Genomic DNA, 115,343 nt, shown 5'->3' with positions numbered 1-115,343 from the left:
TTGAAGCAAACCAAATTAAAATTGAAGCTGCTAAAATATATGTACCTGCTTTTTTTAAGTACATTAAAGCTTGGTTTGAGACTGTATGCCAAATTAGTTTAAATGAGGGCATTCTATATTTTGGCATTTCCATTACAAATGGTTCATCTTCACTTTTAAAGACAATAACTTTTAATGCTTTAGCAGCAATTAAACCTAAAATAGCACCACTTATATATATTATAAATAAGATGTTTCCAGCATTTCCTTCATTAAAAAATGCACCTACAAAAAGAACATAAATTGGAAGTCTAGCTCCACAAGACATAAAGCCTATAATAAATAATGTTAAAAGTCTATCTCTTTCATTTTTTAAAGTTCTTGCTGCCATATAAGCTGGAACAGAACAACCAAACCCTGTAACTAAAGGAATAAAAGATTTTCCATGAAGTCCAAATTTATGGAAAAAACCATCAAGTAAAAAAGCAACTCTACTCATATATCCAGTAGTTTCAAGTAAAGCAATACCAAAAAATAGTATTACAATATTAGGTAAAAAAAGAATTACTGCTCCAACCCCTGCAATTGCACCATCGGCAATTACTGAACTTAATTGATTATCTCCTAAAACTTCTTTTGTACTATCAATTAAAGAGGCAAAAAATGCATCAATCATATCCATAGGAATATTTCCTACTTCAAAAGTAAGTTGAAATAAACCCCACATCAAAAATAAAAATATTGGTAAACCTAAAAACTTATGAATTAATAAAGAATCAATTTTTTCAGTAGTTGACTTAGCTATACTTTTTTCTTGTTTAACTGTTTCTGTAACTGCACCTTTAGCAAAAGCAAATCTCTCATCACTAAAAATATCATCCATATTTTTTGTATCATAATGAATATATAAATGCTCAAAAGCATGAGTAAGAACAGGTTGAAGTTTAACCCAAATTGGTTCATCATGAAAATACTTATAAGTTTGCTTATCTTCTTTTAGTAGTTTGATAGCAAGTTGCCTATATGTTTGAGGAGTTTTAAAAGCATTTTCTTCCATTACTTTTACTAAGTTTGAAATTTCTTCTTCCATGGGTTCTGAAAAAGTAAGTTTTGTTGGAAGCTTTGCAGATTCATGTTTTTCTACAATCTTGTCAAGAATTATTTTTATACCAAGATTTTTAGCTGCACTTGTCTTTACGCATGGTTTCCCTAATATCTTCCCTAATTGAACTTCATCAATTACAATATTTTCTTTTGTTGCTTCATCTATCATATTTAAAACAATAATCATTTTTTTATCAAGGGCAAGTAATTCTGAAGTTAAATATAGATTTCTTTCTAAGTTAGTTGAATCTAATACATTTAAGATTATATCATAAGGTGAGTTCTCTAAATACTCTTTTGTAACTTTTTCTTCTAGGGTATAATCATTTAAAGAGTATGCTCCTGGTAAATCAGTAATTTCAATTTTATAATCTTTGTATTTAAATATTACTTCTTCTTTTGCTACAGTAACTCCTGAAAAATTACCAACTTTAAGTCTTGCATTTGAAATAGAGTTAATAAGCATTGATTTACCAACATTTGGTTGTCCTACTAATGCAACTTTTATTATTTTTTCTTCTTTAAAATTCTTGGTTAACATTTTTCAACCTCGATTTTTGAAGCTTCTGTAAGTCTTAATGCTACTTTTGTATTATTTATTTTTATTTCAATAGTACTTTTTGTAAAAGTTACTTTTTCTACATATACTTTAGAACCTTTTACTATACCAAAAGAATAAAATCTATTTTTTAAGGCAGGTTCACAATTTACAGATTTTACTAGAGCCGATTCATCAATTTCCAATTGATCTAGGGTCATTTTATATTCCTTGTTATTAATAATGATTATTATAATATAATAATACTTGCTTATAGTTTATATGTAATAAGCTTTGATTATTATTGATTATAATTATTAATATTGTAATCTTAATACTATGTTAATAAAATATGACTAAATTAAAATGACACGAAATTGTCACTTGTCTAAAATGATAATCATTATTAAGTTTATTATTGTTATAATATTATAATTATTGATAATGAGTATAGATTTATATTAAGAAATAATTAAGACATAAAATATAAAACTTACACTATAAAGGATAAAATTGATAAGTACAGAAGATATTATAAAAATTGCAGATTATTTTAGCATAATAGCTCATTCTCCTGGAAGATTAAGAGTAAGAGTTAATCCTAAAATAAAAAATGAAGGTGGAAATATTACTTTAGCTGATATTGAAAATTTACCTAACAAAATTAATGGAATAAAAGAAATAAAAATTAAAAAGATTATTGCTTCGGTTACAATTACTTATGACCCAGCTATTTTTGAACCAAGGCTTTGGGAAGATTTAATAGCTCATAGAAATTTAGATGAAGTAACAAAACTAATTAACACCCTAGCAAAGGAGGTAGTGTAAATGCAACAAAATAACGTAGACCAGAACTTGTTGGATGCTCAAAGAGTTGATCCTAATGACCCACAACCTATTTTATCTCAAGCTTTAAGAATAGCAGCTTTTGATGAATTTGAAGCTTATAATACTTATAGTAATGTTATTGCTAAATTTGGAAATGTATTACCTTTTTCAAATATTATAAATTCTGAAATAAATCATTATAATGAGCTTATGACTTTAATACAAAAATATGGTATTGAAGCTCCTTTTGTTGAACAAACTCAAATAGAGTTACCAAATACTTTACATGAGTGTTGTGAAATAGCAGTCGCTGCTGAAATTGATAATGTAGCTTTATATGATAACTTACTTATGTATGTAAATGAACCTGATGTAAGAGATCTTTTTTATAGAATTCAAGCAGCTTCATTTAACAATCATTTACCAGCTTTTAGAGCTTGTGTTGCTTCATTTTATAATCAAGCAAACCCACAAATGAATAATCAAATGTCTCAAGTTCAACAAAATGGGGCTAATATGATGGATAATATGGCGCAATATCAAGAACTACTTGATGATGCAATGAATGGAAACATAGACCAAAATAAAATTATGTCTATGTTATCAAGTATGAATATGTCAATGATGAGTGGTCTTGCTGTAGGTGCTTTAGGTGGTATGGCACTTAGTAGTATGATGAATAAAGAAGATAATACACAAGAGTAAAGGAGTATATCATGGCACTTCCATTTTTATTAGGTGTAGCAGTTGGTGCAGGTGCAATTGTTGCATATAACAATAGTAAAAAAATAAAAGAAAAAACAGATGAACTATTTGATAAATCAAAAGATATAGTTTGTGATGTAAAAGATAATGTAAAACAAAATGTTGAAGCGACAGTTGATTGCATAAAAGACAAAAAAGAAAAAAATAAAACTCAAAATGAGTCTAAAGAAGAATGTAAAGATAAAAAAGAAGAGGAAAAAAATGAAAAGTAATTTTGAAGAACCAAAGATAATGACACACCATTTAGTAAGTGGTGCAGCTGTATCTTTATTAGCAGCGGGAACAATTAATGCTATGAGAATTAAAAAAGGTGAAACAAATATTAAAAAAGCTACGTATGATGTTGTAAAAAGAACAACTCAAGGTACAATAGCAACAGCTTCTGTTGTAGCTGCAAGTTCATATAAAAATGAAAAAAATGGTATGTTTAAAGCTTTAGCTTCTTTAGCAGTTGGTGCAGCTGGAGTTTATGCTGTAGAAATGATTGACAAAAAGTTTAATAGTGATGAACAAGTAGAAGCAGTTTCTTGTGCTAAAGAAAATAATGAGGTAGTAGAGTATGAATAATATGAATCAACAAGGACAAAATCAAGGGCAAAATGTTGCAGGTGTTCAAGATCAAGTTCAAGTAAATCAACCACAAAATATGGGAAATAATCAAATGGTACAAAGTGCTTTTTTATCAAATCCTTATATCAATCAAAATATGAATAATACTCAACAAGTAAATCCATATATAAATCAAGGAGTGAATACTTCTGTACAAACTCCTATGAATGCTCAAAATATAATGCCTCAAAATAATGCTAATGATTCATTTTTTAATGGTGATTTTGTAAAGGGTGCACTAATTGGTGCTGGTGTGACTTTTCTTTTAACAAATAAAACTACACAAAAAGCTATTTTTAATGGGTTTTCAAAAGGTAGTGAATTGGTTCAAGCAGGAATTGAAGAGTTAAAAGAAAGAATGGAAGACGCAAAAGCTCAAATGGAAGCTAAAAACTACTAAGGTTAATTATGAGTATTAATAGTTTTAAAAAAGTTCATAGTACATCTTTTAGAGCAAGATATAAATTTGAACTTTTAAGTGATGAGTATATTGATGAAAATATACTTAAAAACTATCTTGAAAAAGTAGAACACGTAACTTCTGTTCGAATAAATAAAAAAGCAAAAAGTATTATTTTTACTTTTGATGAAGACGTTTGTGATGCAATTGAAGATAGATTAGCTAATGTAGATGCAGATAAATTATTAAGTTCTTTAGATGAAGAAGCTTCTGTTTGTGTATCTTGTATTAGTGAAGAAGAACCTAGTTTAAAACCTTTGATGTATGCTTCAGGTGCATTAGTTAGTGAAAGATTAATTAAAAATAATCTAATAAATGCAACTATTTCAAGTGCTGCTGCAACACCACTTTTAATTGAGGGAACACAAGAACTTTTTAAAGAAGGTCTTACTTCAAGAGTTTTAGAAAGTGCAGCAGTTGGTATCTCTTTAATTAGAAAAGATTATCTTGCAGCGAATTCTACGAATACAATGTTAGCTCTTGGTGAATATATTGAAGAAACAACAGTTCATAGAAGTGATGATTTATTAAAAGAACTTGCTAAGCCAAATGTTAAAGAAGCATGGATTGAAAAAGAAGTTGATGGTAAACTAGTTGAAAAGTTAGTTGATACAGATACTATTGAAGTTGGGGATATTGTTATTGTTTCAGCTGGAAGTACTGTACCTGTTGATGGGCATATTGTAAATGGTAGTGCAAGTGTAAATCAAGTTTCTATGACAGGGGAAGCTGAACCTGTAAAAAAACAAAGAGGTGATAGAGTTATATCTGGAACGGTTTTAGAAGAGGGTAGACTTAAAATTTGGGCTGAACAAGTTGGAGCTAATACAGCGACACAAAGAATAAAGCATTATATTGAGAACTCATTAAATGAAAAATCTTCTGTTCAATTAAAAGCAACTAAATTAGCTGATAAACTAGTTCCTGTTACATTAGGACTTGCGGGAGTTTCTTATGTAATGAGTAAAGATTTTGAAAGAGTAGCTTCTGTTTTACAAGCTGATTATTCTTGTGCTTTAAAACTAGCAACACCTGTTGCTTTTAAATCTACAATTTCAAAAGCTGGTCATGAAGGTATTATGATAAAAGGTGCTAAATCTATCGAAGCTTTAAATAGTGCAGATACTTTTATTTTTGATAAAACTGGAACTTTAACTCAAGGGGATTTAGAAGTTGTAGATGTACAGTCTTTCAATGATAAATGGACAGAAGAAGAAGTTTTAAATCTATCTGCAAGTACAGAAGAACACTATTTTCACCCAGTAGCAGAAGCTGTTGTTAAAGCTGCTAAAAAAAGAGGTTTTGTTCACATGCACCATGAAGAAGTTGAGTTTATTGTAGCTCATGGTGTAAAAACAGAAGTAAATGGTAAAACTGTTGTTATTGGAAGTAGACACTTCTTAGAAGATGATGAAGGAATAGATTTTTCTGAACATCAAGATAAAATTGATGAAAAACTTGATGAAGGTAAAACATTACTTTATATTGGTTATAACAATGAGCTTTTAGGAACAATATCTCTAGTTGATCAAATAAGACATAATACAAAAGAGTCTTTAGAAAAATTAAGAGAATTTGGTGTAAAAAAACTTGTAATGTTAACAGGTGATGTTGATAAAAAAGCTCAAAGTGTTGCTAAAGAGTTAGGTATTGATGAGGTTTATTCAGAATTACTACCAACAGATAAAGCAACAATTGTTAAAAAAATGATGGATGAAGGTAATAAAGTAGCTTTTGTAGGTGATGGTATTAATGATGCACCTGCATTAATTTCAGCTCATGTGGGTATTTCAATGAGTAAAGGTGCTGATATTGCTAAAGCAACTGCTGATGTTAGTTTGTTAAAAGATGATATTGCTGCTGTTGTTGAAGCAAAAGAGTTAGCTTATAAAACAATGAAATTAATTAATACAAACTTTAATGCAACAGTTGGAATAAATTCAGCAATATTAGCAGGAGCTACTTTTGGTGCATTTTCACCTATAGTAACTGCATTTTTACATAATGGAACAACAATTGGATTACTTTTAAACTCAATAAGAGGTGTAAAGTTAAGTAAATAAATTTTAATCCTGATAATAATTATCAGTTAACTTTAAAGTTAAAATAGTTATTATTATGATAATTATTATCAAAAGGATTAAGATGCCATTTATTTTACCACTTGCTACTGTTTTAACAGCAGCCCTAACTTATGAGACTTTAAAAGGAACAAAAAAAACTATTGATAGAAGAGCCAGAAGGAAAAAAAGGAATGAGAAAGCTTGATTTAGAGGTTAAAAAAGAGGTTGCAAAAATAGGAATGACCGCAACATTAGGTGCGACAGTTGTAACTTCAATGTTTATGAAAAATAAACTAGCAAAAAAAACTCATGTCATTGCTGGTGCAGCTTTTTGTGGCTTTGCTCTTTGGCATCATCTGCTTTATCAACCAGAAAATAAACAAAAGAAAAAACTTGTAAAAAAAGAATCAAAAGAAGAAATTGTATTAAACGATAATCTTTAGTGTTTGTATTTTTGGGAAACTTTAGCTATACTATTAGCTATTATAAAATTTAAGGGCAAATTTATATGGTAGAGAATGAAGAGATAATAGACGAACTTAAAAGAATTGTTAAACAAAAAGGCTTAAAATATACAGAGCAAAGAGAAATTGTTCTTAATATATTAATAGGTGCTGAGGAACATCTTTCAGCAGAAGAAGTTTATAATCAAATAAAAAAACAGTATCCAGATACAAATATCGGTATAGCTACTGTTTATAGAGCATTGAGTTTTTTAGAAGAAGTAGATTTAATTACATCTATTAACTTTGGAACAGATGGTAAAAAATATGAAAGTAATGCAAAATCTCATCATGATCATCTTATTTGTACTTCGTGTGGAAAAATCATTGAGTTTTTAGATGATGAAATTGAAAAGAGACAAGAAAGAATTGCTAAAAAGAATAAATTTAAAATCACAAGTCACTCTATGCAATTATATGGGATTTGTGAAAAATGTGCTCAAAACTAAAAGTTTAAACTTTTAGTTTTGTCTTTTTATAAAATATCACCTTTGATATCTTCAGCCCAGGCTTTAATTCTGTCATCAGTTAAATCATCTTGATTATCTTCATCGATAACTAAACCAGCAAATTTTCCATCAATTTCAGCTTTTGATTCATCATATTCATAACCATCAGTTGATGTAAAACCTACAACGTTTGCACCTTTTGAGTTAACTTGCTCATAAATAGTACCTAAAGCGTCTACAAATGTATCTCCATATCCTTCTTGGTCACCTAATGAAAATAAAGCAACATTTTTTCCAGAGAAGTCAAGTTCACAAAATTCATCCCAAACTTCATCTAAATCATCATTTAAATCTCCATCACCCCATGTTGAAGCTCCAAGAATAACTTTATCATATTGTTCAACCTTATCAAGGTTTGCACTTAAATCAAAAACTTCAATTCCACCTAATTCTTCTGCAAGTTTAGTTGCTATTTCTGTTGTATTTCCTGTACTTGTTGTATAAAATATAGCTGTTGCCATTTGTAAATCTCCTGTTCTTATCTTATAATTGATCTAAAAGAGTACGGTATTGCTTTGATTTGATACTCTTTGTTTTTTAATTCATCTACATAAATAGGTATTTGTTTTTTAAACTCATCATCTTTTGGATAAGCTAAATATATTTGATTGAAATCTCCTTTTTTTATTGACTCAATAGCACTTTCTAATTCATCTTTGATATTAGGATTTTTAACTTCAATATTTTTCCATGATGTATAAATTTTTAGTTTACATATATCTTTTGCTTCAATACATATTGAGTCACCTAAATCTATTACATTTTTGTCTTTATGAAGTTTTTTTACCTTATTTAAAACGAATTCATGAAATAGTAAATGTTTATCAATAAGTAGCTGCATATTATTATTTATAAAACAATGAGAAATCAGTTTTGCAGCAGGAACTAAACTTTTACTTGTTACGAATGTTGAGTTAATAGTTTTGTTTAAATAGTTATTTATGATTTTAGTTGAGTTAGAACAAAATTTAAAATTTTTAGAAACCTTATATGTTTTAACATAAGAAATAGGTAACATTGATTTTATTTTAAACTCAAAAGCATTTTTAAGAGAGTAAATACTTAATCTTCTTTGTTCATATTTTGTAAAATTACAGTAAGGCTTTAAAACATAATTACTTAGGTTTAAAAATAGTTGTCTTAATCTAAATTGTGAATTAAAACTATCAAACCCTTTTGGTAAAAACTCTTTGTTATTATCAAAACCAACAAAATCATCACAGTAGTTAAAGTAATTAAAACTCATCTTAAGCCTTCTTTTGAGTACAATTTGCGTAACATTGACTACAATCTTTAATACCCATAATCTTTACATATTCATCATATACACAAGAAACTGATCTTTTAGCACAGATAAATGGAATATTTTTTCTTTTTGCTTCATTTTTATATTTAAGCATAGTATTATGATTTAAAAAAGAAGTAAGCATAACAATACAATCAGTATCTTGCGGTACTTTTTTCTTAGGAGCAGATGATTTTTTTCTAGCATCCCAGTGATTAATATTTTTTGCACCAAGGTTTTCTAACATATTTACAATAGGAGTAATCTTGTCTCCTCCAATAACTAATATACTCATTTTGCTTCCTTTAGCAAGTACAACCAGTTGGTTCTACTAAATCTTTTTTATTTTTTATTTCGTAACATGTAATCATTATAAATCCTTTCATATTGATAATCATTATTAGTATATTACATGAAGAAAACTTAATTTTATATTAATATTGAGAATAGTTATCATTATTTTTTGAATTTTTTGAGATAAAAAAAGGAAGAAAGTTAAACTCTCTTCCTTAAAATTTATTTTATTGTATTAATTAAAATGAGTAAGCTAAGTTTACAGCTACTTTTGATTTATCTTTCTTAGATTCTAAAGATAAGTCTGTATACATAATATCAGCAGCTAAGTTTTCAGTAAATGAATAAGCAGCCCCAAATGTAAACTCTTTATCTTCTTTATTTGTGCTATCATTATCAGCTACAGCGTATAATGCAGATAATTCTACATCAGAGATAGTATATCCAGCAGTAGCATAAACTGTGCTAGCATCTGTAGCATATACATACTCACCTAACTCTTCTGTAGGGTCAATATTATCACCAAATGCAGCAATTGAACCTAATCCATTGTCTTCACCTGTTTGAATATAACCAGCTGCTAAGCTGAATCCAGCTAAGTTAGCACTTGCTTCGAAATGTAAAACTTCTCCATCTTCTGTGTTTGCTGCGTCTTCTGAACTTTGTGCATAATGAGCAGTTAATCCAAACATATCAGTTTCGTAAGTTGCTTTTAAACCATAGAAGTTTGCTACATCTTGTGCAGAATAGAAATAAGGATTTAATACAACATTTTCAATTCCATTGAATTTTGCGTCAATAACGTAAGCACCATCTTTTGCTCCTTCAATATCAGCAAAATTTTTGCTTTCATCAGCACCAACTGCAGCTTGTCTTGTTGTGTATCCAGCAACTAATGTTGTATTTGGAATTAATTTTGATGAAGAAATAACAACAGCTTCGTTGTAATCACCTAACCACTCTAAATCAATTTCTTGTCTACCAGCTTTGATAGTAAGAAAATCATTTGAGAATTCAATGTTTGCAGTATGCATAACAGCATTGTTTTCAAAATCACCTTCGTAATTACCTGATTCTTTTTCAGAGAATTCATGATTTGCTCTAAATCCAGTGTTTAATTTAAAACCATTTAATGAATCAGTTTCATAGTTTAAATCAAAAGTTCCAGCAGTAAAGCCAGAATCTTTTTCTCCTGTTCCATTATCCCATGATTGGTGATGTGCTGTAATTTCACCAGAAAAACTTCCATTTTTAAAAGCTTCATCAACACTATTTGCAGCATACGCAGCAGATGTTAATACTAATGCACTTGCAATAATACTTAATTTTGATTATCGTTATCAATTAATTAGATATTTTATGTAAATTTACATACCAATCATCAGAAATATCTTCTTTCTCTAATTCTGTTAATGTAAGTTCTAAGCCTTCACTTGTATATACAGCTTCTTTAATTTTTTCTTCTGGAATTTCTAAAGCTTCTGTGCAGTATTCAATAACTACTTCATCATAGATAAACTCCTCGATTCTATATCCATCTTCAAAGTTAGTTATTAAAAAATATGTTTCCATTTAAATCCTTATTGATAAAATAAGTGAGAATTATTATCATTTATTCCTTAAAAAAAAGTAAAACTGTAAAAAATAGAAAAATTCTATTTCTTACTTTGTGGAGCATATTTAAAAAAAATGTAAAGAACAGCCACCATAACAACAACTGTAATTACAGACATAAGACTAAGTTCAACTTCAGAACCAGCACCTCTTTGATAGTTTTTAGGCATAAAAAGGAACATTGTGGATAATAACATAAATGAAGATGTAACAACTGCTAATAAATGAGCAAATACCCTATGAAGTTTTGTTATATAAAAATCTTTCACCATTTTCCAAGTAATAAATGCGGCTGATAAAACTATAAGTAAAACTATGATTTTTTCGTATTGTGGATCCAATATTTTTCCTTTAATAAAATTAATATATTTTATGGATAAAAAACTTAAATAAGGCTTTTTTTATACTATTAAAATTAAATATAAATTTATTTAGCAATAAAGTTAAATAGTACTATAATACATGATTAAAATAATGAAGGAAAATGCTATTTTAAAAACAATTATTCTATTAATAAGTATCTTTAGTGTTAATTTATGTGCATCAAATATTCAAGTTATTCCCTCTACTATAAAAGTTGATAAAAAGAAAGTAAAACTTGGGGGAAAACTTTTTAATGATAAAAGACTATCTTTAGATAATAGTATTTCTTGTGCTTCATGTCATATTTTGAATGAAGGTGGAGATGATAATACTATTTTTGCAATAGGTATAAATGGTAAAGTAGGAAATATAAATACACCTACAGTTTTAAATTCTACTTTTAATTTTAGACAATTTTGGGATGGAAGAGCAAAAAACTTGAAAGAGCAAGCTTTAGGACCTATTGAGAATCCTATTGAGATGGGAAGTGACTTTAATATTTTGATAAAAAAATTAGCAAATACTGAATATAAAGAGCTTTTTGGAAAAATATATAAAGATGGAATTACTAAAAAAAATATAGCTGATTCAATTGCAGAATATGAAAAAACACTTATAACACCTAATTCACCTTTTGATAGATATCTTAAGGGTGAAAACAATGCAATTACAGAAAAGCAAAAAGAAGGCTATGAACTTTTTAAAAATAAGGGTTGTGTTGCCTGTCATAATGGAGTAAATTTAGGAGGCAATTTATATAGTAAATTTGGTGTTTTATATGATGCTCAAAGTTCAAACCTAGGAAGATATCACATAACTAAAAAAGAAAAAGATAAGTATTATTTTAAAGTGCCTACTTTAAGAAATATTGAACATACTGCACCTTATTTTCATGATGGACGTACATTTAGTTTACATGATACAGTAAAAATAATGGCACTTTATCAAATAGGTAGACCAATAACAGATGATGAAGTTGATAAAATAGTTAGTTTTTTATATTCATTATCTGCACCTTTATTTAAAGAGGTTGAGTAAATAATGTTTTTTAAAACTAAGAATGGATTTATAACTTTAATTTTAATAGCTTCATTTTTATTAAGTGGACTTGTTTTTTATTTATTTAAAATAGAAAATAGTACAAAAAATTATGATAATTATAAAAATAGTTTTACAACTTTAAGATTAATTGACAAAGACTTTGAAAACTTCCTTAATAAAAATAGTAAACTAATAAATTTTGATTTTATTGTAAAAAAAACTAATAGTTTTGAAGAACATTTATTAAAACTACAAAATAGTAGTCTCACAAATGAGTTTGGAAATGATTTTAAAATATTACTAAACGATATTGAGATTCTTTATTTAAAAAAACTGGAATTAATAGAAGATTTCAAATCAAGATATTCAAATAGACTTAACTCTTTACACTATCTTTTCGATTTAAATAAAAGTATTACAAATGATGAAGGTAAAAATAATGAATTAAAAAATACTATTAATCAAATAACTTTTTTATTAGTTCAAGATTATGTAAATGTAAATGAAAATAAAAAAGCCATAGAAAAACTTTTATCTAAAATTCAAGAAAAAGATATTGATTTAGATATAGATTTTTTTCAAAAACATACAAAAAATATATTAGTTCTAAAAAAAGAACTAATGATGATTTTAGAAGAATCAAAAAAAATACATTTAAGTGAGAATATAGTTGAAACTTCAAATTATTTAGAAAAAGTTTATGACAAGGAACTATTTTATCAATTAGTTATTGCATTAGTCTTTTTTATTTTATCTGTTTTTTTAGTAATTATTATGATAAAACTTTATTTAAATACCTTAAAAATCCAAAATGAACTACAAGCTTTCAAGTACGCTGTACAACATAGTGATAATTCGGTAGTTTTAACTGATCCAAACAGAAAAATATTATATGTAAATGAAATTTTTGAAAGTAACTCTGGATATAAAAAAAGGGAAATAATTGGTAGTAAACCAAAAGTTTTACAATCTGGTTTAACACCTCGAAGTAGATATAGAAAATTAAATGAAAAACTAAAAAATGGTCAAAAATGGGAAGGTGAATTTATTAATAAAAGAAAAGATGGTACGATTTATTATGAAAAAGCCTCAATTGTTCCTATTTTCTTAAATGGCGAAGTTGTAAATTATCTTGCTATAAAACTTGACATTACAAAATATATAAAACAACAAGAAGAGTTAAAAGAATCAGCTATTGTATTTGAAAATACTCAAGAAGGTATTTTAATTATTGATAGAAGTGGAGATATTATTTCTGCTAACAAAGCTTATGAGGAAATCTCTGGATATACAAATAAGGAATTAATAGGTAGAAAACCTAATGTTTTAAAGACAAATAAACAAGATAAAATGTTTTATAAAAAAGTATTAACATATTTAAATAGATATGGGCATTTTAAAGGAAAAGTAAATGATATCGCAAAAGATGGTACTTTAATTCCTACTTGGTTAAATATTACAGCAGTGAGAAACAAAGAAGGAAAAATATTAAAATATATTTCAATTCATACAAATCTTCAAGAAATTATTGATACACAAGAGAAAGCCGACTTTTTAGCTTATCATGATAGTTTGACATCTCTGCCTAATAGAGTGATGTTAGAAGAACACTTAAGTCATGTAATAGATATTTCAAAACGAAATGATTATGTAGTATCACTACTTTTCTTAGACCTTGATAGATTTAAAATTATAAATGATACTTTAGGGCATAATATAGGAGATAAACTTTTAATAGAAGTTTCAAAAAGAATAAAATCAGTTTTAAGACAATCTGATATGCTTGCTAGAATGGGTGGAGATGAATTTGTAATAGTATTAGAGTCAGCCAAAAATAAAAATAGTGCAGGTTTTGTATGTGAAAAGATTTTAGAAATTGTAAAACAGCCTATTAAAATAGATAATTTTAGATTAAATACAAGTGCAAGTATTGGTGTAGCTATGTATCCAAATGATGGAGATACAATGCAAACATTGATTAAAAATGCAGATACAGCAATGTATTATGCAAAAAAACAAGGTAAAGATACTTTTGAATATTATGATGAAAAACTCTCTGTTGATGTACATGATCAACTAGTTATAGAGCAGTCTTTAAAACAAGCAGTAGAAAAAAATGAATTATATTTAACTTATCAACCTCAATATGATTTAAATACTAGAAAAACAAAATCTTTTGAAGCACTTGTACGGTGGGAAAATGATAAATTAGGTTTTGTATCACCTTCTACTTTTATTCCTATAGCTGAGGATACAGGACTTATTGTTTCTATAGGAGAGTTTATTTTTAAGAAAGCTTGTGAAGATTTTATGAAGTTTAAATTAATAGATAGAACTTTAGAATATATAGCAATCAATATTTCAAGTGTACAATTTAGATCAGCAGATTTTTTACTTAATATTAAAAAGATAATAGATGAAGTTGGAATAAAACCAAATCAAATTGAATTGGAATTAACAGAAAGATATATTATGGATTTTGGTGAAGATAGTATAAAAATGTTGAATGAATTAAAATCTTTAGGTTTTAAAATGTCAATTGATGATTTTGGTACAGGTTATTCATCTATGAGTTATTTATCTAAACTTCCTGTAGAAACTATTAAAATTGATAAAGCATTTATTGATTATATACCAAAAGATAATAATAACTTACAAATTACAAAAGCAATAATCGCTTTAGCTAAAAGTTTAGGTTATAAAACAGTAGCAGAAGGTATAGAGTATCCTGAGCAAGAAGATGTTTTAAATAGGCTTCATTGTGATATTGGTCAAGGCTTTTTTTATGCAAAACCACTTGAATTTAAAGCCATAAAAGAAATGTTAGAAATACAAAATATGTAATTTGGTTACAATGTTATAAAAAATGTTATAAAAAATATAATAATTTAATATAAAAAGAATATTTAAATGATAAAATTATTATTAATAAGTTATATTATTAGTGATAAGGAGAGTTTAAATGGATAATTTATATACGATGTTAGGAGCTATATCTTTTATAGGTTTAGTATCTTTAATGACTGTTTATTATCTTGATAGAAAAAAATCATCATAAATAGAAGTTTTATACTTCTATTTATATAATAATTAATCTTTAAGTGTTTCAATATCAACTAGTTCAATACCTATACAATCTTTTTTATTTAGCTTTCTAGCATTGGCGTCTTCTTCTGCTAATGATACTAAATCTGCAAAATCATCTTTTCTAGCTTCAAATTGATAAAACTCTTTTTGGGTTTCTATTTTTATATTTGAATCACTATTTTTTGTATTTAGAGCTATATTTCTGATACCTTTTGCAAATTCTGCTTTTATAGCTTTAGCAACTTTTTCATTTGTAAGCAATTGCTCTAATGTGATTTCTAAGTTAAAATCTGACTTGCACAAAATCTTGTAAGTAACCAAAATTTTACCTTCCATAAAATAAACCTTTATTTTTGTTTTTTATATTTTAACAAAACTTTTTTGATTGTTTAGATTTTATTGCATTTTGTTATATTTTAGATAAAATCTAAATTATATAAATTTGAGGATATTTTATCAATGGGAACTAATCAACAAAAAAATATTGCAATGTTTATTGATTGTGATAACGTTAGTGCAAAATATATAGATAGTATTTTTAAAGATCTATCTCAATATGGAAAAATTACTATTAGAAAAGCTTATGGTGATTGGTCAAGTAGACATCTCAATGCTTGGGAAAATGTTTTATTAGACTATAGTATTCAACCTTATCAGCAATTTGCTTACACAAATAATAAAAATGCTTCTGATATTGCAATAGTAATTGATGTTATGGACTCAATATATACTAAAGATATTGATATAGTTGCTTTGATTACAAGTGATAGTGATTTTACTCCACTTGTTGCAAGAATATTATCAGATGCAAAAACCGTACTTGGATATGGAGAAGAAAAAACACCAGATGCCTTAGTAAAAGCTTGTTCTCAATTTATTTATGTAGAAAAATTTATTCAATTACAAGAAAAAGCACAAGTAATTGATGATACTAATGAATATAAATATGATTTTAAAATAAGTTATAAAGGTGATGATTATGATGCAAAAAAAGATAAGAATCTAAAGAAGTCTCTTCTTGATGCCGTTGAGCAAGTATCAGGTGATAATGGATGGGCTGATTTAAAAGATGTAGGTTTATATATCAGTCAAAATAGTTCTTTTTCACCAATTAATCATGGATTTAATAAATTAGGAGCATTAATAAAATATCTTGATATTTTTGAAGTTAGGTATATAAATGATAATTTAACTATGTTAGTAAAACCTAATAAAAAGGTTTTTGGTAAGTATTGAGAATAAAAGTAGATTTATTAAGTTCTGTTGATTATTTTGGTGGAGATGTCCGGGAATGATATATATATTCTTAAAGTTTTACAAAGTTTTACAAGTACTTCTGGAAATACCTAAAAATAGTCTTTTATTTTGAGTTTTAATTGAAAAAGTATTATAATGTTTTACAAGGTATTACAATATAAGGGTAGGTAAAAGGTAGGAAAATGTCAGGAGAAATAAAATCGAAAAAGTATACAGGTGTTTATCATAGAATATTAAAGAATAAAGATAAATGCTATTATATCACATATAAGGACTTAGAAGGAAAAAAAATATGGTTAAAAGTTGGAAGACATTCTGAGGGGATTAGAGAACCATATTGCTATCAAAAAAGAAATGAAATAGTCTCTCAAATTAAAACAGGTGACGAACAGACTGTAATCATTAATAGAAGAATTAAACGTAATGAAGTAAAACTTGATGAAGTTGCATTAGAATATCATAACTCTCGTAGATTAAGGAGTAAAGAAAAAAGTGTTAAAGATAGTATTTCTAGATATGAAAGGTATATAAAACCTATTTTTGGTAACAAATCATTAAATGATATAAAGAAGTCAGAAGTTGAAAAAATGATGAGGGATTTAAAAGGAAAACTATCTAATAGTACGATTAATAATATTAAAGAAAAACTATCTACAATTATTAATTTTGCAATTAATTCTGACGAAATAAAGTATGATAAAGCTAACCCTGTATCGAAAATTCATAATTTAAAGACGGACGATAAAAGAGAAAGATATTTGAGTAAAGATGAAATTCAGTTTTTAATTTCGGAATTGAATCCAAATAGTTTAATTTATATATTTACTAAATTAGCATTAACTACTGGAGGGAGATTAGAAACAATTTTAAATATAAAAAAGATTGATTTAAACTTTTCTGATAAGACAATTAATCTTTATGATTTTAAGAATGAGACAAATTATAAAGCTTTTATTCAAAAGAATTTTGAAGAAGAATTATTTAATTTTGTAAAAGATAAAAAAAATAATGAATATATTTTCCCAAAAGATATAGATATAACAAAAAAAATACAAAGAGATTTAAAGCCTATTTTAGATACAAATTTTAATCAAGGATTAGATATAAATGATAGAAAAAATAGGGTGGTAATTCATACGTTTAGACACACTTTTGCTTCTCAATTAGCAATTAATGGAACACCTATTTTTACTATTCAAAAATTAATGAATCATAAAGATATTTCTATGACAATGAGATATGCAAAACTTGCACCTGATAGTGGTAGAGAGAATGTAGATAGTTTATTTTAAAATATTAAGAGAATAATTCTCTTAATATTAACCATGATAAATGAGGACACCATATTTAGTTTCAGATACTAAAAAACCACTTGCACGTAAATCTCTGGCAATAAGTGAATAGTCTAAATATCTTTCTGTTATTTTTTTTAAATCAAAATCATATTCATCTAATATTAATAAAAATCCATAGGTATCTGATTCATATAACCTATCCAATAGTTCATAGTCGTCTGAACCTGCACTAATATCCCTAACTAATCTATTTTTACTATCATTAGAAAGATAATACTGTAAAGACTGAGGAGTGAAATTCATATATGGAAATTCATTATCTACTATTAAATCAAAAAAATACTCTTCAACTGTTCTAAATGAAGTTAGTTCATATGAATTTTGAATATTATCAAATTGTTCATGTAGTTCATGAATACTATAACTTTCACGTTCTGAAACAGATAATAATAGATTAATAGTATCTTTGACATTATCAGATTTATCAATCAACTCATAAAAATCATCTAAAAAGTTTAATGAACAGTTGTATCCCTCTAAATCCATAAAAAAGTTATATTCATCCTCAATATCAGTGATTTTATATTCACTATTATCATCATCTAAGAATGTAGTAATTTCATCACTATCTAATGGAAAATAAAAAACCTCTTCTTTATAATTTTCTAAATTTTGAATTGTTAATTCAGCTTGCATAATAAATTCCTTTTAATTTATATTTTAATAATGAACCATAGAGAAAATTCTATGATACTTTTTGAACTTCTTCTTTGAAGAAATCAACATTATTTACGATATTAGACGTTACTTTACTATTGTCTTTAACCATAAATATCTCAACACTTTTTTTACCCTCCTTTCCATTTCTATAAATAACATCCTTCTTAATGTATTTATATGAATGTTTTTGTGAAAACTCCTCTATATAAGGGTTATGGTTGTTGTAATACATAAAGTGACATTGACTGTTTTTCATTTTTGTTAATAGTTGTCTGTGATTAAAGTTGTTAATACCATAGTTGTAAGAACAACTTAAAATATTGTCAGAAGTTTTCTCTTCCTCATACTTTACGTATGGTGGGTCTAATAATACTAATGAGTTTGTATCATTATTAACTTTTTTAAGAACAGTTTCATATCTACATACAGAAAACTTGATATTTCCCATATTGAAGATTTTGTGAAAAATCTCAACTTTATTAATCAATAATGGAACTCTTTTAACTTTTTTAGAACAGAAACTGTGATGCATCTTATTTAACTTGGTTTTCATATTGAAGTTCAACATACCACCTTGGGTATTTGAATTTAGATACATAAAGTATGCAGCCCTTTTAGGGTTCATTTTCTTTGATTTTTCTAATTCTGTAAATCTTCTATGAATCTCTTCAAACCACTCTTTTGATTCATCTTTTGTATCAGGATAATACTTCCCATAAAGTCTAAAATATTCTATATCAATAGATGCCAACCATTTTTGAACTATTTTTGGGTTTCTTTGAACTTGTCTATAACAATTAACTAGTGAGTTATTAGTATCGGATAAAAATATGTCTTTTACTCCATATTTTAATAATACAGATAGTGAATTATAAACTGACCCAAATCCACCTAAAAATGGTTCAAAATACTTTGTAATATTTGGATTATTTGTAAGAATTTTTATTAATTCTTCTTGTTGCATGGTTTTATGATTAGATTTTCCACCACTATAAATAATAAACACAAATCTACTAGTATCACCATCATCTTTAAATGATTCTACATTTACTATATTATTATCTTTATTTTTGAGAAATTGTTCATACTCTTCATCAGTCATTTGTTGAATATCTAAAAACAAATCTTCATCTCTTGAATATTGTATTAATGATTGATTAACATACATTTGTAAAGAAATGGTTTTTCTATCTATATTTTTTCTTAATATTAAACAACTTCTTTCAACAGTTTTCAATTGAAGTTTTTTGAACCCCTTTTTTAAAACTCTTTTATTTGAGTTAGTCATAAATAATAAAATAAATAATACTGATAAGGTTTTTTGATTCTTTGTCATAATGAACTCCTTTTACGACACTTTGATAGTATTTGATAAATAATCAACAACATTTACAACTGGGAATAAAACTTTTCCGTTTTTCCCTGTTCCAACTTTTATATACTCAGGAATACCTACTCCTTTAACAATGTAGTTATTAATAGAGGAAACAGACATACCTAATTCACTTGCAAGTTCTTTTTTTGTAAGTGTAGATTTCTGATATCTTTCACTTAGCTCTTCATAGAGTTTTTCATAAAAAAAATTGTTCATATGAGCTCCTTTAATTTCATATTCTGAAATCATATAGAAAGCATAAGAAGCGATGTTATCGAGTGTGTAAGTGTAAAAATGTAATTTTAGTATAGTCAGAATATTAAATTATTTAGAAAAATAAAAAGTTAGTATAGTTGTAATTTTTAGACAGAATTATTTTATAAAAGTTAGTATAGTCAAGATATGTGATTTAATAAAATTAGTATAGTCAGATATAGAATTGATATAAAAAATAGACTTTTAGTATAGTCAGTCTATTTTTAATTGGTTTAAATCTTTGAGTATGAAGTTTCTAAATTTAGAAAAAAATACCATTATCTTGATTAAGTTCTTTGGTAGTTTTATTTAATTTATAATTATTATATTTTTTAACATCAAAGTTTATGTATGACTTATATTGTTCTATCTTCTCGGCATTAGTCAAATTAAAAAGAGCAACACTATTAAACATAGTAGTATAAACTATTTTTGCTCTTTCTTCGGAGCAACCAATCTTATAAAGCTCTTCATAAATAATATCTCGTTTTTCTAATTGAGTAACATTAGTAATTAAAACTTCTTTTTCCTCTTTTGATAGAGTTCTTGAAAGATTTGAAATGGTATTTATTACATAGTCATAATATTTTTGTGAGTTCTCTTTGTTAAAAAGCATATTAGAATAAATTAAAATATACTCTTTAAAGTGTTTTAATTTAAATGTATCAGCAGTGTCATCTATATAGTTATGATATTGAAAGTGCCCATAGTTATAGTTCATCATATCAATATTATATGCTTTAGCTTTTAACTTCTTCATATTATAAACAATAATTACAGCTTCATCTCTATTTATTGATGTGTTAAAACCTAATTTATCATTAGCAATTTTCTTCGCAGATAATTCTTTTGAAAATTTCTCTACGTTTTCAAACTCTTTATTTACTTCCATATATTCCTACTTCTTTAAAATCTAATACATTTAATTTTGAAATTTTTCCACTGTAAGAGTTTTCTTACAATGTTTATAGATAAGTAAAAATCTTATCAAAAAAAAACTAAAAGGATATTCAAAATGAACAGTCAATTATTATTAATGGGAGAGATTAACTTCTTAAAAAAATCAGAGTTCAATGGTGAAACAATTCATAAATTACAGTTTTTACAAGAAGATGAAACAAAAGGTATATCAATAATCGAAGTTAAACTTCAACCAACACAAGACATTACAAACTTAGCAAGGGGAACAAAAGTTCAAGTTCCAATAACTATTTCTGCGATGGATAGAAATGTGTTTTATAAACAACGTGGGAAAATAGTAATTAAATAATGAAAACTACTAATTATAAATATCAAGATAAGCATAAAATTAATGTTTATCTTGACAAACAAATTTTAAAAGAGATTAGAACCTATCATAAAAAAAGTGGTATCAAGTTAATCAAATTATATAACGACATTATTAAACGTGGATGGCGAGATTATAAAAGGAGTTTTGATGTATTTAAAGAATAGAGAATATACAACTTCTGAAAAGTTTTTGTATAAGCTTTGCTATGATGATAACGTTATAAAAATAGTTCGATTAATGGATGTATTTTTAATAGCATTTATATCTTCATATGTAATTGCAGAATATGAATTATATGTTGAATGGTTAAAGGTTTATTATGAATAAAGAGATAACCATTTACCATTTAAAAAAAGTCTCAATATTTTTTATAGTATCAGTTATTCTGTTTTTCATAATATCAGCGATTTTAGTCATTAATACAGATATAATTAATCAAAGTTATATTAATAAAACTACTTTAAAACAAGTTCCCAAACATTATATTATTACTGATAAAAATGGAGATATGTATTCAATTGACTTAAAAGAAAAAAGTTTATTAAATCGTGACTTTGTTGTTCATTCAAAAGTTCAATTTGAGAATATCATGCAAGAGCAGTATGAATTTTCAATCAAAGAGTATTTCAATAATCTATTTAACTATAAACTATCATACAGTTATTCCCAAGAGATTAAAAATACCAATTTTATATTATGCTATTTAGGTGCAATGGCTTTGTTTATATACTTGTTATATAACTATATAAAACATATTAAATATTATCTGATACCCATTCATTTTAATATATTTAATACCATTGGAATAGAGCCAAAACAAAAAAAGGTTTATGATAGATTTGTCAAACTAAGTGACAACCAAATTATTTATAAAAACTGTTCAAAAATTAATTATGATATATATGTTAAAGAGTTAGACAATATTAAACAGTATCTGAATTTAAAAGATGAAAGTTTAGAGGTTGAAAGATACAAAGATAAGTCTATATCAATAATTATTACACAACTTCCTAATCTGGTTCCATTCGATAAATCAAAACTTCAAAAAGGAAAAATACACCTAGGAATTGATAAACATAAACAAGATTTTTATATTGATATACAATCTATGACACATTATATTACAGTGGCTACTACTGGTGCAGGAAAATCAGTTTATACTCAAAATCTTTTACTCTCACTATTTTACAATCACGAAAAAGTAGATAAATTTTATTTAATCGACCCAAAAAGAGCTGAATTTGGAAGATATAAAAAATTAAAAAAAGTTCATTATGCAAGTAGTGATGAAGAGATATTAAATACCTTTAAAGAACTCCAAGAAATTATGTATCAAAGGTATGATGAAATGGAAAGTGACAGTTTAGATAGTGGAGATGTGTTATACCAAGGTAATTATATATTTATGGTTATGGGATGAGTTCGGAACACTTGGAACAATATCTAATAAGGATATTAAAAAAGAGGTTGAAAGAATACTAATTGATTTACGACAAAAATCAAGACGTGCCAAGATTAAAATGTTATTTATAGGACAAAAAGCTCTTAATACTTCTATTCCTTCTTCAATATTGACAAATTTATCTTCAAGAGGTGTTATGCAAACGGATGACAGTGACAATATAAATAAAATGGTTGGTAGTAGTGAAGAGTTAAAAGAAAAAGGAATTAATCCTAAAAAGTTTCCAAAAGGAAGATTATATTTTAAAAATGGTGATAATGGGCAGAACACCTTAGTTCAAGTGTCATTTTTTAATTTACAAGATACCGAGCATTTAGATGTATTAAAAGAGGTGGTTCAAGATTTAATTGTTGATGAATTAGATGAGACAGTTCAAACATTGAATTATGATGTGGAAATAAAAATCTTATGGGATAGAACTAAACAATTAGATAATCAAGTTTTAGCTTCTCAAATTAGAACTGAAATACAAAGAGTAAAAAGAAATATTAAAGCAAATGAGTTATCAAAGATAGAAGAAGAGATTAATCATATAAAAAACTTGTTAAAATAGGGTTATTGAGGTTCTTTTTGTGAAGAGATTTGTCTTGTAACAAAAGGTTCTCAATGTTCCTATTTTTTTATTAGTAAATACGTTGAAATAATTCCTTGTTTTATTAAAATGTATATATTTAAGAAAGTGGGGTATGAATAAAAATGAACAGTTTAGTCGATAGATACATTGAAGATAGTAAGAATAAATTCAATGAAAAAAATATTAAAAATAAGTTGTTTTCTCAAAAAATATTATTTAAACGAAAGAATGAAAATAAGGCTTTTACATTAAGTGAAATCGAGGATTATAAATCAAAGGTTTATAATGCACAAGTCCAAAGTGAGATTTTTTCAATATCAAAGATTATGGAAAATAAAGTAGTGTTTTTTCAAACGGCTACTATTAATCCATCTCTAAATATCACTTCAACTGATAGAACATTCCCTCTAATAGATAATAAAATTAAAGAACAGTATGAATGCTTTAAAAAATTTCATAGATATAGAAAGCAGTTCAAGTTCAATAACAAAAAACAAGACTTTAAATTTATAAGGGTGTATGAACTTACGAAAGCATGTAATCTACATTCTCATAATATAGATATTCTTTCAAATACTAGTAAGATAGAACATTATCTTAAATCTATTATTCATCGCAGGAAGTCAAATCAAATAGCAAGAGTTGAATTAGCTATTACAAAACCTATTTTTCAATACGTAAAAGAACTTTTTAGTAATGGTTTTACAATTAGAGTTAATAATAGATATATTCAGCTAAAACTTATTAAAAAACATGGCTTATATACTATTGAAAATATAAATGAAATGGGTAAAGGGAACTTTATATATTTTAAGATTTTAAATCAAGAACCAAAAACTCAAAAGAATATTACAAAATATGTATTTAAATATCTTTTGAAGAGTAAAACACCTAATAAAATTTCAAAAGAAATGGCTATATTTTCAAAATTAAAAATTAGACGGTGTCAATACTCATTAGATTTTTTTTCTTGTGGCATTAGAAAAGATATTCTATATAGAACTTCATCAAAACTTTATAATATAGTTTATAAATATAAAAATGAGGATATAAGATTAAGACCAAAAACTGAGCAAAAAAAATGTTTTATCTTTTATACGGCTAAACTATTTAAAAGAACAACACTTTTTAAAATAAGAAATTGTATCTATTACAGAAAAAATTTTAAATCAGATGCTAAATGGGTTGAAGTTTTAGACACAAAAAAATACTCAGTTGAAGTATTTAAAGATAGGTTTTCAGATACTCAAACATATTGTGAGAAGTCAAAAATAAATGAAAATATGACTGATAATGATTATGTCAAAATGGTAAATGATTTCATTAGAAGTATTTATTACTATACAGGATTAGAAAATTCAGATAATATTGATTTATATGATTATGAGTTCGTAAAGGAAAAACCATATTTAAAAGACTTATATTCAATTCAAGAATTAAAATGGGATAGAGAACAGGAATCAAGAAATAACAAAAATAAAATCTCAATCATAGAAAAAAAAATCTTTAAAAACATGACTTTTAATAAGAATAAAATTAAGATTTTTAATAACTTTTAATTGTTAATAATTTTTTTAATGTATTCCGGTTTATATGCTGGAACTTTTCTATGTAACATAGCATGACAATTTGGACAAACAGGTATTAAATCTTTTATTGGATTTACGACATACTCTCCTTTTATTTCAGATAAAGGAATTAAGTGATGCACATGAATAAATTCTCTTCCTAGTTTTCCATATTTCTTTTCAAAATCAAAACTACATATTTTACAGGTATAACCAAATTCATCTAAGCAAGCTTGTCTTGCTTTTGTATCACGCTCATAGATATTAACTAGAACTTGTTTTTTTGTTCCCTCCAAAATTTTTTCTACTTCATTACTAGAAATCTCGTCAGGATAAACAATATTATTAGCTTTAATTTGTTCAAGTTCTTCTAATAATTTTCTTTGCTTTTTCATTGTGATATTTTGTAGACTTTCATAATAGCTAATATGAAGTCTTACAGAAGTTAAAGCTTTATTAAACCTATCAATTCCAAAGTCTTTTAATATATTTTCTAAATAAAATTTTGTGCCATCATAACTAATTGTTCTTGTATATTCTTCCCCATCCATTAAATGCTTAAAAGCGTATATATAATCAGCCATTGAGTTTTTATTCATATCATATGTATTAACAAGATAATCTACTCCCTGACTAAAAGACAACTCTGAAAAATAAACTTGTTTTGATATATCATAAATTTTTTCAATAATTTTTAGTGTAATTCTTGGCATTAAAATCCTTTTATTGATTATACAAAAATAACTTTTAAACATTAGTCTGCTATGATAAACAAAAAAATTAGGAGATATAATGGGAAATAATCAATCAGGCTTTGATAATGAAGATAAAATAATAGATGCTCTTCATAATAAGACATTTAATCAAATTAATACTAATTTACAAGAACTTATAAAATATTGTTTTACTAATTACAATGGAACTATTTTATGTGAAAAACAAGCAGGACAGAATAAAAGTGATTTAAAAATAACAATTGGTAGTGAAAGTTATACATACTCTATTAAAAAAGGAACTGGTAATAGTGTTCATCAGGAGCCAGTAAGTAAATTTATTGATTTTTTGAAAGAAAACTATTCTATAACAGCTCAATTAGAAAATGACATAAAGTTTTTCATTTGGGGAGATGATACTTTTGATGGTACAGGTGAAGTAAAAAATAGATTAAGTGCTCCAAAATTTAAAAAACAACATCCAGATATTATAAAAAGAATAAATGATTTTTTTACACCATTAAAAAAAGATTTAATAAAAAGATTTGTTATTGATGGTGCTGACTGTTCGACTTTTTCCTCTGACTATATTTACTATGGAAATGAAATGGAAGGTGTTTGTTGTAAATCAGAAAAAGCATTAGATTGGTTAAGTGAGAATAATAGTAATGGTGCAATACCTATTGGTAGATTATCTTTTCAAGCTTGGAATAGAAATATAAATGGTGGAGATAAATCAGAACATAAAAGAGGTGTAATTCAATTAAAATGGGGAAGTATTAAAGAAGATATAAAAAAGGCAAGAGATGAATAAGGGAACTGCACAAGGTGATATAGAAGAAATAAATTTAGTAAAAGAGTTAAATAGAGATAAACAATCTGAACTTTGGAAAATTTTAGACTTTGGAGAAAATCATAATCTTTTTGCTGTAAGATGTTCATCTAAAAAATATTCTAAGGTTCATGAATCAAAAGAATCTCCTAAAACTGATATATTTATAATTAAAACAAATGATAAAATTGATTTAGAAGATTATTTTATAGATGAAAAGATATTAGAGAGACAAAATATTTCTTTTGACTATATAGAAAATAGTGGAATTTCAGTGAAAGAAAGAGAATCAAAAAGTTTTACTTATCATAAAATGAGTCAAGAACCTTTTTGTAAAGTTTTTGGGAATTATGAATTAGGTTGTGCAATACAATATTTTGTTAAAGAAAGTGATTTTCATAAAAATGAAGTTATTGAAGAGAAATGGAAAACTAATGAAAAGAAAGTTAAAGAAAAGTTAATTGAATTAAAAGATATACATAATTATGAAGAAGAATTAGAGTTAAATAATTATAAAGAAATTAAACAATCAGCCATCTCTTTAACTAAACATATTATTAATAATGACAAAAATATATCAGACTTTATATTTAGAGGTGTAGGAGCTTTTGAAAATCCTTTTTTTGTGAATTATTTGTATAAAGAGGGCAAATTAATTAAAGATTGTTATCCATCTAAATATTCTATAACTACTGGTTCAGGTAGAAGTAATGGAACATCTTTTACAGTAGTTATAAAACCTTAATAATTTCTTCCCCTATAAGTTTAACAATTTTAGGGGATACACTATTCCCTATTTGTTTATAAGATTGATTTTTAGAGTTTGGTAAGATAAAGTTCTTAGGAAAACCCATTATTTGCAATGCTTCATCTTCTGAAATCCTTCGCTTTAAATCTAAAATAATTGGTACATTATTACCACCTGTCCCCATTTTTGCTGTTAAACAAGGACTAATATTATCTGAACGACTACTACATCTTGACGGGCGAACCTCTGTAATAATTGTATGTTTATTTATATTCTTTATTTTGTTATTTTCTATATGAGATTTTAAATGTTTTCTTACCGTATCTGTTATATCAGAGTTTTTATTATTATAATCAATTATATTTTCTAATTTTAATGTTGATTTAATTCTTTTAGGAAAACTAAATTCTTTATAGTTTTTAACTTTATTTTTTTCAAATCCAACAATAAAAATTCTTTCTCTATTTTGAGGAATATTAAAATCTTTTGTATTTAAAACTTCATAATATACTTCATAATTAAGTGATTTTAGATTTGATTTTATAACATCAAATGTGTTGCCTTTATCATGATTAACTAAGCCTTTTACATTTTCTAATATAAAGGATTTAGGTTTTTTCTCTTTAAGAATTCTTAATACATCAAAAAATAAAGTTCCTCTTGTATCTTCAAAACCTTTTCTTAATCCTGCAATACTAAAAGGTTGACAAGGAAACCCACCACATAAAATATCATGGTTAGGAATTTCACTTTCCTTTATCTTTGTAATATCTCCAAATGGTTTTTCTTTAAAATTCTCATAATAAGTTAATTGAGCAAATTTATCAATTTCACTACTAAAAACGCAATCGCCGTTAATTTCTTCAAGGGCAAGCCTAAATCCACCTATTCCTGCAAACAAATCAATAAACTTGAACTTATTACTCAATATTTTATTCCTTTTAAAATATGTGCAATAGTATCAACAGTAAAAGCATTCCCTATCATTTTATATCTTTGAGTATCACTACAACTACTAGTATAATTGTCAGGGATTTTTTGTAATCTCTCGCATTCCAGTGGAGTTAATTTTCTAATTCTTCCATTATCAAATATTTTTGTAGTATCTGTTCTTGCTAAAATTGTTGGTGATTTACTTTCTAATGAATAAACTCTTCTTTGTCTTTCATTATCATTATGAACTTCTTTGGGTAAATCAAATAGTTTTTTGATACCTTCTTTTGTTTCTGTTTTATTATTATCAATACTTACTTCTTTTAAAAATTTTATAACAGGTTCTTTATTTAAAAAATATTTTTCAGGAACATTACTTTCCTTAATATCTTTAATTTTTTCTTTATGAAGTTTATTAGGTAAATTATCAACTTTAATATTTGTCCAATAATATCTAGGCCTAGATTGAGCAGAAAATAATGATGAATTGATTAAAGTATGTTCTACTCCAATTATTTCACTCATTAATGAACCCCATTTATTTTGAACATTTTCAAGTAAAAAATATTTTGGATTTATTTCTTTAAATATTCTGATATACTCGTAAAATAATCTTGACTTTTCACCTTTTAATCCTTCTCCTTTTTGAGCATTACTCAAATCTTGACAAGGACTTCCTCCTATTAATAAGTCAATTTTTGGAAGGTTTTTAGGGTCAATATTTCTTACATCTCCTAAATGAATTATATTTGGATTATTTTCCTTTGAAACTTTAATTGCATATTTGTCAATTTCTGATGCATAATAATTTGATATTGGTATATTTAGCTTTTCAAGTGCAAGGTGAGCACAAGAAATACCATCAAATAAACTTAAAATATTCAATAATTATTCCTTTTTTTAGTAGTATATACAATTTTAATAAAATTTATTAAAAATCTTACAGATTGTAATTATTTTTTATCGTAAATATTTAAAATTAAATCATTTTCTATAACTGATTTAATTTTAGGGATTTGATAAAACTCCCCATTATGATAATCAAAAATATTTTTTAGCTCATATTTATTCAAGTTATTAATATCTTCAATAATTATACTTAATATTAACTCTCCATTTTTAACTTCTTGATTAATTGATGAAACATTAAATTTATTATTAAATTCACTTCTAGAAGGAATATTAAAGCATTCAACATTAGAATTATTTAGACTCATCAAATAATAAGAATTCATAGTAAATCTAAATAGTGAATAGAGTAGATTATTTAAAGATATATTTTGAGGTTTATTCTTAATTATTTTTTCAATTTTATCTTGTACTTTCAATAAACAACTATTTTTTTCTTCAATATATTCCAAATTACTTTTAACTCTTTCATTAAAACAATCAGAAAAAACTTTTAAATAAGAGCTAGGAATAGTATTAAAAAATTTATCATATGAAATAGTAGAAAAATCATCAATATAGAATTCTTGCCCTTGATAAAAGAAATATAATTTATCAATAGATTTAGAATATGAAACCTTTGTTAATCTTGCTTCATAAGAATTTTCTGATAGTTCCTTAATCAAAATATCACATCCTTTTCTGAATGTGATATCTAAATCTTCTTTTGCAAAAGTTTCTATTATGTTTTTACCGTTGTATTTAGGTGTTTGTGTTAATAGAAATAAAAATTTTGAGATTTCTAAATTACCTAGTCTAATTGAAGTTAAATTTATGTCAAAAACTTTTTCATTTACTTTTACATCTCCAATAGTATTTAATTCATTTAAACTTAAAATTTCTACACTAATTGATGATAAGTCAATTAACTGATTTTCTTTTAAATAATTAGCAAGAATTAAAGATTTGTTTATAATATCAAATTCTTCATCTATAAAGACAGTTTTTTTACTAATTTCTTTTCTTGTTAATTTCTCACAATTACTAAAATTTTTTTTACAATAACTCAATAAATTCTTTGGACTGTCTGTATATGTATTTATATTGTTTAATAGTCCATATGAAAAACTTAAAATAGATAGATTATGATTAATTGTTTCGATATTTGCCCCTTAAAATAAAAAAATATTCTACCAAAAATGGCTCATAAATAAAATTAAATAAATGCATAAAATACTGATTATTAGTAAATTTAGCATGACTTATAAATATTTATTTAATATAGATAAGTTATTTACTAATTAATTGTAAGTCTAATAAATTTTTTGTTTTTACAGTTTCATAACCATATTTATTTTTAATTTCTTCAAGTGTTTTTTCTTTTGGATTTTTACCTCTCATTTCTCTATAATACCACATCTTCTTTTTTGATGCCCATTTAAAGTTTAGTTCTTTTAGTTTGTTTTTAATTGAATTTGTATCTCCACTTAGCCAAATCCAAGAACCAATAACTTTAATAATTAGATTTTCATAATGTAATATTTGAGATATGATTTTTTCTAACTCTAAATCAAACTTACTTTCATTTGAAAAGTAAATACCATTTTCTAAAATATGGTTATATATACTATTTAACATTTTAAAAAGTTCATCACTTCCTCTAACATCAGGGTGTAGTTTTTTAGCTAATTGTTTATATATCTTTTTAGCTTCATTTATTCCTTCAATACCTTTAAATTGTTCTTCAATTTGTGAGTGTGTCATCTTCATTCCTTTATAAATTGTTTTACCTTTTTTGAAGATTTTTGAGGGGATTGTCTTATCTTCTTTTTTTAATTTTAAAAAATAAAAACAACTCTCAAAAAACTTTTTAAGGTTTTACCTCTTCTGTTAGTTTCATCTGGTTTTTGTAGAAATGCAAGGATTTAATTTTGACTTATAATAAAATATAAAATAGCAATAGTTTTATTTTAGTATCTGTCAATAATTTAATAGAGTGAAATGACAAAAAACAGAAACTAATTTAAATGTAAATTTAAAAATTTAATTATTATTGTTTTATTTTAGATGGGATAACAAAAATTAAAAAAGATTATAAAAAATAAAAATAGGTAGGAATAGGGTAGGTAAAATATTTACAATGGTTATAAAATCCCAATTTGAAGGTTGGTGTGAGGTTGTTGGTGGAGATGTCCGGGATCGAACCGGAGTCTTAAAGCATCTACTCTTGACGTCTACATGCTTAGAAAGGTTGAAAAGTTTCACTTTTTAGCAGCTCAACCTGCAAGGCAACTAAAAAGCTAAGATCTAAGGATGTCCCAAAAAAATTCAATCAATCTTTTTTTGGTAATCTATCTGGGTGAATCCGCTAAATCCTGCATAGATAGAATCTACAGAGCGAACCTCCAAAAGCTCAACCCGAAGGGAGCTCGTTATAAGTTGTTAAACTTACGCAGCTTTAGCGTAAGCTGGAGCGTAATTTGTATTGTTTGCGTCTAAAAAAAATGAGCCGCGTAACGGCATGCTCAGGCCGACATGCAATCAAGCCTCAATGCTCTAATCGAAGCCATATCATCCCCATGAAAAATATTTGAAACTATATCGTAATTTTCTTAAAAAATAGTATAAAACAAATAAATTAAAATGAAATTAAAAATTCAATAGTTATTTACTAAAAAAAGTTTATAATATCACACATATTAATTTGGAGAAAAAAATGGATAAAAAAGGTATTTTAATCATCGGTGCAGGTGGAGTAAGTAGAGTAGCTACTGTTAAATGTGCTATGAATATCGATACATTTGAGAAAATCACATTAGCATCAAGAACAGTTTCAAAGTGTGATGCTATTGCTGCTGATATTAAGAAAAATCAAGGTGTTGATATTGATACTGCGTCTGTAGATGCTGATAATATTCCTAAGCTAGTAGAGCTTATAAAAAAAGTAAATCCAAAAGTAGTGTTAAATGTAGCACTTCCTTACCAAGATTTGACAATCATGGATGCTTGTACACAAACAGGCGTTGATTATGTTGATACAGCAAACTATGAGCACCCAGATGAAGCTAAGTTTGAATACAAAGAACAATGGGCAAGAAATGAGCAGTTTGAAAAAGCTGGAATTAAAGCTTTATTAGGTTCTGGTTTTGACCCAGGTGTTACAGGTGTATTTTGTGCTTATGCAGCTCAAAACTTATTTGATGAGATAAACTATATTGATATTATGGATTGTAATGCAGGTGATCATGGATACCCATTTGCTACAAACTTTAACCCAGAAATTAACTTAAGAGAAGTATCTGCAAATGGTAGATACTGGGAAAATGGTGAATGGATTGAGACTAAACCACTTGAAATCAGAGTTGATCATGATTATCCAGAAGTTGGGGTAAAACCATCATACCTTTTATATCATGAAGAGCTAGAGTCATTATCAAAAAATATCAAAGGCTTAAAAAGAATTAGGTTTTTTATGACATTTGGAGACTCATATATTCAACACATGAATTGCTTACAAAATGTAGGTATGTTAGGTATTGAAGAAGTTGAGCATAAGGGACAAAAAATAATTCCTATTGAATTTTTAGCAACATTACTTCCTGATCCAGCTTCTTTAGGTCCAAGAACGGTTGGTAAAACAAATATTGGTTGTATTATAGAAGGTATTAAAGACGGTAAAAAGAAAAAAGTTTATATTTATAATGTATGTGACCATCAAGAGTGTTATAAAGAAACAGGAGCACAAGCAGTATCTTATACGACAGGAGTACCTGCAATGATTGGTACTAAAATGCTTTATAAAGGTATTTGGGATGGAAAAGGTGTATTTAATATCGAAGAGTTTGATGCTAAGCCATTTATGGATGAGTTAATGACTCAAGGCTTACCTTGGAAGATAATAGACTTACCAACTGAATAAAATAATAAAAAATAGTGCTTTCTTTAAGTATTCTATTATTTGAATTAGGGGTATAATAGTTCATACTAAAAAAAGGATATGAAATGCAAAAATATATTTGTACAGTATGTGATTATGTATATGACCCAGCAATTGGTGATCCTGATAGTGGGATCGAACCAGGAACTGCTTTTGAGGATATTCCAGAAGATTGGGAATGTCCTGACTGTGGTGTAGATAAAGAGGATTTTGAACCACTTGAAGAATAATATTGTTAAAAATGAACAGCTTCCAAGTCCAGCATTTGTTTGTGAGGAAGCACTACTTATAAAAAATTTAGAGACTTTAAAAAGAGTACAAGATGAAGCTGGTGTAAATATACTTTTAGCTTTAAAAGGTTTTGCTCTTTTTAGTACTTTTGATATTTGTAAAAAATATTTAAAAGGTTGTTGTGCATCAGGACTTCATGAAGCAATTTTAGCAAAAGAAGAGTTTGGAGGGGAAGTGCATACTTATTCTCCTGCTTTTAAAGAAGAAGAGTTTGATGAAATTGTATCTTTATCAAATCATGTAGTTTTTAATTCTTTTTCACAACTAAAAAGATTAAAACATAAAGCACTTGGTAAGACTTCTATTGGTCTTAGAGTAAATCCTGAATATTCTTCTGTTGAGGTTGATTTATATAATCCTTGTGCCCCTTTTTCTAGACTTGGTATTACAAAAGCAAACTTTGAAAAAGATGAACTTGAAGGAGTTGAGGGTTTACATTTTCATGCCTTATGTGAACAAAATGTAGATGTACTTGAGGGTGCTTTAGAAAATTTTGAGAAAAACTTCGGTGAATTTCTTCCTTCTATGAAGTGGGTAAACTTTGGAGGTGGACATCATATAACAAGAGTAAATTATGATGTAAATAGATTGATTGATGTTTTAAAAAGTTTTAAAAAAAGATATCCACATCTTGAAGTATATTTAGAACCTGGTGAAGCAGTTGGTTGGCAAACTGGATACCTAAGCGCAACTGTACTTGATATTATTGATAATGGTATGAAAGTTGCCATTTTAGACACTTCAGCTGAGGCTCACATGCCTGATACTTTAGCTATGCCTTATCGAGCAGATGTAAGAAATAGTGCTTTAGCAAATGAAAAACAATTTACTTATAGACTTGCTGGTAATACTTGTTTAGCTGGGGATATAATTGGGGATTATTCTTTTGATAAAGAGTTAAAAATTGGAGATAAAATCATTTTAGAAGATATGATTCATTATACTATGGTAAAAACTACAACATTTAATGGAATTAAGTTACCAGCAATTGTGTTAAAAAAAGACAATGGGTGTTACCAAGTTGTAAACAATTTTGGATATAATGAATATAAAAGAAGATTATCATAAAATAATAAAGGTATACAATGGGGCAAGAAAGAAATATTATAAATGAAGAGTTTAAAGATCACGAAGAAATAGATACAAAAAATGATATAAAACACGACTTCAAAAATAAAAATAGAAAAAAAGAAGAACTTAAACATAAAGGTAAAAAAGTTCAAATTTGGGTAAAAAAAGAGACTTTAGAATATGAAAGAGAACTTACTTCCTTACAAATTGAACTTTTAAAACTTCAAAACCATGTAAAAGAAAAAGGGCTTAAAGTACTTATGATTTTTGAAGGTAGAGATGCTGCTGGTAAGGGTGGTACTATTAAAAGAATCACTGAACATCTAAATCCAAGGGGTGCAAGAGTTGTAGCTCTTGAAAAGCCAAGTGATATTGAAAAAACTCAATGGTATTTTCAAAGATACACTAAGCATCTTCCAAGTGCAGGTGAAATAGTTTTATTTGATAGATCATGGTATAACAGAGGTGGAGTTGAGCCTGTTATGGGGTTTTGTTCTACAGAAGAACACCATGAGTTTTTAAGAGAGGTTCCTGAATTTGAAAAAATGTTAGTTAAATCAGGAATTATTTTAATGAAATTTTATTTTTCTGTTTCGAAAAAAGAACAAGCTAGAAGATTCAAAAAAAGAGAAGTTGATCCATTAAAACAATATAAACTTTCACCTGTAGATAAAGAATCACAAAACTTATGGGATAAATATACAGTAGCTAAGTTTTCAATGTTAATGGCTTCAAATTCAGAACATGCACCATGGTCTGTAATTAGAAGTGATAATAAAAAGAAAGCGAGATTAAATTGTATTAAGCATATTTTATCAAATATTGAATATCCAAATAAAGTACATGAAGTTATTGACAATGTTGATGATGAAGTTCTAATTAGTGGTACAAGAGAAATTGAAATTATGGAACAAGAAAATAAGTTCGCAAAGGCTCAATAGATGAACTTGAGTGATTTTGAAAAAACGAATTATAGTGGTTTATATATTTCAAAAGCTACGCATCCAGTTTTTGGAAAAAAATATATAGCTAGATTTCAATTTGAAAGAAAAAGATATGTAAAAGTTTTAGGTTATACAAAAAAAGATAATCTAACTAAAAAAACAGCACTAGAACTTATGAAAAGTTTTAAAGAATCAATTGTTTCAAAAAAGACAAAGGAAAATACAAAAGAAGTGTCAGTTCAAACAAATACACATATAAATGATGAGTTAGAAAAACTAAAGAAAGAAAACCAAGAACTAATAGATATTTTAGGTGATTACAAAAAAATTCATCCAGAAACATTGGCTTATGGTATTCAAAAGATTTATGATTTAGAAGAGTTAAAAAAGTATCAAATTGAACTTATTAAACTTCAAAACTACCTTGAAAAAGAAAACAAAAGAATGATAATTCTTTTTGAAGGAAGAGACGCTTCAGGAAAAGGTGGTGCTATTAGACGAATCACTAGATATATGAATAATAAGCATTATAGAGTTGTAGCCTTAGGTAAACCAACAGAAACACAAAGAAACCAATGGTTTTTCCAACGATATATTGAACATTTCCCAACAGGTGGAGAAATGGTATTATTTGATAGGTCATGGTATAACAGAGCGATGGTTGAACCTATTTTTGGATTTTGTACAAATGAAGAACATGAGATTTTTATGGAAGATGTTGTAAATTTTGAGCAAGATTTAGTAAGACAAGGAATGATTTTAATTAAGCTTTATTTCTCTGTATCAAAAGAAGAACAAAAAAGAAGATTTGATAGAAGAATCAATGACCCTTTAAGACAATGGAAGTTTTCAGAAGTTGATATGCAAGCTCAAGATTTATGGGATGAGTTCTCAGAAAAAAAATATGAGATGTTACGAAGAACTACTTCAAGATCTGCTCCATGGCATATAGTTAGAAGTGATGATAAACATAAAGCTAGACTTGAAGCTATGAAAGTTATTTTAAATTCTGTTGATTATGATGGAAGAAATTATTCATTAGATTTTGAAGCTGATGAAGAAGTGAATATTTCTGTTCAAAGAGAGTTACTTCAAATGAGAAAATCTAAAAACTACTAGTTTTTAGATTTATTTTAATGTAGATTACCAAGCAGTTTGGGAATCTACATTTTTTTTGCTTTTTACTTTTTGTAAAAATACTTTTGGTTTTTTATCTTCAATCTGTTTTAGCCATTTATCTTCTTCTTTTTTAGAAATGAATTTTTTATTATCTATTTTTGTTTTTTCTTGTTTATTTTTAGTATTTTCTTCTTTATTTTTCTTTTGTTCTTTTTCTTGATTGTTTTTATCTTTATTTTTAGTGTTTTTATTTTTCTTTTTTTCTTCTTTCTCTTGTTTGTTTTTATTCTTTAAAAAGTTTTTAACTGCTTCAAGATTTTCTTTTGTTTTTTTATCATTTTTTATTTTAAGTGCATCTTCATAGCTTTTTATAGCTTCTTCATATTGTTTGTTTTTTACATAAGAGTTTCCTATATTATGTAGTCTATTAAATTCAAAGTCTCTATTTTCACTCTTTATATTTTTATATCTTTTTATAGCTTCTTTATATTTAGCTTGTTTATATAAAGTATTAGCAATATTATATTCTTTTTCATTAGTATTTTTAATTTTAATAAACTCATTATAGGCTTCATCATACTTTTTATTTTGATAGGCTTTCGTAGCTTCTTTAATATGTAAAAAATCAAAAATTTCAGCTTTTAATGTATTAGGATATATAAAAGAAAATAGCACAATTATAAAAAAGCTATTTATGGGTTTACTATTTTTTTTAAAAGAAGGAAAGGATGAAAATGCAATTAATAATATGAATATACTTAAGCCTAAAGGATAATAAAACAATTCTGTATAAGTTTTTATATTCTTTGATTTAAAATCTTTTTTTGAAAAAGATTTAGTTATTTCATTTTTTATTTGCTTAATATCATTATTATTTAAAGTAAAATTTATATATCCACCATTACTTTGTAATGATAAGTTTTTTATATTTTCATTTAGTTTTACTGTAACAACCTGATTATTTTCATTTACTAAATAAGTATTGTTTTTTAACTGTATAGGTGTAGGTTTTGTTGTAGCTGTAGCTATTGTAAATACTTTAATATTATTGTCTTTTGCATAGCTTATCTCTTCTGAAAAATCAATTTTATCTGCTCCATCAGTAAGTAGAATAAGATTTTTATTTTCATAGTTTTTTAAAAGTTTATTACTAGCTTCTAAAGTTGCATATAAGTTTGTACCATTATTAAAATCTAAAGTATAATCAAGATTATTTACTAAATACTTTAATGACTCTAAATCTTGTGTAAGTGGTGAAAGTATAAAAGCATTTTTAGCAAAAACAATTACTCCAATTGCAAAATTATTATATTCATTTATAAGATCTATAGCTTTTTTCTTAGCAAAAATAAGTCTATTTGGCATTATATCATTTGCTAACATTGATTTGGAAATATCTATTGCTAGTATTACAGAGTTTATGTTTTGTTTTAAAGAATAATTTTTTTCATTTATTACTGGTCTTGCAAGTGCAATTATCATAAAAATAAGACTTAATAGTAAAATAATATTTCTAACTTTATTTGAAAAATATCGATTGGAAACTGATAGTTTATTTAAAATATTTTTGTCAAAATATAAAGAAAACTTATCACCTTTTTTGATGATTAAAAACAATAAAACAAAGCTTGGAATAAGCATAAAAAAAAGTACATTTATATATAAAAAACTCAAGTAAACTCCTTTAAAAAAGTATTTTATAAAAGCCTTAGTAATTTTTAGATAAAATCTTGGTTTAAATTATAACAATCGGAGTAAATTTACATGGAATTTAACGCACAAAGAGTTGATGACGCAAATGTAGTAATTTCTGCAAAAGTTGAAAAGCAAACTATTGAAACAAACTTAGACAAATTAGCTAAACAAGCTGCTAAAACTATGGATATTCAAGGTTTTAGAAAAGGAAAAGTTCCTGTTTCAGTTGTAAAGCAAAGATATGCTGATAAATTAAGAGAAGATGCAGAAGGTGATGCATTAAGAACTGTTTTAACTGATGGATTAAAGCAATTAGATGTTAAAAATGAAGATATGGTTGGTGAGCCAGCAATTTCTAAATTTGACAAAAATGAAGATGGTTCAATTGATGTTGAAGTTAAAGTAGCAGTAAAACCAAACATTGATTTAGGTGATTATAAAGCATTATTACCAGAAGTTGAGTCTAAAGAAGCTTCAGATGAGCAAGTAACTTCAAGATTACAAGAATTAGCTAATCAGTCTGCTCCATTAGTAAAAATCAAAAGAAAAAGAATGGTTAGAGAAGGTGACCATGCTGTAATCGATTTCGAAGGTTTTGTTGATGGTGTTGCATTTGATGGTGGTAAAGCTGAAAAATATTCTTTAGAAATTGGTTCAGGTTCATTTATCCCAGGATTTGAAGATCAAGTTATTGGTATGAAGTATGAAGAGGAAAAAGATATTGTTGTTACATTCCCAGAAGAGTATCAATCAAAAGAATTAGCTGGTAAAGAAGCTACATTTAAAGTAACTTTACATGAAATTCAAGAAAAAGAAGAAGCTGAGTTAAATGATGAACTAGCTAAAAAATTCTTACCAAATGAAGAAGAAGCAACTTTAGAAACTTTAAAAGAAAAAATTAAAGAGCAAATTACTAATGAAGCAAAAGTAACTTACTATAGAGAAGAGTTAAAACCTGCATATTTAGAAAAATTAGTTGAATCTTTAGACTTCGCTTTACCTGCAACTGTAGTTGAGCAAGAAGTTAACCATGCGTTAAATAATAAAGTTAGAACTATGAGTGAAGATGAAATTAAAGCATTACAAGAAGATGCATCAAAAGTAGAAGAAATGAGAGATGAATTAAAAGAAGATGCTCAAAACTCTGTAAAAGCTACATTTATTGTAGACGCATTAGCAAAAGCTGAAGAAGTTGAAGTATCTGATCAAGAAGTTACTCAAGTTTTATATTATGAAGCAATGCAAATGGGACAAAACCCACAAGAAGTATTAAAACAATACGAAGAAGCAGGATACCTACCAGCTATTAAAATGTCTATGATTGAAGAGAGAGTTATCTCTAAATTATTAGATGAAAAATTAGGTAAATAATTAACTAGGATAGATAAATGAGCTATATACCATACGTAGTTGAGAAAAGTGGAAGAGGTGAGAGAAGTTATGATATTTACTCAAGACTTCTAAAAGATAGAATTATTATGTTAAGTGGTGAAATAAATGACCAAGTAGCTTCTACAGTTGTTGCTCAGCTTTTATTCTTAGAAGCTGAGGATCCAGATAAAGATATCTATCTTTACATCAACTCTCCAGGTGGAGTGATTACTAGTGGTATGTCTATTTATGACACAATGAACTATATCAAACCTGATGTTTGTACTATTTGTATAGGTCAAGCAGCATCTATGGGAGCATTTTTATTATCTTCTGGAGTAAAAGGTAAGAGATATTCTCTTCCTCACTCAAGAATTATGATTCATCAACCATTAGGTGGAGCACAAGGTCAAGCTACTGATATTCAGATTCAAGCAAAAGAGATTCAAAGAATGAAAGATGAATTAAATGCAATGATTGCTGAACAAACAGGTCAAGATATTGAAACTGTTGAAAAAGATACTGATAGAGATAACTTTATGAGTGCAACTGAAGCAAAAGAGTATGGTTTAGTTGATGAAGTTATAGCAAGACATAAATAGAGATTTATATAATGATTAGAGAAGTTATTACTTATCCAAATAAATTACTTCGAACAAAATCTAAAGATGTGGAGAAGTTCGACGATGAACTTCACACACTTTTAGATGATATGTATGATACAATGATTGATCAAAGCGGAGTTGGGCTTGCAGCAATACAAGTTGGAATTCCTTTAAATATACTTATTATTAGTCTACCTGATGAAAATGATCTTCAAGAAAAAGAGGATTTAATTGAGGCTATAAACCCAGTTATTACTCATAAAGATGGAGAACAAGTTTTCACAGAAGGTTGTTTAAGTGTTCCTGGTTTCCATGAAGAAGTAAAAAGAGCACATCATATTATAGTTGAGTATTATGATAGAAATGGTCAAAAACAGACTATGGAAGCCCAAGATTTTCTTGCAGTTGCTTGGCAACATGAAATGGAGCATTTAGAAGGTCATTTATTTATTGAAAACTTATCATTTTTAAAAAGAAAAAAATTCGAAAAAGAATGGAAAAAAAAGTTAAAAGAAAAAGGTAAAAGTTAATTCTTTTACACTCTTTTTTCTTTTATTTAAAGCTTATTTAAAAGATTGTAAATCATTGTTACAATCAAACCATTTCCTAAAAGCCAAATTCCCCAAAACAAATACTTTTCATAATTTGTAAAAAATAGTTTATTATATCTCAAAGGTATTGTATATACTGCAAGTATTATAAATAATATAATTGCTGTAAAAAATGCTATTTTGTTAACTGCTGAAAATAAAACTATTAAAAATGATGTAAAAGGAACAAATATAGATAATGCAAAATATTTACTGTATTCTTTTCTTTTTTTATTCCCTTCAAAATACTTAACTGTGTGGCCACAGTTTGGGCAAATAGTACCAATTCTTGATAGTATTTGATGTTCACATACAGGACAGTTTATTAAGTCCATAAAAATTACTCCATAATAAAATTTTTCTTATTATACCTATTCAATATAAATCAATGATTTAAAAATTCTAAAATATAAAGAATGTTATATTTATTACTATTTTGTTATAATTTATTTTATTATTTAAAATAGGAAAATATATGAAAATTATAAAATCTGCATCATTGGAAACTATTGATGCAAGTGATATCAATGTTGAAGCAACTTTTACAAAAGGTTTGCCATCTTTTACAATAGTTGGTTTAATATCTACAAGTATTCAAGAATCAAAAGATAGAGTTAAATCAGCACTTTTAACTAATGGTTTTAAATTTCCTCCTTTGAAGATTACTGTAAATTTAGCACCTAGTGAGATAAAAAAAAGAGGTTCACATTTTGATTTAGCTATAGCTCTTCAAATTTGTTTTTATGATAAAAAAGAAATGCTTTTTAATGATTATCATATATTTGGTGAATTGGGTTTAGATGGAGTAATTAAGGATACAAAATCAATTTTTCCTATAGTATTGTCCTTATCAAAACAAAAACTTATAAAAAAGGTACTTGTATGTACTAAGAGTGCTGAAAAAATATCTAAAATACCAGGTATTGAAATATATATAGTTGATAACTTAGAGCAAGCAATAGATTTTTTTACATTAGATACTAAAAAAGAATCATATAAAAATACAAATTTAGAATTTAAATCAATATCTCTTGATGAAAAATATTATTACTGTGATGATTATGAATTAGATTTTGCTGATGTAATAGGACAAGATATGGCAAAATTTGCAGCTTTAGTTAGTGCAGCAGGTAGCCATAACTTACTCATGGAAGGTAGTCCGGGTTGTGGTAAATCTATGATAGCAAAAAGAATTAGATATATTATGCCTCCTATGAAATTAGAAGAAATTTTGGAAAAAGCAAAATTATTAGCTTTAGATTATAAAGAAGTAGACTTTACTCCCTTAAGAAGTTTTAGAAGTCCACATAATAGCAGTACTAAATCTTCCATATTTGGAGGAGGAAGTCAAAATGCTAAAATTGGAGAAGTTGCTTTAAGTAATAGTGGCGTGCTTTTTTTTGATGAGTTACCACATTTTTCTAAATCCATTTTAGAAGCTTTACGTGAGCCTTTAGAAGATAATAAAATATTAATTTCAAGAGTAAATACAAAAGTAGAGTATGAAACAAAATTTACTTTTGTATCTGCTATGAATCCGTGTCCTTGTGGAAACCTTTTATCAAGTATAAAAGAGTGTAGATGTTCAGACCTTGAAATCCAAAGATATAAAAATAGGCTTTCTGAACCTTTTTTAGATAGGATAGATTTATTTGTTACAATGAATGATAATCTAAATGATAATAAAAATACAGTAACTTCAAAAGAGCTTCATAAAAGTGTAATAAAAGTTTTTGAAAAACAAATCTTAAGAGGTCAAAAGAATTTAAATGGAAAACTTAGTGATAAGGATATAAAAAAGTATTGTATTTTGGATAATGAATGTAATGATATTTTAGAAAAAGCAATTCTAAATTTTCAATTATCATATAGAAGTATAAATAAAGTATTAAAAGTAGCACGAACTATAGCCGATTTAAATGATCATGAGAAAATACAGAAAAGTGATTTATTAAAAAGTTTGAATTTTAGAAAAAGATAATAACTTTAATATATGTATGTTAGAATTGAAGTAAATGTTTAAAGGTTTAGTATGAATAGTTACACTAAAAAAACATTTATTTTCTTTTTATTTTTTAATTTTTTATTTTCTAGTGAAATTAAGGTTGGTATGACTGCTGACTTTAGTGGTTCTCTTTCTTATTTAGGAAAAAGTATGAAAAAAGGAATAGAGTCATATTTTAATAATTATAATAAAAATTCTAACAATAAATATAAACTGATTGTATATAATGATATGTATGATCCACTACTAACAACTAAATATGTAAAAAAACTTATTAAGGAAGATGATGTTTCCGTTATATTAGGGAGTATTGGAACTCCAACAGCAAATGCAATATTACCTATTGTAAAAGAAAATAAAATTCCATTTGTTGCTCCTTATAGTGGAGGAGATGTTTTAAGATTAAGCGAAAATGAGTATGTATTTAATTTTAGAGCTTCATACTCTCAAGAAGCATACAGCATTACTAAAAAACTTTTATCAGAAGGTGTGAATGTTAATGAAATTGCAGTATTCTCTCAAAATGACACTTATGGAAACAGTGGATATTATGGTGTTAGAAAAGCAATTATGGAAAATAAAAATTTAATAATTTCAGATTTGACACATGAAAGGTATACATCTGGAACATTAAATATTGAGCTAGGATTAAGTAAACTACTTGATTTAAATAATAAATATAAAGCTATAATTGTTGTTGGCTCTGATGAAGCAATAATAAAATTTATTAGGTATGCAAAAGAAGACTATAGACAAGTAAAGTTTTTTCTTCTTTCACCTACAGATAATAGGAAAATAGCAAGAGAATTATTTTTATTTTCTGAAGATATCTTTATTACACAAGTTTTACCTCCTTTTTCAAGTAAAGATAATATTGATATAATAAAAGAATTTATAAAAGCTTATGAACTTACACATAATTCTAAAGATTATAATATAACATCTTTTGAGGGATACTTATCAGCAAAGTTACTTGTAAAAGCAATACAAGAAAATAAAATAATAAATAAAGAAAAAATTTATAATTCTTTAAAAAAGCTAAGAGAAATTGATATAGGACTAGGTTTTAAGTCTGATTTTAATAATCCAAAATCACAATATAGTGATGAAATTTGGATATGTCAATTTAATGATAGTTATGAATTAACAACTGTTAAAGATAGTATATATAAGGATGAGTAATGTTTCATTTCTTTCAAAATTTGACTAAAAGTTTTTCAATAAAAAAAATTGTTATTTCTGGAGTTATTGTAATGGCAACTATAATTATAATTTTTGCTTTAGCAATGACTTATTTATCTTCAACTATTAAATATGATCAAACTACATTAAAAAATATTCTTGATTTAGAAAGAGAAAATGAAAAAGTTTTAAGATTAGTAAAAAACCTTAATTATTTGGAAAATAGAATAATACTTAGTAGAAACCAAAAAGAATTAAATGATTATGAGAATTTATTACTAAATATTGAAAAAAATTTCTTAAAAGTAAAAGATGAAGAATATTTGACTGAATATAATAAGATATTGAAAAAAGTTCTTATAGATTTGAACAAGTTAGTACTTTTGCAAAATGAAACATTTGAATCTAAAAAAATTATTTTATTCTTTAATAAAGAATTAAGTGATTATAAAAAGAAAGTTAATATTTTAATACAGAGTATATCAACTGAAACCGAAGCATTATATGGTAAAGCATCTTTGTTTGATAAAAGATATACAAAAAGAAATAAAGAAAGTTTAGATTTTGAAATAATTCATAAGTATCAAAATGTGAAGACTTTATCTAAGGACTTAGATAATACAATTTTGAGACTTCCTATTTTTCTTTCAGATATTACTAATACAAAAAATAATGATATTTTAAGAAGTATAAAAAGGAATAATTTAAAACAAATAATTACTCTTTTTGAAAACACATTAGTTTATATTAATAGTGTAGAGGATACTAGGTTTATAAAAAGTTTACAAAAAATAAATGATGACTTTTATACAATTAGAGAGTTAATTGATTTATTTGTAACCTCTAAACAAAGACTATTTATTGAAGAGAAAAATTTTGAAAAATTAATAGATAAGAGCGAATTGGTAAATTTAGAACTAATTGATAAAATGAAGAGTTTAAATATATTATCAAATAAAATTAAAATAAATATTTTAGAACATTCAGATAATATTTCTAAGAATACAACTATTATAATTATAATTGTAAGTATTATCTCATTATTCTTATTGGTTTTATCAGCTGCTACATTAATTTCAAGAATTAATTTACCTTTAGAGTTTATTATTAAATATATTGAAAAAATAATTAATGATAAAAAAGATTTATCTTCTAAACTACCGATATTTACAAATGATGAATTTGGTAAATTATCTATTTCTTTTAATAGTATGACTTCAACTATTGATGAAAATATTCATGAGATTGAGTCTTTAAATAATGAAATTGAAAGTACTCAAAAAGAAGTTGTTTTTACGATGGGTGCTATAGGTGAGAGTAGATCAAAAGAGACAGGAAATCATGTTAGAAGAGTGGCTGAATATTCTAAGCTTTTAGCATTAAAATATGGTTTAGACAAAAATATAGCAGAACTTTTAAAAGAAGCTTCTCCTATGCATGATATAGGAAAAGTTGGTATTCCAGATGCCATATTAAAAAAGCCTGCAAAGCTAGATAAAGAAGAATGGGAAATTATGAAAACACATGCTCAGTTGGGCTATGATATGTTAAAGCATTCACAAAGAGAAATATTAAAAGCTGCTGCAATTGTTGCTCATGAGCATCATGAAAAATGGGATGGTTCAGGATATCCTAGAGGATTGAAGGGAACTGAAATTCATATTTACGGAAGAATAACAGCTGTTGCAGATGTATTTGATGCCTTAGGCAGTGATAGATGTTATAAAAAAGCTTGGAAAATAGAAGATATTAAAAAGTTTTTTATAGAGAATAAAGGTTCTCATTTTGAACCAAAACTTGTTGATTTACTTTTTGAATATTTCGATGAGTTTTTAGCTATAAGAGATAGGTATAAAGACGATTTTTAGGGGTTTACCACTTTGTAAACACTAAGATGATAAAATATGCAAAAGTTAAATAAAATAGGGATTAAAACCCAAGGAGAAAATTAATGACAAGATGTGGTTATGTATCTGTAGTAGGAAGACCAAATGCTGGTAAAAGTTCACTTTTAAACTGGCTAGTAGGTGAAAAAATTGCTATGGTATCACATAAAGCTAATGCTACAAGAAGAAGATCAAATATAATAGTAATGCATGAAGATAATCAAATTATATTTGTTGATACACCAGGAATTCATGAAACAGAAAAACTTTTAAATCAATTTATGCTTGATGAAGCACTAAAAGCTATGGGTGATTGTGATTTAATTTTATTTTTAGCTCCTGTTACAGATAAACTTTCACACTATGAGAGTTTTTTAGAAAAAAATAAAAAAAATGTTAAGCATATCCTTTTGTTAACAAAGATTGACAATGTATCAAATGCAGAAGTATTAGAAAAAATGAAAGAGTATGAAAAGTACTCTAGTAAATATGAATCTATTATTCCTGTATCAATTAAAAAACAGACTACTCATAGTGATATTTTAGACGATGTAGTAAAACTTCTTCCTGAACATCCTTATCTTTTTGATCCTGAAATTATGACAACAGAACATTTAAGAGATATTTTTAAAGAGTTTATTAGAGAATCAATATTTGAAAATATATCAGATGAAATTCCTTACGAGACTGATGTTTTAATTGAAAAAGTAGAAGAGAAAGAGAACTTAGATGTAATAAAAGCTACGATTATCGTACAAAAAGGTACTCAAAAGGGTATGATTATCGGAAAAGGTGCAACTGCTATTAAAAGAATAGGTAAAGACGCAAGACTTAAAATTGAGAAGCTAACAGGTAGAAAATGTTACTTAGAGCTTTTTGTGTCAATAAAAAAAGGTTGGACAAAAAATAAAAAAGGCTTAAAAGAATTAGGCTATGATGTAGATAATTAAAAATATTATCAATTAAGTTCAAATAAAACTTATATTTATTATAATAACTCATTAAATTATAAATGAGTTGTTATGAATTTACTTACACTACAAGATGATTTTAAAACTTTAGATTTTGACTCAAAAGAAAAAATTAAATCAAATAATTTAAAAGACTTTATTTTTACTTCTCTACTTCTTCATGATGAAGAATCTTATGAAAATAAAACTATATATATAAATCCTTTATTTAAATCAAATAAATATCAAGTTTTTTTATGTAGTGATGAATTTACTAACTTTTTCTTTGAAGCTTTTACTTCTTTTTGTACTAGTAAAGAAGAAACTCTAGTTATTTCAAAGAATTTTTTTTGTGTTTATATAGAAAAGAAATTTTATTATTTTAAAGAATTAGAATATGAATTGTCTCCTAAGAAAATAGAAGATTTTATTTTTACATATTTGGGAATACGTATAAAAAAGATTGTAAATATAAATCATAACGAACTTGATGAAATATATGGAAAATATTCTAATAATAAAAGTAAAACTACTTTAATTAATATAAATAGAAAAACTAATCATAGTTTATTATATTTTATCACTTATTTAATTTCTTTACTATTTTTTGCTTATGGATTTTATTTTTATTCTCAAATTGAACAAGATAAAAATATTCAAAAACAAAAGCAAGCACAGATAATAAAGTTAAATGAGGAAAGAAAAAGAATGTATTTTAAATCCTTTCATAAGGACTTTACTCTTTTTAATGAATATCTTAGAGATAATAATTTGAATTTAATTACTTTTAAATATAAGGGCAAAAATTATACTTTTTCAATAAGTTCAAAGGCAAAAAAACCTATTTTTGATTTTCTTAATACATATAAAAAACAAATTGTTTCAAGTAATTTAAAACTTAATAAACAGGAGTATGTATTTCATGGAAATATTGTCTTCAATAAATAAAAAGTTTATTGATTTATCAGTAAAAGTAAAAATCCAATTATATTTATTATCTTTTTTATGTATAGTCTTATTTTTTATAAACTTACAAAAAAATGAGTCTTTTACTACTAAAAATCCTACTTTTAAATCTATATATCATCACTCTTCTATTGATTTAATAAATCAAATTGAGAAATATACAAAACAAAATAAAATAAGTATTTCTAGTATTGATTCAAAAGATAAAGTTATAAATATAGTTTTAACTGGAAAAATGAAGAAACTTAATTCTTTTACTAATTTTATTGAATATATAAATTCAAATTCAAAAATCACTTATTTTGAACTATATCAAAAGAAAAAAAATCTATATGAGTTGAAAATAAGAATAGATTTTAAAACTACTTATTTAAAAAAGTCTAATAATATAAAAATAAAGATGTCAAAAAAGAAAATTCTACCTAAGGTAGAAGGCATAATAGATAATTATGCCTTTTTAGAAAAAAAGTGGAGAAAAGTAGGTGATACTTTTTCTTCTTATAAAATACTGAAAATAGATACTAATAGTGTCACATTAAAAAAAAGTTCAAAAGAGTTTATTATAAAGGTCTATCATGAAAACGATTTTAAATGAAAAATTAAATTATAATCTTCTTGTTTTATATGATATAGAGTATTTAAGAAATAATATTATTTTACCTTTCAAAGATGATGGTTTAACAATTTATTTGTATGTAAGCTCTAAGTCTAATCTAAATAATATAGAAGAATTTTTTGCTAATAAAAACTTAAAATTTATAAATGTGAGAAAAGAAGAAATACTATTTTTATTAAATGATATAAATATTAAAAAAGAGTTGTTTTTTCTTGCTACTAAAACAAAAGAAGTTGAAAACTCAAATAGTTCTTTAATGCAAGATTTTGTTGAAAAACTTTTATCTTTTAGTATTTATAAAGATTCAAGTGATATACATATAGAAAATTGTGATAGTTTAACTTTAATTAGATTTAGAATAGATGGAAAACTAAAAACTTTTCTTGTATTAGATGAATATTTTTTGAAATTAATTTCTTCCTTTTTAAAACTAATTTCAAATTTAGATATTACACAAACTAGATTACCTTTAGATAGTCGATTTTCTTTAGATATAGATGATAAAAAATTTGATTTTAGGCTTTCAACAATGCCTACTTTAAATTCTGAATCAATAGTAATAAGAGTCTTAGATAGTAAAAATATTGATATATCTATAAAAGATATTGGATTTTCTTCTCATGTTTTACTTAATATTCAAAATTCATTAAATTTAGCTCAAGGTTTGATTTTAGTTACAGGGCCTACAGGAAGTGGAAAGACTACTAGTCTTTATTCAATGCTTAATTTTTTAAATTCAAGTGATAAAAAAATTATAACTATTGAAGATCCTATAGAATATAAAATAGATTCTTTAACTCAAGTACAAGTAAATAACAAAGTAGGTTTAAGTTTTGATTTGATTTTAAAAAATATATTAAGACAAGATCCAGATATAATTTTTATAGGAGAAATTAGAGATGAACTATCTCTTAAAATTGCACTTCAAGCTTCTTTAACTGGGCATTTAGTTCTTGCTAGTATTCATGCAAATAGTAGTGTAGAGACTATTACTAGATTATTTGATTTAGAAGCAGATCCTTTTTTAATTTCATCTAGTTTAAAACTTATTCTATCACAAAGACTTGTTTTATCTTATTGTCCAAAATGTAAAGCAGAAGGCTGTGGTTTTTGTAATTACACAAAGTATAAAGGTAGAACTGTTGTATCTGAATCTTTAAAGATTGATGAAAATTTATCTTCTATGATTTTTAAAAAAGAAAGTATAAATAGTTTTAATAAATACTTAAAACAGATAAATTATAAAACTCTTTTTGATGATGGAGAGTTAAAGGTAAGTCAAAATATTACATCTATGCAAGAACTATTAAAAGTTGTGACAATATGAAAATATATGAAGTGAAATATCAAGAAAAAGACCAAGTTAAAATCAAAATAATCCACACAGAAAATATAAAAAAAGAGCAACTTCCAGAAGATATTTTAAGTATAAAACCTTATGTAGAAAATAAAAAACTTAAATTATTTAAAAGAAAGATTGTAATTTCAAAAGAAATAGTTACATCAATTTTTTTTGAATTAAATATTATGTTACAAGCAAATCTAATGATAAGTAATGCCTTAGAAATACTTTTAGAAAATTATCAAGATGAATCAAGTCAATCTTTTATTCTTAATTTAAAAAAAACTTTTTTGGGATTAGATAAAAGCTCTAATATTTTTAAAGATTATAAGCTTGATGTATATGTTCTATCTTTTCTTTATTTGTGTCAAAAAAATGGAAATATAAAAGAAAATATTAGTGCTTTATCTTTTTTACTAAAAGAAGAATCAAAAATAAAAAAAGAGTTTTCTAAAGCATTGAGATATCCATTGATTCTATTTTTTTCTTTATTTTTATCTATAAATATAATATTTTATTTTGTTGTTCCTAAATTTAAAACTATTTTTATAAATAACTATGAGTCATTACCTCTTGCTACAAAATTACTTTTTAGTATACATTCTATATATATGAATTATTTTATTTATATAATGTTCTTATTAGTTTTAGTGATTTTTTTATGTGCTTATATATATTATAAAAGCGAACATTTACAGTATATATTTTCAAAATTTATTTTTCAAAAGTTATATATATTTAAAGATTTATACTCTTCAATACAGATGTATAAAGTTTTTTTAGTTATAAATATTATGCTTAACTCACAATATGAATTTATTAATGCACTAAATTCTTCAAAGGCTTTAATAAAAAATAAATACCTTTTAGATAAAATATCGCTCATTGAAAATCTATTAAAAAACGGTAAGAGTATTAATTTATCCTTTAAAAAATCTGGTTTATTTGATTCTTTAGTATTAAATTTAATTAATACAGCAGAAGTTTCAAATTCCATGATATTAATATCTAAAGAAATTAAAGATATTTACAAAAATAGATTTGATGAAAAAATGAAAAAGTTTATATCATATATAGAACCTATATTTTTAATAATCATAGTAAGTTTAATCTTATGGATAATTTTAGCAATTTTTATTCCAATATGGGATATGGGAAATATGATAAAAAACTAAAGGAATATTTATTATGGTTACAAAAGAAGAGTTTGAAGAATCTATAAAAAAAGTATTAGAGTATGTAGGTGAAGACCCTTCTAGAGAAGGTTTAGTTGATACACCAAGTAGAGTAAGAAAAGCCTATGAATTTATGTGTGGAGGATACAATCAAGATCCAAAGGAGATTATTCAAAAAGCTTTATTTTCATCAACAAATGATGAAATGGTTGTGGTAAAAGATATAGAGTTTTACTCTCAATGTGAACATCATATCTTACCAATTATTGGTAAAGCCCATGTTGCTTATATTCCAAATGGAAAGGTAGTTGGATTATCTAAAATACCAAGAGTAGTAGATGTTTTTGCAAGAAGATTACAAATTCAAGAACAATTAACAGAACAAATCTGTGATGCTTTAAATGAACACTTAAAACCAAAAGGTGTTGCCGTAATTATTGATGCAAGACACATGTGTATGGAGATGAGAGGTGTTGAAAAAATTTGTTCAACAACTGTTACTTCTGCATTAAGAGGATTGTTTAAAACAAATAAGACAACTAAAGATGAGTTTTTATCAATAGTTAAAAACTCTTTTCATAAATAAATTTACTATAAAAGGGGAACCTTTTATAGTAGTATTATTTTTGCTAGCATTAAAAAACTAAAAAATCCTACAATATCAGTAACAGTTGTAAGTAAAACTGTACTTCCAATAGCAGGATCTATATCAAATCTTTTTAATATAAGCGGTATAGCAGCACCAAAGAAACCAGCACTGAATAGATTTATCATCATAGACATAGCTATGACTAATCCAAGAAGTTTTGTATCAAACCAAAGCCAAGCAATAACACCCATAATTACAGCAAATAGTAAACCATTAAGTAGTGAAATAACTACTTCTTTTTTCACAGCATCTTTTGCATTCTCAAGTTCAATATCACCTAAAGCTAACTGTCTTACCATTACCGCAAGAGTTTGAGTACCTGCATTTCCACCCATAGAAGCTACAATTGGCATTAAAATCGCAAGAGCAACATAAGCTTGAATTGTTTCATCAAAGATACCTATTACTAAAGAAGCTAATATAGCAGTTCCAAGATTTAAAAACAACCAAAATGCTCTTTTTTTTGCAGTCGTTGTTAATTTGTCTTCATGCTCAAATTCATCATTAACCCCTGCTAATTGATAGATTTGTTCAGTTGCATTTTCTTCAATTACATCTAAAATATCATCGGATGTAATCCTACCCATTAAAACACCTTGGTAGCTTGTAACTGCAACAACTGATAAGTCGTATTGTTCAAAGTTTTTGGCTACATTATCAATATGCTCATGATCATCAACTTTAAAGGGTTTAAATTTATTATCATCACTTTTCAATATTTCATCATAGGTTTTCTCAAAATCAAAAATTATTAAATCTTCAAGTAAAATTGAAGCTATTAATATTCTATTTTCATCTATTACAAAAACTTGATGAATATTTTCTAATTCATCAGATGCTTTTGCTTCTTTCAATCTTTTTACTGATTGTCCAATAGTTTCATCAAGATTTGCAGAGAAAAGCTCCGTTTGCATATATGCACCAGCTTCATCTTCTTCATATTTTTTAAGCCAGTCAATATCTTTTTGGTCTTCTTCTTCAAGTCCATCATAAATTTCTTTTGCTTTTTCTTGATCTATTTCTTCTAATTCTAAAATAAGGTCAGTTTGATCATCTGATTCTAGCTCTTCTACTGCATCCGTAAGCTTTTTAATTGATAGCTCTTCATAGGCTATTTCTCTTAAATTATCTGGAAGTTCAAGAATAACTTCCCCTAAAATATCATCAGGTACTTTTTTTAGTACAAAAAAGAAATCTTCAACACTTTCTTTTTCAATCTTTTTTAAAGAGTTAGCAATATCTGTGGGGTGTAAAGAGTCAAAGGTTTCTAGTAGTTTATGAGGATCTGTTATAATCACTTCTTCTTGAGGCATAATGACTCCTTTTTTTTTTAAATTTTTAGTTCACTTTTATAATCTATTCTATCTAATCTTGTTGCTTTAATTGAATCTTTATTATCTATTTTTGCATTTATTTCTTCAATCATTAACTTTGCATTAGCAACAAATGTTCTTTTTGATTTTCCTTTTAAACCATTTGTATCTGGTTTTTTTATAACTTTTAAAGGATTAACCGCTCTTCCATTTTTATATAAACCTAAATGTAAGTGAGGGCCAGAACTAAGACCTGTACTTCCAACATATCCAATATGCTGACCTTTCTTTATATTTTGACCTCTTCTTATGCTTTTGTTAAATCTATTTTGGTGTGCATAAAGAGTTTTATATCCATTTCTATGGTTTATGATAATAGTTTTACCATAACCCCCACGTCTACCCACAAACTCAACTCTTCCATCACCTGCTGCATAAATTTTTCTACCTCTTGGTGCTGCAAAATCCGTTCCTAAGTGAGCTCTATATCTTTTTAGAACCGGATGCCATCTTTTTCTAGTAAAATGGCTTGAAATTCTTTTATATGTAAGAGGAATTCTAAAGAAGTATGTTTTTGTAAAACCCACACCTTTTTCATTATAGTATTTATCATCTTTTTCATTTTTAAATCTATAATATTTATTGCCTGCAACTTCAACCATTGCTGATTTTATATCAGGTAAACCATGTGCTTTCCCTAATAGTACTTTTTGTGAATATTTAACGGCTACAATATCACCTTTTTGCATACCTCTAAAATTTACATCATTAAATAAAGCTTTTATTTGAGCTGATACTGCTGCATTTCCTGTTGCTTTTTGTAGGTCGTAAGATACTGAATTTGTAATTGGAACAATTATAGTTTCTGTAAACTCATTATAGTTAATTGGTAAAGTTTGAAATTTGTATGTATTATCTTCATCTATATATATATGAAGTTGTATTTCTTCTGATACAGGTATTAATACTTGATTTAATGTTCCATCATCATTTTCATATAAATAATATCTATCATCAGCTCTTATTTCAGAACATAACTCTTTATCTTCTTTTTCAAGCTCAAAATATAATTTTTGAGGAATTGAATACTTTTCTAAAAATGTTAAAAAAGTTTCACCTTTTGGCCAAGGTAATTCCTTAACTTCAGCACCAAACAAAAAACTGATAAAAAATAATAAACTAACAATGATTTTTTTCACGGACATATTCACTTTTATTTAAAAATTAGGGGTATCATTATACAATTGCGCAACTTAAAAATTTATATTATGGAGTTATTTTGTTTAGATTATTATTTTTAATATTCTCTTTATTTATTACAAACCTTTTTTCAAAAGAATTAGTTGATTTATATAGACTAGAAGGCCTTAAAGCAGTTGAAACACAAATAGAAAAAGAACTTACTAAAAAAGATTATTGGGATTATGTACTTAAATCTTATGACACAAAATTTGGTTATATTGAAAGTAAAAAATACATTCTTTTTTCAAATAAAAAAGATAAGAAACTTTTTTTATTTAAAAATGAAAATAAAAAACTAGAAAAACTTTTTGAAAATGAAGTTATAACAGGAGAAGTAGAAGGTGATAAGTATCTTGAAGGGGATAAAAAAACACCTATTGGAGTGTATGACTTAACACAGAAAAAAACAAAACTTGATCAATTTTATGGGCCTTTCGCTCTTGTGACTTCATATCCAAATAATTTTGATAAAAGTATGAGTAAAAAAGGTCATGGTATTTGGATTCATGGAATGCCTCTTGATGGTAAAAGAGAAGAATTTACTAAGGGTTGTATAGCCTTAGATAATGAAAAGTTGATAGATTTAGGAAATAGGATAAATCTTAAAGACGCAGTTCTAATTACAAGTGAAAATACTTTTACAGAAGCTTCTAAAGATGAATTAGCAGTTATTTTAGCTTCTTTAAATAAATGGAAATTGGCTTGGAAGTATTCAAATATTGACGAGTATTTAAATTTTTATTCTAATGAATTTAAAAGATATGATGGAATGAAAATTGAGAAGTTTGCACAATACAAAAAAAGAGTATTTTCAAAAGATGAAGAAAAAATTATAAGATTTTCAAATATTAATATTTATGCTTATCCAAATTCTTTAAATAAAAGATTATTTAGGGTTTATATGGATGAATTTTATAAAAGTGATACTTTAAAATTTATAGGAAACAAAGAACTAATTGTAGAGATTATTGATAATAAAATGAAAATTTTATTTGAAGACTAAAACATAGTTTAACTCTTTTTTGGATATAATCACGCTTACTTAATAACCATATTTTAAGGCGAAAAATGCAAAATAAAGAGATGAACCTAGAAGAGATGGCACTTGCTCACTCTTTGACACTTGAAGAATTAGAGAATATAAAAGAAATCTTAGGAAGAGATCCAAATCATGTTGAAATTGGTATCTTTTCTGCGATGTGGTCTGAACACTGTTCATACAAATCTAGTACAAAATACTTAAGAGGATTCCCAACTAAAGCTCCATGGGTTATCCAAGGTCCAGGTGAAAATGCTGGTGTTATTGACATCGGTGATGGATATGCTGCTGTATTTAAAATGGAATCACACAACCACCCATCATTTATTGAGCCATACCAAGGTGCTGCTACTGGTGTTGGTGGAATTATGAGAGACGTATTTACAATGGGTGCTAGACCTGTTGCATCTATGAACTTAATTCAATTTGCTGGAATTGAAGGTGATAGTGAAACTGCTAAAAAACACAGATACCTTTTAAGAGGTGTTGTTGCTGGTATTGGTGGATACGGTAACTGTATGGGAGTTCCAACTATTGGAGGTCAGACAAACTTTGAAGAGTGTTATGCAGGAAATAATCTTGTTAATGCATTTAACTTAGGTATTGCTAAAGCTGATGAAATTTTCTATGGTAAAGCAGAAGGTATTGGGAACCCAGTAATGTATGTAGGTTCAAAAACTGGTAGAGATGGACTTGGTGGAGCTGTTATGAGTTCTGCTTCATTTGATGAAGATTCTGAATCAAAAAGACCAACAGTACAAGTTGGTGATCCTTTTACTGAGAAACTACTATTAGAAGCTTGTTTAGAATTATTTAAAGAAGATTTAATTATCGGTATTCAAGATATGGGTGCTGCTGGACTTACTTCGTCTTCATTTGAAATGGCAGGAAGATCTGGTTCTGGTATGATTATGCATTTAGATAAAGTACCTGCAAGAGAAGAGGGAATGACTCCTTATGACTTTATGTTATCAGAATCTCAAGAAAGAATGCTAATTTGTGCAAAAGCTGGTTGTGAACAAGCAATTATAGATATTTTTGAAAAATGGGAATTAGATGTTGCTGTAATTGGTGAAGTTACTGCTACTGGAAATATGGAATTATTCTGGCATGGGGAAAAGTGTGCAGAAGTTCCTGTTCAGCCTGTATCAGAACAATCTCCTGTATTAGATAGACCAGTTGCTAAACCTGCATACTTAGATGGTATTGAAGATATAGCTTTAGATAAAGAATTATCAAACCAAGAAGTATTTGAAGAATTATTCTCAGATATGGAAGTAGTTGATAAATCATGGGTTTATAACCAATATGATTCTATGGTTCAAACTAACACTGTTAAAGGCCCAGGTCAAAATGATGGTTCTGTAATTAGAGTAAAAGAAAATGGAAAAGCCTTAGCAATGTCTGCTGATTGTAATACAAGACAATGTTATATTAATCCTGAATTAGGTGCAGCTGCAGCTGTAATGGAATCAGGAAGAAATGTAGCTATGACAGGTGCAACTCCAAAGGCTATTACTGATTGTCTAAACTTTGGTAATCCCCAAAACCCAGAGGTTATGTGGCAATTTGCTCAAGCTTGTGAAGGTATTAAAAAAGCTTGTGCAGAACTTAACACACCAGTAATTGGTGGAAATGTATCACTTTATAATGAAACTAATGGTGTTGGTGTTTTCCCAACTCCTGCAATTGCTATGGTTGGTGTAAATGATGATGCAAATAAAGTTCTTCCTTCTTGTGTTCAAGAAGAAGGGAATATGCTTTTCTTATTAGGTGAAACAAAAGCTGAATTTGGTGGATCTTTATATATGAAAAAAATGTATAATCAAGTAGCAGGTGCTCACCCAGAAGTTGACTTTAAAAAAGAGCTTTCTTTATGGAATACTGTAATTGAAGGAAATAAAAAAGGTTTAATTAAAGCTGCAAAAGATGTTAATGTTGGTGGTATTGCTATTGCTTTAGCTAAAATGGCAGTAGTTGGTAAAAAAGGTATTGAAGCAAATATTTCTTTAAATGACTCAAAAGAAATTTTTGCTGAATCTTTATCAAGAGCTATTGTTGAAGTTAAGCCTGAAAATGCAGCTGCATTTGAAGCTATAGCAAATGCACAAGGTATTGAGTGTAGTGCAATAGGTACAGTTGGTTCAGATAAAATATCTATTAATGATATCTATAAAGATTTAGAAGCCATGTCTGACGTATATTTCAATAAGTTCAAGCAAGTAATCGAGCAAGACTTATAATCAAACAAGCCAAAGCCAGACTCTAAATAGAGTTTGGCTTTTTTTATTTTATTAATATTTACAATTTAACAAGGAAGAATTTAAATGAGAGCATTAATATCAGTAAGTGATAAAAGTGGTGTTGAAAACTTTGCAAAAGAGTTAGTATCTTTAGGTTATGAAATCATCTCAACTGGTGGTACTTATAATAAATTAAAAGAAGCTGGAATTGCAGTAATTGAAGCAAATGAAGTTACTAAATTTCCTGAGTGTTTTGAAGGTAGAGTAAAAACTCTTAACCCATATATTCACGGTGGTATCTTACATAGAAGAGATAAACAATCACACTTAGACCAAGCAAAAGAATTAGGTGTTGAAGGTATTGACTTAGTATGTGTAAACCTTTACCCATTCAAAGCTACAATTGAAAAAACTGATGATTTTGAAGAAATTATTGAAAATATTGATATTGGTGGACCTGCGATGGTTAGATCTGCTGCTAAAAACCATGATTCAGTTATTATTGTAACAGACGTAGCTGATTATGACCTAGTTCTTAACAACTTAAAAAACGATTCAAATACTCAAGAGTTCAGAAGAGATATGATGATTAAAGCTTATGAGCATACTGCTGCTTATGACTCTATGATTGCTAATTATATGAACAAAAGATTCAACAACGGTATGGGTAATAAACAATTTATCACGGGTGTTAAAGTATTTGATACTAGATATGGTGAGAACCCTCATCAAAAAGGTGCATTATACGAATTTGATAAGCATTTATCTAATAAATTTATCACATTAAAAGGTGAAGCATCTTTCAATAATATGGGTGATATCTCAGGCGCTGCAAAAATTGCATCTGCTTTTGGTGATGAAAATGCTGTATGTATTGTAAAACATGGTAATCCTTGTGGATTTGCTATTAAAGATACTTTATTAGAATCTTACGAGAGTGCATTAAGATGTGACCCAATCTCTGCATTTGGTGGAGTAGTTGCTGTTAATGGTATCGTTGATTTAGACTTAGCTGTTAAAATGAATGAAATCTTCTTAGAAGTTGTATTTGCAGCTGACTTTACAGCTGAAGCTGAGCAAGAATTAAACAAGAAGAAAAGAATCAAGTTATTCAAACAAGGTACTACTAAGTTAGAAATGGCAAATGATGATTTTAACTTCAAAATTGTTGATGGTGGATTTGTATATCAAGACGCTGATAAAGTTGAAGATGATGAAGTTGCAAACTCTGAATTAAAATCTACTAGAGAAGCAACTGTACAAGAGAAAAAAGATATGGAGATTGCTTATAAAGTAGCTTCATTAACTAAATCAAACTGTGTAGTATATGTAAAAGATTCTGCAATGGTTGCTGTTGGTATGGGTATGACTTCAAGAGTTGACGCTGCTAAAGCTGCACTTAGAAAAGCAGAAGATTTAGGTATTGATGTAACTGGTGCTGCTTTAGCATCAGAAGCATTCTTCCCATTTAGAGACTCAATTGATGCTGCCCAAGAAGCAGGTGTTAAGTGTGTAATCGAACCAGGTGGTTCTATCAGAGATGATGAAATTATAGAAGCTGCTAATGAATTTGGTATGGCTTTATACTTCTCAAATAAAAGACACTTCCTACACTAAAAAGATGATTTAACTACGCGTAAAGTTTTCTTATTCGTTTAGGATAAGGGACTTTACTTCTCTTTTTGCATAACTTGGCGTTGTTGGGAAAAATAAATATACTCACTTACTAGATGTAAGCTCCTATATTTTTTTCTCTCTCCACCTTGATTTATTTTGAAATCTAATCATTTAAATCACTTTTTTATTTATCCTATAATCTATTTTTTCTAGTTTTAATTTAATAGTAAATTCTGTAATATAATTTATATAAAGTATAAGGGGTTTATAATGGCAAGTAATTGAAATATTCCTAATGATTTAGAAATTGAGATACGTGCTAGAGATAAGAATTGCGTTTATTGTAAAATAGTGTTTACATCAATAAAAAATGACTTATAATTAAAATTTATTTAATAGCAAAAATAAGCAAAGCCCCTGCAACAAAAAAACTAATAGCTATGAACATAGAATAACTCCTTTTCTTTATTATATGTTCTAAGCATAATATTTTTATGACAATATCTATAAATACAACTAATTAAGTAATTTTTATATACCATACTTGAAAATTAAATATAAAAGAATTTATAATGAAAGAATCTGATTTATACTTACCTCTAAAAAAATATTTAGAATCACAAAACTATGAAGTGAAAGGTGAAGTTTGTGATTGTGATGTTGTAGCAGTTAGAGGTAATGAATCTCCTGTAATAGTTGAGCTTAAACTATCTCTTAATCTTGATGTATTGCTTCAAGGTGTGGATAGAATTTCTTTATCATCACTTATATACATTGGTATTCCCCATGATTCAAAAGCTTTTAAAAAGAAAAGAAAATTAGCTTTAAAACTTTTAAAGATGTTAGGTTTTGGGCTTATTTTAATAGACCATATTAAAAATAAAGTTGAAGTAGTACTAGATCCTATTGAGTATAAACCAAGGAAAATAAAGCAAAAAAAAGAAAAACTCTTAGGTGAGTTTCAAAGTAGAGTAGGTGATCCCAATCTTGGTGGTATGGCTAGTAGAAGAGGTGTTATTACTTCATATAGACAAAAAGCTTTGAAAATCGCTTTATATTTAGAAAGACATGGGGATTGTAAAGCTTCTCAAATAGCAAAAGACTTAGATGAATTAAAAGCTAGAGAAATTATGTATAACAACTACTATTCTTGGTTTGAAAGAGTTGGAAAGGGTATTTATTCTTTAAATGCTAAAGGAAAAGAAGAAATTAAGTTTTGGCTTGAAAAGAAGCCTAGTTCTTAGATATTCAATAAAGTTTGAATATTTAGAACTAAACCTTTGCTTCTAAATCTTGGAAGCAAATTTGCTAAAGACTTTTCTCCGTATGTTGATACATGTTCTAGTATAAGTTCTCTTTTTGTATCTGAGTTTAAAATAAGCTCTTCTACTTTTGTTACATTGTTAGAGTTTACAGCTTGTAATAATTGTGTTGAAACTGGAATAAATGTCATAAGTATCCTTTTTTATTTTCTTGGTGGAATAATGACAATTTATCACTTAATTTATAGGTATTTTACTGTAACCAAAATGTAACCGTAATTGATTTGTAATTTATGGATAGTTTTTTCGAAAACACTCTTTAATATAATCACTAAATTCTAAAAAAAGTTTACTTTTATATTTGTCTCTATGATGAATCATATATAATTCTCTTTTAAAATCTATATTTTTTATATCTACTTTAAAAAGTTTTCCTTCTTCAATTTCCTTTTGAACAGCAAGTTTTGATATACAAGTAATACTATTTTTATCATGGAGTAAGATACTTTTAATTTCATCGAAATTTGAAATTTCCATTGTGATCTTAAGCTTATTAGTATCTGGTATTTTATTCAAAAATATTTCTCTTGTTGCGGAACCTTTTTCTCTTAGTATCCAGTTTTTTTCATATAATTCATCTATAAAATAACTATTGTTACTTAAGTGTTTATTTGCACTTACAACAATAAGTACATCATCAGCTAATTTTTCTTTTACTATGTGTGGATCAATAAAGTCATTTTCAATAAAACCTAAATCAATAGTTGAATCTACTATAGATTGTACAATTTGTTTTGTATTGTTTGAACTTTTTGTAACTTGCACATCATGTGTAGAAATAAAGTCATAAAGATATATAGATAAGTCAATACAATTAAAAGTTTTGCTTGAAGCAAGTTTTACTTTTCCTCTTAGCTTTTCTTGATCAAAAATTTCTGTACTATTTAAAAGCTCTAAATATGGAGAGTACGAGTTGTCTTTAAATAGTCTTCCTCTTTCATTTAATATAAGTTTTTTACCTACTCTATCAAAAAGTTTTTCATCAAGTTTTTTTTCTAAAGAGTTAAGACTTGATGATATAGCAGCTTGTGTCATATTTATTTGTTTAGCAAGATTAGAAATATGTGAGTCTTCACATAATTTGAAAAATATATCTAGTTCTTTTAGTGTAATCAAAACAAATCCTATAAATTTTTTTGATTATTATATCAAAAATAATTAATTTTACAAATGATAAATAATCCTTTATAATTCAATCAAAATTAAAGAGTACAAAATATAAAATTTAAAAAAAATAGAATTTTATAAAGGAATGATTCTTATCATATTCTTTAGTATAGTAAGTTTTATTTTGATTGTTGCTATACTTTTAGGTTTAATTTTATCAAATAGTTTTAGTAAATATACTTTAATAAAACAGCAAAGTAGTTTAGATTTTTCTACAAAATATTTACTTTGTTAACTAGTTCAATTTAGTAGGTGTATTAAATAGTATAGAAAATAAGCTTATATTAAATTCATAGGAAAACCTATGAATTTAACAAAGAATACCTTCTTTTATGATTTTTGCTGTATTTTCAACTGCATATTGATGACCATTTATTGCATCTTCATAGCTATTATATCTTTTATTATATACAGGTTCATGGTAGATTACTTTATTGTCTTCTTTTTTAAATATCATTGTTTCATAAACGAAAACATTGTTATGTTGATTTAGCCAAGAGTGTCTAACATGCATTTTAATTGTTGAAATAAAATATCTTTTATCATCAACTGTTGAGATGTGTTTTAATTCTAAGTCTTGATGTTCCATTGAAAATACTCCTAATTTTTTGCTAAATTATATTAGAATCGTATGATAAAAAAATGATAACTTTATTGTACTTTAGGTGTTTTTATAAGTATTTAAAATTAGTAATTTTTTATCTTTTTTTTTGTTAGAAAGTGAGATTTATTTGTTATAATATTTGCTTCATAAAAAGAAAGTGAGTTTATATGTTTAAGAAATTACTCTATATTATTTTAATTTTTATCTTTTTCCCAAGTCTACTTTTATCAAAAGATTTAAAGAAAATTACAATTCAATTATCATGGTTTGATCAATTCCAATTTGCTGGCTACTATATAGCTAAAGAAAAAGGTTTTTACAAAGAAGCAGGATTAGATGTAAATATTAAGCCTTTTGAGTTTGGTATTAATATTCCTAATGATGTGGCAAAACAAAAGTTTGATTTTGCAGTAGGAAGAGAAACGTTAATTCTTGATAAATCAAAAGGAGCTGATATTGTAGCTTTATATGCACTTTTCCAAGCTACCCCTTTGATTTTAGTTAGTACAAAAGATTCAAAAGTTAATTCTATTGAAGACTTTAAAAATAGAACTATTATGACAACAATTGATGATTCAAGTGAAGTATCTTTAAAAGCTATGATACGTTCACATAATGTTAGATTAGAAGATTTAAATTTTGTAAAACATACACATAATATTAACGATTTAATAAATAAAAAAACAGATGTTATCTCAGCATATATTTCTAAGTCTCCATTTGAATTACAACAAAAAGGTATAGACTATAATATTTTTGATCCTAAAAAATTTGGTTTTGACATGTATAGTGATTTGCTTTTTACTAGTAAAGATATGATTGAAAATGACATAGATACAGTTCTTGCTTTTAAAAATGCTTCACTTAAAGGTTGGGAGTATGCTTATGAAAATATTGAAGAGAGTGCGGATTTAATAATTAAGAAATATAATTCCCAAAATCTTTCAAAGGAAGAATTAGTTTATGAAGGAAAAGAACTTAAAAAACTTTCTTATTTTAACACCAAAAAACTAGGTGAAATTAAAAAAGAAAAGCTTCAAAGAATATATGACTTATATAATATTATGGGGCTTACTAAAAATATAATAGATTTTGATGATTTTATTTATTTTGAAGATAATAAATTGGTTTTTACAAGTAATGAAAAAAAATATTTAGAAAAAAGAAAAGTTATTAAAGCTTGTATTATTCCAAATGCTATGCCTTATAGTGATATAAAAGAAAATAGACTTCAAGGTATTACATCGGATTTTATGAAAATGTTAGAAAAAAAATTAAACATAAATGTTTCTTATGTAAAAACTAATAATACAGAACATTCTATAGAACTTATAAAAAAAGGTGTATGTGATATTATTCCTACTTCTCAGTTGACTCAAGAAGGAAAAGATATTATGAATTTTACAAAATCATATCTTGATATACCTTCTGTACTTATGACTAAAGATGATAAACCTTTCATAGAAAATTTATCTAATATTAAAGGTGTAAAAATAGGTGTAAATAGAGATTTTTCTTCTTTTGAAGCTTTAAAGTTAAAGTACCCAGATATTGATTTTATTGAGTTGAATAATATAGTTGATGGTTTAGAAATGGTAAATAAAGGTGAGTTTTATGGCTATATTTCTTCTATGGGACAAGCTTGGTATATATTACAAAATGATTTTTTATCGCATATTAAAATATCAGGTAAAATTGATGAAAGAGTAGAACTTAGAATAGGTGTCAAAAAAGATGAGAGTAAATTATTTGATATATTAAATAAGTTTATAAATACTTTGGATAGTGAAACTATAGAATTATTAAGTAACAAGTGGGTTTATGTGGAACATAAAAAAGAGTTTGATTATACTTTATTGTATCAGATTCTTTTTGCTATTACAGTTGTAATTTTATTTTTATTGTATAGACAAAATTTATTAAATAAAGTTAATAAAGATTTAAATAAAAAAGTTGAAGAAAAAACACAAGAGTTAAAAAGAATAAATGAAACACTAGAAGAAAAGATAAAAGATGAAGTTGAGAAGAATCTAAAAAAAGATAGATTGTTAGTTCGACAGTCTAAAATGGCTGCAATGGGTCAGATGATTGAAAATATAGCTCATCAATGGAGACAGCCTTTATCTGTAATAACTACTAGTGCTAGTGGTTTAAAGATTAAAAAAGAAGTTGGAGATTTAGATGATAAATTCTTTTTTGAAACCTTAGATAGGATTGTTAATTCATCAAACTATTTATCTCATACTATTGATGATTTTAGATATTTCTTTAAGCCTCAAGATAAAAAAGTAAAATTTGATATTTCAAATACTCTAGAAAAAACAATAAATTTATTAAACTCAAAGTTTGAACAAGAACATATTAAAATAGTTAAAGATTTTCAAACTATAGAAGTCTATGGACATGAGACAGAGTTTATTCAAGTATTTATAAACATTTTAAACAATGCAAAAGATGCTTTATCTTTAAATGATAAAGATAATAAATTTATTTTTATAGAAACAAAAAGAAAGAAAGATAAAATAGTTATAAAAATAAAAGATAATGCAGGAGGAATAAAATCAAAAATTTTAGATAAAGTTTTTGAACCTTATTTTACTACAAAACATACTTCAAAAGGTACAGGAATAGGCCTTTATATGTGTGATCAAATAATATCTAAATATATGAATGGACAAATAGAAGTTACAAATAAAAAATTTGAATATAAAGAGCAAAAATATAAAGGGGCTGAATTTACTGTTACATTATTTGATGATAATTGATATTAAGCTATAATCTAATATATATTAAAAATAGGAATTTTTATTGAATTGGTTAGATATAGATAAAGAGCATGTTTGGCATCCTTATAATTCGTTGCCAACTAAAACAAAAATACTACCAGTAAAAAGAACTGATAAAACATCTATCTTTCTCTCAACAGGTGAAGAGTTAATAGATGCTATGAGTTCATGGTGGAGTGCAATACATGGATATAATCATCCTAAATTAAATGAAGCTTTAAAAAAACAAGTTGAACTTATGCCACACATTATGTTTGGTGGGCTAGCTCATGAAAATGCAGCTATATTATCTAAAATGCTAGTAGATTTAACAGGTTTAAATAGTGTTTTTTTATGTGATAGTGGTTCTGTTTCTGTTGAAGTATCTTTGAAAACAGCTATTCAATATCAAGAAGCAAAAGGCTTTAAAAAATATAAATTTTTAGCATCTCAATATGCTTACCACGGAGATACTTTAGCTGCTATGAGTGTATGTGATCCAAATAATTCTATGCATAGTATTTATGGCTCTTACCTTCCTAAACATATTTTTACAAAAGCTCCAAATATTGGTTTTGATGAAAATTGTGATGATGCAATTTATGAGTTAGAAAAAAACTTTGAGAAGTATCATAAGGAATTAGCAGGTTTTATAATAGAGCCAATTGTTCAAGGTGCAGGTGGTATGAGAATATATAATCCAAAATTCTTGAAAAAAGCAAGAGAACTTTGTACTAAGTATGATGTTCTTTTAATAGCAGATGAAATAGCAACAGGTTTTGGGCATACTGGAAAAATGTTTGCATGTCAGTGGGCAGATATAAAACCTGATATTATGACTGTAGGTAAAGGTTTAACAGGTGGTTATATGACAATGGCTGCTATGATTACTTCAAAAAATGTCTCAAAAACAATAAGTGATTCTAAATTAGGTATTCTTATGCATGGACCTACTTTTATGGGTAATCCTCTTGCTTGTAGTGTAGCTATTGAAAGTATAAAATTACTACAGCAAACAAATTGGGAAGAAAAAGTTTTAAAAATAGAAACTATTTTTGCAGAAGAACTAGATGAAGCAAGGGATATACCTTTGGTAAAAAGTATTAGAAATATTGGAGCTATTGGGGTTATTGAATTGAAAGATGATAGTTATGCTCAATATATACAAGATTATTGTGTTTCAAAAGGTGTTTGGATCAGACCTTTTGGAAAACTTATTTATTCAATTGTAGCTTATACTATAAAAGAAGAAGATTTAAGAAAAATAATTAGAACTATGATTAAAGCTATAAAATCTATAAAGAGTTAATATGAAAAAAAGTGATTTAAAACAGTTAGTTACAAATATGCCAAAAACTCCAGGTGTATTAGGTCGAGATAGGTTTTTTAATTCAGCTGTTCTAATACCTCTTATAAAAATAAAAGGTGAATATCATTTATTATTTCAAAAAAGAGCAGCTCATATTAGACAAGGTGGAGATATATGTTTTCCAGGTGGAAGGTTTGAAGAAGGAATTGATGAAAATTTTGAACAAACAGCATTAAGAGAAACTTATGAAGAGCTTGGAATTGAAGCAAAAGATATTAAAATTATAGGACAACTTGATTCTTATGTTGCTCCTATAGGTGCAGTAATTGAGCCTTTTGTTGCTACGATTAAAAAAAGAGCTTTAAAAACAATGAAAATTGATAAAAATGAAGTTGAAAAAACTATTTTAATTCCTTTAAAATTTTTTAAAGAAACACAAGCTTTAGAATATACTTTGTCTCATGAAATACAACCTTTTAGATTTAATGAAGAAGGCAAAAAAGAGGTGTTGTTTCCAGTAGAAGAGTTAGGGCTTCCTGATACATATAAGAAGCCTTGGGGAAATAAAAGACATAAAATTTGGGTTTATAAATATGAAGATGAGGTAATTTGGGGAATTACTTCTGTTATTATAAATGATTTATTAGAGAAGTATTAATATAACTCTTCATTTAAATAATAGTATTTTTAGATAAAATACTTTTGTTTAGAATAGGAGTATAAATGAAAAACTTTTTTTTAGTTTTAGTTTCTTTTTTTATTATTGGATGTACAAGTAAAGATGTAAAAGAAAATATAAAAGAAGAACCCAAAACAGCAAAAAAAGCTGAAAAAAAAATAATAAAGAAACCTAAAACCATTCTTTGTAAAGACTTAGAACAAGGTAATTTAAAATTTAATTGTTTTATGAAAAAAGCTTTAGCTGGTGATATCAATGCTTTAAGAACTATTGCTTCTTTTTATGAAGAAGGCTTAAATACTAAAAAAGATAAAGAAAAATCTGTCTTATGGCTTGAAAAAGCAGCTTTAAAAAATGATATTGCTTCAATTAAGAAATTAAGTAAAATCTATATAACAGAAAAAAAATATTCAAAAGCAATTCCTTACTTGGAAAAACTTGCCCTTTTAAATGATAGTTATTCTTTAAAACAATTAGGTTTGATTTATCATAATGGCTTAAGTGTAAAGAAAGATTTTGATAAATCTTTCTTTTATTTTTCAAAATTTTTAGAAATAGAAGATGATAAATTTATTCAAAGAGAAGTAGCTTATTTTTATAAAAGAGGTATTTCAACAAAGCAAGATTTAAAAAAAGCCTTTGATCTTTATACTAAAAGTGCTCAAGCTGGTGATATTTTTAGTATGTCTGAAATAGGGTATTTTTATGCTAAAGGTTTAGGCATAAAAAAAGATTATAAAAAAGCATTTACTTGGTTTGAAAAAGCTTCAAGTTTAGGTAGTGATTATTCAAAATCATGGTTGGCTTATTTTTATGAAAATGGTTTAGGTGTTCAAAAAGATATTGAAAAAGCTATATTTTTATATAAAGAATCTAAAAACAAATACTCTATGTATAAACTAAAAAAACTAGATAATAAAGGTAAATAACAAATGAATAGTATTACTTTACAAGAACAAAAAATAACTCCTTCAAAGGTGGTTTGTATTGGTAGGAATTATAGTGAGCATATAGAAGAATTAAACAATGCAGTGCCTGATGAAATGGTTTTTTTTATAAAACCAAACTCTTCTATTTCAACTAATCTAGTATTTCCAAAAGGAAGTGCCTCTTGTCATTATGAAGCTGAAATTTCATTTTTAATTGAAGAAGATAAAATATCTGCTGTTTCATTTGGATTGGATTTAACATTAAGAGAAGTACAATCTAAGCTAAAAGCTAAAGGTTTACCTTGGGAGAGAGCTAAAGCTTTTGATAATTCTGCTGTTTTTTCTGACTTTGTAAGTTTTGATGGTGATATATCAAAACTTGAAGTAGAACTTTTTATTAATGATAAGTTAGCTCAAAAAGGTGATGTATCTTTAATGATTAATAAGCCTTATGACATAATAAATGAGTTTAAATCTTTTGCATCTTTTGAAGATGGTGATATTCTTATGAGTGGTACACCAAAAGGTGTAGGGGAGTTTAAAAAAGGTGATGTATTTGAAGGAAAAATTCTTTATGATAATGAAGTTTTGCTTACTAAAAAATTTATAGTTTCTTAAGGAGAAGATATGGCATTTAATAAACTTACAGATGAAGAAATAAGAGTAATAGAGAATAAAGGTACAGAACTTCCATTTAGTGGGAAATATAATGATTTTTATAAAAAGGGAGTTTTTACTTGTAAAAAATGTAATACTCCACTATATAAGTCAGAAGATAAATTTAGTTCAGGTTGTGGCTGGCCTAGTTTTGATGATGAAATTAAAGGAGCTGTAAAAAGAGTTGCTGATGCAGATGGACGAAGAGTTGAAATAGTTTGTGCAGCTTGTGGTGGTCACTTAGGTCATGTTTTTGAAGGTGAGGGATTTACTTCTAAGAATACAAGACATTGTGTAAACTCAATATCTTTAAATTTTAAGGAAGAAAACAATGATTAAAGAAGCTTATTTTGCCTCAGGTTGTTTTTGGGGAACAGAATATTATTTTGAAAACTTTAAAGGTGTAAAAACAGCAGTTTCAGGTTATATGGGTGGACATATTCCAAACCCTGATTATAGAAGTGTTTGTACAGGTCAAACAGGACATTTAGAAGTTGTAAAAGTAGAGTATGATTCAACTGAAGTTAGTTTTGAACAACTTGCCATTCAGTTTTTTGAAACACATGATTTTACCCAAACAAATGGACAAGGTCCAGATATTGGAAGTCAATATTTATCTGCTATTTTTTATAATGATGATGAGGAAAAAGAAATTTCTGAAAAATTGATTGAAAAATTGACATCAATGGGTTATAAAGTTGCTACAAGTTTATATAAAGTTGTTCCTTTTTATGAAGCAGAAGATTATCATCAAGATTATTATGCAAGACACCAAAAGGTGCCTTACTGTCATTCTTATAAGAAAATTTTTTAGTGAGTTCCTAAAATATAGTAAATAGGTTTTGCATCTAATTGTTGAAGTTTTACATTGTACTTGTTAGCCCAATGTGAAACTTCTTCATGAAATTCTTCTAAAATTTCTTGTGCATCATTTTCATCACATTTGATTTTTAAATAGTCAGTTTTATTTGACAATCCTACGTAAGCATTCATTTTCTTTAAATGATCATTTAAAGAAAAAATGTGTTTAGAAAACTTATCAAAGTTGTCTGTAACAGATATCATTTTTTCAGCTTGCTTCATTGAAGCATCACTTTTTGAATATCCAAGTTGTGATAAAATCACTTCTGCAGATACATCTATTTGCATATTATTTCTCCTTTTATTAATATTGTATAATAACAAAAAAGTTTTAAAATATAAGTAAAAAAGTATATAAAATATATACTTTAAAAAAAGAACATAATAAATATAAGTGGTTCTATGAATTTAATATTAGTCTAATAACTTATTATGATATAATTTTCAACTTTTTTAAAAATTATTATTTTATTAGTAATTTTATAACATAATAGAGGAAACACAATGACGAAATGTTTTATTTTAGTAGGATTATTTTTATTAGTTGGAGTAAATAGTTTTATAGATGAATATAAGAAAATAGCAAATTCAAAATTAAGTGGAAAATAATATGTTTGTATCAATATTAATTATTTATACCATTTGTTTTTTGATTTGGCTTTATGCTTTTTTTTCTGTTCTTGTAAATAACTTTAAAGAACCAAATAATAAAATAGTATGGGTTTTACTATTAATATTCATACCAGTAACTGCAATTTTATATCCTTTTATAGGAAGAAAACAAATAAAAAGAGAAAATATCAATACTGAAAATAGTTTAGAAATTGAATCTTCTACTATAGATGATGGTAATGAAGAATTAAATGTAAAAAAAGAAAAAAAGAAAAGCAAAATAGTTGGAATTATACTTACTTTTATTGCTCCTGGTTTAGGTTATATATATGTTGGTCATATAAAAAAAGGTTATTTATATATGTTTCTAATGCCTTTATTCCTATATTCTTTATATAATTCAATATTTGAATATACTAATATTTTTACTGTCTTATTAATATATTCTTCTGCTCTTTTATTATATTTTATTCCAATATTTAATGTAATTAGTATTATAAATAAGAATGAAATCAAATATAGTAAGTTTAGTAAATGGTATTTTCTCATAATAACTTGTATATTTTATTTCTCATATATTACAATTTTAGGAAAAAGTGTAACAGTTAAATTATTTACACAGCCTTCTTCTTCAATGTCACCTACAATTCTTGAAAATGATCAGTTTTTGGTTAAAAAAACACAATTTATACCTAAAAGAGGTGAAGTAGTAGTATTTAAATATCCAAAAAATGAAAAGATATTGTACATAAAAAGAGTGGTTGCTACTAGTGGAGATATTATTGCTATACAAGATAAAAATTTACTTTTACATCCTAAAGAAGGGAATGAATACATTTTAAATAATTACTCTAATAAGGATATTATGAAGGTTGGAAATAAATTTTGGGTAATTAATCCCTATAAAATTAAATTTCCATCGATAAGTAATGATAATCTTGTTGTAAATAATGGATTAAGTCCTTCACAATTATTTAATATGTATCCTATAATAGTTCCAGAAAATGAATATTTCATGATGGGAGATAATAGGGATCATTCAAATGATTCAAGGTTTTGGGGAACTGTTTCGCAAAATCAAATTGTTGGCTATGTAAAGTCTATATTTATAAATTTTAATGATATAAGTAGAATAGGTAAAAAAATTAATTAATAAACTATAAATCTAATTTTGATTTATAGTTTATCTTGTTTTATTTTTTTAGAAAATACTTTATTATAATTTTGCTACAATCCTTGTATCAAATTTATGTGTCAATGATTTAATATAATATTGAAACAAATATAAAAAAATACCTATAATAAGGAGCTTAGATGAGTGTTTTAGTACAAATGGCAATGTTTCCAACAGATAAAAGTGAAAGTAAGGCTAAAGAAGTTTCAAAAGTAATTGAAGTTATTAAAAATAGTGGATATTCTTATCAATTAACTTCAATGTGTACAATTATAGAAACAAATAAAATGAGTGAGGCTTTAGATTTGATAGGTAGATGTTACAAGGTATTAGAAGATTTAGGGTGTAATAGAGTTTATTCAACTATAACTTTTGATATAAGAAAAAATCATGAAGATAGAATGACTCAAAAGATTAAATCAGTTGAAAGTTATATAGGTGAAGTTTCAAAATAGTCTAAAATAGACTCTTTTGAACTCCTAGTTTCTCTTCACCTAAGGCTTTTAGTCTAAATGTAAACCTGTGTTCATCACTTCTTCCAAACTCTTTTATTTTTTCAACATGGGCTTTAGTTCCATATCCTTTATGTTTTTCAAAGTCATAATTTTCATAATTAGAGGCTATTTTGCACATATATCTATCTCTTGATACTTTAGCAAGAATTGAAGCAGCACTTACTTCTTTTATTGTTGCATCTGCTTTGATTTTATGTTCAAGTTTATTTATACCAAATGATGTATTTCCATCCATTAAAAATGAACTGGCATTTGATGATAGTTTTTGCATTATTTCTGTAATTGATTCTTTCAGGCATTTACTTATTCCTTTTTCATCAATTTCTTTTGCACTTTTAAAAACGATATGATTATAAGAGTTATCAATAATTTTATCAAAAAGTAATTCTCTTTTTTTTTCGCTTAAAACTTTAGAGTCATTTAATTGTTCAAGTTCTTTTTTTAATACAACACCTGCTACAACTAGAGGTCCAGCAATAGGTCCTCTTCCAGCTTCATCAATTCCACATAACATATAATTATCACTTTTTATTTTGAATATATCTAAAAAGAAATTATATTTAAATAAATAATTAATACTTGTATTAAGTAAAAATATTATAATATATATTTATGGAAGTTTAAAGGTTGTTTTGATGAAAGCAAAAAGTTTAAAACAAAATATCATAACAATGGTCGTCTTAATAACTTTATTTTTTTCTATAATAACATTATCAATTACTATTATTTCTTTTTTTAATTTAAACAATCAATCTTTACAACATTCTCAAAAAGAGATATTAATACATGTAAAAAATCAAATAAATGATTTTATGAATAAAATAGAAAAATTATCAGTGTATTTAGAAAATGAAAATGAGAATTTACATATAATTTTAGAACCTATTTTAAATACAAATAAAGAGATATCAACAATACTTTTATTTAATGAAAATAACAAAGTTGAAAAAATATATTCAAAAACAGATATTTATTTGAATTTTTTGAATGAACTTTCAAATGATAAAATAAATATCAAAAAGGCTTGGTCAGATTTAATATATTTTGATTTTCAAAAAAATACCTCAATAGCATACTCTTTCAAGGTGAAAAAAAAGAAAATTATATTTTTAATATCTTTAGAAAAAATTATAAATTTAACTAAAGCTTTTAAAAATTCTGATGGTTCATCAATGATTAGACTGTTTGATTCAAATAAAAAATTTATTATAAATCATGATCTAACAAAAAAACAAGATAGTATAAATAATTCTTTATCTCGTAATTATTTTACAGATTTAATTGATGTTGTTGATGAATATAAACTTACTAAATTTAAAAACAATTATCTTAATACTATAGATTATGGTATGTATACTACTATTGATAAAACTAAATGGAAACTATTACTTAGACAAAATACAGATATCCTAAAATGGTATATTTTAAAAGTAGTTTTATTAATTGTTATAAGTATTTGTATTATTTCTTTAATTGTATTATTGTTTATTAATAAATACTTGAAAAAAATATTTTCTAAACTTGATAAATTTAAATCAGAATTTAAAAATATTTCAAATGGTCAATATCAAAATAGTCTTACTTTTACAAGGTTTATTGAATTAAATAGTTTTATCAAGTCTTTTGATAAAATGCGAATAGAGTTAAATAAAAGGGAAGATATTTTAACTCAAAATTTAGAAAACTTTAGACTTTTAGTGGACTCTACTATGGAAGGAATTGTTATTCATGATAAAGAGTCATGTTTAACTGTAAATAATTCAGCTGTTAAAATATTAGGTTATGATAATAAATCAGACTTAAAAGGTAAAAAAGTACTTAAAATAATTCCTTCTAAATACAGAAATATGATAAAAGAATGTTTTAGAAAAGATGTTAATATAGATGAACCTAAAGAGTTTAAACTTTTAAAAAAGGATAATTCTATTATTTATGTATTAGCCAAGGATAAAGCAATTTATTTTGAAAATAAAAAATTAAGAATTACTTTGTTTTTGGATATAACAGACTTAAAAGAACAACATAAAATAATAATGGAACAATCAAAGTTTACATCTATTTCTGAAATGCTTAAAAATATTGCACATCATTGGAGACAACCTTTATCAACAATAAGTGTTTTATCTTCTGGTATGAAACTTGAAAAACAACTAGATATATTAAATGATAAAAATTTACTTGAAGGATTAGATAAAATCAATAAAACTACAAAAGAGTTATCTTCAATTATTGATAAATGTTCAGCATATTTTGAACTTAATAAAAATCAAGAAAGGTTTAATTTGATAGAAAGTTTAAATTCTACATTACTTTTTATTGAGCCTTTACTTCAAAAAAATGAAATAAATCTAGTTTTAAGACATAGAAATAAAGAACTTTTTATTAATGGATATATAGCAGAATTCTCACAAATTATCTTTAATCTATTAGAAAATGCAAAAGATGCAATATTGAATTCAGGTGTAAAAGATAAGTATATATTAATTGAAACAAAAAAAGTAAATAATGATATAGTTTTAAGAATTCAAGACTCAGGTTTAGGAATAAAAGAAAATAAAATTCATAAAATCTTTGAACCTTATTTTACAACTAAAGAACAAGAAGTAGGTTCAGGTATAGGTTTATATATGGCACATTATATTATTACAAAACACATGAAAGGTAGTATAAAAATCAAAAATAAGGATTTTCTAATAGAGAATAAAAACTTAAAGGGCTTAGAAGTTTTGATACAACTAACATAACAAATAGAATATAATTAGGATAAAAAGTATATAATGTATATATTTTTTTAAGGTATTATATATGCAACAGATGATCAAATTTATGGTGGCTTTTTTTCTTTTTTTAATTTTAATAATTTATTATCTTTATTCAGTAAACAAAATGCAAAATATAAAAATAGGATTTGTAGGTTCTTTGACTTCAAAATATTCAGTTTTAGGAAATGCTATGATGAATGGTGTTCTTTTAGCATTTGATGAAGTTGATTATAAAGTTGGAAATAAAAATATTGAATTAATTTTTAAAGATGATAAAAATGATCCAAATATTAATAAACAGATTATAAATGGTTTTATAGAAAATGACATTAAAATTGTAATAGGTAATGTAACAAGTACCATGTCAAAAGTTTCTATGTCCATAATAAATAAGCATAAAGATATGTTTATGATTTCAGCCGCTTCTGCTAGTAATGAATTTACTGGTAAGAATGATCAGTTTTTTAGAGTTCATGTAGCTAATAATCCTTCTCGTTTTGATTCTTTTTCTGAATTTATAAAAGAAAAAAAATATGATAAAATTTATGGGATTTATGATCCTAAAAATAAAACATATACAAAAGATTATTTAATTAATTTTGAAAAAAGTCTTTTTTCTAAAACAGGTAAAAAACTTTTAACATACAATACAACAGATGTAAATTTTGATGAATTAGTTAAAGATATAAAAAATAAAAATCCTAACTTAATTTTAATGTGTGCAAACTCGATTGATTCTGCTAAAGTAATACAATATTTAAGATTAAATCAAATAAAAACAAAAGTAGCACTAGCTGAATGGGCAATGACAAAATCTTTTTTAGAAAATGCTGGGAAATCATCAGAGGGTGTACTTTTTAATATAGATTTTAATCCTAAATCTAAAAAAACAAATTACTTAAAATTTGTCAAAGCTTACAAAGATAAATACAATTTAGAACCTTCTATTTATGCTTCAAAGGCTTATGAATTAGCTCAAATACTAATAGAAGTACTTAAAGAAGTAGAGGAAGATAAAGTAAAAGAATATTTATTAAAAAATAAAAAATTTAAAGGTTTGATTGATGATATAATTTTTGATGATTATGGAGATGTAGTTAGAAATTATTATACATTTGAAATAAAAAATGGTGAGTTTGTAATAATTAAATGAAAAAATCAAAAAGTTTAAAAAAAGAAATTTTATTATTGTTAATATTAATTTGTGTTACAGTTATTGTAATCACAGGAATATTTTCAGCTTTTAATCTATATAAGAATAAACTTAATAGCATAGATCATAATCAAGAGCAAGTATTAATACAAGTAGAGTTTGAAATAAATAACTTTATTGACAAAATTATCAAAATATCTAATTTGTTAAAATCAAATTATGATAGTGATAATTCTATTATTGAAAATATTGTAAAAATTGATAGAAATGTCACAGCTATATTAGTTTTAGATGATAAGGGTACTATAGTAAACTTTTCTGCTTTAAATAATTTAAATATCTATAAAGGTTTTGATTATTCTAATAAAAATTATTTTAAAAATCTAAATGATGAAAAAAACTCTTACTGGTCAAGTGTTTTTTTATCAAGCATTGATGATGAACCTTCTGTATCTTATAGTTTTAAATATGAAAATAAGGTTTTTGTTTTTCTTATAAATTTTGAAGATATCTCTAGTTTTATAAAAAGGTTTAAAAATATAGATAAATCACACATGATTAGAGTTATTGACAAAGATGGAACAATTATTATTAATCCAGATAATGAAGATATGGTATTACAAAGATTTAATGCAAGTTATTCTGATGTATATACTAGTTTAATAAATAAAGTAAAAGCTTATGAACAAAAAAAATTTAAGCCTATAAAAGGTAAGAAAACTCAATATGGTACATACATAAATATTGATAAAACTAACTGGAAAGTAATAGCAAGAGAAGATTATACAAATGTAATAAGTGCTTTAAGTAATATTATGTATATAACTCTTTTCTTTATAATTATATTTATTTTAATTTCAATTTATTTTTCTTTAAAAATGTCTAAAAAGATATTTAAAGTTTTTGATCAATTAAAAAATACAACTACAAAAATATCAAATGGTAATTATGAAATAAAAGTTCCCAAAAGTGATTATATTGAGCTTAATAATTTTATCAATAGTTTTAATGTAATGCAAAAAGAGATTGATAAAAGAGAAGAGTACCTTGAAGCATCTCTTGAAAGTTTTAAGGCCTTATTTAACTCAACTCTTGAGTCAATAATATTAATAAAAAATACAAAAATCATTGATGTAAATGATATTACATTAAATCTTTTTGAAGCAAAAGGAAAAGAAGATTTTATAGAAAAAGATATTTTAGATTTTATTGATAGTAAATATAAACTTTTAATGAAAGAAAATATAACTAAAAATACTGAGCCTTATGAAATTGAATTTATAAAATTTAATGATGAAAAAATTAATACCATAGTTCAGAGTAAATGTCTTAAGTTTTTAGGAGAAAATATTAGAGTAACAGCAATTATTGATATTACAGAAATAAAACAAAAAGATAGATTACTTTTTCAACAATCAAAAATGGCATCTATGGGAGAAATGATAGGAAATATAGCTCATCAATGGAGACAACCTTTAAGTGTTATTACTACTTGTGCTAGTGGAATTAGGCTTGAAAAAGAAATGCAAACTTTAAATGATGAAAATTTTGAAAAAAGTATAGAACATATTGTTGATAATTGTAAATATTTATCTAAAACTATAGATGATTTTAGGAATTTCTTTAAACAAGATAGAAAAATAGAAGAGTTTTGTTTACATACTTATATTCAAAAAGTTTTAAAACTAGTAAGCTCTAGCCTTAAAAACAATGATATTGATATTGAACTTGATTTTGAAAGAGAACAAATATATTTAAAAGGTGTACCTAGTGAGTTTATGCAAGTTTTTATAAATTTGATAAATAATTCAAAAGATGCTTTTATACTAAACAATATAAAAAGAAGAAAAATTATAATAAAAACAAAAAGACTAGAAGATAAAGTCTTAATCGAAGTTACTGATGGGGCAGGAGGTATAAAAGAAGAAATAATTGATAAAATATTTGAGCCGTATTTTACAACTAAACACAAGTCAAAAGGTACAGGAATAGGGCTTTATATGTCACATCAAATTATTAATGAACATTTTAAAGGGAATATTGAAGTTAAAAATTGTAGTTTTATGATTGACAATAAAAGTTATAAGGGAACTAGTTTTATTTTAGATATTCCACTTAATAAAAATGAATATATTTTAGATTATATAATATAACTTGACAAATAAACACTCAACTTGCTATAATTTTATTAGCAGTTAATATAAAGGAGTGCTAAAAATGAATAAATTATTTGAAAAGTTAACTAACCAAATGGCAGAAAGCATTGATTCATCAGTTGCTTTAGCCTTACATAATAAGAATCAAGAAGTTGAAGTAATTCATTTTCTTTGGGCTTTATTAACAAATACAAACTCAGTTTTAAACCAATTATTAAATAAAATGAATGTTGATAAAGCAGCAATTGAACTTGAGGCAAAATCTTATGCTTCAAAATTATCATCAGTTTCTAGTGTTACAAAAGAGAATATTAAACTATCAAGAAATTTTGTTACAAGTTTAGAAAACGCAGAAGGTTTAATGGTTAAAAATGGTGACAAGTTTATTGCTGTTGATACTTGGCTTATTTCAAATTTTGATTCTCAAGTATTAAAAGATGTATTAGGTAAATATATTAATTTACTTGATGCAAAAAAACAACTTGAAGCAATGAGAGCAGGAAGTACTATTGATAGTGCAACAAGTGATGAAAATTTAGAAGCCTTAGATAAGTATGGAATTGATTTAAATAAAAAAGCTATAGATGGAGAGCTTGATCCTGTTATAGGTAGAGATGAGCAAATAAACAGAATGATGCAAATTTTGATTAGAAAAACAAAAAATAATCCAATTTTATTAGGTGAACCAGGTACTGGTAAAACAGCAATTGCAGAAGGTTTGGCTCAAAGAATTGTAGAAAAACAAGTTCCTACAAGTCTTCAAAATAAAAAAGTAGTAACTTTAGATATGAGTGCATTAATTGCAGGTGCTAAATATAGAGGTGAATTTGAAGATAGATTAAAAAAAGTAGTTGATGAGGTGAAAAAAGCTGGAAATATTATACTTTTTATTGATGAAATTCATACGATTATTGGAGCAGGTGCTAGTGAAGGTAGTATGGATGCTGCAAATATTCTAAAACCATCATTAGCAAGGGGAGAACTTCATACAATTGGTGCAACTACATTAAAAGAATATAGAAAATATTTTGAAAAAGATGCAGCAATGCAAAGAAGATTTCAGCCAGTAAATGTGGATGAACCAAGTGTAAATGAAGCACTTCAAATTCTAAGAGGTATAAAAGAAAAATTAGAAACACATCATAATGTAACGATTAATGATAGTGCTTTAGTAAGTGCGGCTAAATTATCAAATAGATATATTACAGATAGATTTTTACCCGATAAAGCTATTGATCTTATAGATGAAGCAGCAGCTGAGTTAAAAATGCAAATAGAGAGTGAACCTATAGCTTTATCTAAAATAAAAAGAGAAATTCAAACAATAAATGTTGAAAAAGAAGCTCTTAAAATGGAAAAGTCTAAGAGAAATGAAGAAAGACTTATCGAAATAGAAAAAGAATTAGCAAACTTAAATGAAGAAATGCAAAATCTTGAAGCACGATTTGAAAATGAAAAACAGACTTTTAATGCTACAAGTGAATTAAAAGCAAAAATTGATCAATTAAAAACAAAAGCACAAAGAGCAAAAAGAGAGTCAAAATTTGAAGAAGCTGCTTCAATTGAGTATGGTGAAATACCAACACTTGAAGCAAAAATCAAAGAAAATGAAGAAAAGTGGAATCGAATGCAAGAAGAGGGAACACTTCTTAGAAATTCAGTAGATGAAGAAGCTATTGCAAGTATTGTTTCAAGATGGACAGGTATTCCTGTAAATAAAATGATGGATAGTGAAAAACAAAAAGTATTAAAAGTCGAATCTGTTTTAAAAGAAGATGTAATTGGACAAGATGACGCACTAAAAGCAATTTCAAGAGCTATTAAGAGAAATAAAGCCGGACTTTCAGAAGATAGTAGACCAATTGGTTCTTTTATGTTCCTTGGACCTACAGGAGTTGGAAAAACTGAATCAGCAAAAACATTAGCAAGATTCTTATTCGATGATGAAAAATCATTAATTAGATTTGATATGAGTGAGTATATGGAGAAACATGCTGTTTCAAGGTTAATTGGTGCAGCACCTGGTTATGTTGGGTATGATGAAGGTGGTCAGTTAACAGAGGCGGTAAGAAGAAAACCATATAGTGTAATACTTTTTGATGAGATTGAAAAAGCACATCCAGATGTATTTAATATTTTACTTCAAGTTTTAGATGATGGAAGACTAACTGATAATAAAGGCGTTACAGTTGATTTTAAAAATACTATTATTATTTTAACATCAAATATTGGAAGTGCGAAAATTATTGAAATTGAAGATAAAACTAAAAGAAAAGATGAAGTTTTAAGTGATTTAAAATCTCATTTTAGACCAGAGTTTTTAAATAGACTAGATGATATTGTAATATTTGAACAGCTAAATTTAGATGCGATTACAAATATTGTTGATATATTATTTGAAAATATTAGAAAAAAAGTAGAAGAAAAAGATATTGAAATAAATTTAACTAACGAAGCAAAAGAATATATCGCAAGAGTAGGTTTTGATCCTGTTTATGGAGCAAGACCTTTAAAAAGAGCAATTTATGAAATAGTTGAAGATAGACTTGCTGATTTAATACTTGAAGATAAGATAACTCAAGGTTCAAAGATTACTTTTGGTATCCAAAATGATGAAATCAAAGTGGATATAGAATAATTTTTATATTATATTAAAAACAACTCTTTTTTGTTATAATAAAAAAAACAAAAAAGAGTTACTTATGTTTAAAAATGAAAAAGATATTGTAAATCTTATAAAATATTTACCTGCTTTATTAATAATCCTTTTTTCTTTTTTTATTACAAGTTTTTTATACAATGAATATCAACATAGATTCGAATTGGAATTGAAAAATTTAGAAGAGAAATATATTGAATTAAATAAAAATGAAATTGAATTTGAAGTAAAAAAAGTTATTGATACTATTAATTATGAGAAAAAAATCTCTTTTGAAAGATTAAAAAAAAATCTAAGAGAACAAGTTAATAATGCTTATAAAATAGCCTTTTCTATTTATAAAAACAACAAAGACAAACCAAAAGATGAAATCAAAAGAATGATTAAAGACTCATTACGAGATATTAGGTTTAACGATAATAGAGGTTATCTTTTTATATATGAAATGAGTGGGAAAAATGTCTTACATCCCATTAAACCAGAGCTAGAAGAAAAAGACTTATGGAATTATCAAGATAAAAAAGGAACTTTCTTACTTCATGAAATGAATAGAATACTTAAAAAACAAAATTCAACTTTTTATTCTTGGTATTGGACAAAGCCTGATAGTTTAAAAGAGTATGAAAAGATAGGGTATTTTAAATTATTTGAACCTTTAGATTGGTTTATTGGAACAGGTGAATATCTTTATGATGCTCAAGAACAGTTAAAAAATGATATTGCAGAATCAATCTCTAAAATTAGATATAAAGAAAATGGTTATATTTTTGCTTTAACTTATGAAGGGAAATTTTTGAGTTATTATTTAGATGGTTTTATAGGTAAAAATATAAAAGGTTTAAAAATAAATGATGATGTAGTTAAAACACAAAATGAAATGTTGAAACTTGCCAAAAATGGTGGAGGTTTTATTTCTTACGTTCATAATCAAAAGCCAAATAGTGATAATAAGGTATCAAAAATTAGTTATGTAAATACTATTAGAGAATGGGAATGGATTATAGGAACAGGCTTTTATATGGATGATTTGTATATGCAAATAAATGAAAAAAGACAATTATTAAAGCAATCAAATCAAAAGTCCCTATCTAAACTTTTAGTAATTAGTATTTTTATAACAATTCTTTTATTAGTAATATTTGTTTATATTTCAGCTCTTCTTGAAAAAAAGATAAAAGCTTATCAACTTGAAATACAAAAGAAAATTGACGAAAAACTCAAACTTGATAATATTTTATCTCATCAATCTTTAGACATATTTAAAGACTTTTTTAAACCTAAAAAAGATTTTGAAGAGTTTAATATTAAAAAAACTTTTGATAAAACCTTTGAATTAGTTAAGTATCAACTTGATAATAAATATATTAATGTTGTTTCAGATATTTGTAATACAAAAATTAAAAGCTTAGAAAATGAACTTATTCAAGTATTTATAAATATAATTTCTAATTCAAAAGATGAATTAATAAGATTAAATACTAAAAGATATATTAAAATTGAATGTCAAAAGAAAAATGATTTTTTAGAAATTAGTTTTTTAGATAATGCAGGTGGTATAGAAGATAAAAATATACAAAAAGTTTTTGAACCACATTTTACAACGAAACATGATAATGATGCCTTAGGTATAGGACTGTTTATGTGTAAAGAAATAATTGAAAATCATTTAAATGGCAAAATATTTGTTCAAAACAGTGATTTTTTTATAGAAAATATAAAATATAAAGGTGCAAAATTTATTGTTATTTTGCCTTTAAACGACAATAAAACTAATGTAGATTTAAGTTAGGTTTAACTATAATCCGCAACTTAATTAGTGAATGTAGAGGAAAACTATCATGAAAAGAACATATCAACCACACAATACTCCTAAAAAGAGAACACATGGTTTTAGAGTTAGAATGTCGACTAAAAACGGAAGAAAAGTTATTAAAGCAAGAAGAGCTAAAGGTAGAAAAAGATTAGCTGTTTAAGCAAAAAACATCGACTAAATAGTCAAAGAGATTTTAACAAACTATATAAAAGCGGCAATAAGTGGCATACAAGCTCCTTTGTCGCTTTTTTTAGTTCTGACACAAATTTAAAAGCTGCTTTTGTTACTTCTAAAAAAGTAGGTAACGCAGTTTTAAGAAATAAAGCTAGACGAAGATTAAGAGCTTTATTTGCTTCTTATGAAAATCAAATTCAAACAGGTAAATATATTTTTGTTGCTAAAAACAATATAAATGAAAATGATTTTAATAAACTTAAAAAAGATTTTGATTTTGCCTTTAAAAGATTAAACCTTTTCAAATGAAAACAATATTTAAGTATTTAATAAGGTTTTATCAAAGATATTTAAGTGTAATTTCTTTTGGTTCATGTAGATATTACCCAACATGTTCACAATATGCACTATGGCAACTTGATAATAATACATTTTTTAAGGCTATTTATTTTACAATTACACGCGTATTAAAATGTAATCAACTTTTTGATGGTGGGTTTGATTATCCAGTTATTTCAAAAAATAGAATTAAAAAAGTGGATTATAAAAAAATAAAAGTCGTTTATTGGTTTGTGCCAACAAATGACAATAAATTTATTGTAGTTAAAAATCGGGAGTGGAAAAGTAGGAATGAACAATATGAATCAAAATAACGGTATGCAAAAACGAATGTTAATTATGACATTGGTTGTTTTTGTATTTTTTATCGCATACGAATTTTTAGTGTTAAAACCTCAAAAAGAGGCGAAAGAAGCACAAGCAAAACAAGAACAAGTTGCAAATGCAAAATCAACACCAGTTGAAGGAATGAAAGAAACTGATGTTTCAGGTAATCCAATAGATATGTCAAAATCTGTTCAATCACTATCATCTAAAGCAATTGCTACACAAGATATTATCACAGTGATTAAAACTGCTAAAAATATAATAGAAATAGATAGCAAAGGTAGAGTAGCACAAGTTACATTATCAGATACTATTTATAAAGATGAAGAAAAACATCAAATTAAGTTATTTGAAGCTAATCAATTAAGACCTTTAGAAGTTAGATTTGCAGATACAAATATTAATGTAAAAGCTTTTAACGTAAATGCAGTAGCAAATAAGAAAGAAATTGATGCTCAAAGTAGTAAACAAGAATTAATTATTACGCAAGATTTAGGTGAAACAGTATTAACTAAAAAATTTACTTTCTATCCAAATGGACATTATGATTTAACTACAAGTTCAACTAATGGTAAAAAATTCTTTATAACAAATGGTTTTAGACCAAATGTATTAGCTGATATGTATGCAGATCATGGTTTATATTTAAAATTAAATGATGGTACTATGGATCTTACAGAAGATGGAGATTTAGAAAAAAATAAAAATTTTGAAGGTATAAAGTTTGTTTCAAATTTTGATAGATACTATGCTACAGTAATTTATAACTTTGAAAGATCTCTTGCTTTAACATTAATGCCAGATAACGAAGGTAATCCACAAGCTTTTATTCATGGAGGAGATAATATTTCTTTTTCAGGATATATGGGGCCTAAAAACTTTAAAGATCTTAAAGCATTACATCCTGAATTAACAGATGTTATAGAGTATGGATGGTTTACATTTATAGCTAAGCCTATGTTCTTATTACTTCAATTTATTCAATCTTATGTAGGTAACTGGGGTTGGACTATTGTTGTATTAACAATTTTAATTAAACTTGTTTTATATCCTTTATCTTATAAAGGTATGGTTTCTATGAATAAGCTAAAAGAATTAGCTCCAAAAATGAAAGAAATCCAAGCTAAATATAAAGATGATAAACAAAAACAATCTATGCACATGATGGAACTATATAAGAAACATGGTGCAAACCCAATGGGTGGATGTTTACCGCTTATCTTACAAATCCCTGTATTCTTTGCTATTTATAGAGTTTTATTAAATGCTATTGAGTTAAAAGGTGCAGAATGGATTTTATGGGTAGAAGATTTAGCTGAAATGGATCCATATTTTGTATTACCAATTTTAATGGGTGCTTCAATGTTCATTCAACAAAAGATTACACCTAATACAATGCAAGATGAGATGCAAAAGAAGATTTTCCAAATGTTACCAATTGTATTTACATTCTTCTTCTTATGGTTCCCAGCAGGTTTAACTCTTTACTGGTTCGTAAATAACGTATTTACAATTGGACAACAGTATTACATTAACAAATTGTTCGAGAAAAAAAGAGCTGCAAAAAAATAGGGATTTACTATGAAAAAATTTGAGGCTAAATGTTTAGAAGAGGTTTATGAATTAGCTACCGCTGATTTTAATTGTTCTATTACAGATTTAGAGATTGAGATTATCCAACAGCCAAGCAAGGGGTTCCTTGGCTTTGGAAAGAAGAAAGCTATTATTCAAGTTTGTTACAAAAATAATTGTAATACTTATGAAAAAGATCATTCTAATAACTCTTTTGAAAAAAAAGATATTAAAATTGATGATTTTTCAAAAAGAGTAGAAGACTCAAACACTCCAAAAGAAATAAAAAAACAAGAGGATGTAGTTCCTTCTCAAGTTAGAAAAGTAGAATCAAAAGAAAAAATATTTGATAACTTTTATAATGAAGATGAATCACAAACTCAAGTTTCAAACTTAATAGTAAAAAAAGATAAACAAGATATTTTAGATGAAGTAAGAGCTGGTATTAATACTTTATTTAGTGAAAGTTGTTATGGTATTGAAAATATTAAAATAGAGTTTTATGATGAAGAGACTTTATATATTGAATTTACAGGTGAAGATTCAGCTTTACTTATAGGTAAAGAAGGATATAGATATAAGGCTTTATCATACATTTTATTTAATTGGATAAATGAAAAATATGGTTTAATGCTAAGATTAGAAGTTGCTGAGTTTTTAAAAAATCAAGAAACAGCTATTCATGCATATTTAGAACCAGTTATTGAAACTATAAAAGAAAAAGGTATGTTTAAAACAAAACCTTTAGATGGAATATTAGTACATATTGCACTTAAAAGATTAAGAGATGAATTCCCTGATAAATATGTTGCTGTAAAAACAAATGTTAGAGGCGACAAGTATGTACTTGTAAATGAATATAGAAGTAAAGAGCAATAAATTGTTATTAGATGATAATACGATAGTTGCTATAGCAACTGCCAATGGAATTGGTTCAATCTCTATAGTTAGAATTTCAGGGCGAAATGCCCTTGAAATTGCTTCAAAAATTACCAAAAAAGAAAAATTCAAACCTAGACTTGCTACATTAAGTACTGTATATAATAGTAAAGATGAGTTAATTGATGAATCTTTAGTTTTATATTTTAAAGCACCTTTTTCATTTACGGGGGAAGATATAGTTGAGTTTCAATGTCATGGTGGAATTGCCATAGCAAATATGATTGTGAATGAAGTTTTATACTATGGTGCAAGGATGGCAAATCCTGGTGAGTTTTCAAAACGTGCTTTTTTAAATAATAAGATAGATTTATCAAAAGCAGAAGCTATATCAAAAATGATAGAAGCAAGAAGTGAAGATGCAGTTAAACTTTTAGCAAAACAATTAAAAGGTGAGTTAAGTAATTTTGTAAATGATATTAGAGAAGATTTACTTTTTATGTTGGCATATACAGAAGTTTCTATAGATTATGCAGAAGATGATTTACCTAATGATATTTTAGAACAAATAAAAAATAAAATTGATAAAATTCAATTAAAACTAAATGAAACTTTAGATGCAAGTAAAAGAAGAGAAGGAATGATTGAAGGTTTTAAAGTAGCAATTATTGGTAAACCTAATGTTGGAAAATCTTCATTGTTAAATAAATTATTAAATTTTGAAAGAGCTATTATTTCAGATATTGCTGGAACTACTAGAGATACTATTGAAGAATCGGTAAAAATAGGTTCTCATATAATTAAAATAGTAGATACAGCTGGTATTAGAAATGCAAGTGATGTTATTGAGCAAATAGGAATTGAAAAGTCAATTGAAGCAATAAATGAAGCTGATATTGTTATTGCATTGTTCGATAATAGTAAGATATGTGATAGTGAAGATGAAAAGATTATTTCACTATTAGAAGAAAATTCACATAAAAAAATAATAAAAGTTTTAAATAAGACAGATTTAGATAATCATTTTGACAAAAATAAAATTTCAAATTTTATAGAATTATCTACAAAAAATAGTATAAAAAATTTAGTTAATAATATTGAAAATATTTTAGACAACAATACTCATAGTGATGAAATGACTCTTATTTCAAAAAGACAAGTCCAGGCTGTAGAAGATACTTTAAGTCATATTAATACTTCATTATTTCCATTAGAAAGTGGAGAGTTTGAATTTTTTGCTCATCATATAAAAGAAGCATTAGAAGCTATTTCAAATATTACAAGACCTTATGAAAATGATCAGATGCTTGATGTAATGTTTGGGGAGTTTTGTTTAGGTAAATAAAAAGAGTTAATCTCTTTTTATTCTTCAGGTTGTATATAAGATACAAGTTTTGCATTTTCTTTTGAAATATCTATCCATGAATTACAGTCAAACTCTATTTCTACAATAGCACCCATTTGTATTTCTTCTTTAAATCCTGCCAATGTTAGAGCAAGAGCTGTTAAAGATGGATTATGTCCTACTAAAATCATATTTTCAACTGTATCGAATGTGTATGTTATTGTTTCTTGAAGTTCATTTAAATATGCCATATATAAAACTTCATTATACATAATGTTTTTAGTATACCTTAAAGTTTCAGCATATATTTCAGAAGTTTGTCTTGTCCTTTGTGCTGGACTAGAAACAATTAAATCTATTTTTACACTTTTATTAAAAAGATGTTTGGCCATTTTTTTACAATCTTCTATACCTTTTTGACTTAGAGGTCTATCATAATCATCTTGTTTTTCTTTTTTTATTTCTTTTTGTCCATGTCTTACAATATACAATTTTTTCATTTTTTACTCTTTAAATAATCTTGATAAATTTTAAAGAAAGTTAGCTTTTTTTGAGGTAAAATTTTATCATTAATATAAAAAATAAGTCTTTATGTATTTATTTTTGCTTGTTAAATATTTATTAAAAAATATTTGATAGAATAAACGTAGATAAAAGGAGTAATTATGGAACAAATTAAAACAGTATTTTTATTAAGTTTATTAACAGTCTTATTTGTTTTTATAGGCTATGCCTTTGCAGGTACTACAGGTATGTTATTTGCATTTCTAATAGCAGCAGGTATGAATTTTTATGCTTATTATTATTCTGATAAGCAAGTATTAAAACAGTTTAATGCGACACCTATAGAAGATATTAGACACCCTATATATAGAATTACTCAAAAGTTAGTTCAAAAAGCTAATTTACCTATGCCAAAAGTATATTTAATTCCAGATCATACTCCTAATGCTTTTGCTACAGGAAGAAACTATGAAAATGCTGCAGTAGCTGTTACTATGGGGTTATATGAAATGCTAAATGAACAAGAACTCGAAGGAGTAATTGCTCATGAATTATCTCATATTAAACATTATGATATTTTAATTGGAACAATAGCTGCTGTTTTTGCAGGTGCAATAGCAATGCTTGCAAATATGATGCAATTTGGTGCAGTATTTGGAAGTAATAGACAAAACTCTAATCCAGTAATGATGATTATAATGGCCATTCTACTTCCTCTTGCTGCAACAATTATTCAAATGAGTGTAAGTAGAAGTAGAGAATATATGGCAGATGAGGGCGCAGCTAGAATGACAAATAATCCTTCAGGTTTACAAAGTGCTTTATCAAAACTTGAAAGTTATGCTAAAAGAGGGCAAGTTCATAATGCTACACAACAAACTGCACACATGTTTATAGTAAATCCTTTTTCGACTAAAAATGCTTCTTTTTCTAATTTTTTTAAAACACATCCTAGTACAGAAGATAGAATTGCTAGATTGGAAGAATTAAAACAAGAGCTTTAATATAAATAATTTTAGACATAAAAAAAGCATCCCTTGACCAAAGAGATGCTTAAGAATATAATTATATATAAAAAAGTTTAAACTATGCTTTTTTATATACTTTTTTTACGTTTTCTATTTTTGAAGACATATTAAGTAAAGCCATATCAGCTAATACAAGTGCCATCATAGATTCAGCAACTACACTTCCTCTAACTGCTACACAAGGGTCATGTCTTCCTTTTAATTCACAGTCAACTTCATTATTATGTATGTCAACTGTTTCTTGTTTTATAAAAATTGATGGTGTTGATTTAAAATATACTTTTACATTTATATTATCACCATTTGAAATACCACCAAGAATTCCTCCTGAATGATTTGTTTTAAAACCATCTTTTCTTATTTGGTCATTGTTATCATAACCTTTTACTTTTGAGCTTAGAGTTCCATCTCCAATTTCTACAGCTTTAACAGCATTTATACTCATCATTGCATTTGCTATTTGTGAGTCAAGTTTAAAATATAGTGGCTCTCCTAAACCTATAGGTGCACCTTGGACATTTACAAGAGCAACCCCACCTACAGAATTGTGTTTGTTTTTTGCTGCTAAAATTGCATCTTTTTGTGCTTGCTCCACATCTTTATCTAATGCAAAAATTTCTGAATCTGCTACTTTTGAGAAGTCATAGTTATTTGCTTCAATTCCATCAATTGCACAAATACCACTTCGAACTTTAATATCAAGTTCTTTTAGCATTAGTTTTGCTATAGCTCCTGCTGCAACCCTCGCTGCTGTTTCTCTAGCACTTGATCTTCCTCCACCTCTATAATCTCTTGTGCCATATTTATTAAAGTAGGTAAAGTCTGCGTGACCTGGTCTAAATAAATCTTTTACATTTGAATAATCTTTTGATTTTTGGTTTTCATTGAAGATAACCATAGAAATTGGAGTACCAGTAGTAATTCCTTCAAATACACCAGAAAGAATTTCAACTTTATCCCCTTCTTTTCTAGCTGTTGCGTATTTATTTTGTCCAGGTTTTCTTCTATCCATTTCACTTTGAATAAAATCTTCATCTATTTTTATACCTGCTGGAACGCCATCAACAATACAACCTAAAGCTTTTCCATGTGATTCACCAAATGTAGTAAACTTAAATCTATGTCCAAAGCTATTCATTAGTTAGTTCCTTTTAACTTATTTATCGCAATTTTAGCTACGGCTTGTTGTGCTAGTTTTTTGCTTTTCCCTTTTGCTGTTCCATAAGTTTCACCATCAATCCAAATAGATACTTCAAACTCTTTTTTATGATCAGGACCGTAAGAACCCTCTATTTTATAAATAGGGATTGAACCAAATTTAGCTTGTGTTATCTCTTGTAAAGCTGTTTTATAATCACTAAATAATACATCAAGATTAATTTTATCATAAGACTCTTCTAGTAGTTTTAATATTATTGGTTTTAATGTTTCTAAACCTGATTCTAAATAAACAGCACCCATAATTGCTTCAAAAGCATCTGATAAAATAGAAGCTTTACTTCTACCCTTATTTCTTTCTTCTGCTGTAGATATAAATATGTATTCTCCAAGTTTTATCTCATTAGCTAATTTTGTAAACCCAGTCTCATTTACTAAAGAAGCTCTAATTTTTGATAATTCACCCTCATTTGATTTTGGAAATTTTTTAAATAAATATTCCCCAACTATTAAGTTTAATACGGCATCTCCTAAAAATTCTAATCTTTCATTATTATATGGTTTTTTAAAACTTTTATGAGTAAGTGCTTCGATTATCAGATTTTTATCTTTAAACTGATAACCCAAACACTTTTCTAATTTTGTATAATCGCTCATTTTTTTCCTCTCTTTATTGATTATCTCTTAATTGTTCTGCAAAGCTTCTTGCAAGTATATCACATCTTTCATTATGTTCATGACCATCATGACCTCTTACCCATGTTGCACGTATTCTATGTGGTTTTGAAACTTCTATATACTCTCTCCACAATTCAACATTTTTAACAGGTTTTTTACTAGCATTTTTCCAGTTATTTTTAACCCATCCTGTAAGCCATTCGTTTATAGCCTTAACTACATACGTTGAATCAGATATCACGTGAACATCACAAGGCTCTTTTAAGGCTTTTAGTCCTTCAATCACACCTTTTAATTCCATTTTATTATTTGTGGTATTCATTTCTCCACCACAAAGTTCTTTTTCTTTTCCCTTAAATTCAAGAATTGTACCCCAACCACCAGGGCCTGGATTACCTAAACTTGAACCATCACTGTAAAGATTGATTTGCTTCATCAAATCCCTTAGATAAATTATGTTTTACATTAAAAGTTAAAATATTATGGCAATGTGGACATCTTGTATCATAAACAGGATGAACATTTTTACAACTTGAACAAATAAACTCAAAATCTAAAGTAGCATTTGTTTTATGTTCATGCTTATTTAAAGCAATAAGTATATCAAAAACAAAATCTTCACTATGGTTTAAATTATCAAGATATCCTTTTGCATTATAAAGTTCTACAAGAAATTCATTTTTGTAAACTTTTTCAAAATTGATATCGTCAAAATTTAGGTACCACATTAAATCAGTGAAATTCTTAACATCAAACTTATCCACATTTTCCCAAAAAAAAGGTTTATTAAATTGTAATAGGAACTCTGCAAATAATCTTTGAATACTTGGATTATCTAAAAATATTTTATATAATAAATCACTTCTTTTTTCATAAGAATAAACAGGGTCATTTATAATTATTAAAGCATCCAAATATACTTTATCTTTTTGCATATCTTCATTTAATTCTTCTAAACAAGTAGTAACTTCTTTAGCTTTTTCAAACTCTTTTAGTTTCTCATGAATAATTAGAAGCTGTGTTAAAGCATTTTTATTTCTTGGGGAAAATTTTAAAATTCTTAAGAATATATCTTTTGATCTTTGTAAAAAACCACCTTTGAAATATGTAGCTCCAAGTAGTTCTAAAAGTTCTTCTTTTTTAACTCTATCTTTTACATGTTCTAGTAAAGTTAAATATACATTTATTGCCTTATTATAATTCCCTTTATGTAAAAATGTTGAAGCCAAAAGTAAAATTGAATCAAAAGGTAAATTATAAGTTTTATAAAGATGAACATAATCTTCTTCTTTTAATTTTCCAAGTTCAAATCTACGAGAAAGTTTTCTATAATCTTTTCTAGCTACTCTTTCTTTATAAATACCATAAGAGTATGTAAAAAATGAGATTAAAAAGATTAATGCAACAAGTATAATAAGCCCAAAAAGTGGGTCTCTATACTCTAAAACTATATTGTCCAACGCTTACCTTTTACCATACTTTTAATATAAGTAGGTATATTAACATAAAAGTTCATATAAAATAATAAAAGTGTATAATACCTTATGATAAAAAAAGAATCAATAGATAATTTAAAAAATCACCTTGATGTTGTAGATGTAGTATCTCAATTTTTAGAATTAAAAAAATCAGGAGCAAACTTCAAAGCTTGTTGTCCTTTTCATGGAGAGGATACACCTTCTTTTGTGGTAAGCCCAGCAAAACAAATCTATCATTGCTTTGGTTGTGGGGTAGGTGGTGATGCTATAAAGTTTGTAATGGAATATGAAAAATTGTCATATCCAGAAACTTTAGAAAAATTAGCTTCCATGTACAATGTTCAACTTGAATATGACAATGTAAAACAAAAAAAACAAGATGTTAGAGTACTTGAAGATGTTAATAGATTTTATCAAAAGTTATTTATAAATAATAAGACTGCCAAAGAGTATATTAAAAGTAGAGGTATTTCTGAGTTTTTTATTGAAAAATTTGAAATAGGTTATGCTCCTAAATCCAATGATACAATTAATTTTTTAAAAGCAAACCATTATAATTTAAATGAAGCAATTGATTTAGGTGTAATTGATACAGGAACAAATGGCTTATATTCAAGATTTATTGAAAGAATCACATTTCCTATTTATGCAATAAATGGAAGAATTGTAGGTTTTGGAGGTAGAACTATAACAGGACATAATGCTAAGTATGTAAATTCACCTCAAACTAAACTTTTTAATAAATCAAGATTACTTTATGGATATCACTTAGCAAAAGAGAATATTTATAAAAAAAATAGACTAATAGTTTGTGAAGGATATTTAGATGTTATTATGCTTCATCAAGCTGGTTTTAATACCGCAGTTGCCACATTAGGTACAGCTTTAACAAAAGATCACTTACCTCTTATTAGAAGGGGAGAGCCAAAAGTAATTCTTGCTTATGATGGTGATAAAGCAGGTCTTGCAGCAGCTTTTAAGGCTTCTGTCATGTTATCACAAAGTGAATTTGAGGGTGGTGTTGTTATTTTTGGCGAAGGCAAAGATCCTGCTGACATGGTTAAAGATGCTAAGATTGAAGAGCTTGATAAAATGTTTAATACTCCTCAAGATTTTATTTCTTATAGTATTGATTACATTGTGTCTAAGTACGATATAAATAATGCTTCCCAAAAGCAAAAAGCATTAATTGAAGCAAATGATTATTTAAAATCATTAGGTATTCTATATCAAGATGAGTATAAACGTTATATAGCTCAAAAGTTAAATATTAGGGAAAATTTAGTAAAAGTTTCAACTGACATAAGTAGACCTATTCAAGTTGATTTATCAAAAGTAAATATTCAAGAACTATGTATTATAAAAGCTATTTTAGAAAAACCAGAAAGATTGGATACAGTACTAGATTTAGTTGATTCTTCAATGTTTGAAATACATAAAAATGAGTTTGAATTATTATTATCTGATATAAATAATATTTCATTAAATTCGATAGTTTTAAATGAAAAACTAGAAGATTATAATGATGAAAGATTAGAAAAAGAACTTTTAATTCTTTTATATAAGTTTTATACTAAAAAATTAAATGAATTAAAATATGATAAAACATTATCTTTAAGAGAAAAAGGATCACTTTTAAGAAAAACGCAAGATGCTTTAAGACAACTTAAACAAGGTAGGCTTGTAACTTATGATTTATAATTAATTTTTCTTTTAATTTTTTTAGTAGAATAATTTATGTAGAATTGCTGTAAAAGATAAAGAAAGAAGGAAATTAAAATGAAATTTATAGAAAGTGATAATTTACCAGCTGCTATTGGACCATATTCACCTGCTGTAAAAGTAAATGGAATGATTTATACATCAGCACAGGTTCCAGTGACTTTAGATGGGACTTTAGTAGAAAGAGATATAAAAGTACAAACTAGACAAGTTTTATCAAACTTAAGAACATTATTGGAAGATGCTGAAAGTGGAATGAATAATGTTGTAAAAGTATCTATTTATCTAGAAAATATTGAAGACTTTGGAGTTGTAAATGTATTATTTGCTGAAGCATTTGGTGATCATAAACCTGCAAGAAGTACAATATCTACTCAAGGATTACCATTGAATTCTTTAATAATGATTGATGCAGTTGCTACTGCAAGTGACTATCATTAAGCAAATAATCAACCTGACTTAAACAAAGTTTAAAGTAAAATAAGATAGTATTCCGGTTCGAAAAATAAAGTTAGCATGAATTGTCAACGAGAAGTTAGCACATAGAACTGAATATTAGAGGAAGAAAAATGTACGCAATTATTAAGTGTGGTGGAAAACAGTATAAAGTTTCTGAGGGAGATATCCTTAACATTGATTATACTGGTAAAGCTGCTAAAGAAACTTTAGAAATCACTGATGTTTTAGCTGTAAACGATGGTGAATTAAAAACTGGTGATGCTGTATCAGCTGCAAAAGTTGAAGCAGAAGTAGTTTTAGATGGTACTGGTGTAAATAGAGATAGAAAAGTTATTATTTACAAAAAAAGAAGAAGAAAAGATTCAAAATTAAAAAGAGGTTTTAGAAAAAGCTTCACAAAAATTAGAATCACTAAAATTGCTGCTTAAGCAATAAATTCAAGGAGATAATAGTATGGCTCACAAGAAAGGTCAAGGATCTACACAAAATAATAGAGATTCAGCTGGAAAAAGACTTGGTGTTAAAAAATATGGTGGAGAAACAGTAAGAGCTGGTAACATCATCTTAAGACAAAGAGGAACAAAAGTACACGTTGGTGCAAACGTTGGAATTGGAAAAGATCATACAATTTATTCTTTAATTGATGGTGTTGTTAAATTTGAAACTAAAGATAAAAAAAGAAAAAAAGTTTCAGTTTACGCTTCATAATTTCTAAAAGAAAAATGATTTTAAAGGGTGTATGGCTTTTTGCCTGCACCCTTTTTTTATATAAAAATGTAAAATAAAAAGTTAATAGTAGTTGATTTTTTATTTTACATATACCGTGGAGGTTTATAATGTTTATTGATAGTGCCAAATTTTCAGTTTCATCAGGTAAAGGTGGACAAGGATGTGCTTCATTTAGAAGAGAAAAATTTGTAGTAAAAGGTGGTCCTGACGGGGGAGATGGTGGAAAAGGTGGAGATGTTTACTTTATAGTAGATAACAACACTGATACTTTATCTTTTTATAAAGGAAGAAAAGTTTTTAAAGCTGATAATGGAAAACAGGGAATGGGATCAAGAATGACAGGAAAATCAGCTGATCCTTTAATTCTTACTGTTCCTCCTGGAACTCAAGTTATTGATGAAGATACAGGTGAACTTTTATTAGATTTATTAAATGAAGGTGAAAAGGTAAAACTTTTAGAAGGTGGAAAAGGTGGATTAGGTAATGTTCACTTTAAAAACTCAAGAAATCAAAGACCAACTTATTTTCAACCAGGTCTTCCAGGTCAAACTAAAAATATTAGATTAGAGTTAAAACTTATTGCTGATGTTGGTTTAGTTGGATATCCAAATGTTGGTAAATCAACTCTTATTTCGACTACATCAAATGCAAGTCCAGAAGTAGCTAATTATGAATTTACAACATTAACTCCAAAGTTAGGAGTTGTTGAAGTTGGTGATTATAACTCTTTTGTAATGGCTGATATTCCAGGGATTATTGATGGTGCAGCTGATGGTAGAGGATTAGGTTTAGAGTTTTTAAAACATATAGAAAGAACAAAAACACTGCTTTTCTTAATTGATGTAGCTAATTATAGAACTATGCTTGATCAATATAATGTATTAAAAGAAGAAGTTAGTAAATTTTCAAATGAATTATCAACAAGAAATTTTGCAATTGCATTAAGTAAAACAGATGGATATTATGGAGAAGATTTAGAAGGTGATATTAAAAAATTTATTACTGATATTGGTTTAGAAGAATCAAAATCAAATGAGTTTGGATTTGATAAAGAATTACCTTATTATGTTCAAGATTTAACTTATAATAGATTTGATAATAGTAAGCCTTTTTTTGTTTTACCAATTTCTTCTATCACAAGAAAAAATATTGAAGCTATTAAATTCTCATTATACAAATTATTGGAACAAGGAAAATGAAAAGACTTGTAATAAAAGTAGGAACTGCTGTATTAACAGAAAATGGACAACTAGCAATCCAAAGACTATCAGCTTTAGTTGATTTAATTGCAAAATTAAAAAATGATAAGAATTATGAAGTGATTTTAGTATCATCAGGTGCTGTTGGAGCTGGTTTTACATCATTGCAACTTGACAAAACTCAAATTGCTAATAGACAAGCTTTAGCTGCAATAGGTCAGCCTCTTTTATTAAAAAATTATAAAAAAAGATTTAAAGAACACAATATTACTTGTGCACAAATGCTTTTAATTGCAGATGATTTTGATTCTAGAAAAAGAACAAAAAATGCACAAAATGTAATGAAAATTTTACTTGAAAATAAAATTTTACCTATTATAAATGAAAATGACGTAATAGCAAATGATGAACTTCTTTTTGGTGATAATGATCAATTAGCAGCTCATGTAGCATATCATTTTAAAGCAGATATGTTAGCAATATTAAGTGATATTGATGGGTATTATAATAAAAATCCTAGAGAATTCAGTGATGCAGTTATGTTAAAGGTTGTTTCATCTATAAATGAGGAAGAGTTACAAATGAAACATACTGCAAACTCTGAGTTTGCTACAGGTGGAATAGTTACAAAGTTAAAAGCTGCTGATTTTTTAATGAAACATAATATACCAATGTATTTATCCTCAGGATTCGATTTAACAAATGCTTATGATTTTTTAGTTGATGAAAATCATAAAAGTGGAACAATTTTTAAGAAATAAAGGTTTAAAATGTCAAAAAAAGTTTTATTTATGGGAACACCTGATTATGCAACTAAGATTTTTGAAGAGTTGCTAAATAGTGCTTATGAAGTTGTAGCTTTATTTACTCAGCCAGATAAAAAAGTAGGTAGAAAACAGGTCTTAACTCCTCCTCATATAAAACAATTTTGTATCGATAAAAATTTAGATATTCCTATTTTTCAACCAGAAAAGTTAAAAAATAATGATGAAGCTAAAAATCAAATTCAAAGTTTTAATCCAGATTTTATTATTGTTGCTGCTTATGGACAAATATTACCTAAAGAAATTTTAGAAATAGCCCCTTGTATAAATCTTCATGCATCTTTACTTCCTAAATATAGAGGAGCAAGTCCAATTCAAGAATCACTACTTAATGATGATAAATATACCGGTGTTACTTCTATGTTAATGGAAGAAGGATTAGATAGTGGAGATATTTTAGGCTTACACTATTTAAAAATAACGCCTGAGATGGAAGTTACAAAAGCTTTTAATAAACTTTCTGTAATCGCAGCAAAGTTAACTATAACTACTTTAGATAACTTTGAAAATATAAAACCTAAAAAACAAAACAATGCTGAAGTTAGTTTTTGTGGTAAAATCAAAAAAGAAGATGGTTTAATTTCTTTTGTGGATGCAAAAAAAGTATATTTGAAATATAAAGCATATAGTTTTTGGCCAGGAATTTTTTTAGAATCAAAACTTAAAATAAAAGATATAAAACTTATAGAAACACAATCTTTAAATAAAGAAGGGGAAATATTAGAAATTAATTCTGATAATATTGTAGTAGGGTGTAAATATGGCTCTTTAAAAATTCTAACAATTCAAGCACCATCTAAAAAAGCAGTATCATCTGTTGATTATATAAGAGGACAAAGATTAAATTTAGGAGATATTTTATCTTAAATTAAAATACAACATATTTATCCTAAATATGTTGTATATGCTGTAATAGTAAACAGACTTAATAGTACTCCCAATACTAAAGAGTTAATAGCAATTTTTTCATCTAAGCCACCTTTTATAGCAAGCACAGTAGCCATTGTCATAGGTGGCATAGCAACTTCAATAATTGTAACTTTAACCCATGTTTCCTCAATTCCATAGAATAACTGAAATCCTAAAAGTACAATAATAGGAACAATTAACATTTTTAAAATCATTGCCATTGAAACCACATGAAATTTTGAAAAAATATGTTTTAACTCAAGTTTCATTCCTATGGCAATCATTGCAATAGGAACAAGTGTTGCTCCTAATGTTTCAGATGTAAGAATTAAGAAGTTTGGTACTTCAAAATTTTTTGCTATTACAGTAATTAAAAACATAATTGAAGGTGGAAATAAAAACACACTTTTAAATATTGATTTAACATTATTTTTTCTTCCACTACCCCAAGTAATTATAAACATACCAATAGAAACTAATAATAAAAAAGAACCAAATAAATCATATATTAATCCATATACAATATAATCTTGACCATAAAAAGCATCAATATAAGAAAAGCCTATGAAAGAAGTATTACCAAATGTTGCCATAATCATAAAAGTAGCAAGTATTAGTTTATCTAATTTCATTAATCTTCCAATAAAATATGCAAGAGCTAAATTAAATAAAATAAAACCAATAAACATCAATATAAGACTTAGAATTCTATCATCAAGTGTTAAAGGATAAATTTTAGAAAATACTATTGCAGGAAGTGAAAAGTAGATTATAAATTCAATTAATTGTTTAGAATTGTCATGAAAAACAACTTTAAATAAATACCCAAGAAAAAGATATAAAGCTATTGGTAAAACTGGATCTAACATAAGTACCTTTTTTAAATGATTATATTTAATACAATCTTGTAAAGCAATAATGTATAATAATCAAATGAAAATTATAAGATTAAATAAAGTAGATTCTACTCATTCATACTTAAAAAATTATATAAATAATAATGAATTGGATGAAATAACTTGTATCGTAACAGATCAACAGACTAATGGTATTGGAAGTAGAGGAAATTCTTGGACAGGAAAAAAAGGAAATCTTTTCTTCTCTTTTGCATTATGTAAAAACTCTTTGCCCCAAGATTTGCCTTTACAAACATCTTCAATATATTTTTCATTTTTATTGAAAATAATACTAAAGAAAAGTGGTTCAAAAGTATGGCTAAAATGGCCTAATGATTTTTATATTGATGATAAAAAAATTGGTGGTACTATTACAAATTTAAATAAAGATATTGTTTTATGTGGTATTGGATTAAATTTGATTGAAGTAAGTAAAGAATTTGGAAAATTAGATATTGCCATAGATAGGGAGGTATTATTAGAAAACTATTTTTTTGAATTAAAAAAACAAATTTCATGGAAGCAAATTTTTAGCGACTATAAGATAGAATTCGATAAGAGTAGAAAATTCCAAGCAACCATTGATAACGAAAAAATTCCATTAAAAAATGCAATACTCAATAGTGATGGTTCAATTAACTTAAATAATAAAAAGGTATTTAGTTTACGATGACAGAAATTATTTCAATAGCTAACCAAAAAGGTGGAGTAGGTAAGACTACTACAGCTGTAAATTTAAGTGCTGCACTTGCCCTAGAAGGTAAAAGAGTACTATTAATTGATGCTGACCCACAAGCTAATGCAACAACATCATTAGGTTTCCAAAGAGATACTTATGAATATAACATTTATCATGTAATGTTAGGTACAAAAGAGTTACCTGAAATTATGTTAGACTCAGAAATAGAAAACTTAAAAGTAGCTCCTTCTAATATTGGATTAGTTGGAATAGAAAAAGAGTTCTATAAAAATATGAAAGATAGAGAATTAGTTTTAAAAAGAAAAATTGATCCTGTAAAAAAAGATTTTGATTATATTATTATTGATTCACCTCCTGCATTGGGACCAATCACTATTAATACATTAAGTGCTTCAAATTCTGTATTAATTCCAATTCAATGTGAGTTTTTTGCATTAGAAGGATTAGCTCAATTATTAAACACAATTAAATTAGTGAAACAAACTATTAATAAATCATTACAAATAAGAGGTTTTTTACCAACTATGTATAGTTCTCAAAACAACTTATCAAAGCAAGTCTTTGCTGACTTAGCACAGCATTTTGAGAGTAAACTATTTAAAATTGATGATAGTTCTTATGTTGTTATCCCCAGAAATATTAAACTTGCAGAAAGTCCAAGTTTTGGAAAACCAATCATGTTATATGATGCAAGTGCAACAGGTACAAAAGCTTATACAAATCTTGCAAAAGCAATTGCAGGTTAAAAATCTAATTAGGAAGAGAAAATATGGCATTAGGTAGAGGATTAGGAGAATTATTAGGTGAAGTTGAAACTGCTTATGAAACTTCAAATACAAATAATGAAAGTAAAGACACAATGGAATTGGATGTATCATTAATAAGTACAAATCCATATCAACCTAGAAAAATATTTGATGAAGAAAAGTTAAAAGAATTAAGTGATTCTATTATAGAACATGGTTTGTTACAACCTATTACTGTTATTCAAAAAGATGATTTTGAATATGTTTTAGTTGCAGGGGAGAGAAGATTAAGAGCTCATAAGTTAGCAAACCTTGATAAAATTAAAGCATTTATAATAGATGCTGATGAAATGAAATTAAGAGAACTTGCCTTAATTGAAAATATTCAAAGAGATGATTTAAATATTGTTGAACTTGCATATTCTTATGCTCAATTAATAAATGAACATGATTTAACACATGAAGAATTATCTAAAAAAGTTTTTAAGTCAAGAACATCAATTACAAATACTTTAAGACTATTACAATTATCATCTTATGTACAACAACTATTAGCTAATAGTAAAATTAGTGCAGGACATGCAAAAGTTATGCTTGGTCTTACTGATGAAGATCAAAAAATGGTTGCAGATTCAGTAATTGGTCAAAAATTATCTGTAAGAGAAACAGAAAAATTAATTAAAGATTTGAAGTCAAAAAACAATCCTGAAGTAAAAAAGAGTAAAAAAGTAACAACTTATGACTTTAATCCACTTAAAGATGTAGTAGAAACACTTAAAAGTAGCGATTTAAAGGTAAAAGCTGAAAAAAACTACTTCAAAATAGAAATAAACTCACAAGAAGATATTGATAAGATTTCTTCTTACTTTAAGTTACAATAGTAACAAAAAATAAAATTTTAAAACGTAATTTATTCCTTTAATATTACTTTATATTTAACTTTGCTAAAATATACGAGTTTTAGTTAAACTAAACTGTAAAAAATATGGAGGAATGAATGTTAGACATAAGTCCTGTATTATTGCTTAGCTCTGGTATCATCTTTCTTTTAGTTGTTGCTAGGCTAAACAGCTGTCTGTTCAAGCCTTTACTAAAGCACATGGATGATAGAGCAGAATCTATTAAAAAAGATTTAGAAGATGCAAAATCAAACGGTGCAGATGTAGATGGTATGATCGCTGAAGCAAATAAAGTAATTGCAGATGCGAAAAAAGAAGCAGCTGCTATTAGAGAACAAGCTTATAAGGAAGCAAAAGAGAGTGCTGATGCAAAACTTGCTAGCGCTAAGTCTAATTTGGAAGCAAAATCTGCAGAATTTGCTAAGAATTTGGAAGAGGAAACTAAAGCATTAAAAGATTCTTTAGTATCGTCAATGCCTCAATTCAATGAGAGCTTAAAAGCTAAGCTTAGCTCAATTTAATTAGGAAAAATGATATGAAGAAACTTTTAGTACTTGGTGTAGCTGCTTTAGCTCCACTTTCATTATTTGCTGCTGCTGGTGCGGAAACTGATTACGATATCGTACAGAGAACCGTTAACTTTATAATTTTTGCTGGAATTTTATGGTATTTACTTGCTGATAAAATTAAAGCATTTTTTGCTGATAGAACTCTATCTATTCAAGCAGAGCTTGACAAAGTACAAGATACTTTAAAAGCGTCTGAAGATAAAGTAAATGAGGCTCAAAAACAACTTGATGATGCAAAAAAACTTGCAGCTGAAATTGTTGAAAACGCAAAAGCTGATATTGATTCAGTTAAAGAAAAAGTTGCTGTTGCAGTTAATTCTGATATCACTAATTTAGAAAAAAATCTAGAAGAAATGATTAAAGTTGAAACATCAAAAGCAAAAAGAGAAGTTGTTGCAGAAGTTCTTGAAGAGCTATTAAAATCAGATAATATTAAACTTTCTCAAGATGAGTTAGCTAATATTGTTCTAAAGAAGGTAGCATAATGAATGATCTAATAGCAAAAAGATATGTAAAAGCGTTAGTTGATGGTAGAGATAGTAAAACTATTAAAGCATTAAGTGCTAACTTAAATACTATTTCAACAGCTTATGCTGATGAAAAGTTTAATTCTATTGTTTCTTCTCCTGAAGTAAGTGATAGTAAAAAAGTAGAGTTAGTATTATCATTAGTTAAAAAAACTGATGAAACTTTAACTAACTTCGTGAAATTACTTGGTGAAAAAAGAAGACTTACTTTATTACCAGATATTGCAGCTGAACTTGATGTTCAAATTGCAAAATTAAATAATGAGTATGTTGGTGTTGTTTATACAAACCAAGAACTTTCAAAAGAATATGTTTCTTCAATTGAAGAACAATTTAGTAAAAAATTTGATGTTAACTTATCATTATCTCAAAATGTTTGTGATTATGATGGTATTAAAGTAGATATTGATGGACTTGGGGTTGAAATCTCTTTCTCGAAAGATAGATTAAAATCTCAAATGATTGATCATATTTTAAAAGCAGTTTAGAACTTATAAAGGAGAAATTGAATGGGTGCAAAAATTCAAGCTGATGAAATCAGTTCTATAATTAAAGAGAGAATTGATAACTTTGAATTAAATGTAGATGTAAATGAAACTGGAAAGATCATCTCTTTTGCAGATGGTGTTGCTCAAGTTTACGGTCTAAAAAATGTAATGGCTGGTGAGATTGTAGAGTTTGAAAATGGCGAAAAAGGTGTTGCTTTAAACTTAGAAGAATCTTCTGTGGGTGTTGTTGTACTTGGTAAAGGTGAAGGATTAAGAGAAGGAACTTCTTGTAAAAGACTTGGAAAATTACTTGAAACACCAGTTGGACCTAATATGGTTGGAAGAGTTGTAAATGCACTTGGTGAACCAATTGATGGTAAAGGTGCTATAGAAGCTGCTGAAACAAGATTTGTTGAAGAAAAAGCTCCAGGAATCATGGCAAGAAAATCTGTACATGAGCCATTACAAACTGGTATTAAAGCAATTGATGCACTAGTTCCAATCGGAAGAGGTCAAAGAGAGCTTATTATTGGTGATAGACAAACTGGTAAGACTACAGTTGCTGTTGATACAATTCTTAACCAAAAAGATCAAGATGTAAAATGTATTTATGTTGCAATTGGTCAAAAAGCATCTACTATTGCTGCTATTGTTAGAACATTAGAAGAAGCTGGTGCAATGGAATATACTACTATTGTAAATGCAGGTGCTGCTGATTCTTCAGCATTACAATTCTTAGCTCCTTATACAGGTGTTACAATTGGTGAGTATTTTAGAGATAATGGTCAACATGCATTAATCGTATATGATGATTTAACTAAGCACGCAGTTGCATATAGAGAAATGTCATTATTATTAAGAAGACCTCCAGGTAGAGAGGCATTCCCAGGGGATGTATTCTATCTACACTCAAGATTATTAGAAAGAGCTGCTAAAATGTCAGATGAGAAGGGTGCTGGTTCTATGACTGCATTACCAATCATTGAAACACAAGCAGGTGACGTTGCGGCATATATTCCAACAAACGTTATTTCTATTACAGACGGACAAATTTTCTTAGAAACTAACCTTTTCAATTCAGGTATTAGACCGGCAATTAACGTTGGTTTATCAGTATCAAGAGTTGGTGGTGCTGCACAAATTAAAGCTACTAAGCAAGTTGCTGGTACTTTAAAATTATCATTAGCACAGTTTAGAGAGTTAGAAGCGTTTGCTCAATTCGCATCAGACCTAGATGAGTCAACAAGAAAAGAACTTGAACTTGGTCAAAGAATGGTTGAAGTATTAAAACAAGGTGTTAATGCTCCATTAGTAATTGAAAAACAAATTGTAATTATTTATGCAGGTACAAAAGGTTATTTAAATGATGTTGCTGTTGGTGATGTTGTTAGATTTGAAGCTGAATTACATGCATTCTTTGAACAAAAATACTCTAATATCTTAGAGGCAATTAAAGCTAAGAAAAAAATTGATGATGAGACTGAAGCTGAGTTAAAAGCTGCTTTAGAAGAGTTTAAAACAGTATTTAGTGCAAACTAAGGATTAGTTAATGGCTAACTTAAAAGAAATTAAATTACAAATTGGTAGTGTAAAAAATACTCAGAAAACAACTAAAGCTATGAAGCTTGTATCTTCTGCGAAACTTACTAGAACTAGACAATTGTCTGAGCAAGCTAAAAGTTACGCAAATAAGATAAATGATGTACTTTCTGATATTGCTGCTAGAGTTAGCAAAGTTCAAGATGAAGGAAATATCGGTAGAGCATTTGTTCCAAATGATAACCCAAAAACAGTTGATATTGTTTTTGTTACTGCTGACAAAGGACTTTGTGGTGGTTTTAATATGGCAACAATTAAAACTGTTAGTAAAATTAAAGCTGAGCAAGAAGCAAAAGGTGCTACAGTTAGATTAAGAGCTGTTGGAAGAAAGGGAATTGATTTCTTTAACTTCCAAGGTGTAGAATTAGACCAAACAGTTAATGACCTTTCTTCTGCTCCTGATTATGACAGAGCGGCTGATTTTATTAAAGATGTTGTAGAAGACTTTAAAAATGAGAAAACAGATAAAGTTATTGTTGTTTATAATGGATTCTTAAACATGCTTACTCAGGAAATTAGAGTAAGAGAATTGTTACCAATTAGCTTAGAGAATGTTGAATCAAGTGATACAGAATCTATGTTAGATATTGAGCCAGATGATGATGAAGAAGTGTTAGATGAATTAACAGGTAAATATATTGATTTCAATATGTATTACGGTTTAATTGATTCTTTAGCTGCTGAACATTCTGCAAGAATGCAAGCAATGGAAGCAGCAACAAAGAATGCAAAAGAAAAAGTTGATTCTTTAACAGTTGAATATAATAAAGCTAGACAAGCTGCAATTACAACAGAGCTGATAGAAATTATCAGTGGTGTTGAATCGTTAAAATAATTTAAAGGAGCTACCCGTATGAAAGGTAAAATTATTCAGGTAATGGGTCCTGTTGTTGATGTAGAATTCGACGGATACTTACCAGAAATTAATGAAGCTATTGAAGTTACATTAGCAGATGCTAATGCTGATAGATTAGTATTAGAAGTTGCTGCACACATTGGTGATAGTAGAGTTAGAACTATTGCGATGGATATGACTGAAGGTTTAACAAGAGGTCAAGAGTGTACTGCTACAGGAGGACCAATTAAGGTTCCTGTTGGTGAAGATGTTTTAGGAAGAATCTTTAACGTTATTGGTGACCCTGTTGATGAAGGTGAAGCAATTTCAGAAGATGCTCCAAGATGGTCTATTCATAGATCTGCTCCTTCTTTTGAAGAGCAATCAACTAAAACAGAAATGTTTGAAACTGGTATCAAAGTAGTTGACTTATTAGCACCATATTCAAAAGGTGGTAAAGTTGGACTATTTGGTGGTGCTGGTGTTGGTAAAACAGTTATTATCATGGAGCTTATCCATAATGTTGCATTCAAACACTCTGGTTATTCAGTATTTGCTGGTGTTGGTGAGAGAACAAGAGAAGGTAATGACCTTTATTACGAAATGAAAGACTCTAACGTACTTGACAAAGTTGCATTATGTTATGGTCAAATGAGTGAGCCTCCAGGTGCAAGAAATAGAATTGCATTAACTGGTCTTACTATGGCTGAGTACTTTAGAGATGAAAAAGGTCTTGACGTACTAATGTTCGTTGATAACATCTTTAGATTTGCACAATCAGGTTCTGAGATGTCAGCTTTATTAGGAAGAATTCCTTCAGCTGTTGGTTACCAACCAACACTTGCTTCAGAAATGGGTAAATTACAAGAGAGAATTACTTCAACTAATAAAGGTTCAATTACTTCTGTTCAAGCTGTATATGTACCTGCGGATGACTTAACAGATCCAGCTCCTGCTTCTGTATTCGCTCACTTAGATGCAACTACAGTACTTAACAGAAAAATTGCTGAAAAAGGTATTTACCCAGCAGTTGATCCATTAGACTCTACTTCAAGAATCTTAAGTGCAGACGTTATAGGTCAAGAGCATTATGATGTTGCAAGAGGTGTTCAATCAGTTCTTCAAAAATACAAAGATTTACAAGATATTATTGCAATTCTTGGTATGGATGAGTTATCTGAAGAAGATAAACTTGTTGTTGCAAGAGCAAGAAAAATTGAGAGATTCTTATCTCAACCATTCTTCGTAGCAGAGGTATTTACAGGTTCTCCTGGTAAATATGTTGAATTAAAAGATACTATTGCTGGATTTAAAGGGATTTTAGAAGGTAAATATGATGATATCCCTGAAATGGCGTTCTATATGGTTGGTGGAATGGATGAGGCTTTAGCAAAAGCTGAAAATATGAAATAATAACCATAAGGTATAACATGGATACAATTAAACTATCAATCGTTAGTCCAAACGGTGAGATATTTAATGATGATGTTAAAACTGTAACTCTTCCTGGAAAAGAGGGAGAGTTCGGTGTTTTAGCAGGTCATGCATCATTAGTTTCATCTTTAACTGTTGGAGTAATCGTAATTGAAAAAGACGACTCTACTGAAGCTGTTGCTATTAACTGGGGACATGTTAAAGTAGATGAAAAATCTGTAGATGTTTTAGTAGATGGAGCAATCGCATTAACTCAAGGTGCTGATTCTGAAATCTCTAAAAATATAGATGCTGCAAAAGAATTAGTTAATTCTGTTAAAGATTCTAACGTTTCTGTTGCTGCAGTTGAAGCAAAAATTAATTCATTTGCATAATAGCTTATGACAAACACAATACTAAATTATTTGGCAAATAGTAGTGCTATAACTTATATAGTTTTAGCACTATTGTCATTGTACTTATTTATTACTTTTTGGATTTTTATTTATAGATATGTTTCTTTAAAAGGCTTAATAATTAATGAAGAAAAATCCCTTGAATCTTTAACTTCGAGAGATGCTACATTTTCTCCTTTTTCGTCTTTAAATAAATGTTCAAATAATAGTTCTTCAAGAGAATTACTTCATGCTTGTGAAATTAATATTATTAAAGAAGCAAGTGCTGGTATTTCTTGGTTAGCAATTATTTCTTCAACATCTCCATTTATTGGTTTATTTGGTACTGTTGTTGGAATCCTTGAGTCATTTGCTAAATTTTCAGGACATTCAAAAGTTGGATTCTCTTTAATTGCACCTGCTATTTCAGAAGCACTTGTTGCAACTGCTGCTGGAATTTTTGTGGCTATTTTTGCTTATACATTCCATCAAGTGTTAACTAGAAAAGTATATGAATTAAATACTTATATTAAGGCACAAGCTGAAATTTTAATTGCTAAAGGTTAATTTTGTACGATTTTAACCAAAAACCTGATTTAAACATAACACCTTTAGTTGATATTATGTTAGTTCTTCTAGCTATATTAATGGTAACTGCACCTGTAATAGAGTTTGAAGAACCTGTTAATCTTCCTAAAGGAAGCAAATCAAAACAAATTCAAGATTTTAAAAAGATTAATATTTTTATTACTAAAGATAGAATTGTAAAAATTAATAAGCAAAAAACTATTCGTATTGAAGAATTTGCTGATAATTTTTTATTGTTTTCAAATGGAAAAGATCAGAAAACTCCAATTCATATTAGAGCTGATAAAGACTTGATTTATAATGATGTTATATTTATATTGAAATCTGTAAAAGAAGCAGGGTTTTATAAAGTCTCATTAGTCACTGATGGTTAATTTATGCAAAAGAAATCATTTTTATTTATTTCAGGAATAATCTCTTTTTTTATTTATATTTTTATTTGCTTTATTTTTATTTACTATATAGTAAGTCCAAAAACTAAAACTTTTAATATTAAAACTAAGCAAACAGTTATTCAATTAGATATGATAATTGAAAAAAGTAATAAAAAAAGAGTTGCTAAAAAAGAAAAAATAAAAGAAAATAAACCTAAAAAAGATGTTGATAAATCAGCATCTATTTCAAATAAAAAAAGGCCTGATTTAAAATCTCTATTTGGTAATGTTAAAACAAAAGATATAAAAGTTAAGAAAGAAGAAGTAAATAATGTTAAAAAATCTGTTGACCCAAAAAGGTTTAAAGCAAAATTTGAAAGAGAAAAAAAATCATCAAATGTAAAAATAGATAAAATTTTAGATGATAAACTTACAACTACAAATGTTAGTTCAAAAAATTTAAGTAAAAATGATGAGAGTGATGAGTATTTTTCAAAAATTAATGAAATGCTTTCAGTATGGACTCCTACAACAAGAGAAGAAAATTTAATTGCTACAATTATTATTAATATTTCACCTAGTGGAGAATTTAGTTATAGATTTATAAAATTTTCTGAAAATATCAGTTTTGATCAATCTTTAAAAGCTTTTTTAGAAGAACAAAAAAGTATAATATATCCTAAACCTAAAAAAGGTAAAACTGTTACAATCAGTGTTAACTTTAGATCAGAAGGATAATATATGAAAAAAATTTTAGCTTTAATTTTTATTTTAACAACTTTTTTATTTGCACAAATAGATGCAAACTTAGAAATTATAAAAAAAACTAAAACGCTACCTAGTATAGCAGTTAATATTGCTAGTGATTCAGCTGAAATTGCTACATTAAGTAAAATAAAAGAAATATTAGTAAAAGACTTTATAATTAGTGGTCATTTTGATGTTTCTTTATCAAATAATGAACTTAAATTTGAAGATGAACCTGATGTTATTAGATTAGCTAATGAGAGTTTAGACTTATATCTTAGTCTTAGTGCAAAAAAGAACTTAGATGGTTCATATACTCTTTTTACAAAACTTTATGATATTAATGCAAAAACATTGACTTTACAAAAGAGTTATACTACTTTAAAAGAGAATAGATATCCATTTTTAGCACATAGAACAGCAATTAGTGTAAATGATCATTTTAAAGCTCCAAGTATTTCATGGATGGATAAATTTGTAGTATTTTCAAATTATGTAGGAAGTAAAAAAGCTAATATAATGATAGGTGATTATACTTTAACTTATAAAAAAACTATTATTAGAGGAGGTTTAAATGTTTTTCCTAAATGGGCAGATCCAAAACAAAAATCTATTTACTACACTTCTTATAATTACGAAAAACCTACATTAGTTAAGCTAAATATATATACACAACAAAAAAATGTAATTATGCAATCTGATGGTATGATTGTTGCTTCTGATGTAAGTAAAGATGGCTCAAAAGTTTTAATTACTGCTTCCCCAAATAACCAACCTGATATTTATTTATATAATACATTGAGTAAAAAAGCAAAACAAGTTACAAATTATAGTGGTATTGATGTGGGTGCACAATTTATTGATGATGAATCTAGAATGGTATTTATTTCTGATAGATTAGGTTATCCTAATGTTTTTGCTAAATCTTTTAATTCAAGGGGTGTTGAAAGATTAGTTTACCATAGTAGAAATAATTCTTCTGCTACTTCTTATAAAGATAATATTGTTTATGTTAGTAGAGAAAATGAAAATGAATTTGCAGACAGGACATTTAATTTATATTTAATGTCAACAAAATCAGATAATTTGAAAAGATTAACTTCAAGTGGAATTAATCAATTTCCTAAGTTTTCTCAAAATGGAGAATCTTTGTTATTTATAAAAAATTTAAATGGACAAAGTTCAGTAGGAATTATAAGGCTTAATTTTAATAAATCGTATCTTTTTCCACTATACAATGGGAAAATACAATCTATTGATTGGTAACGAATAATGATTAATTAAGTTTTGATTTTGTAAAATCAAAGTAAATTTTTAATTCTAAGGACAAATTTATGAAAAAAATTAGCATTTACTCTTTCTTAATTGCATCTGTTTTATTTACAGGTTGTAGTGAAAAAAATGTAGACATGAATGTAAATAATGAACCTGAACAAAATTCAGAAACAGTGTTAAATACAATTCCTGATACAAATGTAGAACAAGTAATGGACGGTAGCTTTTCAATGATTGAAAAAGCAGAAAATGGTGCTTACTACATGATTAATGGGAAAAAAGTATTTATTGAAAACATTTATTTTGGATTTGATAAGTATAATTTAACTGCTGATATGAAAGAAAAAGCAATGTCTAATGCTTCTAAATTATCTGCTTTAAATTCATCAACTACAATCAAAGTAACTGGTAATACAGATGAATGGGGAACTGATGAATATAACTATGCATTAGGTTTAAAAAGAGCAAAATCTGTAAAAAATGTATTAGAAAACAATGGTGTTGAAGCAAATATTGCTTTAGTAACATTAGGTGAAAGTAATCCTGTTTGTTCTGAGAAGAATAAAAATTGTTGGTCAAAAAACAGAAGAGTTGAACATACTCTAGTTAAATAATTCTATGAATAAATATCTTGCATCTTTTTTGATCACAGTTTCAATAGCAGGAGCCCAAGAGGTTTCTGTTTTTGGAGCAGGTGATTTAAATTCAAAAAATCCATACGGTCTTAACTCTGCTGAAAAACATATATTAAAAAATCAAAAAAAATTAAATAGCATTAATTCTAAGATTAATGATGTTAATTTACTTATTGATTCTTTAAAGAAAAGATTAGAAGGTCTAGAGTCTATTTATGAAGGAGATTCATCAAAGCTTAATGCAACTGTATTAAGAATGAATGAACTAATGAAAAAAGTAGAAATGTCTTCTGAATTAGCTTCTAAAAATAGTACTGAAACAGCAGAAATAAAATCAGTTTCTGAACAACTTTTAACAATGAAAGAAGAAACTGATAAAGAAGTTAGAACTAGTATTGTTACTCTAAAAAAAGCAGTTTCAAAAATATCAAAACTTGTTAACAAAATAAACAAAGAGTATGTTTCTGCAAGTGAACTTAGAAAAAATATGGATCAATTTATTACTCGTGCAGAATTTGAAAATTTAAAGAAAGCTCTAGGCGTTTCAAATTCTTCAAAGGTAATAGAAGAAGTTTCTAAGAAAACTTCAAAAAGTGAAAACTCTTCAAAAAAATTATCAACAGCCCAAAAATCTAAGATAATGAAGGAAGCAAAAGAGCAATATTCTAAAAAATATTTTAAATATGCTATTCCCAAATTTGAAAAGTTAATTTCATTAAATTATAAACCTGCTGAAAGTAATTATTACTTAGGTGAAATGTGGTATGTAAGAAAGAAATATGATCTTGCAATAAGTCATTTTAAAAAATCTGCTATTCTAAATGATAAAGCAGCTTATATGCCATCATTATTATTGCACAGTGCTATTTCATTTGAACACATAGGAAATAAAGAAAATGCAAAAAGTTTTTATAGTACTTTAATTGATCTTTATCCAAATTCAAATGAGAAAAAAATAGCTCAAAAAAATTTAAATAAATTATAAATCTTAATAAGGAAAAAATATGTCAAAAGTTATTGGTATTGAATATACTTTAAAAGACGCTAACAGTGGTGAACAATTAGACACTAATGTTGGGCAAGCTCCTTTAGAATTTATTGCTGGAAAAGGTCAAATTATTCCAGGATTAGAATCTAAATTAGTAGAAATGGCTGAAAATGATAAAGCAGATGTTTTAGTTGAAGCAAAAGATGGGTACGGTGAGTACAATGAAGAAGCAATACAAGTTTTACCAAAAGAGCAATTTGCTGGTATTGAATTAACAGAAGGAATGTCTTTATACGGAACTGGTGAAAATGGTGAGACTGTACAAGTTGTAGTTAAATCTTTCACTGATTCTGATGTTACTATTGATTATAATCACCCAATGGCTGGAAAAACTTTAATGTTCTCGGTATTAGTTACTTCAATGAGAGCTGCTACAGAAGAAGAAATGCAAACAGGTGTTGTTGGTGGTATGGCTGCAATGAGTGGTGGATGTTGTGGTGGTGGAAGCCAGCAACAATCTACTGGTGGTTGTGGTTGTAATTAATAGTTGCTAGGTTAGCAAAATATTCTACAAGTTTAACTTGTAAATTGATTATAACAAATCATTTTTTGCCCAAGTGTTTTTTACACTTGGGCAAAACTATTTCTTAAGGTTTGTTTTTTATAAACTTTAACAAATAGTTTTTATAAACTAATTATTTTAAATAAAAAGGTATTTACAATGAAAAAAGTTGCTTTTATTTTTCCAGGACAAGGAAGTCAAAGTATTGGAATGGGAAAAGATTTCTTTGAAAATAGTGATATTGCAAAAGATATGATTTCAAAAGCTAGTGAAAGATTAGGAGTTAATTTTGAAGAGCTTTTATTTGAAGAGAATGACAACTTAGGTAAAACTGAATATACACAACCTGCAATTTTATTAGTAAGTTCAATTGCCAATGCGATTTTTAAAGAAAATTGTGATATTAAACCAGAATTTGTTTTAGGACATTCTCTTGGAGAATTTTCAGCATTAGTTAGTGCGGGAGCAATTGATTATTTAGACGCTATTGAATTAGTACATAGAAGAGGTTTATTTATGACTGAAGCTTGTTCTGGTGGAGGTGCTGGAATGATGGCTTTAGTTGGTTTAGATGATAGTATAGTTGAAAATATTTGTGAAGAACAAAGAAAAGCAGGTAAACAAATATGGCCTGCGAACTATAATATGGATGGACAATTAGTTTTAGCAGGAATTAAATCTGATTTAGAAAGTTTAGTAGATACTTTCAAAGAAGCAGGTGCAAAAAGAGCTATTGTATTAGATATGTCTGTTGCAAGTCATTGTGAATTATTAGAAAGTGCTGTTGAGAATTTAAAACCATATTTAGAAGAATATTTAAAAGATGAATTTTCTCCTGTTGTTTCAAATGTTACTACAGAAGTTTATACTACAAAAGATGAAGCAATAGAACTTCTGGCTTCACAACTTGTTAAACCAGTAAAATATAAGCAGTCAATTTTAGCTCATAAAAATGTTGATGCCTTTATAGAATTTGGAAATGGAATAGTATTAAAAGGATTAAATAGAAAAATTGTTAAAGTAGTACCTACTTTAAATGTAAGTGATATGAAGTCTTTAGAAAAGACAATTGAGGATTTAAATGACTAAAATTGCAATTATGGGAGCTATGGAAGAAGAAATAGAACCTCTTTTAGCTCATTTTGAAAATGTAAATATTGTAGAGTTTGCTGATAATAAATATTATGAAGTAAACTATAAAGGTATAGATATAGTTATTGCTTATTCTAAAATAGGAAAAGTTTTTGCAAGTTTAACAGCTGCAACAATGATTGAAAAATTTGGATGTAATGCACTTCTTTTTTCTGGTGTTGCAGGAGGGATTAACCCTGAATTAAAAATAGGTGATTTAATAATTGCTGATAAATTATGTCAACATGACTTAGACATTACTGCATTTGGACATCCAAATGGATACGTTCCAGGGGGAAGTGTTTTTGTTGAGACATCTGAAAAACTAAGAACTATTGCTAAAAAAGTAGCTAAAGAAAATGATTTAAGAGTTATAGAAGGTACAATTGCTACAGGTGATCAATTTGTACATTCAAATGATCGAAAAGAATTTATAGAAACTACTTTTAAAGCTGATGCCTTAGAAATGGAAGGGGCAAGTGTTGCAGTTGTATGTGATGCATTAAATATTCCTTTCTTTGTATTAAGAGCTATTTCTGATACAGCAGACGGTGGAGCTGATATTGATTTTGATGAGTTTTTAAAATCATCAGCAGTTAACTCTGCAAATTATATGATAAAAATTGTTGATAATTTAATAGACTAGTTATCAAAAATCCCATAACCAATCTTAAAAATATTGGTTATGGACTCTTATTTTCTTCTTTAGTAATAATAACCTTTCAGCATATAATCTTTAACAAACAAAAAAAAGTTAAAAAAAACCAAAAAAGAGAAGTAAAAACCCAATAAAAGCATAGTAAAAAGCAGAAAAAAAGACAAAAAGATTACAAATTGAGCAATTTAAGTTAATATTTAGGAAAACTTCTTGACAAAGGGGAGAAATTTGTCTATAATTCCCGTCCAATTTCAGAGGAACGACAAAAAGTTCTAAAGAGATTAAGATCTTTAAAAACGAAGGTTAATAAGAAGTAATTTTTATAAACCGAATATAGAATAAACGATATAAAAACAAGAAGAACAATTCTTGTCTATTTAAGTTTTTTACAATCAAAAGATTATAAAAACATTTTGAGTGATAGTTTTGTTAATGTAACAATTAATAAAAATTGTCAGTTTCAGATTTTTCAATTATGGAGAGTTTGATCCTGGCTCAGAGTGAACGCTGGCGGCGTGCTTAACACATGCAAGTCGAACGAGAACGGAACTAGCTTGCTAGTTTGTCAGCTAAGTGGCGCACGGGTGAGTAATATATAGGTAATGTGCCCTAGAGAAGAGGATAACAGTTGGAAACGACTGCTAAGACTCTATATGCCTTTAAGACAGAAGTCTGCAAGGGAAATATTTATAGCTCTAGGATCGGCCTGTACGGTATCAGTTAGTTGGTGAGGTAATGGCTCACCAAGACAATGACGCCTAACTGGTTTGAGAGGATGATCAGTCACACTGGAACTGAGACACGGTCCAGACTCCTACGGGAGGCAGCAGTGGGGAATATTGCACAATGGGGGAAACCCTGATGCAGCAACGCCGCGTGGAGGATGACACATTTCGGTGCGTAAACTCCTTTTATATAGGAAGATAATGACGGTACTATATGAATAAGCGCCGGCTAACTCCGTGCCAGCAGCCGCGGTAATACGGAGGGCGCAAGCGTTACTCGGAATCACTGGGCGTAAAGAGCGTGTAGGCGGGTGAATAAGTTTGAAGTGAAATCCTATAGCTCAACTATAGAACTGCTTTGAAAACTGTTCACCTAGAATATGGGAGAGGTAGATGGAATTTCTGGTGTAGGGGTAAAATCCGTAGAGATCAGAAGGAATACCGATTGCGAAGGCGATCTACTGGAACATTATTGACGCTGAGACGCGAAAGCGTGGGGAGCAAACAGGATTAGATACCCTGGTAGTCCACGCCCTAAACGATGTACACTAGTTGTTGTGAGGCTAGACCTTGCAGTAATGCAGTAAACACATTAAGTGTACCGCCTGGGGAGTACGGTCGCAAGATTAAAACTCAAAGGAATAGACGGGGACCCGCACAAGCGGTGGAGCATGTGGTTTAATTCGACGATACGCGAAGAACCTTACCTGGACTTGACATAGTAAGAACTTTTAAGAGATTAGAAGGTGTCTGCTTGCAGAAGCTTATATACAGGTGCTGCACGGCTGTCGTCAGCTCGTGTCGTGAGATGTTGGGTTAAGTCCCGCAACGAGCGCAACCCTCGTGTTTAGTTGCTAACAGTTCGGCTGAGAACTCTAAACAGACTGCCTGGGTAACCAGGAGGAAGGTGAGGACGACGTCAAGTCATCATGGCCCTTACGTCCAGGGCTACACACGTGCTACAATGGGGTATACAAAGAGCAGCGATACGGTGACGTGGAGCAAATCTCAAAAATATCTCCCAGTTCGGATAGTAGTCTGCAACTCGACTACTTGAAGTTGGAATCGCTAGTAATCGTAGATCAGCAATGCTACGGTGAATACGTTCCCGGGTCTTGTACTCACCGCCCGTCACACCATGGGAGTTGAACTCATTCGAAGCGGGGATGCTAAGATAGCTACCCTCCACAGTGGATTCAGCGACTGGGGTGAAGTCGTAACAAGGTAACCGTAGGAGAACCTGCGGTTGGATCACCTCCTTTCAGAGAAGAGAGAAGTTATTCGATTAACTTCTCCAAAGCTATCAAAGATAGCAAAAAAAAGGGTATATC

At 26.9% G+C, this 115,343-nt stretch carries 121 protein-coding genes, 1 rRNA gene and 1 other RNA gene (1 of these 123 running past the window's edge); 89 read left to right on the top strand and 34 right to left on the bottom strand.

Annotated features, from left to right (window positions below; translation table 11 throughout):
- Together feoB and ACH5BK_RS06170 are read right to left on the bottom strand one after the other, a co-directional pair.
- Positions 1-1,624, bottom strand: partial view of a ferrous iron transport protein B gene (feoB, locus tag ACH5BK_RS06175; protein ID WP_404305511.1) — the 5' portion only. 503 nt of this gene lie to the left of the window's left edge; 1,624 of the gene's 2,127 nt are visible here — the first part of the coding sequence; its start codon is at positions 1,622-1,624; the stop codon falls past the left edge of the window.
- Positions 1,618-1,842 (bottom strand): ferrous iron transport protein A, encoded by a 225-nt coding sequence (locus ACH5BK_RS06170; RefSeq protein ID WP_404305509.1) that lies wholly within the window; start codon positions 1,840-1,842, stop codon positions 1,618-1,620. Before ACH5BK_RS06170 ends, feoB begins: the two co-directional genes overlap by 7 nt.
- Before the next feature lie 292 nt (positions 1,843-2,134).
- Between ACH5BK_RS06170 and ACH5BK_RS06165 the strand changes: the two genes are divergently transcribed.
- The 9 genes from ACH5BK_RS06165 (at position 2,135) to ACH5BK_RS06125 (ending at position 7,298) form a co-directional block, all read left to right on the top strand.
- On the top strand, positions 2,135-2,449 hold the full coding sequence (locus ACH5BK_RS06165) for a hypothetical protein (RefSeq protein WP_404305507.1): 315 nt from the start codon (positions 2,135-2,137) through the stop codon (positions 2,447-2,449).
- Positions 2,450-3,154 carry a DUF2202 domain-containing protein gene (locus tag ACH5BK_RS06160; protein ID WP_404305505.1) on the top strand — a complete coding sequence of 235 codons (705 nt, stop codon included), beginning with the start codon at positions 2,450-2,452 and terminating at the stop codon, positions 3,152-3,154.
- 11 nt (positions 3,155-3,165) lie between these two features.
- Positions 3,166-3,426 (top strand): hypothetical protein, encoded by a 261-nt coding sequence (locus ACH5BK_RS06155; protein ID WP_404305503.1) that lies wholly within the window; start codon positions 3,166-3,168, stop codon positions 3,424-3,426.
- Positions 3,416-3,781 (top strand): hypothetical protein, encoded by a 366-nt coding sequence (locus tag ACH5BK_RS06150; RefSeq protein WP_404305501.1) that lies wholly within the window; start codon positions 3,416-3,418, stop codon positions 3,779-3,781. The genes ACH5BK_RS06155 and ACH5BK_RS06150 overlap by 11 nt, the downstream gene beginning before the upstream one ends.
- Positions 3,774-4,223, top strand: a complete 450-nt coding sequence (locus ACH5BK_RS06145) for a YtxH domain-containing protein (protein WP_404305499.1) — start codon at positions 3,774-3,776, stop codon at positions 4,221-4,223. The genes ACH5BK_RS06150 and ACH5BK_RS06145 overlap by 8 nt, the downstream gene beginning before the upstream one ends.
- Positions 4,224-4,231: 8 nt before the next feature.
- Positions 4,232-6,346, top strand: a complete 2,115-nt coding sequence (locus tag ACH5BK_RS06140) for a heavy metal translocating P-type ATPase (RefSeq protein ID WP_404305497.1) — start codon at positions 4,232-4,234, stop codon at positions 6,344-6,346.
- An 82-nt stretch (positions 6,347-6,428) separates the two neighbouring features.
- Positions 6,429-6,551 carry a hypothetical protein gene (locus ACH5BK_RS06135; protein WP_404305495.1) on the top strand — a complete coding sequence of 41 codons (123 nt, stop codon included), beginning with the start codon at positions 6,429-6,431 and terminating at the stop codon, positions 6,549-6,551.
- Positions 6,538-6,789 (top strand): hypothetical protein, encoded by a 252-nt coding sequence (locus ACH5BK_RS06130; RefSeq protein ID WP_404305493.1) that lies wholly within the window; start codon positions 6,538-6,540, stop codon positions 6,787-6,789. Before ACH5BK_RS06135 ends, ACH5BK_RS06130 begins: the two co-directional genes overlap by 14 nt.
- A gap of 65 nt (positions 6,790-6,854) precedes the next feature.
- A complete protein-coding gene (locus ACH5BK_RS06125; RefSeq protein WP_404305491.1) occupies positions 6,855-7,298 on the top strand; it encodes a Fur family transcriptional regulator in 444 nt (147 codons plus the stop codon).
- Between the two features lie 26 nt (positions 7,299-7,324).
- Here the strand turns inward: ACH5BK_RS06125 and ACH5BK_RS06120 are convergent, their stop codons facing one another.
- From ACH5BK_RS06120 to ACH5BK_RS06095, 6 genes are all read right to left on the bottom strand, one after another.
- Positions 7,325-7,819, bottom strand: coding sequence for a flavodoxin (locus tag ACH5BK_RS06120; RefSeq protein ID WP_404305489.1), 495 nt, complete (start codon positions 7,817-7,819; stop codon positions 7,325-7,327).
- Positions 7,820-7,836: 17 nt separating this feature from the next.
- Positions 7,837-8,604, bottom strand: coding sequence for a hypothetical protein (locus ACH5BK_RS06115; protein WP_404305487.1), 768 nt, complete (start codon positions 8,602-8,604; stop codon positions 7,837-7,839).
- A 1-nt stretch (position 8,605) separates the two neighbouring features.
- The gene (locus tag ACH5BK_RS06110) at positions 8,606-8,938 is read right to left on the bottom strand and encodes a DUF2325 domain-containing protein (protein ID WP_404305485.1); all 333 of its coding nucleotides are present in this window, start codon (positions 8,936-8,938) and stop codon (positions 8,606-8,608) included.
- 238 nt (positions 8,939-9,176) lie between these two features.
- A complete protein-coding gene (locus ACH5BK_RS06105; protein WP_404305832.1) occupies positions 9,177-10,253 on the bottom strand; it encodes an Opr family porin in 1,077 nt (358 codons plus the stop codon).
- A 28-nt stretch (positions 10,254-10,281) separates the two neighbouring features.
- On the bottom strand, positions 10,282-10,509 hold the full coding sequence (locus ACH5BK_RS06100) for a hypothetical protein (RefSeq protein ID WP_404305483.1): 228 nt from the start codon (positions 10,507-10,509) through the stop codon (positions 10,282-10,284).
- An 83-nt stretch (positions 10,510-10,592) separates the two neighbouring features.
- A complete protein-coding gene (locus ACH5BK_RS06095) occupies positions 10,593-10,892 on the bottom strand; it encodes a hypothetical protein (protein ID WP_404305481.1) in 300 nt (99 codons plus the stop codon).
- 121 nt (positions 10,893-11,013) lie between these two features.
- Between ACH5BK_RS06095 and ACH5BK_RS06090 the strand changes: the two genes are divergently transcribed.
- Both ACH5BK_RS06090 and ACH5BK_RS06085 read left to right on the top strand, forming a co-directional pair.
- Entirely contained in the window at positions 11,014-11,952 is a 939-nt protein-coding gene (locus ACH5BK_RS06090) for a cytochrome-c peroxidase (RefSeq protein ID WP_404305480.1), read from the top strand.
- A gap of 3 nt (positions 11,953-11,955) precedes the next feature.
- Entirely contained in the window at positions 11,956-14,799 is a 2,844-nt protein-coding gene (locus ACH5BK_RS06085; protein ID WP_404305478.1) for an EAL domain-containing protein, read from the top strand.
- Positions 14,800-15,045: 246 nt separating this feature from the next.
- Here the strand turns inward: ACH5BK_RS06085 and ACH5BK_RS06080 are convergent, their stop codons facing one another.
- On the bottom strand, positions 15,046-15,378 hold the full coding sequence (locus tag ACH5BK_RS06080; RefSeq protein WP_404305476.1) for a hypothetical protein: 333 nt from the start codon (positions 15,376-15,378) through the stop codon (positions 15,046-15,048).
- Between the two features lie 123 nt (positions 15,379-15,501).
- On the opposite strand from ACH5BK_RS06080, the gene ACH5BK_RS06075 reads away from it, so the two are divergent.
- Positions 15,502-16,278, top strand: coding sequence for an NYN domain-containing protein (locus ACH5BK_RS06075; RefSeq protein WP_404305474.1), 777 nt, complete (start codon positions 15,502-15,504; stop codon positions 16,276-16,278).
- Positions 16,279-16,481: 203 nt separating this feature from the next.
- Complete coding sequence (locus ACH5BK_RS06070; protein WP_404305472.1) at positions 16,482-17,591, top strand: tyrosine-type recombinase/integrase; 1,110 nt, start codon at positions 16,482-16,484, stop codon at positions 17,589-17,591.
- Between the two features lie 27 nt (positions 17,592-17,618).
- On the opposite strand, the gene ACH5BK_RS06065 is transcribed toward ACH5BK_RS06070, so the two are convergent.
- From ACH5BK_RS06065 to ACH5BK_RS06050, 4 genes are all read right to left on the bottom strand, one after another.
- On the bottom strand, positions 17,619-18,290 hold the full coding sequence (locus ACH5BK_RS06065) for a hypothetical protein (RefSeq protein WP_404305470.1): 672 nt from the start codon (positions 18,288-18,290) through the stop codon (positions 17,619-17,621).
- 49 nt (positions 18,291-18,339) lie between these two features.
- Positions 18,340-19,650 (bottom strand): hypothetical protein, encoded by a 1,311-nt coding sequence (locus ACH5BK_RS06060; RefSeq protein ID WP_404305468.1) that lies wholly within the window; start codon positions 19,648-19,650, stop codon positions 18,340-18,342.
- Positions 19,651-19,662: 12 nt separating this feature from the next.
- A complete protein-coding gene (locus ACH5BK_RS06055) occupies positions 19,663-19,905 on the bottom strand; it encodes a helix-turn-helix transcriptional regulator (protein WP_404305466.1) in 243 nt (80 codons plus the stop codon).
- A gap of 301 nt (positions 19,906-20,206) precedes the next feature.
- On the bottom strand, positions 20,207-20,836 hold the full coding sequence (locus ACH5BK_RS06050) for a hypothetical protein (RefSeq protein ID WP_404305464.1): 630 nt from the start codon (positions 20,834-20,836) through the stop codon (positions 20,207-20,209).
- A 123-nt stretch (positions 20,837-20,959) separates the two neighbouring features.
- Here ACH5BK_RS06050 and ACH5BK_RS06045 point away from each other — a divergent pair, with 123 nt between their 5' ends.
- From ACH5BK_RS06045 to ACH5BK_RS06025, 5 genes are all read left to right on the top strand, one after another.
- Positions 20,960-21,214: a hypothetical protein gene (locus tag ACH5BK_RS06045; protein WP_404305463.1), complete on the top strand. Its 255-nt coding sequence runs from the start codon at positions 20,960-20,962 to the stop codon at positions 21,212-21,214.
- Between the two features lie 165 nt (positions 21,215-21,379).
- Positions 21,380-21,562, top strand: coding sequence for a hypothetical protein (locus tag ACH5BK_RS06040; RefSeq protein ID WP_404305461.1), 183 nt, complete (start codon positions 21,380-21,382; stop codon positions 21,560-21,562).
- Positions 21,555-22,655 (top strand): FtsK/SpoIIIE domain-containing protein, encoded by a 1,101-nt coding sequence (locus tag ACH5BK_RS06035; protein ID WP_404305459.1) that lies wholly within the window; start codon positions 21,555-21,557, stop codon positions 22,653-22,655. Before ACH5BK_RS06040 ends, ACH5BK_RS06035 begins: the two co-directional genes overlap by 8 nt.
- Positions 22,612-23,250: a hypothetical protein gene (locus ACH5BK_RS06030; protein ID WP_404305457.1), complete on the top strand. Its 639-nt coding sequence runs from the start codon at positions 22,612-22,614 to the stop codon at positions 23,248-23,250. The genes ACH5BK_RS06035 and ACH5BK_RS06030 overlap by 44 nt, the downstream gene beginning before the upstream one ends.
- A gap of 143 nt (positions 23,251-23,393) precedes the next feature.
- A complete protein-coding gene (locus ACH5BK_RS06025) occupies positions 23,394-24,830 on the top strand; it encodes a hypothetical protein (RefSeq protein WP_404305455.1) in 1,437 nt (478 codons plus the stop codon).
- On the opposite strand, the gene ACH5BK_RS06020 is transcribed toward ACH5BK_RS06025, so the two are convergent.
- Positions 24,827-25,552: an HNH endonuclease gene (locus tag ACH5BK_RS06020; RefSeq protein WP_404305453.1), complete on the bottom strand. Its 726-nt coding sequence runs from the start codon at positions 25,550-25,552 to the stop codon at positions 24,827-24,829. The genes ACH5BK_RS06025 and ACH5BK_RS06020 overlap by 4 nt on opposite strands.
- A 79-nt stretch (positions 25,553-25,631) precedes the next feature.
- Between ACH5BK_RS06020 and ACH5BK_RS06015 the strand changes: the two genes are divergently transcribed.
- Positions 25,632-26,366 (top strand): hypothetical protein, encoded by a 735-nt coding sequence (locus ACH5BK_RS06015; protein WP_404305451.1) that lies wholly within the window; start codon positions 25,632-25,634, stop codon positions 26,364-26,366.
- Positions 26,359-27,129: a hypothetical protein gene (locus ACH5BK_RS06010; RefSeq protein WP_404305449.1), complete on the top strand. Its 771-nt coding sequence runs from the start codon at positions 26,359-26,361 to the stop codon at positions 27,127-27,129. The genes ACH5BK_RS06015 and ACH5BK_RS06010 overlap by 8 nt, the downstream gene beginning before the upstream one ends.
- Here the strand turns inward: ACH5BK_RS06010 and ACH5BK_RS06005 are convergent.
- The 5 genes from ACH5BK_RS06005 to ssrA all read right to left on the bottom strand — a co-directional run bounded on the left by ACH5BK_RS06005 (position 27,116) and on the right by ssrA (position 31,532).
- The gene (locus ACH5BK_RS06005; protein ID WP_404305447.1) at positions 27,116-28,060 is read right to left on the bottom strand and encodes a DNA cytosine methyltransferase; all 945 of its coding nucleotides are present in this window, start codon (positions 28,058-28,060) and stop codon (positions 27,116-27,118) included. The two genes, ACH5BK_RS06010 and ACH5BK_RS06005, sit on opposite strands and share 14 nt — an antisense overlap.
- Complete coding sequence (locus ACH5BK_RS06000) at positions 28,057-28,950, bottom strand: DNA cytosine methyltransferase (RefSeq protein ID WP_404305445.1); 894 nt, start codon at positions 28,948-28,950, stop codon at positions 28,057-28,059. Before ACH5BK_RS06000 ends, ACH5BK_RS06005 begins: the two co-directional genes overlap by 4 nt.
- 68 nt (positions 28,951-29,018) lie before the next feature.
- Positions 29,019-30,023, bottom strand: a complete 1,005-nt coding sequence (locus ACH5BK_RS05995; RefSeq protein WP_404305444.1) for a hypothetical protein — start codon at positions 30,021-30,023, stop codon at positions 29,019-29,021.
- A gap of 220 nt (positions 30,024-30,243) precedes the next feature.
- Positions 30,244-30,717 carry a hypothetical protein gene (locus ACH5BK_RS05990; protein WP_404305442.1) on the bottom strand — a complete coding sequence of 158 codons (474 nt, stop codon included), beginning with the start codon at positions 30,715-30,717 and terminating at the stop codon, positions 30,244-30,246.
- 417 nt (positions 30,718-31,134) lie between these two features.
- Positions 31,135-31,532, bottom strand: a transfer-messenger RNA (tmRNA) gene (ssrA, locus tag ACH5BK_RS05985).
- Between the two features lie 137 nt (positions 31,533-31,669).
- Between ssrA and ACH5BK_RS05980 the strand changes: the two genes are divergently transcribed.
- From ACH5BK_RS05980 to ppk2 (ACH5BK_RS05960), 5 genes are all read left to right on the top strand, one after another.
- Positions 31,670-32,872, top strand: coding sequence for a saccharopine dehydrogenase C-terminal domain-containing protein (locus ACH5BK_RS05980; RefSeq protein ID WP_404305440.1), 1,203 nt, complete (start codon positions 31,670-31,672; stop codon positions 32,870-32,872).
- An 83-nt stretch (positions 32,873-32,955) separates the two neighbouring features.
- A complete protein-coding gene (rd, locus tag ACH5BK_RS05975; protein WP_404305438.1) occupies positions 32,956-33,120 on the top strand; it encodes a rubredoxin in 165 nt (54 codons plus the stop codon).
- On the top strand, positions 33,110-34,249 hold the full coding sequence (nspC, locus tag ACH5BK_RS05970) for a carboxynorspermidine decarboxylase (protein ID WP_404305436.1): 1,140 nt from the start codon (positions 33,110-33,112) through the stop codon (positions 34,247-34,249). The genes rd and nspC overlap by 11 nt, the downstream gene beginning before the upstream one ends.
- A 17-nt stretch (positions 34,250-34,266) precedes the next feature.
- The gene (ppk2, locus tag ACH5BK_RS05965) at positions 34,267-35,193 is read left to right on the top strand and encodes a polyphosphate kinase 2 (protein WP_404305434.1); all 927 of its coding nucleotides are present in this window, start codon (positions 34,267-34,269) and stop codon (positions 35,191-35,193) included.
- A complete protein-coding gene (gene ppk2, locus ACH5BK_RS05960) occupies positions 35,194-36,315 on the top strand; it encodes a polyphosphate kinase 2 (protein WP_404305432.1) in 1,122 nt (373 codons plus the stop codon).
- A 24-nt stretch (positions 36,316-36,339) separates the two neighbouring features.
- Here ppk2 (ACH5BK_RS05960) and ACH5BK_RS05955 read toward each other — a convergent pair whose 3' ends face one another.
- On the bottom strand, positions 36,340-37,989 hold the full coding sequence (locus ACH5BK_RS05955) for a VWA domain-containing protein (RefSeq protein ID WP_404305430.1): 1,650 nt from the start codon (positions 37,987-37,989) through the stop codon (positions 36,340-36,342).
- A gap of 90 nt (positions 37,990-38,079) precedes the next feature.
- Between ACH5BK_RS05955 and tig the strand changes: the two genes are divergently transcribed.
- From tig to def, 3 genes are read left to right on the top strand one after another with little or no spacing between them, the layout of a single operon-like run.
- The gene (gene tig, locus ACH5BK_RS05950; RefSeq protein ID WP_404305428.1) at positions 38,080-39,381 is read left to right on the top strand and encodes a trigger factor; all 1,302 of its coding nucleotides are present in this window, start codon (positions 38,080-38,082) and stop codon (positions 39,379-39,381) included.
- 17 nt (positions 39,382-39,398) lie between these two features.
- On the top strand, positions 39,399-39,983 hold the full coding sequence (gene clpP, locus ACH5BK_RS05945; protein WP_404305426.1) for an ATP-dependent Clp endopeptidase proteolytic subunit ClpP: 585 nt from the start codon (positions 39,399-39,401) through the stop codon (positions 39,981-39,983).
- Between the two features lie 11 nt (positions 39,984-39,994).
- Positions 39,995-40,516, top strand: coding sequence for a peptide deformylase (gene def / locus ACH5BK_RS05940; protein ID WP_404305424.1), 522 nt, complete (start codon positions 39,995-39,997; stop codon positions 40,514-40,516).
- 26 nt (positions 40,517-40,542) lie between these two features.
- Here def and ACH5BK_RS05935 read toward each other — a convergent pair whose 3' ends face one another.
- Entirely contained in the window at positions 40,543-40,911 is a 369-nt protein-coding gene (locus ACH5BK_RS05935) for a hypothetical protein (protein ID WP_404305422.1), read from the bottom strand.
- 140 nt (positions 40,912-41,051) lie between these two features.
- Between ACH5BK_RS05935 and ACH5BK_RS05930 the strand changes: the two genes are divergently transcribed.
- The 9 genes from ACH5BK_RS05930 to folE all read left to right on the top strand — a co-directional run bounded on the left by ACH5BK_RS05930 (position 41,052) and on the right by folE (position 51,284).
- A complete protein-coding gene (locus tag ACH5BK_RS05930; RefSeq protein ID WP_404305420.1) occupies positions 41,052-42,557 on the top strand; it encodes a YifB family Mg chelatase-like AAA ATPase in 1,506 nt (501 codons plus the stop codon).
- Between the two features lie 51 nt (positions 42,558-42,608).
- On the top strand, positions 42,609-43,763 hold the full coding sequence (locus tag ACH5BK_RS05925) for an ABC transporter substrate-binding protein (protein WP_404305418.1): 1,155 nt from the start codon (positions 42,609-42,611) through the stop codon (positions 43,761-43,763).
- Positions 43,763-45,631, top strand: a complete 1,869-nt coding sequence (locus ACH5BK_RS05920) for an HD domain-containing phosphohydrolase (RefSeq protein WP_404305416.1) — start codon at positions 43,763-43,765, stop codon at positions 45,629-45,631. Before ACH5BK_RS05925 ends, ACH5BK_RS05920 begins: the two co-directional genes overlap by 1 nt.
- Before the next feature lie 83 nt (positions 45,632-45,714).
- Positions 45,715-46,599, top strand: coding sequence for a GTPase Era (era, locus tag ACH5BK_RS05915; RefSeq protein ID WP_404305414.1), 885 nt, complete (start codon positions 45,715-45,717; stop codon positions 46,597-46,599).
- Between the two features lie 72 nt (positions 46,600-46,671).
- Complete coding sequence (locus tag ACH5BK_RS05910; RefSeq protein ID WP_404305412.1) at positions 46,672-47,547, top strand: hypothetical protein; 876 nt, start codon at positions 46,672-46,674, stop codon at positions 47,545-47,547.
- Positions 47,522-48,160, top strand: a complete 639-nt coding sequence (locus ACH5BK_RS05905; protein ID WP_404305411.1) for a hypothetical protein — start codon at positions 47,522-47,524, stop codon at positions 48,158-48,160. The genes ACH5BK_RS05910 and ACH5BK_RS05905 overlap by 26 nt, the downstream gene beginning before the upstream one ends.
- The gene (locus ACH5BK_RS05900) at positions 48,141-49,508 is read left to right on the top strand and encodes a GspE/PulE family protein (RefSeq protein WP_404305409.1); all 1,368 of its coding nucleotides are present in this window, start codon (positions 48,141-48,143) and stop codon (positions 49,506-49,508) included. Before ACH5BK_RS05905 ends, ACH5BK_RS05900 begins: the two co-directional genes overlap by 20 nt.
- Positions 49,505-50,698, top strand: a complete 1,194-nt coding sequence (locus tag ACH5BK_RS05895; RefSeq protein ID WP_404305407.1) for a type II secretion system F family protein — start codon at positions 49,505-49,507, stop codon at positions 50,696-50,698. Before ACH5BK_RS05900 ends, ACH5BK_RS05895 begins: the two co-directional genes overlap by 4 nt.
- A gap of 13 nt (positions 50,699-50,711) precedes the next feature.
- Entirely contained in the window at positions 50,712-51,284 is a 573-nt protein-coding gene (gene folE / locus ACH5BK_RS05890; RefSeq protein ID WP_404305406.1) for a GTP cyclohydrolase I FolE, read from the top strand.
- Positions 51,285-51,307: 23 nt separating this feature from the next.
- On the opposite strand, the gene mgtE is transcribed toward folE, so the two are convergent.
- Complete coding sequence (gene mgtE, locus ACH5BK_RS05885; protein WP_404305404.1) at positions 51,308-52,660, bottom strand: magnesium transporter; 1,353 nt, start codon at positions 52,658-52,660, stop codon at positions 51,308-51,310.
- A 17-nt stretch (positions 52,661-52,677) separates the two neighbouring features.
- Positions 52,678-53,859, bottom strand: coding sequence for a peptidoglycan DD-metalloendopeptidase family protein (locus ACH5BK_RS05880; RefSeq protein WP_404305402.1), 1,182 nt, complete (start codon positions 53,857-53,859; stop codon positions 52,678-52,680).
- Positions 53,860-53,939: 80 nt separating this feature from the next.
- Between ACH5BK_RS05880 and ACH5BK_RS05875 the strand changes: the two genes are divergently transcribed.
- The 4 genes from ACH5BK_RS05875 to ACH5BK_RS05860 all read left to right on the top strand — a co-directional run bounded on the left by ACH5BK_RS05875 (position 53,940) and on the right by ACH5BK_RS05860 (position 60,045).
- A complete protein-coding gene (locus ACH5BK_RS05875) occupies positions 53,940-54,905 on the top strand; it encodes a L,D-transpeptidase family protein (protein WP_404305400.1) in 966 nt (321 codons plus the stop codon).
- 65 nt (positions 54,906-54,970) lie between these two features.
- On the top strand, positions 54,971-57,184 hold the full coding sequence (purL, locus tag ACH5BK_RS05870; RefSeq protein WP_404305399.1) for a phosphoribosylformylglycinamidine synthase subunit PurL: 2,214 nt from the start codon (positions 54,971-54,973) through the stop codon (positions 57,182-57,184).
- 84 nt (positions 57,185-57,268) lie between these two features.
- Positions 57,269-58,801 (top strand): bifunctional phosphoribosylaminoimidazolecarboxamide formyltransferase/IMP cyclohydrolase, encoded by a 1,533-nt coding sequence (purH, locus tag ACH5BK_RS05865; protein WP_404305397.1) that lies wholly within the window; start codon positions 57,269-57,271, stop codon positions 58,799-58,801.
- 572 nt (positions 58,802-59,373) lie between these two features.
- Positions 59,374-60,045, top strand: a complete 672-nt coding sequence (locus ACH5BK_RS05860) for a DUF2161 family putative PD-(D/E)XK-type phosphodiesterase (protein WP_404305395.1) — start codon at positions 59,374-59,376, stop codon at positions 60,043-60,045.
- On the opposite strand, the gene ACH5BK_RS05855 is transcribed toward ACH5BK_RS05860, so the two are convergent.
- The 3 genes from ACH5BK_RS05855 to ACH5BK_RS05845 all read right to left on the bottom strand — a co-directional run bounded on the left by ACH5BK_RS05855 (position 60,042) and on the right by ACH5BK_RS05845 (position 61,879).
- Entirely contained in the window at positions 60,042-60,254 is a 213-nt protein-coding gene (locus tag ACH5BK_RS05855) for a hypothetical protein (RefSeq protein ID WP_404305393.1), read from the bottom strand. The genes ACH5BK_RS05860 and ACH5BK_RS05855 overlap by 4 nt on opposite strands.
- A 100-nt stretch (positions 60,255-60,354) precedes the next feature.
- On the bottom strand, positions 60,355-61,239 hold the full coding sequence (locus tag ACH5BK_RS05850) for a LysR substrate-binding domain-containing protein (protein ID WP_404305391.1): 885 nt from the start codon (positions 61,237-61,239) through the stop codon (positions 60,355-60,357).
- A 361-nt stretch (positions 61,240-61,600) separates the two neighbouring features.
- Entirely contained in the window at positions 61,601-61,879 is a 279-nt protein-coding gene (locus ACH5BK_RS05845) for a hypothetical protein (protein WP_404305389.1), read from the bottom strand.
- A 182-nt stretch (positions 61,880-62,061) separates the two neighbouring features.
- Here ACH5BK_RS05845 and ACH5BK_RS05840 point away from each other — a divergent pair, with 182 nt between their 5' ends.
- The 7 genes from ACH5BK_RS05840 to msrA all read left to right on the top strand — a co-directional run bounded on the left by ACH5BK_RS05840 (position 62,062) and on the right by msrA (position 69,047).
- A complete protein-coding gene (locus tag ACH5BK_RS05840; RefSeq protein WP_404305387.1) occupies positions 62,062-64,659 on the top strand; it encodes an ABC transporter substrate-binding protein in 2,598 nt (865 codons plus the stop codon).
- A gap of 43 nt (positions 64,660-64,702) precedes the next feature.
- Positions 64,703-65,968 (top strand): adenosylmethionine--8-amino-7-oxononanoate transaminase, encoded by a 1,266-nt coding sequence (bioA, locus tag ACH5BK_RS05835; RefSeq protein WP_404305385.1) that lies wholly within the window; start codon positions 64,703-64,705, stop codon positions 65,966-65,968.
- A gap of 1 nt (position 65,969) precedes the next feature.
- Positions 65,970-66,626: an NUDIX hydrolase gene (locus ACH5BK_RS05830; protein WP_404305383.1), complete on the top strand. Its 657-nt coding sequence runs from the start codon at positions 65,970-65,972 to the stop codon at positions 66,624-66,626.
- Between the two features lie 65 nt (positions 66,627-66,691).
- The gene (locus tag ACH5BK_RS05825; RefSeq protein WP_404305381.1) at positions 66,692-67,576 is read left to right on the top strand and encodes a tetratricopeptide repeat protein; all 885 of its coding nucleotides are present in this window, start codon (positions 66,692-66,694) and stop codon (positions 67,574-67,576) included.
- A 3-nt stretch (positions 67,577-67,579) separates the two neighbouring features.
- Entirely contained in the window at positions 67,580-68,194 is a 615-nt protein-coding gene (locus ACH5BK_RS05820; protein ID WP_404305379.1) for a fumarylacetoacetate hydrolase family protein, read from the top strand.
- 9 nt (positions 68,195-68,203) lie between these two features.
- Complete coding sequence (locus ACH5BK_RS05815; RefSeq protein ID WP_404305377.1) at positions 68,204-68,572, top strand: methionine-R-sulfoxide reductase; 369 nt, start codon at positions 68,204-68,206, stop codon at positions 68,570-68,572.
- Positions 68,565-69,047: a peptide-methionine (S)-S-oxide reductase MsrA gene (gene msrA, locus ACH5BK_RS05810; protein ID WP_404305375.1), complete on the top strand. Its 483-nt coding sequence runs from the start codon at positions 68,565-68,567 to the stop codon at positions 69,045-69,047. The genes ACH5BK_RS05815 and msrA overlap by 8 nt, the downstream gene beginning before the upstream one ends.
- On the opposite strand, the gene ACH5BK_RS05805 is transcribed toward msrA, so the two are convergent.
- On the bottom strand, positions 69,044-69,382 hold the full coding sequence (locus tag ACH5BK_RS05805) for a hypothetical protein (protein WP_404305373.1): 339 nt from the start codon (positions 69,380-69,382) through the stop codon (positions 69,044-69,046). The genes msrA and ACH5BK_RS05805 overlap by 4 nt on opposite strands.
- Positions 69,383-69,704: 322 nt before the next feature.
- Here ACH5BK_RS05805 and lepB point away from each other — a divergent pair, with 322 nt between their 5' ends.
- Together lepB and ACH5BK_RS05795 are read left to right on the top strand one after the other, a co-directional pair.
- Positions 69,705-70,859: a signal peptidase I gene (gene lepB / locus ACH5BK_RS05800; RefSeq protein WP_404305371.1), complete on the top strand. Its 1,155-nt coding sequence runs from the start codon at positions 69,705-69,707 to the stop codon at positions 70,857-70,859.
- 161 nt (positions 70,860-71,020) lie between these two features.
- Entirely contained in the window at positions 71,021-71,335 is a 315-nt protein-coding gene (locus ACH5BK_RS05795) for an MTH1187 family thiamine-binding protein (RefSeq protein ID WP_404305369.1), read from the top strand.
- A gap of 1 nt (position 71,336) precedes the next feature.
- Here ACH5BK_RS05795 and ACH5BK_RS05790 read toward each other — a convergent pair whose 3' ends face one another.
- Positions 71,337-71,909 (bottom strand): ribonuclease HII, encoded by a 573-nt coding sequence (locus ACH5BK_RS05790; protein WP_404305367.1) that lies wholly within the window; start codon positions 71,907-71,909, stop codon positions 71,337-71,339.
- Positions 71,910-72,030: 121 nt separating this feature from the next.
- Here ACH5BK_RS05790 and ACH5BK_RS05785 point away from each other — a divergent pair, with 121 nt between their 5' ends.
- The 11 genes from ACH5BK_RS05785 (at position 72,031) to mnmE (ending at position 86,574) form a co-directional block, all read left to right on the top strand.
- On the top strand, positions 72,031-74,139 hold the full coding sequence (locus ACH5BK_RS05785; RefSeq protein WP_404305365.1) for an ATP-binding protein: 2,109 nt from the start codon (positions 72,031-72,033) through the stop codon (positions 74,137-74,139).
- A gap of 142 nt (positions 74,140-74,281) precedes the next feature.
- Positions 74,282-75,310: an ABC transporter substrate-binding protein gene (locus tag ACH5BK_RS05780; RefSeq protein WP_404305363.1), complete on the top strand. Its 1,029-nt coding sequence runs from the start codon at positions 74,282-74,284 to the stop codon at positions 75,308-75,310.
- 35 nt (positions 75,311-75,345) lie between these two features.
- On the top strand, positions 75,346-77,463 hold the full coding sequence (locus ACH5BK_RS05775; protein ID WP_404305361.1) for an ATP-binding protein: 2,118 nt from the start codon (positions 75,346-75,348) through the stop codon (positions 77,461-77,463).
- A gap of 64 nt (positions 77,464-77,527) precedes the next feature.
- On the top strand, positions 77,528-80,104 hold the full coding sequence (locus ACH5BK_RS05770) for an ATP-dependent Clp protease ATP-binding subunit (RefSeq protein WP_404305359.1): 2,577 nt from the start codon (positions 77,528-77,530) through the stop codon (positions 80,102-80,104).
- A 64-nt stretch (positions 80,105-80,168) separates the two neighbouring features.
- Entirely contained in the window at positions 80,169-81,914 is a 1,746-nt protein-coding gene (locus ACH5BK_RS05765) for a cache domain-containing protein (RefSeq protein WP_404305357.1), read from the top strand.
- Between the two features lie 49 nt (positions 81,915-81,963).
- Positions 81,964-82,098 (top strand): 50S ribosomal protein L34, encoded by a 135-nt coding sequence (gene rpmH / locus ACH5BK_RS05760; protein ID WP_404305355.1) that lies wholly within the window; start codon positions 81,964-81,966, stop codon positions 82,096-82,098.
- Positions 82,086-82,421 (top strand): ribonuclease P protein component, encoded by a 336-nt coding sequence (gene rnpA / locus ACH5BK_RS05755; protein WP_404305830.1) that lies wholly within the window; start codon positions 82,086-82,088, stop codon positions 82,419-82,421. Before rpmH ends, rnpA begins: the two co-directional genes overlap by 13 nt.
- Positions 82,418-82,765, top strand: a complete 348-nt coding sequence (gene yidD, locus ACH5BK_RS05750; protein ID WP_404305354.1) for a membrane protein insertion efficiency factor YidD — start codon at positions 82,418-82,420, stop codon at positions 82,763-82,765. Before rnpA ends, yidD begins: the two co-directional genes overlap by 4 nt.
- Entirely contained in the window at positions 82,743-84,350 is a 1,608-nt protein-coding gene (yidC, locus tag ACH5BK_RS05745) for a membrane protein insertase YidC (RefSeq protein ID WP_404305352.1), read from the top strand. Before yidD ends, yidC begins: the two co-directional genes overlap by 23 nt.
- 9 nt (positions 84,351-84,359) lie before the next feature.
- Positions 84,360-85,229, top strand: coding sequence for a Jag N-terminal domain-containing protein (locus tag ACH5BK_RS05740; protein WP_404305350.1), 870 nt, complete (start codon positions 84,360-84,362; stop codon positions 85,227-85,229).
- A 1-nt stretch (position 85,230) separates the two neighbouring features.
- On the top strand, positions 85,231-86,574 hold the full coding sequence (gene mnmE, locus ACH5BK_RS05735; RefSeq protein WP_404305348.1) for a tRNA uridine-5-carboxymethylaminomethyl(34) synthesis GTPase MnmE: 1,344 nt from the start codon (positions 85,231-85,233) through the stop codon (positions 86,572-86,574).
- A gap of 17 nt (positions 86,575-86,591) precedes the next feature.
- On the opposite strand, the gene ACH5BK_RS05730 is transcribed toward mnmE, so the two are convergent.
- Positions 86,592-87,074: a SixA phosphatase family protein gene (locus ACH5BK_RS05730; protein WP_404305346.1), complete on the bottom strand. Its 483-nt coding sequence runs from the start codon at positions 87,072-87,074 to the stop codon at positions 86,592-86,594.
- 165 nt (positions 87,075-87,239) lie between these two features.
- Here ACH5BK_RS05730 and htpX point away from each other — a divergent pair, with 165 nt between their 5' ends.
- Entirely contained in the window at positions 87,240-88,082 is an 843-nt protein-coding gene (htpX, locus tag ACH5BK_RS05725; protein WP_404305344.1) for a zinc metalloprotease HtpX, read from the top strand.
- An 82-nt stretch (positions 88,083-88,164) separates the two neighbouring features.
- Here the strand turns inward: htpX and aroC are convergent, their stop codons facing one another.
- The 4 genes from aroC to ACH5BK_RS05705 are packed head-to-tail and all read right to left on the bottom strand — an operon-like array spanning position 88,165 to position 91,402.
- A complete protein-coding gene (gene aroC / locus ACH5BK_RS05720) occupies positions 88,165-89,244 on the bottom strand; it encodes a chorismate synthase (RefSeq protein WP_404305343.1) in 1,080 nt (359 codons plus the stop codon).
- On the bottom strand, positions 89,244-89,921 hold the full coding sequence (gene rnc, locus ACH5BK_RS05715; RefSeq protein ID WP_404305341.1) for a ribonuclease III: 678 nt from the start codon (positions 89,919-89,921) through the stop codon (positions 89,244-89,246). Before rnc ends, aroC begins: the two co-directional genes overlap by 1 nt.
- Before the next feature lie 13 nt (positions 89,922-89,934).
- Positions 89,935-90,378: a ribonuclease HI gene (gene rnhA / locus ACH5BK_RS05710; protein WP_404305339.1), complete on the bottom strand. Its 444-nt coding sequence runs from the start codon at positions 90,376-90,378 to the stop codon at positions 89,935-89,937.
- Positions 90,353-91,402 carry a tetratricopeptide repeat protein gene (locus ACH5BK_RS05705; protein ID WP_404305337.1) on the bottom strand — a complete coding sequence of 350 codons (1,050 nt, stop codon included), beginning with the start codon at positions 91,400-91,402 and terminating at the stop codon, positions 90,353-90,355. The genes rnhA and ACH5BK_RS05705 overlap by 26 nt, the downstream gene beginning before the upstream one ends.
- Before the next feature lie 84 nt (positions 91,403-91,486).
- On the opposite strand from ACH5BK_RS05705, the gene dnaG reads away from it, so the two are divergent.
- The 7 genes from dnaG to fmt all read left to right on the top strand — a co-directional run bounded on the left by dnaG (position 91,487) and on the right by fmt (position 97,220).
- Positions 91,487-93,121: a DNA primase gene (gene dnaG, locus ACH5BK_RS05700; protein WP_404305335.1), complete on the top strand. Its 1,635-nt coding sequence runs from the start codon at positions 91,487-91,489 to the stop codon at positions 93,119-93,121.
- Positions 93,122-93,199: 78 nt separating this feature from the next.
- Positions 93,200-93,583 (top strand): Rid family detoxifying hydrolase, encoded by a 384-nt coding sequence (locus tag ACH5BK_RS05695; protein ID WP_404305333.1) that lies wholly within the window; start codon positions 93,200-93,202, stop codon positions 93,581-93,583.
- 128 nt (positions 93,584-93,711) lie between these two features.
- Positions 93,712-94,029 carry a 50S ribosomal protein L21 gene (rplU, locus tag ACH5BK_RS05690; protein ID WP_254576007.1) on the top strand — a complete coding sequence of 106 codons (318 nt, stop codon included), beginning with the start codon at positions 93,712-93,714 and terminating at the stop codon, positions 94,027-94,029.
- Between the two features lie 25 nt (positions 94,030-94,054).
- Entirely contained in the window at positions 94,055-94,309 is a 255-nt protein-coding gene (gene rpmA / locus ACH5BK_RS05685) for a 50S ribosomal protein L27 (protein ID WP_404305331.1), read from the top strand.
- Between the two features lie 128 nt (positions 94,310-94,437).
- Positions 94,438-95,529: a GTPase ObgE gene (obgE, locus tag ACH5BK_RS05680; protein WP_404305329.1), complete on the top strand. Its 1,092-nt coding sequence runs from the start codon at positions 94,438-94,440 to the stop codon at positions 95,527-95,529.
- Positions 95,526-96,290 carry a glutamate 5-kinase gene (gene proB, locus ACH5BK_RS05675; RefSeq protein ID WP_404305327.1) on the top strand — a complete coding sequence of 255 codons (765 nt, stop codon included), beginning with the start codon at positions 95,526-95,528 and terminating at the stop codon, positions 96,288-96,290. The genes obgE and proB overlap by 4 nt, the downstream gene beginning before the upstream one ends.
- A gap of 9 nt (positions 96,291-96,299) precedes the next feature.
- Positions 96,300-97,220: a methionyl-tRNA formyltransferase gene (fmt, locus tag ACH5BK_RS05670; protein WP_404305325.1), complete on the top strand. Its 921-nt coding sequence runs from the start codon at positions 96,300-96,302 to the stop codon at positions 97,218-97,220.
- A 17-nt stretch (positions 97,221-97,237) separates the two neighbouring features.
- Here fmt and ACH5BK_RS05665 read toward each other — a convergent pair whose 3' ends face one another.
- On the bottom strand, positions 97,238-98,131 hold the full coding sequence (locus ACH5BK_RS05665; protein WP_404305324.1) for an AEC family transporter: 894 nt from the start codon (positions 98,129-98,131) through the stop codon (positions 97,238-97,240).
- Between the two features lie 64 nt (positions 98,132-98,195).
- Here ACH5BK_RS05665 and ACH5BK_RS05660 point away from each other — a divergent pair, with 64 nt between their 5' ends.
- The 20 genes from ACH5BK_RS05660 to ACH5BK_RS05565 all read left to right on the top strand — a co-directional run bounded on the left by ACH5BK_RS05660 (position 98,196) and on the right by ACH5BK_RS05565 (position 115,274).
- The gene (locus ACH5BK_RS05660) at positions 98,196-98,831 is read left to right on the top strand and encodes a biotin--[acetyl-CoA-carboxylase] ligase (RefSeq protein WP_404305322.1); all 636 of its coding nucleotides are present in this window, start codon (positions 98,196-98,198) and stop codon (positions 98,829-98,831) included.
- Positions 98,828-99,604, top strand: coding sequence for a ParA family protein (locus ACH5BK_RS05655; protein WP_404305320.1), 777 nt, complete (start codon positions 98,828-98,830; stop codon positions 99,602-99,604). The genes ACH5BK_RS05660 and ACH5BK_RS05655 overlap by 4 nt, the downstream gene beginning before the upstream one ends.
- A gap of 23 nt (positions 99,605-99,627) precedes the next feature.
- Entirely contained in the window at positions 99,628-100,485 is an 858-nt protein-coding gene (locus tag ACH5BK_RS05650) for a ParB/RepB/Spo0J family partition protein (protein ID WP_404305318.1), read from the top strand.
- Between the two features lie 116 nt (positions 100,486-100,601).
- Positions 100,602-101,024: a F0F1 ATP synthase subunit B' gene (locus tag ACH5BK_RS05645; protein WP_404305316.1), complete on the top strand. Its 423-nt coding sequence runs from the start codon at positions 100,602-100,604 to the stop codon at positions 101,022-101,024.
- A 14-nt stretch (positions 101,025-101,038) separates the two neighbouring features.
- The gene (locus tag ACH5BK_RS05640) at positions 101,039-101,557 is read left to right on the top strand and encodes a F0F1 ATP synthase subunit B (RefSeq protein WP_404305314.1); all 519 of its coding nucleotides are present in this window, start codon (positions 101,039-101,041) and stop codon (positions 101,555-101,557) included.
- Positions 101,557-102,087, top strand: coding sequence for a F0F1 ATP synthase subunit delta (locus ACH5BK_RS05635; RefSeq protein ID WP_404305312.1), 531 nt, complete (start codon positions 101,557-101,559; stop codon positions 102,085-102,087). Before ACH5BK_RS05640 ends, ACH5BK_RS05635 begins: the two co-directional genes overlap by 1 nt.
- Before the next feature lie 21 nt (positions 102,088-102,108).
- Positions 102,109-103,626 (top strand): F0F1 ATP synthase subunit alpha, encoded by a 1,518-nt coding sequence (atpA, locus tag ACH5BK_RS05630; RefSeq protein WP_404305310.1) that lies wholly within the window; start codon positions 102,109-102,111, stop codon positions 103,624-103,626.
- A 10-nt stretch (positions 103,627-103,636) separates the two neighbouring features.
- Entirely contained in the window at positions 103,637-104,521 is an 885-nt protein-coding gene (gene atpG / locus ACH5BK_RS05625; RefSeq protein WP_404305308.1) for an ATP synthase F1 subunit gamma, read from the top strand.
- Between the two features lie 18 nt (positions 104,522-104,539).
- Positions 104,540-105,934, top strand: a complete 1,395-nt coding sequence (atpD, locus tag ACH5BK_RS05620; protein ID WP_404305306.1) for a F0F1 ATP synthase subunit beta — start codon at positions 104,540-104,542, stop codon at positions 105,932-105,934.
- Positions 105,935-105,951: 17 nt separating this feature from the next.
- Complete coding sequence (gene atpC, locus ACH5BK_RS05615; protein ID WP_404305304.1) at positions 105,952-106,329, top strand: ATP synthase F1 subunit epsilon; 378 nt, start codon at positions 105,952-105,954, stop codon at positions 106,327-106,329.
- 6 nt (positions 106,330-106,335) lie between these two features.
- Positions 106,336-106,896, top strand: coding sequence for a MotA/TolQ/ExbB proton channel family protein (locus ACH5BK_RS05610; protein WP_404305302.1), 561 nt, complete (start codon positions 106,336-106,338; stop codon positions 106,894-106,896).
- A gap of 2 nt (positions 106,897-106,898) precedes the next feature.
- Positions 106,899-107,291 carry an ExbD/TolR family protein gene (locus ACH5BK_RS05605; protein ID WP_404305300.1) on the top strand — a complete coding sequence of 131 codons (393 nt, stop codon included), beginning with the start codon at positions 106,899-106,901 and terminating at the stop codon, positions 107,289-107,291.
- Between the two features lie 3 nt (positions 107,292-107,294).
- Positions 107,295-108,029: a TonB C-terminal domain-containing protein gene (locus tag ACH5BK_RS05600; RefSeq protein ID WP_404305298.1), complete on the top strand. Its 735-nt coding sequence runs from the start codon at positions 107,295-107,297 to the stop codon at positions 108,027-108,029.
- Between the two features lie 3 nt (positions 108,030-108,032).
- Entirely contained in the window at positions 108,033-109,304 is a 1,272-nt protein-coding gene (gene tolB, locus ACH5BK_RS05595; RefSeq protein ID WP_404305296.1) for a Tol-Pal system protein TolB, read from the top strand.
- Positions 109,305-109,372: 68 nt separating this feature from the next.
- Positions 109,373-109,927 (top strand): OmpA family protein, encoded by a 555-nt coding sequence (locus ACH5BK_RS05590; protein WP_404305294.1) that lies wholly within the window; start codon positions 109,373-109,375, stop codon positions 109,925-109,927.
- A gap of 4 nt (positions 109,928-109,931) precedes the next feature.
- On the top strand, positions 109,932-110,933 hold the full coding sequence (locus ACH5BK_RS05585) for a tetratricopeptide repeat protein (protein WP_404305292.1): 1,002 nt from the start codon (positions 109,932-109,934) through the stop codon (positions 110,931-110,933).
- Between the two features lie 19 nt (positions 110,934-110,952).
- Positions 110,953-111,480, top strand: coding sequence for a peptidylprolyl isomerase (locus ACH5BK_RS05580; RefSeq protein ID WP_404305290.1), 528 nt, complete (start codon positions 110,953-110,955; stop codon positions 111,478-111,480).
- Positions 111,481-111,657: 177 nt separating this feature from the next.
- Complete coding sequence (fabD, locus tag ACH5BK_RS05575) at positions 111,658-112,587, top strand: ACP S-malonyltransferase (protein ID WP_404305288.1); 930 nt, start codon at positions 111,658-111,660, stop codon at positions 112,585-112,587.
- Entirely contained in the window at positions 112,580-113,275 is a 696-nt protein-coding gene (locus ACH5BK_RS05570) for a 5'-methylthioadenosine/adenosylhomocysteine nucleosidase (protein WP_404305286.1), read from the top strand. Before fabD ends, ACH5BK_RS05570 begins: the two co-directional genes overlap by 8 nt.
- A gap of 484 nt (positions 113,276-113,759) precedes the next feature.
- Positions 113,760-115,274 (top strand): 16S ribosomal RNA (locus ACH5BK_RS05565).
- The last annotated feature ends 69 nt before the right edge of the window (positions 115,275-115,343 follow it).

This window comes from Arcobacter sp. YIC-80, assembly GCF_044841725.1.
Lineage (GTDB): Bacteria > Campylobacterota > Campylobacteria > Campylobacterales > Arcobacteraceae > Arcobacter_B.
This window is presented reverse-complemented; position numbering and strand designations above follow the sequence as displayed.

Excerpts from the sequence above, each read along its gene's own strand:
- ACH5BK_RS06170 (WP_404305509.1), bottom strand. The coding sequence starts at position 1,842 with ATGACCCTAGATCAATTGGAAATTGATGAATCGGCTCTAGTAAAATCT.
- ACH5BK_RS06160 (WP_404305505.1), top strand. The coding sequence starts at position 2,450 with ATGCAACAAAATAACGTAGACCAGAACTTGTTGGATGCTCAAAGAGTT.
- ACH5BK_RS06155 (WP_404305503.1), top strand. The coding sequence starts at position 3,166 with ATGGCACTTCCATTTTTATTAGGTGTAGCAGTTGGTGCAGGTGCAATT.
- ACH5BK_RS06150 (WP_404305501.1), top strand. The coding sequence starts at position 3,416 with ATGAAAAGTAATTTTGAAGAACCAAAGATAATGACACACCATTTAGTA.
- ACH5BK_RS06145 (WP_404305499.1), top strand. The coding sequence starts at position 3,774 with ATGAATAATATGAATCAACAAGGACAAAATCAAGGGCAAAATGTTGCA.
- ACH5BK_RS06140 (WP_404305497.1), top strand. The coding sequence starts at position 4,232 with ATGAGTATTAATAGTTTTAAAAAAGTTCATAGTACATCTTTTAGAGCA.
- ACH5BK_RS06135 (WP_404305495.1), top strand. The coding sequence starts at position 6,429 with ATGCCATTTATTTTACCACTTGCTACTGTTTTAACAGCAGCCCTAACT.
- ACH5BK_RS06130 (WP_404305493.1), top strand. The coding sequence starts at position 6,538 with ATGAGAAAGCTTGATTTAGAGGTTAAAAAAGAGGTTGCAAAAATAGGA.
- ACH5BK_RS06125 (WP_404305491.1), top strand. The coding sequence starts at position 6,855 with ATGGTAGAGAATGAAGAGATAATAGACGAACTTAAAAGAATTGTTAAA.
- ACH5BK_RS06120 (WP_404305489.1), bottom strand. The coding sequence starts at position 7,819 with ATGGCAACAGCTATATTTTATACAACAAGTACAGGAAATACAACAGAA.
- ACH5BK_RS06115 (WP_404305487.1), bottom strand. The coding sequence starts at position 8,604 with ATGAGTTTTAATTACTTTAACTACTGTGATGATTTTGTTGGTTTTGAT.
- ACH5BK_RS06110 (WP_404305485.1), bottom strand. The coding sequence starts at position 8,938 with ATGAGTATATTAGTTATTGGAGGAGACAAGATTACTCCTATTGTAAAT.
- ACH5BK_RS06100 (WP_404305483.1), bottom strand. The coding sequence starts at position 10,509 with ATGGAAACATATTTTTTAATAACTAACTTTGAAGATGGATATAGAATC.
- ACH5BK_RS06090 (WP_404305480.1), top strand. The coding sequence starts at position 11,014 with ATGATTAAAATAATGAAGGAAAATGCTATTTTAAAAACAATTATTCTA.
- ACH5BK_RS06085 (WP_404305478.1), top strand. The coding sequence starts at position 11,956 with ATGTTTTTTAAAACTAAGAATGGATTTATAACTTTAATTTTAATAGCT.
- ACH5BK_RS06080 (WP_404305476.1), bottom strand. The coding sequence starts at position 15,378 with ATGGAAGGTAAAATTTTGGTTACTTACAAGATTTTGTGCAAGTCAGAT.
- ACH5BK_RS06075 (WP_404305474.1), top strand. The coding sequence starts at position 15,502 with ATGGGAACTAATCAACAAAAAAATATTGCAATGTTTATTGATTGTGAT.
- ACH5BK_RS06070 (WP_404305472.1), top strand. The coding sequence starts at position 16,482 with ATGTCAGGAGAAATAAAATCGAAAAAGTATACAGGTGTTTATCATAGA.
- ACH5BK_RS06065 (WP_404305470.1), bottom strand. The coding sequence starts at position 18,290 with ATGCAAGCTGAATTAACAATTCAAAATTTAGAAAATTATAAAGAAGAG.
- ACH5BK_RS06060 (WP_404305468.1), bottom strand. The coding sequence starts at position 19,650 with ATGACAAAGAATCAAAAAACCTTATCAGTATTATTTATTTTATTATTT.
- ACH5BK_RS06055 (WP_404305466.1), bottom strand. The coding sequence starts at position 19,905 with ATGAACAATTTTTTTTATGAAAAACTCTATGAAGAGCTAAGTGAAAGA.
- ACH5BK_RS06050 (WP_404305464.1), bottom strand. The coding sequence starts at position 20,836 with ATGGAAGTAAATAAAGAGTTTGAAAACGTAGAGAAATTTTCAAAAGAA.
- ACH5BK_RS06045 (WP_404305463.1), top strand. The coding sequence starts at position 20,960 with ATGAACAGTCAATTATTATTAATGGGAGAGATTAACTTCTTAAAAAAA.
- ACH5BK_RS06035 (WP_404305459.1), top strand. The coding sequence starts at position 21,555 with ATGAATAAAGAGATAACCATTTACCATTTAAAAAAAGTCTCAATATTT.
- ACH5BK_RS06030 (WP_404305457.1), top strand. The coding sequence starts at position 22,612 with ATGTGTTATACCAAGGTAATTATATATTTATGGTTATGGGATGAGTTC.
- ACH5BK_RS06025 (WP_404305455.1), top strand. The coding sequence starts at position 23,394 with ATGAACAGTTTAGTCGATAGATACATTGAAGATAGTAAGAATAAATTC.
- ACH5BK_RS06020 (WP_404305453.1), bottom strand. The coding sequence starts at position 25,552 with ATGCCAAGAATTACACTAAAAATTATTGAAAAAATTTATGATATATCA.
- ACH5BK_RS06015 (WP_404305451.1), top strand. The coding sequence starts at position 25,632 with ATGGGAAATAATCAATCAGGCTTTGATAATGAAGATAAAATAATAGAT.
- ACH5BK_RS06010 (WP_404305449.1), top strand. The coding sequence starts at position 26,359 with ATGAATAAGGGAACTGCACAAGGTGATATAGAAGAAATAAATTTAGTA.
- ACH5BK_RS05990 (WP_404305442.1), bottom strand. The coding sequence starts at position 30,717 with ATGACACACTCACAAATTGAAGAACAATTTAAAGGTATTGAAGGAATA.
- ACH5BK_RS05980 (WP_404305440.1), top strand. The coding sequence starts at position 31,670 with ATGGATAAAAAAGGTATTTTAATCATCGGTGCAGGTGGAGTAAGTAGA.
- rd (WP_404305438.1), top strand. The coding sequence starts at position 32,956 with ATGCAAAAATATATTTGTACAGTATGTGATTATGTATATGACCCAGCA.
- ppk2 (WP_404305434.1), top strand. The coding sequence starts at position 34,267 with ATGGGGCAAGAAAGAAATATTATAAATGAAGAGTTTAAAGATCACGAA.
- ppk2 (WP_404305432.1), top strand. The coding sequence starts at position 35,194 with ATGAACTTGAGTGATTTTGAAAAAACGAATTATAGTGGTTTATATATT.
- tig (WP_404305428.1), top strand. The coding sequence starts at position 38,080 with ATGGAATTTAACGCACAAAGAGTTGATGACGCAAATGTAGTAATTTCT.
- clpP (WP_404305426.1), top strand. The coding sequence starts at position 39,399 with ATGAGCTATATACCATACGTAGTTGAGAAAAGTGGAAGAGGTGAGAGA.
- def (WP_404305424.1), top strand. The coding sequence starts at position 39,995 with ATGATTAGAGAAGTTATTACTTATCCAAATAAATTACTTCGAACAAAA.
- ACH5BK_RS05935 (WP_404305422.1), bottom strand. The coding sequence starts at position 40,911 with ATGGACTTAATAAACTGTCCTGTATGTGAACATCAAATACTATCAAGA.
- ACH5BK_RS05930 (WP_404305420.1), top strand. The coding sequence starts at position 41,052 with ATGAAAATTATAAAATCTGCATCATTGGAAACTATTGATGCAAGTGAT.
- ACH5BK_RS05925 (WP_404305418.1), top strand. The coding sequence starts at position 42,609 with ATGAATAGTTACACTAAAAAAACATTTATTTTCTTTTTATTTTTTAAT.
- ACH5BK_RS05920 (WP_404305416.1), top strand. The coding sequence starts at position 43,763 with ATGTTTCATTTCTTTCAAAATTTGACTAAAAGTTTTTCAATAAAAAAA.
- era (WP_404305414.1), top strand. The coding sequence starts at position 45,715 with ATGACAAGATGTGGTTATGTATCTGTAGTAGGAAGACCAAATGCTGGT.
- ACH5BK_RS05910 (WP_404305412.1), top strand. The coding sequence starts at position 46,672 with ATGAATTTACTTACACTACAAGATGATTTTAAAACTTTAGATTTTGAC.
- ACH5BK_RS05905 (WP_404305411.1), top strand. The coding sequence starts at position 47,522 with ATGGAAATATTGTCTTCAATAAATAAAAAGTTTATTGATTTATCAGTA.
- ACH5BK_RS05900 (WP_404305409.1), top strand. The coding sequence starts at position 48,141 with ATGAAAACGATTTTAAATGAAAAATTAAATTATAATCTTCTTGTTTTA.
- ACH5BK_RS05895 (WP_404305407.1), top strand. The coding sequence starts at position 49,505 with ATGAAAATATATGAAGTGAAATATCAAGAAAAAGACCAAGTTAAAATC.
- folE (WP_404305406.1), top strand. The coding sequence starts at position 50,712 with ATGGTTACAAAAGAAGAGTTTGAAGAATCTATAAAAAAAGTATTAGAG.
- mgtE (WP_404305404.1), bottom strand. The coding sequence starts at position 52,660 with ATGCCTCAAGAAGAAGTGATTATAACAGATCCTCATAAACTACTAGAA.
- purL (WP_404305399.1), top strand. The coding sequence starts at position 54,971 with ATGCAAAATAAAGAGATGAACCTAGAAGAGATGGCACTTGCTCACTCT.
- purH (WP_404305397.1), top strand. The coding sequence starts at position 57,269 with ATGAGAGCATTAATATCAGTAAGTGATAAAAGTGGTGTTGAAAACTTT.
- ACH5BK_RS05860 (WP_404305395.1), top strand. The coding sequence starts at position 59,374 with ATGAAAGAATCTGATTTATACTTACCTCTAAAAAAATATTTAGAATCA.
- ACH5BK_RS05855 (WP_404305393.1), bottom strand. The coding sequence starts at position 60,254 with ATGACATTTATTCCAGTTTCAACACAATTATTACAAGCTGTAAACTCT.
- ACH5BK_RS05845 (WP_404305389.1), bottom strand. The coding sequence starts at position 61,879 with ATGGAACATCAAGACTTAGAATTAAAACACATCTCAACAGTTGATGAT.
- ACH5BK_RS05840 (WP_404305387.1), top strand. The coding sequence starts at position 62,062 with ATGTTTAAGAAATTACTCTATATTATTTTAATTTTTATCTTTTTCCCA.
- ACH5BK_RS05830 (WP_404305383.1), top strand. The coding sequence starts at position 65,970 with ATGAAAAAAAGTGATTTAAAACAGTTAGTTACAAATATGCCAAAAACT.
- ACH5BK_RS05825 (WP_404305381.1), top strand. The coding sequence starts at position 66,692 with ATGAAAAACTTTTTTTTAGTTTTAGTTTCTTTTTTTATTATTGGATGT.
- ACH5BK_RS05820 (WP_404305379.1), top strand. The coding sequence starts at position 67,580 with ATGAATAGTATTACTTTACAAGAACAAAAAATAACTCCTTCAAAGGTG.
- ACH5BK_RS05815 (WP_404305377.1), top strand. The coding sequence starts at position 68,204 with ATGGCATTTAATAAACTTACAGATGAAGAAATAAGAGTAATAGAGAAT.
- msrA (WP_404305375.1), top strand. The coding sequence starts at position 68,565 with ATGATTAAAGAAGCTTATTTTGCCTCAGGTTGTTTTTGGGGAACAGAA.
- ACH5BK_RS05805 (WP_404305373.1), bottom strand. The coding sequence starts at position 69,382 with ATGCAAATAGATGTATCTGCAGAAGTGATTTTATCACAACTTGGATAT.
- lepB (WP_404305371.1), top strand. The coding sequence starts at position 69,705 with ATGTTTGTATCAATATTAATTATTTATACCATTTGTTTTTTGATTTGG.
- ACH5BK_RS05795 (WP_404305369.1), top strand. The coding sequence starts at position 71,021 with ATGAGTGTTTTAGTACAAATGGCAATGTTTCCAACAGATAAAAGTGAA.
- ACH5BK_RS05790 (WP_404305367.1), bottom strand. The coding sequence starts at position 71,909 with ATGTTATGTGGAATTGATGAAGCTGGAAGAGGACCTATTGCTGGACCT.
- ACH5BK_RS05785 (WP_404305365.1), top strand. The coding sequence starts at position 72,031 with ATGAAAGCAAAAAGTTTAAAACAAAATATCATAACAATGGTCGTCTTA.
- ACH5BK_RS05780 (WP_404305363.1), top strand. The coding sequence starts at position 74,282 with ATGCAAAATATAAAAATAGGATTTGTAGGTTCTTTGACTTCAAAATAT.
- ACH5BK_RS05770 (WP_404305359.1), top strand. The coding sequence starts at position 77,528 with ATGAATAAATTATTTGAAAAGTTAACTAACCAAATGGCAGAAAGCATT.
- ACH5BK_RS05765 (WP_404305357.1), top strand. The coding sequence starts at position 80,169 with ATGTTTAAAAATGAAAAAGATATTGTAAATCTTATAAAATATTTACCT.
- rpmH (WP_404305355.1), top strand. The coding sequence starts at position 81,964 with ATGAAAAGAACATATCAACCACACAATACTCCTAAAAAGAGAACACAT.
- yidD (WP_404305354.1), top strand. The coding sequence starts at position 82,418 with ATGAAAACAATATTTAAGTATTTAATAAGGTTTTATCAAAGATATTTA.
- yidC (WP_404305352.1), top strand. The coding sequence starts at position 82,743 with ATGAACAATATGAATCAAAATAACGGTATGCAAAAACGAATGTTAATT.
- ACH5BK_RS05740 (WP_404305350.1), top strand. The coding sequence starts at position 84,360 with ATGAAAAAATTTGAGGCTAAATGTTTAGAAGAGGTTTATGAATTAGCT.
- ACH5BK_RS05730 (WP_404305346.1), bottom strand. The coding sequence starts at position 87,074 with ATGAAAAAATTGTATATTGTAAGACATGGACAAAAAGAAATAAAAAAA.
- htpX (WP_404305344.1), top strand. The coding sequence starts at position 87,240 with ATGGAACAAATTAAAACAGTATTTTTATTAAGTTTATTAACAGTCTTA.
- aroC (WP_404305343.1), bottom strand. The coding sequence starts at position 89,244 with ATGAATAGCTTTGGACATAGATTTAAGTTTACTACATTTGGTGAATCA.
- rnc (WP_404305341.1), bottom strand. The coding sequence starts at position 89,921 with ATGAGCGATTATACAAAATTAGAAAAGTGTTTGGGTTATCAGTTTAAA.
- rnhA (WP_404305339.1), bottom strand. The coding sequence starts at position 90,378 with ATGAAGCAAATCAATCTTTACAGTGATGGTTCAAGTTTAGGTAATCCA.
- dnaG (WP_404305335.1), top strand. The coding sequence starts at position 91,487 with ATGATAAAAAAAGAATCAATAGATAATTTAAAAAATCACCTTGATGTT.
- ACH5BK_RS05695 (WP_404305333.1), top strand. The coding sequence starts at position 93,200 with ATGAAATTTATAGAAAGTGATAATTTACCAGCTGCTATTGGACCATAT.
- rplU (WP_254576007.1), top strand. The coding sequence starts at position 93,712 with ATGTACGCAATTATTAAGTGTGGTGGAAAACAGTATAAAGTTTCTGAG.
- rpmA (WP_404305331.1), top strand. The coding sequence starts at position 94,055 with ATGGCTCACAAGAAAGGTCAAGGATCTACACAAAATAATAGAGATTCA.
- obgE (WP_404305329.1), top strand. The coding sequence starts at position 94,438 with ATGTTTATTGATAGTGCCAAATTTTCAGTTTCATCAGGTAAAGGTGGA.
- proB (WP_404305327.1), top strand. The coding sequence starts at position 95,526 with ATGAAAAGACTTGTAATAAAAGTAGGAACTGCTGTATTAACAGAAAAT.
- fmt (WP_404305325.1), top strand. The coding sequence starts at position 96,300 with ATGTCAAAAAAAGTTTTATTTATGGGAACACCTGATTATGCAACTAAG.
- ACH5BK_RS05665 (WP_404305324.1), bottom strand. The coding sequence starts at position 98,131 with ATGTTAGATCCAGTTTTACCAATAGCTTTATATCTTTTTCTTGGGTAT.
- ACH5BK_RS05660 (WP_404305322.1), top strand. The coding sequence starts at position 98,196 with ATGAAAATTATAAGATTAAATAAAGTAGATTCTACTCATTCATACTTA.
- ACH5BK_RS05655 (WP_404305320.1), top strand. The coding sequence starts at position 98,828 with ATGACAGAAATTATTTCAATAGCTAACCAAAAAGGTGGAGTAGGTAAG.
- ACH5BK_RS05650 (WP_404305318.1), top strand. The coding sequence starts at position 99,628 with ATGGCATTAGGTAGAGGATTAGGAGAATTATTAGGTGAAGTTGAAACT.
- ACH5BK_RS05645 (WP_404305316.1), top strand. The coding sequence starts at position 100,602 with ATGTTAGACATAAGTCCTGTATTATTGCTTAGCTCTGGTATCATCTTT.
- ACH5BK_RS05640 (WP_404305314.1), top strand. The coding sequence starts at position 101,039 with ATGAAGAAACTTTTAGTACTTGGTGTAGCTGCTTTAGCTCCACTTTCA.
- ACH5BK_RS05635 (WP_404305312.1), top strand. The coding sequence starts at position 101,557 with ATGAATGATCTAATAGCAAAAAGATATGTAAAAGCGTTAGTTGATGGT.
- atpA (WP_404305310.1), top strand. The coding sequence starts at position 102,109 with ATGGGTGCAAAAATTCAAGCTGATGAAATCAGTTCTATAATTAAAGAG.
- atpG (WP_404305308.1), top strand. The coding sequence starts at position 103,637 with ATGGCTAACTTAAAAGAAATTAAATTACAAATTGGTAGTGTAAAAAAT.
- atpD (WP_404305306.1), top strand. The coding sequence starts at position 104,540 with ATGAAAGGTAAAATTATTCAGGTAATGGGTCCTGTTGTTGATGTAGAA.
- atpC (WP_404305304.1), top strand. The coding sequence starts at position 105,952 with ATGGATACAATTAAACTATCAATCGTTAGTCCAAACGGTGAGATATTT.
- ACH5BK_RS05610 (WP_404305302.1), top strand. The coding sequence starts at position 106,336 with ATGACAAACACAATACTAAATTATTTGGCAAATAGTAGTGCTATAACT.
- ACH5BK_RS05600 (WP_404305298.1), top strand. The coding sequence starts at position 107,295 with ATGCAAAAGAAATCATTTTTATTTATTTCAGGAATAATCTCTTTTTTT.
- tolB (WP_404305296.1), top strand. The coding sequence starts at position 108,033 with ATGAAAAAAATTTTAGCTTTAATTTTTATTTTAACAACTTTTTTATTT.
- ACH5BK_RS05590 (WP_404305294.1), top strand. The coding sequence starts at position 109,373 with ATGAAAAAAATTAGCATTTACTCTTTCTTAATTGCATCTGTTTTATTT.
- ACH5BK_RS05585 (WP_404305292.1), top strand. The coding sequence starts at position 109,932 with ATGAATAAATATCTTGCATCTTTTTTGATCACAGTTTCAATAGCAGGA.
- ACH5BK_RS05580 (WP_404305290.1), top strand. The coding sequence starts at position 110,953 with ATGTCAAAAGTTATTGGTATTGAATATACTTTAAAAGACGCTAACAGT.
- fabD (WP_404305288.1), top strand. The coding sequence starts at position 111,658 with ATGAAAAAAGTTGCTTTTATTTTTCCAGGACAAGGAAGTCAAAGTATT.
- ACH5BK_RS05570 (WP_404305286.1), top strand. The coding sequence starts at position 112,580 with ATGACTAAAATTGCAATTATGGGAGCTATGGAAGAAGAAATAGAACCT.